The organism is Pseudobacteroides sp. (genome assembly GCF_036567765.1).
Taxonomy (GTDB): Bacteria; Bacillota; Clostridia; order Acetivibrionales; family DSM-2933; genus Pseudobacteroides.
The window spans coordinates 57,672-173,014 of the sequence record NZ_DATCTU010000122.1 but is presented as its reverse complement, the minus strand read 5'-3'; the positions used below and the strand labels follow the sequence as shown (position 1 = coordinate 173,014).

The 115,343-nt window shown below is 37.5% G+C and carries 102 protein-coding genes, 1 tRNA gene, 2 pseudogenes and 1 riboswitch (1 of these 106 only partly in view); of the genes and pseudogenes, 86 read left to right on the top strand and 19 right to left on the bottom strand.

Going from position 1 to position 115,343, the window contains the following annotated elements:
• The 4 genes and pseudogenes from VIO64_RS21205 to VIO64_RS21190 form a co-directional block, all read left to right on the top strand.
• Window positions 1-9, top strand: the 3' end of a protein-coding gene (locus VIO64_RS21205; protein WP_331921740.1) for an AraC family transcriptional regulator. It extends 876 nt beyond the left edge of the window; 9 of the gene's 885 nt are visible here — the last part of the coding sequence; its start codon lies off the left edge, out of view; its stop codon occupies window positions 7-9.
• Window positions 10-259: 250 nt separating this feature from the next.
• A riboswitch (NiCo riboswitch) is annotated at window positions 260-364 on the top strand.
• A 41-nt stretch (window positions 365-405) separates the two neighbouring features.
• Window positions 406-1,066: pseudogene (locus tag VIO64_RS21200) on the top strand (cation-translocating P-type ATPase); the annotation flags it as partial.
• 15 nt (window positions 1,067-1,081) lie between these two features.
• Window positions 1,082-1,738, top strand: coding sequence for an L-2-amino-thiazoline-4-carboxylic acid hydrolase (locus VIO64_RS21195; protein ID WP_331921753.1), 657 nt, complete (start codon window positions 1,082-1,084; stop codon window positions 1,736-1,738).
• Between the two features lie 146 nt (window positions 1,739-1,884).
• Window positions 1,885-2,088: pseudogene (locus VIO64_RS21190) on the top strand (macrolide 2'-phosphotransferase); the annotation flags it as partial.
• A 203-nt stretch (window positions 2,089-2,291) separates the two neighbouring features.
• On the opposite strand, the gene VIO64_RS21185 reads toward VIO64_RS21190, so the two are convergent.
• Both VIO64_RS21185 and VIO64_RS21180 read right to left on the bottom strand, forming a co-directional pair.
• On the bottom strand, window positions 2,292-2,822 hold the full coding sequence (locus tag VIO64_RS21185; protein WP_331921739.1) for a GreA/GreB family elongation factor: 531 nt from the start codon (window positions 2,820-2,822) through the stop codon (window positions 2,292-2,294).
• A gap of 71 nt (window positions 2,823-2,893) precedes the next feature.
• Window positions 2,894-3,376, bottom strand: a complete 483-nt coding sequence (locus VIO64_RS21180; protein WP_331921738.1) for a GreA/GreB family elongation factor — start codon at window positions 3,374-3,376, stop codon at window positions 2,894-2,896.
• Window positions 3,377-3,685: 309 nt separating this feature from the next.
• Between VIO64_RS21180 and VIO64_RS21175 the strand changes: the two genes are divergently transcribed.
• Both VIO64_RS21175 and VIO64_RS21170 read left to right on the top strand, forming a co-directional pair.
• Entirely contained in the window at window positions 3,686-4,414 is a 729-nt protein-coding gene (locus tag VIO64_RS21175) for an SDR family oxidoreductase (protein WP_331921737.1), read from the top strand.
• A gap of 263 nt (window positions 4,415-4,677) precedes the next feature.
• Window positions 4,678-5,670: a phosphotransferase gene (locus tag VIO64_RS21170; RefSeq protein ID WP_331921736.1), complete on the top strand. Its 993-nt coding sequence runs from the start codon at window positions 4,678-4,680 to the stop codon at window positions 5,668-5,670.
• Between the two features lie 44 nt (window positions 5,671-5,714).
• On the opposite strand, the gene VIO64_RS21165 is transcribed toward VIO64_RS21170, so the two are convergent.
• Entirely contained in the window at window positions 5,715-6,635 is a 921-nt protein-coding gene (locus VIO64_RS21165) for a VanW family protein (protein ID WP_331921735.1), read from the bottom strand.
• 184 nt (window positions 6,636-6,819) lie between these two features.
• Between VIO64_RS21165 and VIO64_RS21160 the strand changes: the two genes are divergently transcribed.
• The 3 genes from VIO64_RS21160 to VIO64_RS21150 all read left to right on the top strand — a co-directional run bounded on the left by VIO64_RS21160 (window position 6,820) and on the right by VIO64_RS21150 (window position 9,195).
• A complete protein-coding gene (locus tag VIO64_RS21160; protein WP_331921734.1) occupies window positions 6,820-7,515 on the top strand; it encodes an N-acetylmuramoyl-L-alanine amidase in 696 nt (231 codons plus the stop codon).
• Between the two features lie 232 nt (window positions 7,516-7,747).
• On the top strand, window positions 7,748-8,974 hold the full coding sequence (locus VIO64_RS21155) for an NAD(P)/FAD-dependent oxidoreductase (RefSeq protein WP_331921733.1): 1,227 nt from the start codon (window positions 7,748-7,750) through the stop codon (window positions 8,972-8,974).
• Window positions 8,974-9,195 (top strand): DUF1450 domain-containing protein, encoded by a 222-nt coding sequence (locus tag VIO64_RS21150; protein ID WP_331921732.1) that lies wholly within the window; start codon window positions 8,974-8,976, stop codon window positions 9,193-9,195. The genes VIO64_RS21155 and VIO64_RS21150 overlap by 1 nt, the downstream gene beginning before the upstream one ends.
• A 96-nt stretch (window positions 9,196-9,291) precedes the next feature.
• On the opposite strand, the gene gltA is transcribed toward VIO64_RS21150, so the two are convergent.
• Window positions 9,292-10,686 (bottom strand): NADPH-dependent glutamate synthase, encoded by a 1,395-nt coding sequence (gltA, locus tag VIO64_RS21145; RefSeq protein WP_331921731.1) that lies wholly within the window; start codon window positions 10,684-10,686, stop codon window positions 9,292-9,294.
• Window positions 10,679-11,524, bottom strand: a complete 846-nt coding sequence (locus tag VIO64_RS21140) for a sulfide/dihydroorotate dehydrogenase-like FAD/NAD-binding protein (protein ID WP_331921730.1) — start codon at window positions 11,522-11,524, stop codon at window positions 10,679-10,681. The genes gltA and VIO64_RS21140 overlap by 8 nt, the downstream gene beginning before the upstream one ends.
• A gap of 721 nt (window positions 11,525-12,245) precedes the next feature.
• Between VIO64_RS21140 and gdhA the strand changes: the two genes are divergently transcribed.
• From gdhA to VIO64_RS21125, 3 genes are all read left to right on the top strand, one after another.
• Complete coding sequence (gene gdhA / locus VIO64_RS21135) at window positions 12,246-13,583, top strand: NADP-specific glutamate dehydrogenase (protein ID WP_331921729.1); 1,338 nt, start codon at window positions 12,246-12,248, stop codon at window positions 13,581-13,583.
• An 827-nt stretch (window positions 13,584-14,410) separates the two neighbouring features.
• Window positions 14,411-15,112 carry a DUF6796 family protein gene (locus tag VIO64_RS21130; protein ID WP_331921728.1) on the top strand — a complete coding sequence of 234 codons (702 nt, stop codon included), beginning with the start codon at window positions 14,411-14,413 and terminating at the stop codon, window positions 15,110-15,112.
• A 118-nt stretch (window positions 15,113-15,230) separates the two neighbouring features.
• Window positions 15,231-16,676 carry a DEAD/DEAH box helicase gene (locus VIO64_RS21125; RefSeq protein WP_331921727.1) on the top strand — a complete coding sequence of 482 codons (1,446 nt, stop codon included), beginning with the start codon at window positions 15,231-15,233 and terminating at the stop codon, window positions 16,674-16,676.
• A 13-nt stretch (window positions 16,677-16,689) separates the two neighbouring features.
• Here VIO64_RS21125 and VIO64_RS21120 read toward each other — a convergent pair whose 3' ends face one another.
• From VIO64_RS21120 to cooS, 4 genes are all read right to left on the bottom strand, one after another.
• Window positions 16,690-17,400, bottom strand: a complete 711-nt coding sequence (locus VIO64_RS21120) for a L,D-transpeptidase family protein (RefSeq protein WP_331921726.1) — start codon at window positions 17,398-17,400, stop codon at window positions 16,690-16,692.
• 177 nt (window positions 17,401-17,577) lie between these two features.
• Window positions 17,578-18,867, bottom strand: a complete 1,290-nt coding sequence (locus tag VIO64_RS21115) for an NAD(P)/FAD-dependent oxidoreductase (protein WP_331921725.1) — start codon at window positions 18,865-18,867, stop codon at window positions 17,578-17,580.
• Window positions 18,864-19,373 (bottom strand): 4Fe-4S dicluster domain-containing protein, encoded by a 510-nt coding sequence (locus VIO64_RS21110; protein WP_331921724.1) that lies wholly within the window; start codon window positions 19,371-19,373, stop codon window positions 18,864-18,866. The genes VIO64_RS21115 and VIO64_RS21110 overlap by 4 nt, the downstream gene beginning before the upstream one ends.
• 21 nt (window positions 19,374-19,394) lie before the next feature.
• Window positions 19,395-21,296, bottom strand: a complete 1,902-nt coding sequence (gene cooS / locus VIO64_RS21105; protein ID WP_331921723.1) for an anaerobic carbon-monoxide dehydrogenase catalytic subunit — start codon at window positions 21,294-21,296, stop codon at window positions 19,395-19,397.
• Window positions 21,297-21,535: 239 nt separating this feature from the next.
• Between cooS and VIO64_RS21100 the strand changes: the two genes are divergently transcribed.
• The 10 genes from VIO64_RS21100 to VIO64_RS21055 all read left to right on the top strand — a co-directional run bounded on the left by VIO64_RS21100 (window position 21,536) and on the right by VIO64_RS21055 (window position 29,545).
• On the top strand, window positions 21,536-22,246 hold the full coding sequence (locus tag VIO64_RS21100) for a Crp/Fnr family transcriptional regulator (protein WP_331921722.1): 711 nt from the start codon (window positions 21,536-21,538) through the stop codon (window positions 22,244-22,246).
• A gap of 103 nt (window positions 22,247-22,349) precedes the next feature.
• Window positions 22,350-22,985 carry a hypothetical protein gene (locus VIO64_RS21095; RefSeq protein WP_331921721.1) on the top strand — a complete coding sequence of 212 codons (636 nt, stop codon included), beginning with the start codon at window positions 22,350-22,352 and terminating at the stop codon, window positions 22,983-22,985.
• A gap of 54 nt (window positions 22,986-23,039) precedes the next feature.
• Window positions 23,040-23,753, top strand: a complete 714-nt coding sequence (locus VIO64_RS21090) for a response regulator transcription factor (RefSeq protein WP_331921720.1) — start codon at window positions 23,040-23,042, stop codon at window positions 23,751-23,753.
• Entirely contained in the window at window positions 23,722-25,170 is a 1,449-nt protein-coding gene (locus tag VIO64_RS21085) for a sensor histidine kinase (RefSeq protein ID WP_331921719.1), read from the top strand. Before VIO64_RS21090 ends, VIO64_RS21085 begins: the two co-directional genes overlap by 32 nt.
• Before the next feature lie 214 nt (window positions 25,171-25,384).
• The gene (locus VIO64_RS21080; protein ID WP_331921718.1) at window positions 25,385-26,167 is read left to right on the top strand and encodes a DUF6448 family protein; all 783 of its coding nucleotides are present in this window, start codon (window positions 25,385-25,387) and stop codon (window positions 26,165-26,167) included.
• Between the two features lie 109 nt (window positions 26,168-26,276).
• A complete protein-coding gene (locus VIO64_RS21075; protein WP_331921717.1) occupies window positions 26,277-26,984 on the top strand; it encodes a Crp/Fnr family transcriptional regulator in 708 nt (235 codons plus the stop codon).
• A gap of 218 nt (window positions 26,985-27,202) precedes the next feature.
• Window positions 27,203-27,430, top strand: a complete 228-nt coding sequence (locus VIO64_RS21070) for a DUF1858 domain-containing protein (protein WP_331921716.1) — start codon at window positions 27,203-27,205, stop codon at window positions 27,428-27,430.
• Window positions 27,431-27,442: 12 nt separating this feature from the next.
• Complete coding sequence (locus tag VIO64_RS21065) at window positions 27,443-28,675, top strand: DUF438 domain-containing protein (protein WP_331921715.1); 1,233 nt, start codon at window positions 27,443-27,445, stop codon at window positions 28,673-28,675.
• 72 nt (window positions 28,676-28,747) lie between these two features.
• Complete coding sequence (locus VIO64_RS21060) at window positions 28,748-28,936, top strand: DUF1858 domain-containing protein (protein WP_331921714.1); 189 nt, start codon at window positions 28,748-28,750, stop codon at window positions 28,934-28,936.
• Window positions 28,937-28,993: 57 nt separating this feature from the next.
• Window positions 28,994-29,545: a hemerythrin domain-containing protein gene (locus tag VIO64_RS21055; RefSeq protein ID WP_331921713.1), complete on the top strand. Its 552-nt coding sequence runs from the start codon at window positions 28,994-28,996 to the stop codon at window positions 29,543-29,545.
• Between the two features lie 42 nt (window positions 29,546-29,587).
• On the opposite strand, the gene VIO64_RS21050 is transcribed toward VIO64_RS21055, so the two are convergent.
• Window positions 29,588-29,797 carry a hypothetical protein gene (locus VIO64_RS21050; RefSeq protein ID WP_331921712.1) on the bottom strand — a complete coding sequence of 70 codons (210 nt, stop codon included), beginning with the start codon at window positions 29,795-29,797 and terminating at the stop codon, window positions 29,588-29,590.
• Window positions 29,798-30,004: 207 nt separating this feature from the next.
• Between VIO64_RS21050 and VIO64_RS21045 the strand changes: the two genes are divergently transcribed.
• Genes VIO64_RS21045 through VIO64_RS21030 form a run of 4 tightly spaced genes read left to right on the top strand, consistent with a single transcriptional unit; the run spans window position 30,005 to window position 34,377 of the window.
• A complete protein-coding gene (locus VIO64_RS21045; RefSeq protein ID WP_331921752.1) occupies window positions 30,005-31,768 on the top strand; it encodes a spore germination protein in 1,764 nt (587 codons plus the stop codon).
• Window positions 31,768-33,063 (top strand): Ger(x)C family spore germination protein, encoded by a 1,296-nt coding sequence (locus VIO64_RS21040; protein WP_331921711.1) that lies wholly within the window; start codon window positions 31,768-31,770, stop codon window positions 33,061-33,063. The genes VIO64_RS21045 and VIO64_RS21040 overlap by 1 nt, the downstream gene beginning before the upstream one ends.
• Window positions 33,063-33,242: a hypothetical protein gene (locus VIO64_RS21035; RefSeq protein WP_331921710.1), complete on the top strand. Its 180-nt coding sequence runs from the start codon at window positions 33,063-33,065 to the stop codon at window positions 33,240-33,242. Before VIO64_RS21040 ends, VIO64_RS21035 begins: the two co-directional genes overlap by 1 nt.
• A 40-nt stretch (window positions 33,243-33,282) precedes the next feature.
• The gene (locus VIO64_RS21030) at window positions 33,283-34,377 is read left to right on the top strand and encodes a GerAB/ArcD/ProY family transporter (RefSeq protein WP_331921709.1); all 1,095 of its coding nucleotides are present in this window, start codon (window positions 33,283-33,285) and stop codon (window positions 34,375-34,377) included.
• A 99-nt stretch (window positions 34,378-34,476) separates the two neighbouring features.
• Here the strand turns inward: VIO64_RS21030 and VIO64_RS21025 are convergent, their stop codons facing one another.
• Window positions 34,477-35,208, bottom strand: coding sequence for a VCBS repeat-containing protein (locus VIO64_RS21025; RefSeq protein ID WP_331921708.1), 732 nt, complete (start codon window positions 35,206-35,208; stop codon window positions 34,477-34,479).
• A 140-nt stretch (window positions 35,209-35,348) separates the two neighbouring features.
• Here VIO64_RS21025 and VIO64_RS21020 point away from each other — a divergent pair, with 140 nt between their 5' ends.
• Window positions 35,349-36,008, top strand: coding sequence for a LysM peptidoglycan-binding domain-containing protein (locus tag VIO64_RS21020; RefSeq protein ID WP_331921707.1), 660 nt, complete (start codon window positions 35,349-35,351; stop codon window positions 36,006-36,008).
• 77 nt (window positions 36,009-36,085) lie between these two features.
• Here VIO64_RS21020 and VIO64_RS21015 read toward each other — a convergent pair whose 3' ends face one another.
• Window positions 36,086-36,259, bottom strand: a complete 174-nt coding sequence (locus tag VIO64_RS21015) for a DUF1540 domain-containing protein (protein WP_331921706.1) — start codon at window positions 36,257-36,259, stop codon at window positions 36,086-36,088.
• 234 nt (window positions 36,260-36,493) lie between these two features.
• Between VIO64_RS21015 and VIO64_RS21010 the strand changes: the two genes are divergently transcribed.
• The 14 genes from VIO64_RS21010 (at window position 36,494) to VIO64_RS20945 (ending at window position 57,815) form a co-directional block, all read left to right on the top strand.
• On the top strand, window positions 36,494-40,060 hold the full coding sequence (locus VIO64_RS21010) for a PAS domain S-box protein (protein WP_331921705.1): 3,567 nt from the start codon (window positions 36,494-36,496) through the stop codon (window positions 40,058-40,060).
• Between the two features lie 261 nt (window positions 40,061-40,321).
• Entirely contained in the window at window positions 40,322-40,759 is a 438-nt protein-coding gene (locus VIO64_RS21005; protein ID WP_331921704.1) for a hypothetical protein, read from the top strand.
• Between the two features lie 573 nt (window positions 40,760-41,332).
• Window positions 41,333-41,418, top strand: a tRNA-Tyr gene (locus tag VIO64_RS21000).
• A 51-nt stretch (window positions 41,419-41,469) separates the two neighbouring features.
• Complete coding sequence (locus VIO64_RS20995) at window positions 41,470-42,150, top strand: RNA ligase family protein (RefSeq protein WP_331921703.1); 681 nt, start codon at window positions 41,470-41,472, stop codon at window positions 42,148-42,150.
• Between the two features lie 36 nt (window positions 42,151-42,186).
• Window positions 42,187-43,377, top strand: coding sequence for an RtcB family protein (locus tag VIO64_RS20990; RefSeq protein WP_331921702.1), 1,191 nt, complete (start codon window positions 42,187-42,189; stop codon window positions 43,375-43,377).
• Window positions 43,378-43,541: 164 nt separating this feature from the next.
• Window positions 43,542-45,263, top strand: a complete 1,722-nt coding sequence (locus tag VIO64_RS20985; RefSeq protein WP_331921701.1) for a hypothetical protein — start codon at window positions 43,542-43,544, stop codon at window positions 45,261-45,263.
• A 365-nt stretch (window positions 45,264-45,628) separates the two neighbouring features.
• On the top strand, window positions 45,629-49,579 hold the full coding sequence (locus tag VIO64_RS20980; protein WP_331921700.1) for a PA14 domain-containing protein: 3,951 nt from the start codon (window positions 45,629-45,631) through the stop codon (window positions 49,577-49,579).
• 265 nt (window positions 49,580-49,844) lie between these two features.
• Entirely contained in the window at window positions 49,845-51,854 is a 2,010-nt protein-coding gene (locus VIO64_RS20975; protein WP_331921699.1) for a hypothetical protein, read from the top strand.
• Window positions 51,855-51,888: 34 nt separating this feature from the next.
• Complete coding sequence (locus VIO64_RS20970) at window positions 51,889-52,671, top strand: SDR family oxidoreductase (RefSeq protein ID WP_331921698.1); 783 nt, start codon at window positions 51,889-51,891, stop codon at window positions 52,669-52,671.
• A 78-nt stretch (window positions 52,672-52,749) separates the two neighbouring features.
• Window positions 52,750-54,165: an NAD(P)/FAD-dependent oxidoreductase gene (locus VIO64_RS20965; RefSeq protein ID WP_331921697.1), complete on the top strand. Its 1,416-nt coding sequence runs from the start codon at window positions 52,750-52,752 to the stop codon at window positions 54,163-54,165.
• A 134-nt stretch (window positions 54,166-54,299) separates the two neighbouring features.
• Window positions 54,300-55,667 (top strand): aldehyde dehydrogenase, encoded by a 1,368-nt coding sequence (locus VIO64_RS20960; protein WP_331921751.1) that lies wholly within the window; start codon window positions 54,300-54,302, stop codon window positions 55,665-55,667.
• A 149-nt stretch (window positions 55,668-55,816) separates the two neighbouring features.
• Window positions 55,817-56,281 (top strand): transcription elongation factor GreA, encoded by a 465-nt coding sequence (locus tag VIO64_RS20955; protein WP_331921696.1) that lies wholly within the window; start codon window positions 55,817-55,819, stop codon window positions 56,279-56,281.
• A 135-nt stretch (window positions 56,282-56,416) separates the two neighbouring features.
• Window positions 56,417-57,196: a rod shape-determining protein MreC gene (gene mreC, locus VIO64_RS20950; RefSeq protein ID WP_331921695.1), complete on the top strand. Its 780-nt coding sequence runs from the start codon at window positions 56,417-56,419 to the stop codon at window positions 57,194-57,196.
• An 82-nt stretch (window positions 57,197-57,278) separates the two neighbouring features.
• Complete coding sequence (locus tag VIO64_RS20945) at window positions 57,279-57,815, top strand: ferredoxin domain-containing protein (RefSeq protein ID WP_331921694.1); 537 nt, start codon at window positions 57,279-57,281, stop codon at window positions 57,813-57,815.
• Window positions 57,816-59,053: 1,238 nt separating this feature from the next.
• On the opposite strand, the gene VIO64_RS20940 is transcribed toward VIO64_RS20945, so the two are convergent.
• Both VIO64_RS20940 and VIO64_RS20935 read right to left on the bottom strand, forming a co-directional pair.
• Window positions 59,054-59,497: a hypothetical protein gene (locus tag VIO64_RS20940; RefSeq protein WP_331921693.1), complete on the bottom strand. Its 444-nt coding sequence runs from the start codon at window positions 59,495-59,497 to the stop codon at window positions 59,054-59,056.
• A gap of 14 nt (window positions 59,498-59,511) precedes the next feature.
• Window positions 59,512-60,681, bottom strand: a complete 1,170-nt coding sequence (locus VIO64_RS20935) for a fused response regulator/phosphatase (RefSeq protein WP_331921692.1) — start codon at window positions 60,679-60,681, stop codon at window positions 59,512-59,514.
• 371 nt (window positions 60,682-61,052) lie between these two features.
• Here VIO64_RS20935 and VIO64_RS20930 point away from each other — a divergent pair, with 371 nt between their 5' ends.
• On the top strand, window positions 61,053-62,276 hold the full coding sequence (locus VIO64_RS20930) for an aldo/keto reductase (RefSeq protein WP_331921691.1): 1,224 nt from the start codon (window positions 61,053-61,055) through the stop codon (window positions 62,274-62,276).
• Between the two features lie 5 nt (window positions 62,277-62,281).
• Here the strand turns inward: VIO64_RS20930 and VIO64_RS20925 are convergent, their stop codons facing one another.
• Window positions 62,282-63,826, bottom strand: coding sequence for an AAA family ATPase (locus VIO64_RS20925; RefSeq protein WP_331921690.1), 1,545 nt, complete (start codon window positions 63,824-63,826; stop codon window positions 62,282-62,284).
• Window positions 63,827-64,015: 189 nt separating this feature from the next.
• On the opposite strand from VIO64_RS20925, the gene nuoE reads away from it, so the two are divergent.
• The 12 genes from nuoE to VIO64_RS20865 all read left to right on the top strand — a co-directional run bounded on the left by nuoE (window position 64,016) and on the right by VIO64_RS20865 (window position 73,388).
• Window positions 64,016-64,528, top strand: coding sequence for an NADH-quinone oxidoreductase subunit NuoE (gene nuoE, locus VIO64_RS20920; protein ID WP_331921750.1), 513 nt, complete (start codon window positions 64,016-64,018; stop codon window positions 64,526-64,528).
• A gap of 60 nt (window positions 64,529-64,588) precedes the next feature.
• Window positions 64,589-64,981 (top strand): (2Fe-2S) ferredoxin domain-containing protein, encoded by a 393-nt coding sequence (locus VIO64_RS20915; protein ID WP_331921689.1) that lies wholly within the window; start codon window positions 64,589-64,591, stop codon window positions 64,979-64,981.
• A 13-nt stretch (window positions 64,982-64,994) separates the two neighbouring features.
• Entirely contained in the window at window positions 64,995-66,644 is a 1,650-nt protein-coding gene (gene nuoF, locus VIO64_RS20910) for an NADH-quinone oxidoreductase subunit NuoF (protein WP_331921688.1), read from the top strand.
• Window positions 66,645-66,694: 50 nt separating this feature from the next.
• The gene (locus VIO64_RS20905) at window positions 66,695-68,479 is read left to right on the top strand and encodes an NADH-dependent [FeFe] hydrogenase, group A6 (RefSeq protein WP_331921687.1); all 1,785 of its coding nucleotides are present in this window, start codon (window positions 66,695-66,697) and stop codon (window positions 68,477-68,479) included.
• 818 nt (window positions 68,480-69,297) lie between these two features.
• On the top strand, window positions 69,298-69,813 hold the full coding sequence (locus tag VIO64_RS20900; protein WP_331921686.1) for a ribonuclease H-like YkuK family protein: 516 nt from the start codon (window positions 69,298-69,300) through the stop codon (window positions 69,811-69,813).
• Window positions 69,814-69,838: 25 nt separating this feature from the next.
• Window positions 69,839-70,075, top strand: coding sequence for a hypothetical protein (locus VIO64_RS20895; RefSeq protein ID WP_331921685.1), 237 nt, complete (start codon window positions 69,839-69,841; stop codon window positions 70,073-70,075).
• A 144-nt stretch (window positions 70,076-70,219) separates the two neighbouring features.
• Window positions 70,220-70,429 (top strand): PLDc N-terminal domain-containing protein, encoded by a 210-nt coding sequence (locus VIO64_RS20890; RefSeq protein ID WP_331921684.1) that lies wholly within the window; start codon window positions 70,220-70,222, stop codon window positions 70,427-70,429.
• On the top strand, window positions 70,422-71,333 hold the full coding sequence (locus tag VIO64_RS20885) for an ABC transporter ATP-binding protein (protein WP_331921683.1): 912 nt from the start codon (window positions 70,422-70,424) through the stop codon (window positions 71,331-71,333). Before VIO64_RS20890 ends, VIO64_RS20885 begins: the two co-directional genes overlap by 8 nt.
• Window position 71,334: 1 nt before the next feature.
• The gene (locus tag VIO64_RS20880) at window positions 71,335-72,096 is read left to right on the top strand and encodes a hypothetical protein (RefSeq protein WP_331921682.1); all 762 of its coding nucleotides are present in this window, start codon (window positions 71,335-71,337) and stop codon (window positions 72,094-72,096) included.
• A 59-nt stretch (window positions 72,097-72,155) separates the two neighbouring features.
• The gene (locus tag VIO64_RS20875) at window positions 72,156-72,704 is read left to right on the top strand and encodes a sigma-70 family RNA polymerase sigma factor (protein WP_331921681.1); all 549 of its coding nucleotides are present in this window, start codon (window positions 72,156-72,158) and stop codon (window positions 72,702-72,704) included.
• Window positions 72,688-73,107, top strand: a complete 420-nt coding sequence (locus VIO64_RS20870; protein WP_331921680.1) for a hypothetical protein — start codon at window positions 72,688-72,690, stop codon at window positions 73,105-73,107. The genes VIO64_RS20875 and VIO64_RS20870 overlap by 17 nt, the downstream gene beginning before the upstream one ends.
• Window positions 73,104-73,388 (top strand): hypothetical protein, encoded by a 285-nt coding sequence (locus VIO64_RS20865; protein WP_331921679.1) that lies wholly within the window; start codon window positions 73,104-73,106, stop codon window positions 73,386-73,388. The genes VIO64_RS20870 and VIO64_RS20865 overlap by 4 nt, the downstream gene beginning before the upstream one ends.
• An 85-nt stretch (window positions 73,389-73,473) precedes the next feature.
• On the opposite strand, the gene VIO64_RS20860 is transcribed toward VIO64_RS20865, so the two are convergent.
• On the bottom strand, window positions 73,474-73,959 hold the full coding sequence (locus VIO64_RS20860) for a hypothetical protein (protein ID WP_331921678.1): 486 nt from the start codon (window positions 73,957-73,959) through the stop codon (window positions 73,474-73,476).
• 196 nt (window positions 73,960-74,155) lie between these two features.
• Here VIO64_RS20860 and VIO64_RS20855 point away from each other — a divergent pair, with 196 nt between their 5' ends.
• The 5 genes from VIO64_RS20855 to VIO64_RS20835 all read left to right on the top strand — a co-directional run bounded on the left by VIO64_RS20855 (window position 74,156) and on the right by VIO64_RS20835 (window position 82,607).
• On the top strand, window positions 74,156-74,593 hold the full coding sequence (locus VIO64_RS20855) for a GtrA family protein (RefSeq protein ID WP_331921677.1): 438 nt from the start codon (window positions 74,156-74,158) through the stop codon (window positions 74,591-74,593).
• Window positions 74,594-74,677: 84 nt separating this feature from the next.
• The gene (locus VIO64_RS20850; protein ID WP_331921676.1) at window positions 74,678-76,294 is read left to right on the top strand and encodes an ABC-F family ATP-binding cassette domain-containing protein; all 1,617 of its coding nucleotides are present in this window, start codon (window positions 74,678-74,680) and stop codon (window positions 76,292-76,294) included.
• Between the two features lie 17 nt (window positions 76,295-76,311).
• Window positions 76,312-77,868: an ABC-F family ATP-binding cassette domain-containing protein gene (locus VIO64_RS20845; protein WP_331921675.1), complete on the top strand. Its 1,557-nt coding sequence runs from the start codon at window positions 76,312-76,314 to the stop codon at window positions 77,866-77,868.
• 195 nt (window positions 77,869-78,063) lie between these two features.
• The gene (locus VIO64_RS20840; protein ID WP_331921674.1) at window positions 78,064-80,232 is read left to right on the top strand and encodes an S-layer homology domain-containing protein; all 2,169 of its coding nucleotides are present in this window, start codon (window positions 78,064-78,066) and stop codon (window positions 80,230-80,232) included.
• Window positions 80,233-81,104: 872 nt separating this feature from the next.
• Window positions 81,105-82,607 carry a diguanylate cyclase gene (locus tag VIO64_RS20835; RefSeq protein WP_331921673.1) on the top strand — a complete coding sequence of 501 codons (1,503 nt, stop codon included), beginning with the start codon at window positions 81,105-81,107 and terminating at the stop codon, window positions 82,605-82,607.
• Here VIO64_RS20835 and VIO64_RS20830 read toward each other — a convergent pair.
• Complete coding sequence (locus VIO64_RS20830) at window positions 82,588-83,244, bottom strand: HAD family hydrolase (RefSeq protein WP_331921672.1); 657 nt, start codon at window positions 83,242-83,244, stop codon at window positions 82,588-82,590. The two genes, VIO64_RS20835 and VIO64_RS20830, sit on opposite strands and share 20 nt — an antisense overlap.
• A gap of 174 nt (window positions 83,245-83,418) precedes the next feature.
• Here VIO64_RS20830 and hisZ point away from each other — a divergent pair, with 174 nt between their 5' ends.
• The 12 genes from hisZ (at window position 83,419) to groL (ending at window position 94,850) form a co-directional block, all read left to right on the top strand.
• Window positions 83,419-84,678: an ATP phosphoribosyltransferase regulatory subunit gene (gene hisZ, locus VIO64_RS20825; RefSeq protein ID WP_331921671.1), complete on the top strand. Its 1,260-nt coding sequence runs from the start codon at window positions 83,419-83,421 to the stop codon at window positions 84,676-84,678.
• A 48-nt stretch (window positions 84,679-84,726) separates the two neighbouring features.
• Window positions 84,727-85,368: an ATP phosphoribosyltransferase gene (gene hisG / locus VIO64_RS20820; protein ID WP_331921670.1), complete on the top strand. Its 642-nt coding sequence runs from the start codon at window positions 84,727-84,729 to the stop codon at window positions 85,366-85,368.
• A gap of 5 nt (window positions 85,369-85,373) precedes the next feature.
• Window positions 85,374-86,687: a histidinol dehydrogenase gene (gene hisD / locus VIO64_RS20815; RefSeq protein WP_331921669.1), complete on the top strand. Its 1,314-nt coding sequence runs from the start codon at window positions 85,374-85,376 to the stop codon at window positions 86,685-86,687.
• Complete coding sequence (hisC, locus tag VIO64_RS20810) at window positions 86,680-87,738, top strand: histidinol-phosphate transaminase (RefSeq protein ID WP_331921668.1); 1,059 nt, start codon at window positions 86,680-86,682, stop codon at window positions 87,736-87,738. Before hisD ends, hisC begins: the two co-directional genes overlap by 8 nt.
• A 158-nt stretch (window positions 87,739-87,896) precedes the next feature.
• The gene (hisB, locus tag VIO64_RS20805) at window positions 87,897-88,484 is read left to right on the top strand and encodes an imidazoleglycerol-phosphate dehydratase HisB (RefSeq protein ID WP_331921667.1); all 588 of its coding nucleotides are present in this window, start codon (window positions 87,897-87,899) and stop codon (window positions 88,482-88,484) included.
• A 74-nt stretch (window positions 88,485-88,558) separates the two neighbouring features.
• Window positions 88,559-89,443, top strand: coding sequence for a phosphoribosylaminoimidazolesuccinocarboxamide synthase (locus VIO64_RS20800; protein ID WP_331921666.1), 885 nt, complete (start codon window positions 88,559-88,561; stop codon window positions 89,441-89,443).
• 12 nt (window positions 89,444-89,455) lie between these two features.
• Entirely contained in the window at window positions 89,456-90,076 is a 621-nt protein-coding gene (gene hisH / locus VIO64_RS20795) for an imidazole glycerol phosphate synthase subunit HisH (protein ID WP_331921665.1), read from the top strand.
• A 58-nt stretch (window positions 90,077-90,134) separates the two neighbouring features.
• A complete protein-coding gene (gene hisA, locus VIO64_RS20790) occupies window positions 90,135-90,848 on the top strand; it encodes a 1-(5-phosphoribosyl)-5-[(5-phosphoribosylamino)methylideneamino]imidazole-4-carboxamide isomerase (RefSeq protein WP_331921664.1) in 714 nt (237 codons plus the stop codon).
• A gap of 17 nt (window positions 90,849-90,865) precedes the next feature.
• The gene (hisF, locus tag VIO64_RS20785) at window positions 90,866-91,630 is read left to right on the top strand and encodes an imidazole glycerol phosphate synthase subunit HisF (RefSeq protein WP_331921663.1); all 765 of its coding nucleotides are present in this window, start codon (window positions 90,866-90,868) and stop codon (window positions 91,628-91,630) included.
• 80 nt (window positions 91,631-91,710) lie between these two features.
• Window positions 91,711-92,361 (top strand): bifunctional phosphoribosyl-AMP cyclohydrolase/phosphoribosyl-ATP diphosphatase HisIE, encoded by a 651-nt coding sequence (hisIE, locus tag VIO64_RS20780; protein WP_331921662.1) that lies wholly within the window; start codon window positions 91,711-91,713, stop codon window positions 92,359-92,361.
• A gap of 520 nt (window positions 92,362-92,881) precedes the next feature.
• Window positions 92,882-93,166, top strand: a complete 285-nt coding sequence (gene groES, locus VIO64_RS20775) for a co-chaperone GroES (protein ID WP_036936305.1) — start codon at window positions 92,882-92,884, stop codon at window positions 93,164-93,166.
• Between the two features lie 52 nt (window positions 93,167-93,218).
• Entirely contained in the window at window positions 93,219-94,850 is a 1,632-nt protein-coding gene (gene groL, locus VIO64_RS20770; protein ID WP_331921661.1) for a chaperonin GroEL, read from the top strand.
• Window positions 94,851-94,971: 121 nt separating this feature from the next.
• Here groL and VIO64_RS20765 read toward each other — a convergent pair whose 3' ends face one another.
• On the bottom strand, window positions 94,972-95,667 hold the full coding sequence (locus VIO64_RS20765) for an MBL fold metallo-hydrolase (RefSeq protein ID WP_331921660.1): 696 nt from the start codon (window positions 95,665-95,667) through the stop codon (window positions 94,972-94,974).
• 238 nt (window positions 95,668-95,905) lie between these two features.
• Between VIO64_RS20765 and VIO64_RS20760 the strand changes: the two genes are divergently transcribed.
• The 5 genes from VIO64_RS20760 (at window position 95,906) to VIO64_RS20740 (ending at window position 101,381) form a co-directional block, all read left to right on the top strand.
• Window positions 95,906-96,397, top strand: a complete 492-nt coding sequence (locus tag VIO64_RS20760; protein ID WP_331921659.1) for a hypothetical protein — start codon at window positions 95,906-95,908, stop codon at window positions 96,395-96,397.
• 116 nt (window positions 96,398-96,513) lie between these two features.
• On the top strand, window positions 96,514-98,265 hold the full coding sequence (locus tag VIO64_RS20755; RefSeq protein ID WP_331921658.1) for a glycosyl hydrolase family 18 protein: 1,752 nt from the start codon (window positions 96,514-96,516) through the stop codon (window positions 98,263-98,265).
• 129 nt (window positions 98,266-98,394) lie between these two features.
• Entirely contained in the window at window positions 98,395-98,979 is a 585-nt protein-coding gene (locus tag VIO64_RS20750; protein WP_331921657.1) for an RNA polymerase sigma factor, read from the top strand.
• Window positions 98,948-100,261, top strand: coding sequence for a hypothetical protein (locus VIO64_RS20745; RefSeq protein ID WP_331921656.1), 1,314 nt, complete (start codon window positions 98,948-98,950; stop codon window positions 100,259-100,261). The genes VIO64_RS20750 and VIO64_RS20745 overlap by 32 nt, the downstream gene beginning before the upstream one ends.
• Before the next feature lie 118 nt (window positions 100,262-100,379).
• Window positions 100,380-101,381, top strand: a complete 1,002-nt coding sequence (locus VIO64_RS20740; RefSeq protein ID WP_331921655.1) for a polyprenyl synthetase family protein — start codon at window positions 100,380-100,382, stop codon at window positions 101,379-101,381.
• A gap of 22 nt (window positions 101,382-101,403) precedes the next feature.
• Here VIO64_RS20740 and VIO64_RS20735 read toward each other — a convergent pair whose 3' ends face one another.
• Window positions 101,404-102,468: a tetraprenyl-beta-curcumene synthase family protein gene (locus tag VIO64_RS20735; protein ID WP_331921654.1), complete on the bottom strand. Its 1,065-nt coding sequence runs from the start codon at window positions 102,466-102,468 to the stop codon at window positions 101,404-101,406.
• A gap of 155 nt (window positions 102,469-102,623) precedes the next feature.
• Here VIO64_RS20735 and metG point away from each other — a divergent pair, with 155 nt between their 5' ends.
• From metG to VIO64_RS20685, 10 genes are all read left to right on the top strand, one after another.
• On the top strand, window positions 102,624-104,567 hold the full coding sequence (metG, locus tag VIO64_RS20730; protein WP_331921653.1) for a methionine--tRNA ligase: 1,944 nt from the start codon (window positions 102,624-102,626) through the stop codon (window positions 104,565-104,567).
• Window positions 104,568-104,584: 17 nt separating this feature from the next.
• Window positions 104,585-105,349 carry a TatD family hydrolase gene (locus tag VIO64_RS20725; RefSeq protein WP_331921652.1) on the top strand — a complete coding sequence of 255 codons (765 nt, stop codon included), beginning with the start codon at window positions 104,585-104,587 and terminating at the stop codon, window positions 105,347-105,349.
• 36 nt (window positions 105,350-105,385) lie between these two features.
• Window positions 105,386-106,087: a hypothetical protein gene (locus tag VIO64_RS20720; protein ID WP_331921651.1), complete on the top strand. Its 702-nt coding sequence runs from the start codon at window positions 105,386-105,388 to the stop codon at window positions 106,085-106,087.
• A gap of 92 nt (window positions 106,088-106,179) precedes the next feature.
• Complete coding sequence (locus VIO64_RS20715) at window positions 106,180-106,767, top strand: hypothetical protein (protein WP_331921650.1); 588 nt, start codon at window positions 106,180-106,182, stop codon at window positions 106,765-106,767.
• A gap of 202 nt (window positions 106,768-106,969) precedes the next feature.
• Complete coding sequence (locus tag VIO64_RS20710) at window positions 106,970-108,028, top strand: 3D domain-containing protein (protein ID WP_331921649.1); 1,059 nt, start codon at window positions 106,970-106,972, stop codon at window positions 108,026-108,028.
• Window positions 108,029-108,222: 194 nt separating this feature from the next.
• Complete coding sequence (gene rsmA / locus VIO64_RS20705) at window positions 108,223-109,080, top strand: 16S rRNA (adenine(1518)-N(6)/adenine(1519)-N(6))-dimethyltransferase RsmA (RefSeq protein WP_331921648.1); 858 nt, start codon at window positions 108,223-108,225, stop codon at window positions 109,078-109,080.
• A 101-nt stretch (window positions 109,081-109,181) separates the two neighbouring features.
• A complete protein-coding gene (locus VIO64_RS20700) occupies window positions 109,182-110,573 on the top strand; it encodes a hypothetical protein (protein ID WP_331921647.1) in 1,392 nt (463 codons plus the stop codon).
• A 283-nt stretch (window positions 110,574-110,856) separates the two neighbouring features.
• The gene (locus VIO64_RS20695; RefSeq protein WP_331921646.1) at window positions 110,857-111,546 is read left to right on the top strand and encodes a tetratricopeptide repeat protein; all 690 of its coding nucleotides are present in this window, start codon (window positions 110,857-110,859) and stop codon (window positions 111,544-111,546) included.
• Window positions 111,547-111,594: 48 nt separating this feature from the next.
• Window positions 111,595-112,605 carry an SDR family oxidoreductase gene (locus VIO64_RS20690; protein WP_331921645.1) on the top strand — a complete coding sequence of 337 codons (1,011 nt, stop codon included), beginning with the start codon at window positions 111,595-111,597 and terminating at the stop codon, window positions 112,603-112,605.
• 24 nt (window positions 112,606-112,629) lie between these two features.
• Window positions 112,630-115,299 (top strand): glycoside hydrolase family 9 protein, encoded by a 2,670-nt coding sequence (locus VIO64_RS20685; RefSeq protein ID WP_331921644.1) that lies wholly within the window; start codon window positions 112,630-112,632, stop codon window positions 115,297-115,299.
• Window positions 115,300-115,343: the final 44 nt, after the last annotated feature.

Sequence of the window (115,343 nt, the reverse complement as noted above, 5' to 3'; positions counted from 1 at the left end):
AGTGAGTAGGTAATTATGGTCGAGGGCAATCCATAGACGAGTGCTTTTTTGTACTTGTTGTTTATCAGCTAAAGAAAAGAGGGTCGTGTGGAGGATGGGGATGGTAAATAACATTATGTAGTCAGTTTGGTTCTTTGATCAAGAAATCTGGATAAAAGTCCAAAAACTCAAGATTAATTATTGACTATTAGAGGTTATTGCGTTAATATAATAATATTCTTTGCACTGCATTACATTTCTGATGTGAAATGCTAGATCAATAGTACAAACTGAGCAGGCGATGAACCTTATATTTTAAGGTCATGGGGCTGGGTCACCATGTGTGGCAGCAGATTGTGATAATATACACATCTGTGGGACAGTAGTATGTTCCATAGGTGTGTTTTTTATATCCAAAGGAACAATATGAACTTGATTTGTGAGCCTACGTTTTTACTGTTGATTGCTGCTGCAGTTATTTATTTTATCCTTGAAGAGCCAAGGATGGTGCTATCATGCTGATTTTTGTTATAGGTATTATTAGCACTGGTGTTATTCTAGAATGAAAAACAGATAAAACTTTAAATGCGTTAAAAGATTTATCTGCTCCACATGTCAAGGTTATCCGAGATGGAAAAGAAACTGTTATTGCAAGTTCTGACCTTGTACCTAGTGATTTGATGATGATTTATGAGGGTGTGAAAATCCCGGCGGATGGTATTATCCAACGACTGATTATCGGCGTAAACATTATTGCTATGCGGGAACGTTGGTAACACAAGGAACAGCAATTGCATTGGTTGATAAAATGGGTACAACGACCGAATACGGTAAAATCAGCACTAATGTAGCCTCAGCACCAAATGAAGATGCCTCTCCAGAAACAAACAGGCAGTCTGTTAAGGGTTTGTGCAGGAATAGCTGCTGTACTGTTTGCACTTGTCGGAGTGGTTACCTATTTTATTAGGTGCAGTATCCGGTACTGTGCGTTGATAAGGCAGGGACAATTACCATGAATCAGATGACGGCTCAGAATGTCTGGGCACTGAACGATTATACTCATCCCCTAATAGAAACGATGGGACTTCACAGGAGAATAATTATGATTAAACTTATTTATCATTTAACACTGCACCGTAGTAAATGTTATTTAATCCAGAAATACGGTAAAGATTTTTGGAAGCAATTCAAGGCAAATTCAGATAAGACCTTTGCTGAAATTTTGCCACAGGTGCCGGATATAGGCTATAGTATTTTTTCCTCCAACTACGAGTTTGGTCCAAGCTATATTGCTTGGTATAAAACCTTTTTAGAACTCGGAGTAACGCAGGATGAAACAATTCAGAACATCTGGACAATGAACGAAAAGATGGTGACGACCATACCACGTCCATTTTTGAAGGTAATCGGCAGATTATATCTGAGTGGCCTTCGCAAGAAGGCTGCCGCTCATATGATACGGCAAGAGAAAGGCTATCTACATCTATACGACTGGGCTATCACTTATCATGAAATCGATCAGAATAGCTTTGAGTTGGATATTGCTGAGTGTGGGTTGAAAAAGCTGGCACATCAATTTAAAGCTGATGGGTTGCTTCCAGGCATCTGCCGCATGGATTACCTTTTGTCCAATCTTATGGGTAACGGATTTGTTCGCACAAAAACACTTGGTGATGGTAATGATTGCTGTAACTGCCATTATGATTTAGTTGGCAAGTGTGAATGGTCACCTGAAAAGGGCTTTATTGATAGAAAGTAGAGATGAATAGACAATAAAAAATGTTTTTTTCAAAAACTAATATTCCGGATATTGCACAAGTGCTGAAAGAAAGTTTTCCTGAATTTATCCTGGGCAAAAACAGGAATAAAGTGTATTTGTGTTTTACGAAGGGACAGATATGAAATCAGTTTAATGAATCCGGACTTGATTTTCAAGTTGTATTTGCACAAGACGAAAGTGGGATTGATTGGGTTTTTAGATTACCTAGACGGGAAGATGTTATGCCCAGAACAAAGATAGAAAAACGAGTATTAGATTTGGTTAATCAGTATACTCAATCTTTTCAAGCACCAAGCTGGATCATTTACACAGATGAGCTGATTGCATACTGTTCAGAATATCACTTTAAGCGTATATTTCTTTTTTATCAGGCGTAAGTTTGTCAGAATACTGGGAATCCGAAGTATAGAAGTGAAATCTGGAACCCTGTAAAAAAGTTCGCCACCAACAATCCAAACATATAGAGTCGGTGGCGATAATAGAGCGGGAAAGGCTTGGTGAGTGAGATGTATAGGTTTTTTAAAGTTAACTATTAGGCATAAATACCATCATATCGAATTGATTTGATTTGGTATGAACAAACGCTATTGTTAATATCAGATTTTATAACATCCCCACGTTTCTTAAGTAGCAATGATCTTCCCAATTCTGATATATATGAGAGATCCTTATTTGAGCTGGAACTATCAAAAGGTGAAACGATTCTAAATAAGTATGTACCTAAATCACTGGCATTCTCAAGCTCTACAGTGCTTCCAATAATTACATACGGTAAGTGATTAAGGTCCTTTATCTTTTCACGGGTTTGTATTTCAGCGATTTGGGATGATTTAATCAAGTCTTCAAGCTTTTTGAGATATATGTCCAAAAGACAGCTAAAATCATCGCGTAAAGCTGATGGTTCAGAATAAATTTCATTTACTAAATCATTCTTTCGCTCTTCAAAGTCAACTAGATGATTTAGAATAGCCCTATAAACATATGTAGTCAGTTCAAAATTCGAGGTCATGGGACTGTATTTCCTTTCTAAATACATTAATTGGAATTCGTTTTTTAAAAACACTGTAGGCACCCTGCTATACACGGGATGCCTAACAAATCTATATATTCCTCTGGTTGTATATAAAATAGAAATTAGAATACCTGGCAATTTACTGCAGTTGCTGAAACCTCAGGTATAGAAATTTTCTTTATCATATAATGTAATTCGCCAGCAGGGATTTGTATATTTACATTCTCATTGGCACTTTTAAACAGCAAGGACTTGCCTAATGGTGAAAGACAAGATGCACATACAATACTTGTATCCTGTTGTTTTTTATATGGTAGAACAATGCGATACTGGTAGTCCTCCATATCATCAGAATCATGTACATCAACAATACTCCCAATAATCACAAATGGACAGTCGTGCGAACTGGTTATTCCAATACTTACTGAACTTAGATAATTATTGATATTAGTCAGATATTCTTTAAAAAATGCTTCGAAATTCATACTTTCGTGCGTTTCTTCGGAATAGCGTTCCCTAAAAATAAACTCCTGTTCTTTTGCAATTTCATTTGTGTGCCAAGTTAAAAAATCATACATTTTCTTTGATAATAAATTTTTACACATTTCCATCTCCCTCTTTTTCTTTGTGTTATTAAATGGAAAATACCTAAAAAATAGAACAAGGCATCTCGCAAAATAGTTTGCGAAACGCCTATATTATATATGATAACATTATTGTAAATGGATGTCAATAGTGTTTTGATTTTCCATTTAATTGCTAACTAAATATTTAATGGATAGCTTTGAATTAAATAACAAAGTACAAATTTTTGTTTTAGGGCTGATATACTTGAATGAAATGGTGTCGATAGTTTTATATAATAACTGTTACATGATACAATAATTGCAAATGATATGTATAGGAGGAACAAAATGAATTTTAAGGCTAGGGTTTTCATTATTTCAGGTACAAATTCGGGTATTGGAAAAGCTTGTGCAGAAGCATTGCTTGACAATGATGCAATGGTTGTGGGTTTGGACATAAAGCAGGCTTCAATAACCCATAAAAGGTACATGCATTATTTGCTAGATGTAACAGATGAGGAACAAGTAATAGATGTATTAAATGAAATTGATGATAAACTTGGTAGAGTGGATGGACTGGCAAATTGTGCTGGCATTTATGCAAGTTCAAAACCGTTTTTTGAATTAAGTATAACTGAATGGAATAAAGTAATTGCAACAAACCTAACAGGGGTCTTTATACTATCCAAGTATACAGCTCAAAAAATGATGAAATACAAAAGGGGAAAAATCGTAAATATTAGCTGCATAAGATCAAAAATCTTCAGATCCAACATGGCAGACTATGCTGCATCAAAAGGGGGTGTGGTTGCGTTGACATCAGCTATGGCTTTGGATTTGTCATCACATAACATTCAGGTAAATTCTGTAGCTCCTGGATTTACTTACACAGGAATGACAGCAAAATCTTTTAATGATCCGGAGATAAGAGAATTCTCTGAAAGTATAATTCCGGTCAGAAGAATAGCGAAACCAGAAGATATTGCAAATGTGGCATTGTTTTTATTATCGGATATGTCAGATTACATAAATGGCGAAACAATATTTGTCGATGGTGGTTTTAAGGTATCAAAATGAATACAAAAGATAGGGAAAAAAATTATATGAATGATACAAAGATGAAAGATGGCTTTGCATCAGCTGAGCCAAAAGCTGAATATATTATATAGAGTACTGGACACAATAATAAAACACTACGTGGTTTTAAAGACCTCGTTGATAGTTGCCGCTGTTTTTTTGTATGCTGTATTTATGCCTAAAAAAGTTGCCGTAAAAATTGGTTTATAAGAAAGACACAGTAAGATACTATACTAAAAATATTGCATAGAAAAGGAGATAATATGATTCCAGAAAAAAAGCTAGATGCCGTTAAAAATGCTTTGCGAGCAGCATTCGAAGTAAGTGAATTTGAAGATATAAGTATAATGACTTCCGGGCTTTCTTCCGCTCTGGTTTTTCGTATTGTTGTAAAGGGAAAACCATATTTGCTTCGTATCATTACCCGTACTGATGAGATGGGTGATCCAACCAACCAGTTTGCCAACATGAAGGCAGCCGCTGAAGCGGGTATTGCTCCTCCTATATGGTACATGAGCATAGAAGATAGGATTTCAATCACAGACTTTGTGGAAGATCGACAGTTTCCTATAAGTGAGGCAAAAACTAAGCTGCCTGAGCTGATTCGACGTATGCATTCACTGCCGCCCTTCCATAAGCTTATGAATTATCAGAGTAACATTGACGGTTTTCTTAGAAATTTTCAGGATTCTAAAATGCTTCCGGAAATTATAACAGAAGAGCTATTTAAGCAGTACAATCGTATTTTTGCTGTTTATCCCAGAAATGATCAAGATTTGGTTTCATGCCATAACGATCTCAAGCCGGAAAATATTCTATTTGATGGAGAGAAAGTTTGGCTGGTGGATTGGGAAGCAGCCTTTTTAAACGATCGTTATGCGGATATTGCTATTGTTGCAAATTTTGTGGTAAATAGTGATGAAGAAGAAGCGGAGTATCTTAGAAGCTATTTCGGAGAGACAGTGGATGATTACAGACATGCTCGGTTTTTCCTTGCACGGCAAATATTACACATGCACTATATTGCAATTTTTATGCTGTTTGGTGCAAAAGGTAAACCTGTTGATGTAGATATTATAAAACCCAAGTTCAGAGACTTTCATAACCAAATATGGGATGGTGAAATAAGTTTGGCCAGTGATGAGGCAAAGATTAAATATTCATTGGTTCATATGGAGCAATTTTTGCACAATACTAAGGCACACAGATTTGAAGATGCATTACATATTGTTTCGAGTTCACATAGACTGATGTAAAATACCGTAATTTCCTAACTAGACATCAAGAAAACCGGAATTCATTATGAATTACGGTTTTCGATAATTTTTACTGTCAATGTCTCACTGCTTAAGTATGTTCTAACCATGATAGGGTAACTGCGGCTATTGCTGAACCTGAAATCATATGAACCATAATTGACAGTGGCGTCCTTTCCTTTAGGGACATAGCCTACAGTCTTTGAATGCTTATGCCGTTCAATTATATTAAGATTGCATGCTTCTGCGGCATTGAATAATGTACTGGAAACCTGGCATATACCGCCTCCAACACCTATACCTTTCTTGGGTACACCCTGCCTTCTTACAATAATAGTTGCATCTTCATAGCCCTTTTCTTCTGTTCTCCTGCCTACTATTGTGTTGAAGGAAAATTCCTCGCCAGGTGAGAGTTTAAAGCCGTTTATTTTCCTGGATGCCAATTTTATATTATTTACCCTCGACGCATCTTTATCCAGTATGGAAGTTGTATAACTGCCTATTGTTACAATATTTTTCATTAAATTTTGTGATGTAACTAAAGGCATAATCTCATCAACTACAAGGTCAATCTTATCACCTTCCTGTGCATTAAAGAGTGCTTCTATAGTTTTGTCTACATTAACCTTTTTACCTACCTTGCCTCGGTTTATTTGCCAGGTAGAACTGTCAAGAGTGGCATCCGCAGCTTTAGTGTCAACAGTTGCAGCATAATTCATGATCTTTGAGATCAATTCAGACTCTTTTAGGCTTCCCACATTTTCATTATTCAAATAAACATTATTTTTAACAGTCCGCTCTATTGTGGGAAATTCTATGACTTTTACCGGAGGGCTTTGTTGAGCCTGATTTCCAGGAGTCTTTAAACTACCCCTTGAACTGCAAGAGGTCATTATCATTATTGATAATAAAATGTACACTACACTCAAGTACCTTTTCGAGCTGAAATCCATGTAAGTTTTCATAATCTGAAATTATCACCTCCTTTATTATTATTAGTGGTACATCAAAAAGTATGTCTTGCTATATTTGCTAATATTGATGAAAGTACCAGGGATTTTTCAATCTAAAATACAGATATTATAGATGCTATAAGAAAATATAAAATATTAATCATTTTTAGTATAGAATAAAGAAAGGTGTATCGGAGTGTCTGAAATTAGTAATAGAAAGTACTTTTTTATAATTATAATCAATTTATTTACTTTGCTCTTTTGGGCATCTACCTCAGCAGAAGCTCATGCTGTTCAAAGCAAAAAGATTGTTATTGACCCAGGTCATGGAGGGGTTGATAGTGGATGTATAAGGAAAGACTTGCATGAAAAGGATATTACTCTTGATATATCGGAGAAAGTTAAAAGCATTCTACAGAATAAGGGTTTTAATGTGGACCTGACTAGAAAAAGTGATGAATCATTGTACAATTATTGCAAAATTGGAGACACTCTTGAAAGAAGAGATCTCAATGCACGGGTAAATAGAATAAACGATAGCAATGCAGATATTTTTGTCAGCATCCATGTAAATAGTTATTTTAACCCTGAAATTAATGGCTCCACAGCATTCTATTTTAGTGAGCAGTGTTTGAAATCTAAGGCTTTAGCAAAAAGTATACAAAGGTCTTTAAACAACCTTGTCATAGAGGGGAATAAGAGGATGGCTCATAATTCCCGGGCTGAGGATTATTATATTTTAAAAAATACAACTATACCGGGTGTCCTGGTTGAGACAGGATTTATCACCAATCCGAGAGAGCGAGGTTTGCTTTCTACAAATTCATATAGGCAAAAGCTAGCCAAATCTATTGCTTCGGGAATTGCAGAATATATGAAGAGCCAGGGTTAAGAGTAACTCCTGGAAATCCAGTGTATCTTTGCTGTTGCCCACTCATAGGATTATATGATTATCATATGCTATAAATTATGACATCGGTCACAGTTTTTTTTATCACCTTGCTGTATAGTAGATTAAAAGTGCTATTTATTTCATAGATTACGTTTTGGTGGGCAATAATATCCTTGTGAATCCAACAAGCTGTATATATGAAATAATACAAAACGGGTGATGGGGTGATAAAATGAAAGAAAAATTTATTATTGCGGGCAATGGAATAACTGCAATCAATGCAGCAAAAGCCATTAGAGAGATTAATTCCGATGTGGAAATTCATATGTTTGGGGATGAAAGGTATTACCCGTATAATCGAATAAAACTTTCAAAAAGTCTTTTGGATAAACTTGAGGAAGATGCTTTACTTTTGCAGAAAAAGGATTGGTATGAGGCTAATGGTGTGTATCTACATCTAAATGTCGGCGTGGCTGGAATTGATGCAAGCAATAATCAGATTCTTCTGAATGATGGAAGCAAAATGGGTTATGACAAGCTACTTATAGCCAGCGGAGCAAGAAACTTCAAGCCGCCTATTGCCGGAATAGATAATCCGGGCATCTTTACAATTAGACAGTTGGAGGATGCGTGGAATATTCACCAAAGCATTGAGGGCAAAAGCTCTGTTTTAAATATCGGAGGGGGGATTCAAGGGCTGGAAACGGCATGGATTTTGCATCAGCACGGCAAAAAGGTAATTATTGCTGAGATATCTAACAGGCTCATGCCAAATCAGTTGGATCAGAAGGCCTCCCGAATTCTTTTGAAAATTCTGAAAAATTATAATATTGATGTATTATTGGATACTCAAGTGGAGAGTATCATCTGTGATAAACAATTTGAGTGTACGGCAAAAAACAAAGGTACAATAAAATGCGATATGGTGATTTATTCGGCAGGGATCAGACCTAATATTGAATTCCTGAGAAGCTCTCCTGTTGATATGAAAAGAGGCGTAATAGTAGACCGGGAAATGAGGACCAATATCGAAAATATTTATGCCGCAGGAGATGCAGCAGAGCTTGAAGGGAAGGTAACAGGGCTTTGGAATATTGCTATAGAACAGGGAAAAGCGGCGGGATACAATATGGCAGGAAGGAAGACAGAATACCGGCAGATTGTTCCTGTAACCACCCTCAATGCATTTAATATATCGCTTTTCTCAATGGGGAATGTTAATGAAGGCGAAGATGTTTATACCATTACTGAGGAGGATGCAGAAAGTAACCTTTACAAGAGATTATTTATCAAAAATGATAGGATTATTGGTGCAATTGTCATAGGAGATACAAAAAAGTCGCCTGCACTAAAGACAGCGATTGAAAAGGAAGTATCGTTGGAAAATATAGATATTGAAAGAATATCAATAGATGATTTGATGGAATCAATAAAAAAAGTAAAGGAGTGTAAAGTATAATGGTAGAAGTTAAATTCTGTGAAAACAATTTTGTACACGGGGTGGAGGAAGTTATAACCAAATTGCAGGAGAATAATGAAAATGCAAAGGTAATTGTTGAGTCCTGCTTAGGCTACTGCGGAGATTGTGCCGAGGGCCCTTATGCACTGGTTAATGATGAGCTGGTTCAGGCAGATTCGGCGGATGAGCTATATGAAGCCATCTGTGAAATAATCGGCTAGAAAGTGGAGTATAAAATACAAAAATTTCACAGACTTAAAAAATGCGGATAACGCCGCTGTTAAACATTATCCGCATTTTTTATATGTCGTGAGAAATCATAGTGTTTTTTTTAGATACTCATCAATTGCATTTGCTGCTGTCTTTCCGGCACCCATTGCAAGTATTACTGTTGCCGCACCTGTAACTGTATCCCCGCCGGCATAGACACCTTCTTTGCTGGTTGCTCCTGTAGCTTCCTCGACGATAATGCCACCCCAGTCATGTGTGTCAAGACCTTTTGTGGTTGACTTGATCAGAGGGTTTGGACTTTGCCCGATTGCAATAATGACTGTATTTACATCAACAACATGCTCTGAACCTTTTTTTACTACTGGACGCCTTCTGCCGGAACTGTCAGGCTCACCCAGCTCCATCTCCACGCATTCCATGCCTTTAACCCATCCGTCATCGGTACCGATGATTTTTGTGGGGTTGGTAAGAAGTTTGAAAATGATCCCTTCTTCCTTTGCGTGATGTATTTCTTCCAGTCTTGCAGGCAGTTCTTTCTCTGAACGCCTGTAGATAATGTATACGTTTTCAGCACCAAGTCTTTTTGCACTCCTTGCAGCATCCATAGCTACGTTACCGCCGCCTACAACAGCTACATTCTTTCCAACCTTTACCGGTGTACCATATTGAGGAAAAAGGTATGCCTTCATAAGGTTGATTCTGGTGAGGAACTCATTGGATGAGTATACGCCGTTCAGATTTTCACCGGGTATTCCCATGAAGTTGGGCAATCCTGCACCTGTACCGATAAAAATGGCTTTATAGCCTTCCTGTTCAAGCTCTTCAAGAGAGAGAACCTTACCTATAACCATATTGGTCCTGATTTTAACCCCAAGATGCTTTAGGTTATCTATTTCCTTTTGTACTAAAGCCTTAGGCAGCCTGAACTCCGGTATGCCATACATAAGCACTCCACCCGGAGTGTGAAATGCTTCGAATATTGTTACATCATAACCCATGTTTGCAAGATCCCCTGCACAGGTAAGTCCTGCAGGGCCTGAGCCTATAACCGCTACCTTTATTCCATTTTTTTGAATATCTTTAGAATTGGGCTTGCTGTTCTGTATAAACCAATCTGCAACAAATCTTTCCAAACGCCCTATACCTACAGGCTCGTTTTTTATACCCCTTATGCAGAGTTTCTCGCATTGGGTCTCCTGAGGACAAACTCGTCCGCATATGGCCGGAAGGCTATTTGTTTCAGTTATTTTTTCGTATGCTTTCTCAAATTGGCCGTTTGCAACAAGCTCAATGAACTCCGGTATTTGTACGTTAACCGGGCAGCCCGCTACACAAGGCTTGTTTTTACATTGCAGGCACCTTTGTGCTTCCTCTTGTGCCATTTCGGGCGTATAGCCTAAAGCCACTTCAAGAAAATTCTTGTTTCTTATATCCGGTTCCTGCTCAGGCATGTTGACTTTTTTAGGTGACATATTAGGCATTAGACTCACCTCCAAGTCTGCATGCATGGTCATCAAGAGATTGCCTTTCATCAGATTTATACATCATTTGTCTTCTCATAGCCTCATCAAAGTCAACTTCATGTCCGTCGAAATCAGGTCCGTCCACGCAGGCAAACTTGATTTTACCGCCTACTGTAACACGGCAGCCCCCGCACATTCCGGTACCGTCAATCATTACAGGGTTCATGCTTACTATTGTCTTTATACCATATTGCTTTGTGAGGTTGCTTACTGCTTTCATCATGATCAATGGGCCTATTGCAATCACCAGATCATATATGTTGCCTTGATCTATCAATTTCTTAAGCTCATCTGTTACAAAGCCTTTGGTTCCGTTAGAACCATCGTCGGTTGTAACAACAAGCTTGCTGCTTGCTTCTGACATTTCAGATTCAAGTATAATAAGATCCTTGTTTCTAAATCCAATTACCGAGTGAACTTCTGCTCCCATTTTATGAAGCTGCTTTGCCTGAGGATAAGCTATGGCTGTACCAAGTCCCCCGCCTATAACAGCAGCCTTTTTTATGCCGTCAAAATGAGATGCAACCCCTAAGGGCCCAACAAAGTCAAGGAGTTCCTGGCCTTCTTCCAGCAAGCCTAAGGCCTTGGTTGTCTTTCCAACCTCCTGAAATATAATGGTAACGGTACCCTCATCACGGTCATAATCTGCGATGGTGAGAGGTATACGTTCACCGAATTCATCTACTCTTAGAATTATGAATTGACCAGGTTGGGCTTTGCGTGCTACATAGGGTTCCTGTATCTTCATTAGCTTAACAGCAGGGCTTAGAGTTTGTTTCTTCACAATTTTATACATTTTACTATATTCCCCCCCTCAATTACCAATGGACAGTATAAACTTAAAATCATACACCGTTAATGTATTAGCTTAGAGATGTCTTTTTTATATATGTCAAATGAAATGCAGCCTTAACAGGGTATAAGTAAAACTACCCTTAATCCACAACCATTATACATTAAAATTATATGAATTGAAAGTGACAATTATATAAAATGAGTGCTATGACTATAAAAAATGAAAGTCCTGGTTTAAAATAATTCAATACTTTGCTTATGATCATGAGAAGGAATTTGATCATATCTACGCCCTGTTATGCTGACATCAAGAGGAATGTGAATTGTTTCACAAAAATAATTGCTAATTGAGAAAAGAAATAAATGAAATTTTTTTATTTTGCACTTGCATTGTAAAAATGCATTTGGTATAATCATAAATGTTGATTTAACATATCTCTAAATTATCCCCAATCGTTTATTTTTGGGGGTATACAATGGCGTATGCCTAAATTGATGTGCGATGATGTGCATTACATAACACGCATAATTTTGAATGGTATTAAAATAGGATGCTATAAGGATTTTTTATGGCCGTAACTTATTGTTTTTTGGTGTTCTCATTGGAGAATATTGTGCTTTTATCGTGGTTATAATAAAGTCGGATTACATCTATGTAATTTTGAAGTTATAGCATTTGAAATAATAAATAAATTAAAATAAAACGGTAGGGGGTTTTTATCATGAAAATACTCGCAAGTGTAATGGAAAATGTTATCAAAAGAAATCCAAATGAGCCTGAATTCCATCAGGCGGTTAAGGAAGTATTAGAGTCATTAGAGCCAGTAGCAGAAAAGAAACCGGAATGGGTTGCAGCTGGAATATTTGACAGAATTGTTGAACCTGAAAGACAAATTTTCTTCAGAGTGCCATGGGTTGATGACAACGGCAAGGTACACGTAAACAGAGGATTCAGAATTCAATTCAACAGTGCAATCGGTCCTTACAAGGGCGGTTTGAGACTTCATCCCTCAGTAAATGCAAGTATCCTTAAATTCCTCGGATTTGAACAAATATTCAAAAACTCATTGACAGGTTTGCCAATAGGCGGCGGTAAGGGTGGAAGTGACTTCGATCCTAAAGGTAAATCCGATGGTGAAGTTATGCGTTTCTGCCAGAGCTTTATGACAGAATTGCAAAGGCATATCGGTGAAAACACTGACGTTCCTGCAGGAGACATTGGTACTGGAGCAAGAGAAATCGGTTTCATGTACGGACAGTATAAACGCCTTAGAAACGACTTTACAGGAGTATTAACCGGTAAAGGATTAACTTGGGGCGGCAGCTTGGCAAGAACTGAAGCTACAGGATACGGACTCTGCTACTTTATGGATGAAGCTTTAAAAGCTAAGGGAAAATCATTCAAAGGAACAACAGTTGTTGTATCAGGTTCAGGTAACGTTGCTATATATGCAACTAAAAAGGTACATGAATTAGGTGGTAAGGTTGTTGCTTTAAGTGATTCAAACGGTTATATATATGATGCTGAAGGTATCAAATTAGATACAGTTCAAAGAATTAAAGAAGTTGAAAGAAAGAGAATAAGCGAATACGTTAAATACCATCCAAATGCAACATACACAGAAGGTTGTGCAGGAATCTGGACAATTAAATGTGACATAGCTCTTCCAAGTGCTACACAAAATGAAATAGATGAAGCTTCTGCTAAGGCTCTTGTTGCTAACGGATGCTATGCTGTTGGAGAAGGTGCAAATATGCCTTCAACTCCAGAAGCAATTGAAGTATTCCTCAAAAACAAAGTTATCTTTGGCCCGGCAAAAGCTGCAAATGCGGGTGGAGTTGCTACTTCAGCTCTTGAAATGTCACAGAACAGCATGAGATATTCATGGACATTCGAAGAAGTTGATGCTAAATTAAAGAATATTATGATTAACATATACAAAGCTGCAAGTACGGCAGCGAAAGAATACGGAGATGAAGACAACCTTGTTATGGGTGCTAATATTGCCGGATTCTTAAAAGTTGCAGGTGCAATGTATGCACATGGTGTAGCATACTAAGATTCAGACATTCCAGAAACTCAAAAATAACCTTCTGTTGAAATTTAGCGGAAGGTTATTCTTTATTGTTTCTATTTCCTCCGATACCTTCAATCTTTGGTCCTTCTGCAAAAACATCACCTGACCAAGATATCCTTAAAATCACAACCTGTAATAGTCTAACAAAAAAATAGCCTAATAGATTATTAACACTTTTAATATAGGGTCACTTTTGGTATAATTTTAGTATAATATATATGAAAGCTTTTAATTTCATATTTCCGGCAATGAGGTCGGATATACTAAGCCCAACGGAGGGAACTATAATGTATTGTGAAAAGAATTGTTATTTCTGCAAAAATCTTTGTTTCCTTAATTCTGAAAATATCAATGATTTCTTCTGTACTGTTTCAGGATTGCCTTACCAACAAACAAAATTGAAAATGGAATGCAATAATTATACTCCGGAACTTGAGGAATAATTTATTTTTGTTTAATAAAAAGTGAATTTTATTAATATATAAATTGCAAAATGCTTGCCGATAATTATTATTTAGATGCATGCTTTTTGTGTTATTAAATTTTTATTTGTCTCCCTGCAAGTAGACAGAAAAAAACTGCAATCGTGATATGGGTTAACCATATTGCATTGCAGTTTTTTTTATGTGATATAAGTCACAGATACATAAATTGAGGAAGTTAAGGATGTTCAAGAGCAATGTCCGGTTGAGGCAATTAAGGTAAGAGAATAAAGCAAGATAATAGGCTCATTTGGTATTAATAGGCCTTTAATTATGATATAATTGATTTCCATATATCATTTAATTGTAGAGAAAGGTGAAAAACTTTTGGGAGATAAGGGCGGAAAGGCAAAAAATGTTCTGGTATTGGGGCTTGTAGGCATTGCAGGTGTGCTGCTGACAATAATAAGTGATTTTATTTTGATTGGGCGACCCAATTCAGCAAGCTCATTTCTTAAGCTGGGAACTGAAAGTATGGCTTATTTGCCGGATTGGAGAATAACTGCAGGTGCTTTTATGGGTATAATTGTGCTACCTTTTCAGCTGGCTGGACTGATATCTGTTTATCAGGGATTGAAGCCATCAGGAAGAGTTATGCAGCTGATAGTAGTGCTTATAGAAGCCCATGCACTAATAATGGGAGTTGCGTTTCATGTATCATATGCTTATATCGGAACAGGCTGGAGACTTCATCACCAAGCCGGAATTGGAAATGAAATTACATTGGAGTTGGTAAAAAAGTTTGATTACTATTGGAATATAATAGTTTTTATTATGCTGGCAGAGCTTTTATTTAGCTCAATAATTTATGCAGTATTAATAATTAGAGGCAAAACAAGGTATCCTAAATGGATGGCGGTATTTAACCCACTTTGTATATCGCTTTTATTATTTCCGCTAATTTTTATACTTCCTGCCCCCATTGGCGGGTTTATGGGTCCGGCGTGTTTTAATATATCTACGTTGACATTTATGTGTCTGTCAACGTTTGTGATTTATAAAAAATTAAAAAGCACTGAAGACCGTTGAAGCGTGTGCATTTGCATTATTAAGACTGATTTTTTGCAGTATATCAATCAAGAAAATTTTTGCAATATCTTACTAATGCAAAGTGATTATTGCAAAATATATAGAAAGAGAAGGGAAAATGGAAAAAAACAATTTTGATAATTATAAATTGAGTGATGAAATAAAAAAGGCAGTAGACATTCTGAATTATAAAAAGCCTACATGTGTTCAGCACCAAGTTATACCCGCTGTATTGGATGGAAAGGACATTATAGTGAAGTCCCAGACCGGAAGCGGAAAGACTGCAGCTTTTGCTATCCCTATTTGCCATTTAACCGACTGGGAGGAGAACAAGCCCCAGGCATTAGTGGTTACGCCTACTAGAGAGCTTGCCATACAGATAAAAGAAGATATTTTTAATATAGGCAGGTTTAAAAGGCTTAAAGTAGCTGCAATAGTAGGCAAATCTCCCTTTTATAATCAGGAAAAGGAGATACGGCAAAAGACTCACATAGTAGTTGGCACACCTGGTCGTATAATAGACCATCTTGAAAGAAATACACTGGATACATCAAAAATAAAATACCTTGTCTTGGATGAAGCAGATGAAATGCTTGATATGGGTTTCATCGAGCAAATTGAAACTATAATACTCGGCTTGCCAAAAGAGAGGGTGACAATCCTTCTATCAGCTACAATGCCTAAAGATATACAGGCTTTATGTGAAAAATACATGAGACAACCTATTTACGTGGAAATAGAGGATCAAAATCCTGCGATTGAGAGAATATATCAGGAAAGGTATGTCGTAGATCAACGAGAAAAGATGCAGCTTTTACGCGATATAACAATAGTTGAAAACCCAGACAGCTGTATAATATTCTGTAATACAAAGCAAATGGTGGATCAGGTCTATAATAGGCTGGCCAATTTAAATTATGCTTGTGAAAAGATTCACGGAGGAATGGAGCAGCGTGACAGGTTAAGAGCTATTAATGACTTCAGGCAAGGCTGTTTCAGATACCTTATTGCAACGGATGTAGCAGCAAGAGGTATTGATATAGATGATATTTCACTTGTCATCAATTATGATATACCTAGGGACAGTGAAAGCTATGTTCACAGAATAGGCAGAACAGGGCGTGTAAATAAAGAAGGAAGAGCAATAACCTTTGTAACTCCAAATGAAGATAAGCTGCTAAACAATATACATAAATATATAGGCAAGGAAATTCCCTTGAAGGAAAAGCCTGAAAGAGAAACTGTAAGCAGCTTAAAGCAGGATTTTATTGAGAAGACAAATGCTGCACCTGAAATTAAAGAAATAAAGGGTGCACAACTCAGCAAGGATATAATGAAACTGCACATCAATGCAGGTAAGAAAACAAAGATGAGACCCGTTGATATTGTGGGCACTCTCTGCAACATAAAAGGCATGACTTCGGAGGACATAGGCATCATCAATATAATGGATGTATCAACTTTTGTAGAAGTACTGAACAATAAAGGAGAATTGGTTTTGGAGGAATTGCAGGGCAGACCTATAAAGGGAAGGATTCGTAAGGTAAGCAGAGTCGATATTTAATATGCTTCTTTGCTTATTCAAATTCCTTAAGACCCATGGCATTGTAGACATTACGGGTAATTGTAGTGTCTACTTCCAGGTTATTGTCCTTCAGAAATTTAATCAAGGCTCTTTTTAAATCATCTTCATATATTCCCGATTCGTATCCATTGAAATAACCAAGCTCCTTAAGTCGTACTTGGACAGCCAGGACATCTGCTCCCCTGTCCCCGGGTATTAGATCCCTAAAGCCTGTTCCAAAAGGGCCGAAGGTTCCGTTTTTGATTATCACAGGTGTGCCTGTTGGAACAGTGTCATATAACTCTTTTACGTCCCAGTTGAACATTCGTATACAACCATGGCTTACGGCCCTTCCAATGGAGCCCTGATCTGTAGTGCCGTGAATACCGTATTCACCCCACTTGACATTCAAACCCAGCCAATGCCCGCCAAACCCTTCACCCCATTTACTTTTGTTTACGATTTTCCAACTGCCTATGGGAGAAGGCCATTTCGGGTGGCCTGATGCTATGGGATATAGCTTTATGCATTTACCATCTTCATATAAATATAATGTTTTTTCGTCTACTTGCACCAGTATCATATATTCAGGTTGATTTTTTATGGCATGTTTTGCTCTGCTGCTTTGCACCCAATAAATGAGATAACCGCCTGCTAATACTATTGAAACTATTATGAGGGAGATAAGCAAAAAAAGTTTGCCTTTTTTTATAATTAAAATCATCAATTCCACCCCATAAATATATATGCGGTATGAAAGAATATAGAATAGCAGAAATAGGCTGCTGCAAAATACCTTTTAACCGGATAATATTGTGATCTATATTTTCAAATCTGCACAGTATTATGTGATTAAGTGGTGGTTTTGCATCAGCCTCTTATGTGCATCTTATATGCTAACTCATGATAAAAAACCTACTTCACTGTACCCGAAATTGGGATTCAGCAAATTACTTTTAAGCTTGCCCACATTGATCTTCTGCTTCATTAGTGCACCTATTACACCTGAATTCTTGATGTCCCCGAGAAAAATCATCCCAACGATAGTATCATCTCTTATTACCAGCTTGCGGTAAACCACATCTATAGGCCTATAGTCCAGGTATTCTTCATACTCTGGACCATCAGGAGCTGTGATTCCCATTGAAATCATAGGAATTTCCCTGAATTCTGAAGCATTCTGCATGCTGATAAGACTGCTAAACTCACGAGCTACGCCGGCCATGTTACTTCCGGCAGTTTCGCCCTGAATTACCGCATTTGGCCAAATAGGGCTTAAAGATTTTGCTTCAGTTACGGCATCAATGGATTCTACAACATCTCCAGCTGCATACACATCTTTTATTGAAGTCTGCATGTATTTATCAACTGTAATACCCCTACCCACAGCTAATTTCTGAGCTTTCATAAAGCCAAGGTTAGGTCTTGAGCCCGCTGCGGCAATAATCATGTCGGCTTTGAACCTTCGCCCGTCATCTAAAATAACTGACTTGGTATTTACCCCTGTAAACATCTTTACGATGTTTGAATAAATAGAGGAAGTCACCTTTGAAATGGAAGCATTTAAAACAAGTCGTATTCCTTCCTCTTCCAAACCGTTTTGAATCATACCGGAGGCTATTTCATCCAATTGTCCCGGAAGCACTCTCGGAGCTCTTTCAATGACAGTTACCTCCTTGCCTTTTTTATAAAGGTTAAACGCTGCTTCCAGCCCCACGAAACCCGCTCCGATGATTATAATCTTCCTTGCGTCTTTAGAGTCCTCTATGATCCTTTTTGTATCATCAAGGGTACTTAAAAAGTACGTGTTGGACTGACTTATACCTTCTATCGGGGGAAGAAGCTGGGTGCTGCCTGTTGCAATCAAAAGCTTATCATATTCATAAATTGAGCAGGATTTAATATTATCATCTGTATTTTCAGTCATTACTTTTTTTAGCTTGAAATCAATGTCGGTAACCTTTTGGCTGTAATGAATATTAATACTATTCTTCTCATAAAAATCTATATTGCGTATATATAATCTTTCCTCGGAGAGCTCCCCTGATAAAAAATCCGGAAGCAAGCACTTTGAATAGACCGCGTATTTTTCTGAAGAAATGATGGATATATCACCATTTTCATCAAGCTTGCGGATTTTTTCAGCTGCGGCTATGCCCGCAGCTCCGTTTCCAATAATAAGGTACTTCACTGTTCATCACCACCCTGATCTGAAGCAATGTTTTCCAGAGACAACTGCCTCTTGTATTCTGCAAATTCTTCATCCTCCATATACACTATAGCACCTTTTGGACATGAATCCACGCAGGCCGGTGATCCTCTTTTGACGCATATATCACACTTGACGGCAATTTTTCTGTCACCATCCTGTTTGAGGGATATTACCCCAAATGGACAGGCCATGACGCACATCCAGCAGCCGATGCACTTTTGAGGATTAAACTCATTTGATACAATGCCTGTTTTCTCATCCTTCTGCATTGCTCCGGTCATACAGGCCTTAACGCATGCAGGCTCCTCACAGTGACGGCATACCAGGGGCACAGGGCTCCTTTCAACCACCTGAAGGTGTATCCTTGTAGGCTCGGAATCTCTGATCGATGCATAAAACTCCGAATCGGCATGTGCCTTCTGGCAAGCTACCACACAGTTCATGCAACCATTACATTTTTCTTTGATAACATATATTCTCTTCATAGAAACTTGCCTCCCTTATTCCTAAATACCAAGAGCTTTTCTTTTAGAAACAATATGGCTTTCAATGGCTTCAGCCGCTTTTACCATATCCTGCTCAACGCATACCTTACCGCCTACCAAAGCTTCAACATCCTGTGTGAGAATCCTTACAACACCAGGTGCTCCCGCAACCGGCGGAACCGGGCCAAGATGGGTGAGAAGTCCAAAGGTTACTGCAAAGAAACCGTCGGCTACAGCTTTTTGCTCAAGATACTCCGGTGCTGATGCTGCTACAGGAAGGTCGCTGGTATCAACACCAAGTGCATTGGCTATAGCTGTTACTGCAATACCTATCCTTCCGATGTCTATACATGAACCGAAGTTTAATACAGGGGGAACACCAAGGGCTTTACATATTCCCTTGAGCTTTTCTCCTGCGTATTTTGCAGCTTCCAGTGTCTGGAGGCCTTCAATCTGAGCACCGCTAGAGACGCATCCCGAGGTTATGACCAGGATATCTCTCTTTAAAAGTTCCTTTATTAGAGTGATGGAGGATGAGTCATGGCCGTTTCTGTTGTTAGTACATCCAACAACAGCTGCAATACCTTTAATTGCACCATCCTTTATTACGTTAAGGAGCGGGTCCAAGCTTCCGCCAAGGACGTTAAGCAGTGATTCAACGCCTACACCGGCGACTACTTCGGATTTATATTTAGGAATGTGAACTGCATTTACCTTGCCCCTGTTTTTATATGCTTCCAAAGCAAGATTGATAAGCTCTACAGCTTGTTCCTTAACCTTTTCAGGCTTGTAGTCGATATTTGTATCTACCCCTTCCATTCTTATGACATGGGATACTGATACAACCTTGGTATGAAACTTGTCAGCCGCAAGCTTCATACCAGGAATGGAACAGTTTAAGTCCATCATAACAAGGTCAATTGCACCAGTGGACACCATGAGTTCTTGTGTAAGCCAGTTACCAAGCTGCCCTGCATAACCCTTTCCGGCAGTACCCATTCTTTGAAGCAACTCCTGTCCTGTATCCATTGAACCGTATAGCTTGATGCCGTTAGCACCAAGTGCCTTTGCACGGTTTTGCAGCTCCTTATTGTTGGCAATTTCGTTAAGAACTGCCACAGCCACATATGGAACGTGACCATGGGCTACAATGTTAACTGTATTCGGATCTATTACACCAAGATCAGCCTCTGTTTTTCCTATCTGTGGATTACCCAAAATGATGTCCTGAAGAGTAATTGTGGCAATCAACCCCATATAGCCTGTTGCAATTGAAAGCTTCATTGCAGTGAGCAAGAGGCTCACAGGGTCTGTGTTTATATTGGACATTGTCATTGTCATTGCGTCTCTTAGCTCAGATAAGGGTCCGCCAGGAATAATTCCAAGCTTGCCCCATTTCTCAAGCCTGCCCTTTGGTGCAAGGAGCTCTACCAGTTTCAAGGGTTCATTTGTTCCTTTTCTAAGTTCATTCGTTATGGCATCTGCAAGATCAATTGCCAATGCGTTCTTTTCTTTTTTATTGTCAAGCCCAAGAAGAGCTGCAACTTCTCTTAATTTACCTTCTTCATATATAGTATAAGGGGTCTTGCCCTGTGCAGTAGCCCTTAAGGTATCGATAGCCTCCTCCAATTGGTGGCAGTAAGCTGAAAGGCCGTGACACTCAAGTCTTAACATATTTCTGGCGGCAATAGTATCTGCTGTAGCTCCGCAAATTGCTCTCGGTGCTTTGGGAGTTATTCGGCAAGGTCCATGGGAGCAAAGCTGGCAGCATACACCTTCCATCCCGAAGCCGCACTGCGGGAGCTGATCCTGGTATCTGTCAAATGTCGTCTTTATTCCAAGCTCTTTTGTTCGTATGTGCATTTCCTGAATAGAAGCATGTGAAGATGTACATGTTCTGCAATCACCTATACATTGTGTCATAATATTTATACCTCCTGATAAAAATTCGATAATTCATAGCCCATTTATCAATTTCTCTGACTCTATGTTAACAATTTAACAATTCGAAGTATGTGATTACAATCACTTTGAAATTGCAAATTAGGGGTTGTTTAACTGGAAATTTTAATCAAAATAAAAGTTTTTAATTAATAATATATGGGTAAAACTATTCTTGATGCGTAAGAGATTATGGTGAACTTGTTAAAGAAGGTGTTTAAGTGGAAGTTACAGGTTGCAGTTGTACAGTGGATGAGCACATGTCGTGTGCCGGGCGTGTTCCTATTTTTTCATCCCTCAACAAGGATGAATTAAGGCAGGTCGTTTCTTTGATAGTGCAGAGAAGGTATGAAAAAGATTCTCTAGTCATATCGGAAGGAAGCGTACCCCAGAATTTTATTGTTGTAAGCAGAGGTAAGATAAAGGTTTATGGCTATTCCCAGGATGGAAAGGAACAAATCATGTATATTCTAACCAATGGGGATTTTTTCGGAGCACGCAACCTTATCCATGACAGAAAGGCTGACTTTAATGCACAGGCAATGGAAGATACTGTTGTTTGTATGATACAGAGGCAAAAATTCCAGGAACTTCTATTAAAGTTTCCAAGTATTAGCATTAAGATTATGGATGTATTGTGTGACCGGCTTGAAAAAATGGAATCCATGTTCAGAAAAATTAGCCCGAAGGATGTTGATTCGCGGGTAAATATGATGCTTTTGGAGCTATCTCAAAAGTACGGCAGAAAACAAGATAATGGAACTTTGATTGAGCTTCCCATGAGTAGAGAGGAAATGGCCAACTACATCGGTGTGGCGAGGGAGACTGTCAGCAGGAAAATCACTTTGCTAAAAGATGAAGGCATAATAGAAATTATGGGAAACAGAAAGATTTTGATAGTAAATGAGGAAGCTCTAGAAAGCTCAATCTGACATGTAATAAAGCATATTTCAGTTTTTGTGATCGCAATCACAGTCCGGGATTATAATCAGGTATAAAATAAAAATGATATAAAAGAAATGGGGGGAAGCAATTATGAGTCTTTTTCTAGGTAAAATACACTACTGGCTGTACAATAAAATCCTTTGGTTTGAGGGAATTGAAGATGAGATAGTAAACAATGCAAAGAGTAAATATAAGGACATGGATGATTTGGTGAGCAGTATTAACAATAGGTTCGGAAAATCAACAGGTCGACAGCCTCTTGAAGAGGTAATAGACAATTCCAATATTCACGGCTGGCTGCAGCAGAAAATTGAAAGTGCCGAGCTAAGGCAAGCAGCACTGGTTACGGAACTCTTGAAGCGAGAGCCTTCAAACAAGGCTGAGTTTCTTAGAATCTACAGAGAGCAGGGCGAGGCTGCTGCAAGGGAATATAGGAGCAGTGCGGATACTCCCCAGGAAATATTTAATGCACTCAATGATTTCATCCTGGAGGGTATGCCTTGTGACAGGGTAAATGAAATTGTTTCAAGCAATGATGTGGAGTTTGTCTGGCAGACAACTATGTGCCTTCACAGGCCTCACTGGAACCAAGTAGAAGGTGATGTGCAGAATTTCTATGATCTTAGGGAAGCCTGGGTCAAAGGATTTGTTGAAACCATTAATAGTGAGTATAAGTATAAGAAGTCAGAAGGCGGCATCAATAAAATATTTAGCACGGCACTTTAAGTAATAATAAACTTTGATAAAAGAATGAAAAAATTTTTTAGCGAGGGCTATTTTATGGGGAATAAAGTGCTGGTTGTGGATGATGAGGAAAACGTAACAGAGCTTTTAAAGCTGTATTTGGAAGCCGAGGGATTTGAAGTGGGTACGGCAGGTGATGGATCAAAAGCCGTAGAGCTAGTGAGGTGCTTTAAACCGGATATTATAATTCTGGATATTATGATGCCATACAAGGATGGGTGGCAAGTAGCCCGAGAGTTACGCAGCGAGTCACAAATACCTATTATTATGCTGTCTGCCAAAAACCAGGAATCGGATAAAATTTTGGGATTGAATCTTGGGGGAGATGATTATATTACCAAGCCATTTTCCCCAGGAGAAGTTGTAGCAAGAATCAGGGCTGTGTTAAGGAGGACGGGGAGTAAAAGCCAGGGTAAGGAAATTATTGAGGTTGAGTGCTTGACTATTGATTTTTCAAAGTATGAAATTTTTTTAGGAGGGGTAAAGGTTCCTTGCACTCCTAAAGAGGTCGAATTGTTATGGATATTGGCAAAGAACCCTGGTAGGGTATATACAAGGGAACAGCTTTTGGATAAGGTATGGGGGTATGATTACCCTGGGGATTCGAGGACAGTGGATACCCATATAAAACGTTTGCGGCGAAAAATTGAAGACGGGCATCCTTTTTCTTATCTGCAAACGGTTTGGGGTGTAGGGTATAAGTTTGAGGTGATTAGGAATGAAGAAGAGTTTGTTTCGGAGACTTCTTAGTACATATATATTGGTTATTTCATTAAGTATAGGAATAGTAAGCATACTATTCTATATTTTTTTTAGCAGCTATTATTTTAAGCTTGAAGAAAAGCAGCTTCGCCTGCAAGCAGATGAAATGGCATCAGTTGTCAGGCCGTACTTGCAAATGAATGAATATAGCAGAGTAAGGGAAACAGTCGGTATTTTTAATAAGGTAAGTATACCGAATCTTTGGGTTGTGGATAAAAAAGGGGAAATCATCGGCGGACCGGTAGGAGAGAAGAATTTGGAGAACGAATGTCCCGAAGAGGATGAGCTGCAAAAGGCTCTAGACGGCAAGCTGTCTGTTAGCAGGGGAAATACGGGTCATGAAAAGGAACCGGTTCTTTCAATTGTTTTGCCTGTATACGGTCAGGATGAGTTGATTGGAGCAATATATATATGCCACTCTCTTTCAGAAATAAGAGGAAGTATTCTGAATGCATTGAAAACTGTTGTAGTAGCAGGATTGTTAGCTGTAATAATTGTCATTGTGGTGAGTTTCTTTATCTCCAGAAATATAACCAGGCCTGTCATCGAAATTACCGAGGCTTCCTTGGAAATGGCTGAGGGCAATTTCAATAAAAAAGTCAAAATTCACTGCTATGACGAAATCGGAAAGCTGGGAGATACTTTTAATTATATGAGCAGTGCACTTCAAAAGTCACTTAAGGACTTAGAGGATGAAAGGGATAGGATGTGTGAGATGGAGAAGATTCAAAGGGAATTTGTAGCCAATGCATCACACGAAATAAGGACTCCCCTCACATCTATAAGAGGCTATCTTGAGGCTATACTTGATGGAGTTATCGACAATCGAGAACAGGAATTGAAAGTTATAAGGACTATTCATAAGGAAACCCAGAGATTATACAGGCTGGCCAACAATCTTTTGGATCTGGCCGGATATGAAGGCTCCAACATAAAAGTTACAGGGAAAGAGGTCAATATAAACGAGATTATTGTCAGGGTAGTATCAAAACTTACAGCCCTTGCGGAAGATCACCAGATTGATTTAGATTGTGAGTGTCTTTCAACTGTGAGCACCGTATTGGGGGATGAAGATTTTATTGAAAGGATTCTGACTAATTATATTACCAATGCAGTAAGATTTACACCAGAAGGGGGATGGATTAAGGTAAGAAGTGAGCTGGCAGGGGAGGAAGTACATATCCATGTAGTAGATTCAGGAATTGGTATTCCTGAAAAGGATTTGCCTAAAGTCTGGGAAAGGTTTTACAAAGTAAATGAAACCAGGCATATGTCCAAGGAAGGAGCGGGACTTGGGCTGGCACTGGTAAAAGAGATGGTGGAAAGGCTTGGGGGTAAGGTATGGGTGAAAAGTGACGAAGGCGTAGGTTCAGTTTTTAGTTTCAGCTTAGGTATTTTCAAATAATTAACTGGTCAATGGGGCATTTCAAAAAGCTGAATTAATGATATTATACAAAAAATAGTTGAATAATGTTTTTTTTGAAATGCCCTTACCTGTAAATTGATTTAATGTTACGAAAAAGTTCACAAATAATCCCTATGGAGTACAAAAGTGCCTTGTAAAATAAAAATATATTCAAACACAGATTGAATAACAAATATTTAAGGAGGCATGATGTATGAATAAGATAGGAAAGGTTATCAAAATTGCAGGGATGTCTATAGCGGTTTTAGCAGCTTCAATGTTGTCTGGGGTGGTAGTTAATGCCCATTGTGATACAGTAGACGGTCCGGTTGTTTCAGATGCAAAGAAATCAATTGAGGACAATAATATTAATTACATTTTAAAATGGGTGAAGCCCGAAGGAGAGAAAGAGCTGACAAAGGCATTTGAGCTCTCAATGAAGGTAAGAAGCCTAAGCCCTGAAGCACAAACGCTTGCGGATAATTATCTTTTTGAAAACCTGGTTAGAATTCATAGAGCGGGAGAAGGTGCACCATTTACCGGAGTTAAGCCTTCTGGAAGTCCTGTGGACGAAAAAATACTGGCTGCAGACAAAAGTATTGAAGCAAGGGATATGTCACCTTTGGAAAAGTTTATACCTGATGACCATAAGGCTGAACTAAAAGAGCGATTTGAAAAAGTAATGAGCTTAAAGGATTTTGATGTTAATGATGTGGAAGCCGGGAGAGAGTATGTAGAAGCATATGTTGCCTTTTTCCATCTTGCTGAGGGTGAAGAGAGCGGAGAAAAGCATGGGGAAACCGGTGAAGCAGGGCATACTAAAGAAACCGAGGCAAGTCAAGTAAAAGAAATTGGGGAATCCCATAAAAATGAAGTTGATGCGGAAAACTCATACTTGCAGTATGTCCCATGGATTCTATCAGCAGTATTTTTGTTAACATCAATACTTTTAGGGATTCCTTTCTTTAAAAAGCAATCTGGAAGCAGACAAGCATAAAAATTACTTCTTTTCTATGGCAACACGCCAGAGTATTGACTTAAAGTGTATGAAATATTATTATTTACACAAAGACAGCGTATACTTTAATTGTACGGAGGTGATTTGTGTGAATAAAAAAACAGTATGTAACTGTGAGAATTGCCAGCACCGATTGTGTGTTTCCAGGGTTCCCATTTTCTCCGGCCTGGCTCAGGAAGAATTAAGCAAGGTAGCTGCCCTTATAGTAAAAAAGAAATACGAAAAGGGTGAGCTCATAATAATGGAAGGAAGCTGCCATGAAAGCCTGATTATAATAGATCAAGGACAGGTGAAGGTTTTTCGTTATACTGTAGAAGGTAAGGAGCAGATCCTTTATATATTTGCCCAAGGCGATTTTTTTGGAGAAAAAAACCTGATGAAGAATCAGGAAGCCTCGTACAATGTGGAAGCATTGGAGACAACAAATATTTGTATGATTAACAAAGAAGATTTCCAGGGACTTTTGCGTGATTATCCGGAAATAGGTATCAAAATCATAGAAGAATTGTGCAGCCGTATGGAGAAGATTGAAGGAACAGTGCAGAGCATGGGAACTAAGAGTATAGAATCACGTATAAATGGAGTGCTATTGGACTTTGTTGAGAGATATGGCAAAAAGCATCATAACGGGATTCTTGTAGAGTTGCCTTTAAGCCGTGAAGGTATAGCCAATTTTATCGGCACCGCCAGGGAAACAGTAAGCAGAAAATTAAGTGCTCTTCAGGATGAAGGGGTTATTGAAATGATAGGAAATAAGAAGATTCTAGTACTTGATGTGGATGCTCTTTACAAATAAAAGTTTGATTGAACCAAATAATAGATCAGCTAAAAAGCCTGGGAAATATAAGTCCCAGGCTTTTTAGTGTCTGGGAAAATATAGCGTATTCAAACCGCAATTTCTCACGAAATTATGACTCAAATCACAGAGAGATTACTAAATATAAATTAAGATTAGATTAAAGACTACAAAACAAATTAAGCTTGTTCATGATGATAGAAATGGAGGAAATTAATATGGCAAAAACACTGGACTTATCAAAGACGGTATATGAATTGTGCAAAGAAGATCCGCAGTTGATTGAAATTATGAAGGAACTTGGCTTTGATCATATTACAAATACAGCGTCTTTAAATACAGTAGGCCGTTTTGTAACTATTCCCAAAGGCACGGTAATAAAAAGCATGGACTTGGAAAAAATAAAAAGTGAATTTATAAAAAAAGGGTATAACATCATAGAATAGGGAGGCGGTACTATGAGTGAATATATTAATAACCGTGAATACAGGCAAAAGGTATTAAAGGAACTTATTTTGGAGCTTCATAGCGGAAAAAGCGTAGAAGATATCAAACCACGCTTTGAAGAGCTTATACAGGGGATTTCACCTACTGAGATTTCTGAAATGGAGCAGGGACTTATAATGGAAGGAATGCCTGTGGAAGAAATTCAACGCTTATGCGATGTACATGCTGCGGTTTTTAAGGGCTCAATAGAAGAAATTCACCGACCTCAAAAGCCGGAAGAAATACCGGGGCATCCTGTTCATACATTTAGGCTTGAAAACAGGGAGATAGAAAGGCTTATTAATGAAAAAATCAATCCCAATCTGGAAGCATTTAAAAGCACAGGCAGCAGTGAAAAATTAAAAGAGCTCAATGGCGACTTTAACCGGCTATGGGAAATAGACAAACATTATTTGAGAAAGGAAAACCTGCTTTTTCCCTATATGGAGAAGTACGGTATTACGGCTCCGCCTAAGGTTATGTGGGGAGTAGATGACGAAATACGTGCATTAATCAAAGAAACAAAAGTACTTATCTCAAAGTATAACGACAATCCGGGTCAGGTGGCGAATAAGGCAAGCGAGGCTGTAAATAAAGTGTCCGATATGATTTTCAAAGAGGAGAATATTCTTTTCCCAATGGTTTTAGAGACACTCTCTGAAGACGAATGGCAGAAGATCGCTGGGGAAAGCGATGAATTAGGCTACTGCTTAATAGAGCCAGAAGCTCATTGGAAGCCTGCTAAAGTAAATATTGAAGAAAAAGGACAAGAAAAAGGTGATATCCCATCAAATAATGGGTATATAAAGTTTGAGACAGGCATCTTATCTCCAGAAGAATTAAATGCAATGCTTAATACATTGCCTATCGACATATCATTTGTAGATAAGGATGGAGCGGTAAAATATTTTTCTCAAGCAAAGGAAAGGATATTTCCAAGAACCAAGGCTATAATAGGAAGACAGGTGCAGAATTGCCATCCCCCTGCAAGTGTTCATATAGTGGAAAAAATCATAGAGGATTTAAAGTCGGGAAGAAAAGATCATGAAGACTTCTGGATCAATATGAGAGGCCAGTTTGTATATATAAGATACTTTGCTGTAAGAAATGAAAAGAACGAATTTCTTGGTACGTTGGAAGTGACACAGAACATCAAGCCTATAAAGGAAATAACCGGTGAGAAAAGGCTGGTATCAGATCAGTGATATTTGGAAGCATATTTCCATTTATAGAATAAATAATTAACTTTTGATAACAAAAATGAGGAGGATAATAACATGAAGGTAACAAAGGATATGACTATTGGACAGGTAATCAGGACTAACCCACAGGCAGCACAAATCTTAATGAGCTTTGGCATGGGCTGTATAGGATGCCCGTCTTCGCAGGCTGAGACATTGGAAGAGGCATCAATGGTACATGGCATAAGCATTGACAAATTGTTGGTTGCGTTAAATCAGGATTAAAAATTAATTGACCAAAAAAAGATGTTCTCAATTTTAAGTTGAAATGGGTGGTGTTTTATGAATTGTATCGAGCTAATGGTAGATGAACATAAGTATATTAAAAGAATGCTTTCTGTTATCCGAAAGCACTGCAATAAAATACTAAATGGTGAGAATGTGCGGTATGAGGACTTCTTCAAAGTAATTGATTTTGTTAGGAACTATGCTGACAAGCACCATCATGGAAAGGAAGAAGCTTTGCTTTTTGAGAGGATGACAGAGGAGCTTGGGCCGGCAGCGGATAAGCTTGTCAGGCTCGGTATGAATGTGGAGCATGATCTTGGCAGGCTTCACATTTCGGAGCTGGAAGCTGCTGTCAAGCGTGTGCTTGAAGGGGATAGTGAAGCAAGGCTTGATGTCATTGCCAATGCAATTTCATATACCCATCTATTAAACAGACACATTGACAAGGAAGATGGGGTAGTATACAAATACGCCCGAAACAATCTTTCAAAGGAAACTATGGAGAGGTTGGAAAACGAATGCAAGGTATTTGAGCAAAAAGCCCGGGAAGAAAAAATACAGGAAAAGTATATTGGGCTTTTGGGTGAGCTTGAATCCCAGGCATAGGAGGATTAGCAGTATTCTAAAAGGAGAGCCATGGCTCTCTTTTTAGAATACAATTGCTTCAGTATCTTTGAATATTTGTGCTTTTCCCTGTTTTAAATCGGAAAGCAGCAGAGTATCCTTATAATGCTGAAATTGTATAGTCAGGAAATTGCTGTTAGATGCGATATACTTTCCATGCCTCTTCCTAATCTTTCTGCTTAATTTATCAAAAACTATTATTTCATCTTCAGGCTTCATATCACTTAATCTCATATAAATACCTTCTCTCATAAATTGGATAATCGTTTATTTTTCATTTTTAGTATTTCCCGTTATTTTAGTTATAGTCAAATATTTATAAAATTTTTTCAGTTGGAATCCCACGTTGTATGCTAAAGAAACAAGAGTGTATATTTATCTTTTTAACTGCCAATAATAAGTTTCGATGGTTGTTGCATGGTATTACTGGCTTTAAAAGGAGTGAACCGATTGATTAATATAAAGAAGATTCTGACAGACTTGATTTCCTTTAGGGAGCCTGCAAAAACAGAGACTTTTATCTTGAAGGAGACACAAAGGGAAGCCGAGCTTAATGAGGAAAAGTCACAAAAAAAAGAAGAGCGTGTTAAAAAGAAAAATGAAGGTGTTCTTACAAAGCTTAACAGCCCTAAGGGTGATAAAGCGGAGGAAAAGGAAAAAGGTAAAAAGTCTGATATAAGCAGTATGCTTTCAGAAAACCTGAACTTTATTAAGGAAAAATTCAGTGTTCCAACAAATGGGGACATAGTAATCCGGGAATTTGATATTATTGTAAAGGATAAGGCTATACCAGCCTTCATGGTATTTATAGATGGAATGGTTGATAGAAAGGTTGTAAATTCCGATATACTGCAGCCTCTTATGATGTTGTCCAGTCTAGATATTAAAAGTCAGGCAAAAGATATTGCCGAATATATCAAAGGTAATATACTGCCTCACAATCAGATAAAGGAAGTTTCAGAGCACCAGGACGTAGTGGATGATGTTAATTTCGGCGGGTGCGGGATTTATATTGAAGGATTAAGCGTAGCATTTACGGCTGACGTAAAAGGATGGCAGGCAAGGGGGGTGGAAAGGCCCAACACCGAACTGGTAATCCGCGGGCCTCAGGAAGGTTTCAATGAATCCCTGAGGGGAAATACCTCACTTATAAGAAAAAGGCTTAAGGATGAAAATCTTATTGTGGAGAACCTGCAAATCGGAAGAAGAAGTAAGACACCTTGTTCCATGCTTTATATAAAGGATATAGCCAACGATTCTCTTGTAAAGGAAGTAAGAAGAAGACTTAAAAAAATCAAAGTGGACCATATACTGGATACCGGGGAGCTTGAGCAGTTTATTGAGGATAACCCTTTTTTGCCTACACCCCAGGTATTGGCCACCGAAAGGCCGGACAGAGTATCGGCGATGCTTGCAGAAGGCCGGGTTGCTATCATAATGAACGGCAGTCCTTTTGTTATAGTTGTGCCTATAACAAATCAGGATCTGGCTCATGCTGCTGAGGATAACTATCTCAGGTTTCCCTATGCAAATCTATTGAGGATTGTAAGGGTTGGTGCAGTATTTATGTCACTGTTGCTTCCAGGAATATATATAGCCATAACGGATTTTCACCACGAAATGATTCCTACAGACCTGCTCCTTGCCATAGCATCAGCCCGTGAAAGAGTTCCTTTTCCGGCTATAGTAGAAGTACTTATTATGGAAGTGTCCTTTGAGCTGATCCGTGAAGCGGGTATAAGAATACCTGGTCCTATAGGTCCTACACTTGGTATTATAGGAGCTTTAATATTGGGGCAGGCTGCTGTTGCTGCCAATATTGTAAGTCCCATACTCATTATAATTGTTGCAGTTACAGGAATCGGATCCTTTGCTATACCCAACTTTTCAGCAGGATTTGCATTTAGAATACTAAGATTTGCATTTATACTTCTGGCAGCTTCGGCAGGCTTTTTAGGAATAACTACCGGTATATTCCTTATTGCATTATGGTTTGTTAATGCAAAATCCTTTGGAGTACCTTATGTATCACCGTTTGCACCGCGTACATCAGGCAGTTTTGTTGAAAATGTATTAAAAGCACCTGTTTGGAAACAAGAAAAACGTCCTGATTATATGAATGTGAAAAAAGATAAGATGCAGCCAAAGTACAGTAGAGCTTGGGATAGAAGTGGAGATAGCGGTGCAGAAGAGGAGGAAGAATAATGAAAATAAAAAGGGCTGTAGGCATAATCATTATTTTATTCTCATTTTGCGGGCTTATGACAGGGTGCTTTGATAAAAGAGAAATAGATGAGCTTGGCTATGTCATTGCACTTGGAGTTGATAAAGGTAAAACCAATGTACTAAAGTTGACATTTCAGATAGCAAAGCCCCAGGCAGGAGAGGGAGGCGGAGGCGGAGGCGGGGGAGAGCAGCCCTATAGCAATGTTACCGTTGAGGCACCTACAGTATATGCGGGGATTAACATGGTAAACACTTTTACCAGTAAGCAAATCAATATGTCACATAACAAGGTTGTGGTATTTTCCAGGGAGCTTGCAAAAGAAGGGATTGAATCCTATCTGCATGCATTGTTAAGAGGAAGGGAATTTAGGCCTAGTATGTATATGGTGGTTGCAAGGAATTCTGCTGAAGAATACCTAAAAGCTGTAAAACCTGAGCTGGTATTAAACCCTTCAAAATATTATGAACTTACTTTCCAAAGCTACAGCTATACAGGATTTATCCCAAATGTGCAGTTCCATAATTTCTATAAGTATTCCGAGTCACTGTACAAGGATCCTGTAGCAATATTGGGAGGAGTAGGGAAGTTTAAGTCATCGGATGAATTTAATGTGGATAAATCAACCTTCAGGGAAAGAGGACGAGATATCCCATTTGGAGGTGACTTTTATGCTGGTGATGTAACGAAAACAGGAGGGGTTGGCTCAGAGAACATGGGTCTTGCGGTGTTTAATGGAGACAAGATGGTAGGCGAAATGGACGGAAGCGATGTAAAATACCTGTTGATGGCAACAGGTGAGTATGGACATGCCTACTGGACAATAAAAGACCCTAAAGAAAAGGGTAAATTTATCCTTCTTGATATTAAGCAAAGCAGAAGGCCCCATCATAAGGTGAATCTGATCGATGGGAAGCCCCTGATTGATGTTAAAATAATTCTTGAGGCGGATATCTTATCTATTCAAAGCACAATAGATTATGAGCAGGGAGGGTTGTCAAATTTGCTTGAAAAGTATGTAGAAGAACAAATCGGCAACGATATGAAAGTATTCCTGGAAAAGACATCAAAAGATTTTAATTCGGATATATGCGGTTTTGGCTCCTATGCAAAAAAGTACTTTTTGACTTGGGAAGAGTGGGAGAGGTATAACTGGAAATCCAAATATAAGGATTCCACCTTTAATATAGACATAAGCTTTAAATTGAGAAGGCCAGGCCTTATCTTAAAGACTCTTCCATCAGTTGACTCGGAAGGTGTGGAGGAAAACAAATAATGGTTACAGCAGACAGGATATTTATAATAATTTTATTACTTTTGATAGCTATATATACAATAAGCTTTGGCAGGTGGACATGGAAAAGAAAAAACAAGCTTGGAGCTGTTATGGTTTTTCTTGTTGCACTAGCCACAGTAGCCCTTCCTGTATATGTATTATTTGTAAGAGAAGGCTAAAGGCATGGAGCAAAGCAAAAGTAAAAGGTAGGAGGCTTGAATGGAAAAGAAAATTGTTTTCGGTAATTGGGAAGTAGTAACTATTCTAATCAATGTGATATGCACTAAAATATTCTTAAACTACCCCCGTATGGCTACAGAGCAGGGCGGTACTGCAGGATGGATTTTTACATTATACATTTCTCTTCTGGCATTTTTAGGCTTTTACATCATTCAAAGGCTCTACAAGTCTATGGAAGGTAAGGACCTTATAGATATCGGAGAACATGTCGGCGGCGTCATAGTAAGGGTGTTGGTAGGCACTACTATTATAGTTTTTCTGACATATGTTACTACTGTATACCTTCGCACCTTCAGTGAGAATATGAAATTGGTAGCATTGACCAATTCACCCCTAAGTTTTGTAGAGCTCTTTTTCCTTGTATGTATGGTAGCAGGTGCTTACTTTGGATTGGAGGCTATCGCAAGGCTTCATGCCATAGCAGTACCTGCCATAGCAGTAGGTTTTTTGATCATTATGATTGGAGTAGCCAACTATGTAGACTTTTCGCAGCTTTTGCCAATTATGGGATATGGCCCGTCAAAAATTTTCGGTGAAGGGGTCATGAAGGTTTCCATCTTTGCAGAATTATTGCTGCTGTTTCTTATGGCACCATATATAAAAACAAATAAGAACCTTAAATCATCTGGCTTTTGGGCGTTAGGTTTTTCATCATTTTTTCTATTCATTTCGGCATTGGTTTTTGTTACTGTCTTGCCTGTTCCGTTGGCACTTGAAAGGACTATTCCTATTTTTCACCTGGCCAGACTTATCAATTACGGAAGGTTCTTCCAAAGGATAGAGTCTGTATTTATTGTTATATGGGCCGCAGCATCACTACTGTTTGTTACTGTTAACTTTTATTTTATACTCCACACCTTTAAAAAGACATTTAAGCTGGAATACTACAAACCGCTCATTTTGCCATTTGCCATTCTTATGATGACATTAAGCTTTTTACCAGGTAATCTTATAGATGCAGTAAAGCTTGAGGTTGATTATTTTAGAAACTGGGCTTGGACCGTTACTTTTGGCATGACCATTGTATTGCTCCTAATAGCCGGGGCGAGGAAGAAAAAACATGGTAAGGCCTAATCCACAGATAATTCAGGGCATTTCAAAAATATTTATTAAAATAAAGCTTGCAGAGTACTAATGAATCAAATTTTTGAAACGCCCCATAGAATTTCAGGATTATAAAATCCTATTGCGATCTTTTTCTGCCCCAAATATTGCTACATTCTGATCAAATAAAGAAAAGCTGTTGTTCTGCCATGCCAAAGAGTTTAAAACATATCCTAAGGCATCAGCATTATACCTACCTGCAATCCTTTGATAGGCCAGAAGTTCATATACTTTATTTGAATCAAAGTCAACAGGATACAAGCCGCTTAGGGGATTAACAAATCCGGTAATAGGGCTTTTGAGAACACCTTTTTCATCATAGATCTCATTTAGATAGTCTTCACCTTTAAGTGATATATCCAAAATGTAGGTTTCTTTATTTCTTTCACTATGTACTTCAACCTTATAGTTATTCTTATAGTTAACTTCATATCTATAGTATTCATTAAATACCTTATAGTCAAAAATCAGCTTAGGCATATTGTTATAAAATGAATAGATATAATGATACATCATTCCTCCGCTGCCGCCGGATGTAATGCTTATCAGGATATCATCCACACCGTTTCCTGTAAAATCACCCAAAAATAATGTTGGGTTGTAACCGGCATTTTCTTCAAGGGGTATAACTGCCGGTGCGTAAGCCGTCCCATCCTGAATTAATAATGTAATATTTTGTATAAATGGGCTATCGGCTGTTTTTATACCGGTTAAAAACACATTTTCAGGTATGCGGTTACCGTTTACGTCTCCTCTTGCGTAAGCTACAATACCAGGGGATTCGGCTCTATAAATATACATATGATCTCCTTTATGGTGATAATACATTGCACACTTATAAATATTCCCTGAATAATAATTGGGTTACACTGAGAGTGTCATAATCAAAAAATATATAATATATTAGCATATAATGTTAATATATTATGAGGTTAAAGAATATGTTTGAGCAGAATTATCAGCAGTGTTCTGCTGGGTATTATTATTTGATACGACGGGGAGATACGTTCTATGAAATAGCAGATCTTATAGGTTTGCCTCTTGATACCCTCCTTAGGGCAAATCCTGGAGTAAATCCATATAGACTTATGATAGGTCAAAGGGTATGCATACCGTATGTTACCGGAACATTGCCTCTTATAAAGAATATACCTGTGTTTGTGGAAGGTCAGACTGAAAACAGGGAGGCCAGACTTTATAGAAGTGATCAGGGGTACTATATATATGTCCTTAATAATTTCACATTTACCGGTGAGGAACCTGGAAGGGACTTGGTATTCTCCAACTTCGATAGCCGTTTTGATGCCAGAATCGAAATGCTCCCACTTAACGCAGACATAAATGAAATCCGTAAAAACTCTATCGTTGAGTTGCAATATGTTGGAACTCCGGTCGAGATGAAGGGAGAAGAAATTTTTGATCCTTTCTTTAGAAAGGCTGCATTCTTCCTGCATTCTTCCAGCAGCACTCTATCAAAGAATATAATTCTTATAAGGATAGGGAATAACTTGTTCAGGTTTACTGTTTCCATACCCAATACTGAAGCCGCAGAAGGATTAGGACCCAGCATTTATGCAATGCTTAAAACAATTTTTGTATGACTACTTAGATCAGGATATATATTTTAAATATGTTGTTATCTGGGGGGATTAAAGTCCCCCAGAAAATTGATCAATAATTATTTTGTCTCAGGTATAAAGGTGGCACAGTCTGTTTGTTCTGAATCTGCTGCATTTCTTGGCTGAACCTCTATTCTTTCGGCAGAACAATAATCTCCGGACATATAATAGTGACATGAGTTTACTATGCATTTAATTCCGCTGTTAGGTCTGTCCATTTTTTTAACTGACATATAATACCCTCCCTAAAAATCCTATTATTTATAGTTCAAATTTAATTATCAAACTTCCGTATTATTATTCCTCCAATGTAATAAATAAATACTGAAAGCATTTTCTAAGTTATAAATATGGAAAATATTTCAGTTTAGTCTCAACGAAATTAATATTTAAAACTCAGTTCTAAATACCGATATATTAGCGACATATGCCCATAGTAATTATTTATACAGAAGAAGGTGGTAATAGTGGGAAATATAAAGAAGGTAATAATTATAGAGGAAGATGAAGAAAAGGCACTGGAGTTATCGAATAGATTGCAAGGGGAAGGTTATAATATAAGCTTTTCTGAAAACATAGATGACATAGTTCATTCAAATGACACTTTTCATAAAATGATGGACAAACTGCCGGTTCTTATAAAACGCTTCGGTACAGATAATAAATGCAATTATTTAAATAACGCCTGGCTTCAATATACAGGCCGAGAAATAGAGCAAGAGCTTGGAGACGGTTGGGCAGAAGGTATACATCCTGAAGATATGGAAAAATGCTTAAAAATATATGAAGGGGCATTTCATAAAGAAGATTCATTCCAAATGGAATACCGCTTGAGAAGAAATGACGGAGAATATAGGTGGGTTCTTGCTGCAGGGACGCCAATTCATTGCAACAATGGAAAACTGTTAGGATACATTGAGGCTGTATGTGATATAAATGACGGTAAATGTATTGAAGAATCATTAAAGGAAAGTGAGGAGAAATACAGGCAGTTATTCCATAATTCTACTGATTCTATTTTAGTGCAGGAAATACGTGATAATGGGATGCCCGGCCCCTTTATTGAAGTTAATGATACAGTTTCAAATGTATGGGGGTTTTCAAAGCAAGAACTATTAGAGATAGGTGCGGTAGATACTATTAAGTATGATATTATCGGCAGTGTAGATGAAGTACAAAAAGATATAAAAGAAAAAGGCTGTTCGGCTTTTGAAGCTTATACTTATACCAAAAGTGGTGAAAAAAAACAGGTAGAAGTAAATTCCTGCTGTATTACACTAAATCGCAAAAGAGTGTTTCTCACCATTGTAAGGGACATCACCGAGAAAAAACAAGCCGAAATGACTATAAGGGAGAGTCGGGAAAAATACTATTCTCTTCTTATGAACATGCGGGACGGATTTGCTTTTTATAAAGCTGTTTTTGATGAAAATGGAAATCCTTTTGACTTTATTTTTGTGGAAGTCAATAGCATTTACGAAGGTATAGTAGGAATGAGCAGAGATAAAATCTTAGGCAACAAGTTAACTGAAATAATACCGGGTGTAAAAAAATTACAACAAGATTGGATCGGTATATGTGCCGGGGTTGCTTGCGGCAAAAAACCGATAAGGGTGGAAGAACATTATTCGCATATATTTAATAGATGGTATTCAATTTATATATACAGTCCTGAGTATGGTTATTTTGCTGCTATTTATGAGGATATAACAGAAAAGAAGCTTGCTAAGGAATCCATACTTCAGAGTCAGGAGAATTATCGGTTATTATTTGGTAATATGATTAATGGCTTCACATATAACGAATTAATAATGGATCATAATGGTAAACCCATTGACTATATTATGCTTGAGGTAAACGATGCTTTTGAGAGGTTTACCGGTATAAAAAAAGAAAGTGCAATTGGAAAAAAAGCTTCTCAGGTTTATAAAAGTCATTTGAATCCGACGTGGCTTGAAAAATGCTATAATGTTGCTTTTAATGGAGAGTATTATACTATTGATGATCTTTATTCAGAGGAAATGATGAAGTGGTATTCCATTATTATTTATAGCCCTAAAAGAGGCTATTTCGCAATCATGTTTGATGATATAACAAGTAGGGTAAAATCCACAATGGAGCTTGAGGAAAGTAAATCCAAATATCAGAATTTACTTATGAATATGAACAGCGGTTTCGGATATTTTAAGATTGAATTTAATGAGAAAGGTATTCCGGTAGATTGCTTTTACATTGAGATTAATAAGGTGTTTGAGGAACTTATTGATTTAGAAGCCGATATGGTAATCGGCAGAAGTATTATTGAAGTATTTCCGTTTAACAAAATCCTCATGGATAGATTCTTAGAAGTTTTTAAGATGGTAGCTTTAGAAGGCATTAGTTATAAAACTGATGAGCTTTATCTGGATGACTTGGATAAGTGGTGCTCCGTGTATGCATATAGTCCTGAGAAGGGGTACTTTGCTATTATCATAAATGATATAACTATCGAACGAAGAACATTGGAGTTGCTTAAAAAAGCCAAAGAAGACGCAGAAACAGCAAATAAGGCCAAGAGTGAGTTTCTGGCAAATATGAGCCACGAAATAAGGACACCGTTAAACGGCGTAGTTGGGATGATTGATCTTACTTTATCTACAAGATTGACTGAGGAGCAGAATGAGAACTTAAACATTGCTAAAAACTGTGCAAACTCGCTTTTGATAATCATAAACGATATATTGGACTTCTCAAAAATGGAGGCACGTAAACTCAATCTACAGGTTATAGATTTTAGCCTTAAACAACTAATCGAAAATATAATAAAGTTTCACTCACACATTGCCAATGAAAAAGGGCTAGAGCTTAATTACATGCTCCCATCCAACATACCGGAGTTTGTAATGGGTGATCCTTATAGGTTACAGCAGATTCTTAATAACCTTATCAGTAATGCTATTAAGTTTACCAATATGGGCAGTGTTACTCTTGCAATAAAGAGCAGTGAGGTTGATGATGGAAATTTTATACTAAAGTTCGCTGTTTCTGATACAGGAATTGGTATTGCCCATGAAGAAATGGATAAACTTTTTAAAAGCTTCAGTCAGATTGATGGCTCATACACAAGAAAATATGGCGGAACAGGACTTGGTCTTGCTATATCCAAACAACTGATTGAATTAATGGATGGTACCATTTGTGTGGAAAGTGAAAAGGATAAGGGATGCACATTTAATTTTACCATAAAGTGTAGAAAGTCTAAATACTGTGGTATTGAGCAAATGAAAGAGGAAAAACAGCTCAGTTCACAAAGCCATTTTCGTATCTTATTGGCGGAAGATAACGAAATCAATCAAAAGGTTGTAGTAAAAATCATCCAGAACAGAGGATGGGATGTAACTGCTGTAAATAATGGAAGAGAACTTCTTGACGTTTACCGACATGGAAAATTTGATCTGTTATTAGTAGATATTAATATGCCCATAATGGATGGTTTTGAAGCAACGCGTCAAATAAGAATAATGGAAAAGGGTACCAAATATCATGTTCCTATTATAGCATTAACGGCTATGGTTATGAAAGGTGAAAAAGATAAATGCCTGGAGGAAGGGATGGATGCATATGTTTCTAAACCGATTCAACTTGAGGAGCTCTATAACACCATAATCAATATAATGGAAAGACAAAAGCAGATTGAAATCCCTCAGGAACATCAATACCTTACTTTCGATTTTCTGAAAGAACAGTTTAAGGATGATAAAGACTTTATAATTGAATTAATAAAGAATTTTCTATCCTATTATCCTCAAATATTAGGGGATCTAGAAAGTGCAATAGAAGATGAGGATGAGGAAATAATTGGATTTAAAGCCCATAATTTAAAAGGGTTGGTTGCAACATTCAGCTTCAAAGAGGCTTTTAATCTGTGTGCAAAGATTGAGGAGCAAGGTAAGCTTGGCCAAAAAGATGCTGTGAAAGATACTTTTAGCAAATTGAAAGACGAGCTGTGTAAAATTCAGGAAGCACTGCTATCCATGGACTGGGAAAAAATATGAAGAATATTTAACACAAGCAGCGTCCAATATTTCACCTCAGCATGTACTTAATCTTGATTTAATATATTTTCTATATTTTCTTAAAAATCAAAATTATATTAGGTAGAAAATGAATAAATTTGCTTCAAAAAGTTTACTTATTGATTAATCATTATGTAAAGAATTAACATAACTTTATTATTGTCACCTTAAGGATTTATTAAGCATACGATATATAGTAAAGAGTGTTTTAAACTTACTTTGTATTTAGGAGGATCATATATGCTTTATTTTGATCGCAATTACATGCAAATGACGGGAATGCCTGCTCAGGTTGCTCAAGTGGCTGCAATGCCTCAGGAGCGGCTTGAAGAAATGTATCCTACCACATACAACATCATTCAACCGGCTGTAGAAAGCACATGCGATATGGTGGCCAACACTTATGGACAGATGTTTACACCTAACCGCAAGCAGTTGGAATCTATGATTGATGAAGTATATAACAAGGTAGAGGGAGATGTTGAGGCCGCTACAAAGGAAGGTACTTCAGAAGGTGAAAGACAGTTTTATGGTGGAGGAAGACGTGTGTTGAGAGATTTTATAGGTGCATTGCTAATAGGCAGCTTGATTCGTAGAAGACGTCCGTTCCACTATGGTTATCCCGGTTATTTCGGCTACCCAGGCTATTACGGCGGCTTTGGAGGCTTCCCATATTAATAATATACTAAACTATGGTTTATTAAGATTTTAGTCATTTCGTATGACTATTTTAAAAGTGCATTAATCTATCATTTGGTATAGTAAATGTTAAAGGCAAGAAATTTATCTTGCAACAGGCAAATGCATTGGATTAAGCACTTTTTTTATTTCTTACCTGCTAAGGTTATACTATTTAGATAGAAAATATGATAAAAAATGAAAAATAAACCTTGACAGCAAGTATTTAGCTATAGTAAAATATTGATCACTGTGCCTTGAGAAATGTTGCTGACACATTAGGTTGCATCAGGCATGAATAATTAGAGAGAGAAGGGAGGATTTCAGTGTATAATTTAATTAGCTGCAAACTTCAACAAAGGAATATGGCTATAAGAGAATCGTATAATCCAAGTAATTATTATTATATACATTGGCTTAATCCTCTATTGCATAAATGCTGAGAAAGGTTTTACCCAGGTTAAATTAAGGGTTTTTAATAATGGTGTTTATTGAGAGAGTGGTTAAGCCCCCAAAAGGGTAACTGCTCTCTTTATTTATTTAAATGCATTTGCATTTATCAGATCATAACATGGGTGAGTGTGCCGAGCGGCGAAGGCAGCGGTCTGTAAAACCGTCACAGTGAAACATCGATGGTTCGAGTCCACCTTCACCCACCATTAAACTTGAGATACATTAATTTAAATAACTGAATATATGAGGTGATAAAATTGGTAAATGATTTATTTATAAAATACCCTGAGATGAAGACGCTTTTTAAGCTTATACCATCTGATGAAAAGGGTAAGAAATGGGATGCAACAAGCGGAGAAATACTGCCTGAAACCGCAGCCTTACACTTTATTCCCATTGATCAACTGGTATTTACAGAAAAGATTGATGGAACCAATATGGGAATTAGGGTAGTTGATGGCAACGTTGTACATATTCAGAAAAGGGAACATATATGCAATAGGGACGATAGGGGAGATGCTTTTTATTTCGAAGTCGGAGATAATATAGCAAAAATAATAAGTAATAATAAAATAGAGCAGCTAAAAGATGTGATTATTTTTGGAGAGCTTTGCGGGGCTAAGATACAGAAAGGCGGCAACTACTTTCCGGATAGAAAGTTTATTATATTCGATATCTTTGATAGTGTTTTAGATAAGTTCTTCACATGGGATGCTGTAAAGCACTTTGCAAGTGAGCTTGGTATAGACACTGTTCCGGAAATCAAATATGATAAAGAGGACTTGAAGGTTGATAATGTTAGAGACTTTGTTTTGAACCTCAAGTCAGTATATAACCACAGCTTCGGAGCTGAAGGAATGGTTGTGAGGTACGGTAAGGATACCACTTCTGTAAAGCGATGGATGGCCAAAATAAGAAAGAAGGACTTCAAAGTATAAATTTTAATGCAATGAAAAAGAAAGCATGGGGTGGCTATGATTGAAATAAAAGGAAAGTACAATACTGCTAAGGTTTTTACAGACAATGTAGAAAGTCAAGCTGTAGCACAGATAAAGGAACTTTGTGATCAGGAGTTCGCCAAGGAAAGCATCATAAGGATTATGCCGGATACCCACGCAGGTGCAGGCTGCACAATAGGAACTACGATGACCATAAAGGACAAGATAGTGCCAAACCTTGTTGGGGTTGATATAGGATGCGGCATGGAGACCATAAAATTGAAAAATATTGCCGTTGATTTGGAAAAGCTGGATAGAGTGATCCATGAATACATTCCCGCAGGCTTTGACATAAGAAAAAAGCAGCATGATTATTCTCATGAGTTGGATCTTGGTAAGCTTGTTTGTAAAAAAGGCGTTGATGTAAACAGAGCAAAGCTTAGTATTGGTACTCTAGGCGGGGGTAACCATTTTATTGAATTAAATAAAGATAATAATGGAGCCCTTTACCTTGTGGTGCATTCAGGCAGCAGACACCTTGGAAAACAGGTTGCAAATTATTACCAGGAGCTTGGTTATATGGAAATTGTAAAAAGTAAGGAAGTTATTTCTGAAATAGTTGCAAGATTAAAGAAAGAAGGCCGCCAGCAGGATATTCAGAAGGAAATAGAAAAGGTAGGTCCATCCGTTATAAGCAAGCAGCTGGCCTATGTGCAGGGAAAAAGCTATGACAATTACCTTTCAGATATGAAAATTGTCCAAAGGTTTGCGGTTTTAAACCGCAAGGCTATTGTAGATGAAATAGTAAAAAGGATGGAGTTGGATATAGCGGAGCAGTTTACGACTATTCACAACTATATAGACCTTGACAATATGATTCTAAGAAAGGGAGCAATTTCTGCACAAAATGGTGAAAAGGTCTTGATTCCTATAAATATGAGGGACGGCAGCCTTGTTTGCATCGGAAAGGGCAATCGAGACTGGAATTATTCCGCACCCCATGGAGCTGGAAGACTTATGAGCAGAAGCAAGGCGAAGGAGGTATTGAGCCTCGAGGATTTTAAAGAGTCAATGGAGGGCATCTATTCAACTACTATCAACAGATCCACATTGGATGAGTGTGCTTTTGCATATAAGCCCATGGATGAAATAATGGAAAATATAAGGGAGACCGTCAAGATTGTGGACATAATAAAGCCTGTATATAACTTCAAGGCATCGGAGTAATTAGGATAATAATTAAAATTACTTCTATTAGGATAGAGACACTCTTTGTTGAAATTTATTGTTTTATGATATAAAATAATTTTAAACTTTATCTATTTTTGGTAATGTTTTAGAATATATTGTTGAACAAAGTAGAAAACAGACATTATCAGAGTAACTACCTAATGGAGGTGGCAGCAATAAACTTAAATATAAAAAACATAATCGAAATAATACTAAAAACAACTAAAAAAAATACTAATTTTTTAGCAGATGTCTATTTGTTAAAGGATGCATCTATTGTTTATAAGTGGAAGAATCGGAAGGTTATTCCCAGAAATGAAGACATAGAGAGAATAGTGAGCTTTGCTCAAAAAGAGTCTTCAGATGCACAACGCAGAATTATAAGGGAAAGAATAGAACACCTTATTGCTAATTCCTCTTTAAATGAAGATATGAAGGAATTTCTCTTTAGCAAAGAAGAGTTTAGTGATTTCCTTATGGAAGCTTTGAATGTCACCACGTCATGCAGCAGCGGAATCGAAGTATCTGCCAATAGGGATGCTGGAAAATCCGTTGATTATGGACAAAATAATTCGTCCAGTTTAAATATTGATGGAATAGAAGGGGAATATACAGGTCATATTAAGCTTGATATGGTGCTCAGGAAAAAAGGCGATGATGCGTCTGATGAGATAAATAACAATGAAATAATATTAAAGAACAAAAGATCCGAAGCAGGAAGTTTAATAGCCAAAGTTGGAAGAGGATATAAAAAGATTACTTTTATGAGCACTGTTGTAATAGTGGTTGTTCTAAACATATTTATCTTTCAGTTGCTTAAGCAAATAAATGCTCCTGAAATTGAGTCGCATAGGAATATAAAAAGCTCAAATGAGTCACAGTTAACAAACGAAGTAACTATTTTAAAAAGCTCGGGAGTTAAAGATAATGAAGAACCTATTAGCGGTGACAAAGATGTTTTAAATGACATTAAAACAGGTAGTGAGGGATTAGTAAAAAAACTGCCTGAAAAAAGCAAATTGCCTGAAGAACAGCAGTTAAGCAGCCCTAAGCCTGTAAAAAGCCACACAAAAATCCAATCGAGCAATAAAATAAATGATACCAAAAAGGTAAATATAACTTATTACAATGAGGTTAATAACAATTATATAAATAATAACTATATAAACAATACTATAAACAATACTACTATTAGAGTTTCTGAAAAAGCCAATAATAACTTAAATAAGAACATAAAGATATGGGATGACAAAAATTGTGGTTTGCTTAAAAATAACATGACTGATACCTTTGATGACAATAGGATAGACAGTGGATTGTGGACAAGGCTTGATGGCTCAATAAATTGGGAGGAAAACCATCAACAAATGAATATTGTTGAAGACTTAAATCAAAAATTATCATCAAAATTGATAAGTAACTATTTTGCAAAGGATTATGAGTTGATTTGTACATTGAAACCTCAAGAACTCGATTTGCACAGTGGGATAGGCTTCTTATTGAACGTACAAGCTATTAATACGGGTTACTATTCACCTAATAACTTTAATGGATATACGCTGGTAATCAACAAGTTTAAGGAAAATCCGGAGAGTGAGAGGTATGATAATTACATAAAGTTCCAACGCTATGACTATAGTGCAGGTATTGCCGAAGAGTGCGTATTGCTGGGTCAAAAAAGGTTAGATAGACAAATTGCTGATGATTATGAATTTCATTTAAAAGTTAGGAAAATAAATAATACATTTAGTGTATATGTCAACGATATGGAAAATCCGCTTTTTGAAATAGAAGATTCTGTATATACCCAGGGGAGAGTAGGGCTTTATGCGTATAGAGCTGGTGGCAGCTTCGATAATTTCAGTCTAAAGCCCATAGAATAAAGTTTTGGAGCTGTTTCAACTGCAAGAATGCTGGAAAACCAGCGGTCTTGCAGTTTTTTTATGTCTGGTAGGATTTCTCGCGATGATCATGGTTGTAAAATCGCAAGCGATTTTGTATTAACTAGGTTTTTCTTTGTCATGAATTTTTTCAGAAAAAATGCAAAAAACATTCCAAATTTGTTCCCATTTTTTCTTGAACGATTACATTAAAATAATATTGATATGAGAAGTGTATTAATCATTAGTGGCTTATGGAAAGGGGGACATAGTAAATATTCCATACGAGTAAATCAATGTATTGCACTAATATCAATTATTATCTGGCTAAGTGGCTCAAGAGGCAAAACTGAATGGGAGGAAAGATTATGAGAAAATCAAAAAAAGCTTTAGTATTATTGATTGTACTATCATTATTGGTGTCAAATCTAACGATATTTACGTCAAAGTGTCGGGCATCAGAAATAGTGGAACCTGGAGGATTAAAAGCAGAGTTCTTTGATGGAATGGATTTAACTAACCCATGCGATACCAGATATACTGATGGATTGACTTATGCAAGCGGAGTATTATGTGATAACTCAATAGCAGGAAAGTTGACTGATGAATACAGATATTCTGCCAGGTGGACAGGCTATATAAAATCTGATTATACTGATACATATAAACTGTATTTTACAAGCGGTGATGGCATCAGGGTTTGGATAAATAACCAGCTGCAGTTGGATAAATGGTTTGATCAGTGCCCTACAGAATATTCCCTGACTTATGCAATGGCAGCAGGACAAAAATATCCGGTAAAAATCGAGTATTATTCCAATGGCAACGACGCTTCTGCTATAGAAATGAAATGGTCAAGTGTATACCAGACTGGAAATGCAAAAGTATTCATACCCACCAATAACCTATACCACGTGGTGCAAACAGGCGATGTTACAAAACCCAGTACTCCTACAAATCTACTACAATACTCAAAAACTCAAACATCTATTGACCTATCATGGTCCGCTGCTTACGACAATGTCGGGATAAGCAAGTATGAAATATACAGAGGGATAAAATATTCAAGTTATAATGTAAAAATGGAGGTAATTTCGTATTGCTCTGATTTAAGGAAGATTGGGGAAACATTAACAACAAATTTTTCTGATAGCAATTTAGAACCAAACATGAAACTCGAATTAAACAAGTATGGTACAAAATACATATATAGAGTCAGAGCCTTTGATTTAAATGGAAATTATTCCGATATTTCAAATGAGCTTGAAGCAAATACTGTTTACTCGGATGAAATTGTACCTCAAGGATCAGGTTTAAAGGCAACGTACTATTCAGATAAAAACTTCACTAATGCTGTTCTCAAAAAGACAGATGCCCAAATTAATTTCAATTGGGGTACTTCAAGGCCTCATTCATCTATGGGAGATGAGTTTAGTGCCAGATGGTATGGCTACATTCAGCCTAAATATAATGAACAATACAGATTTGAGGTGCCGGGTTCGCTTGTAGAAGACTTTAGAGAATCAGTATGTTATAGAATGGATGAGGGAAGCGGTAATAAACTGTATAATTCATCCGACATGACTAAATCTTTGAGTATCGAAGGAGATATAAGCAGTTCCAGTTGGGTTGACGGTATTAGCAAGAAAGGATTCAACTTTAACGGTGTGAATAACTCTATTGCTCTAGACAACAATTCTATGGATGATTTTACTGTGTCGTTTTGGATTAAAACATCACAGGTGGGACTGCAAGACCAGTGGTATAATGGTATCGGGCTAGTAGACGCTGATATTGGTGGACTTGCTAATGATTTTGGTATAGTCCTGGCAGGGAAGAAATTGGGCGTTGGTATTGGAAATCCTGATTCAACAATGTATTCCCAGACCGATATATCAGATAGCAATTGGCATCACTGCACTGTTTCAAGAGATAAGACGAATGGAAAAGTAAAAATATATATTGATGGTAGATTGGAAAATGATTGGAGTGTAACGAATAAAGAGACTTTGGCAGGAAGCATGACGATTGGGCGTATCAACTCAGGTAATAACTATTTTAACGGTTCTATGGATAATCTTATGATCCATAATAGAGTGCTTTCTGATAATGAAGTAAAAATACTTGCTGAGAAATATGATGGAAAAATGTATAACTCTAATTGGAACTATTATGGAATGACATCAGGAGAATCTATAAATTGGCACCAGTCAAACGGTGAATGTATTATTGATTCAGGTGATGGATATAAGCTCATCCATAACAGTTTTAATGAGAAAAATATCGTATATCAATCCGATATAACCATTGAAAATTCATCAAGCTACTCGGATGGAGGTCTTTTATTCAGGGTATCAAACGCGGGCTATGGTGCAGATAATCTTTTAGGGTATTATGCAGCTTTAGATGCGTTCAATCATAGAATTGTTTTGAGCAAATTTGTATTAATTAACGGTAACTATACATATACAACAATTGATTCGGTAAATTATGATGTAAAGCCCAATATTCCATATCATATGAAAGTAGTAGCCGATTCAAGCAACATAAAAGTTTTTGTGGATGAAGCAAGTGCTCCTTCAAAAGATACAAACCCTAAAATTAATATTTCCGATTCCTCGCACACAAAAGGGTCAGTAGGAATGAGAGTGTACCGGACTAAAACTCATTTCGATAATTTGTCTGTAAAACCTTTAGCAAATAAAATTAAGGTTTGGATAGATGGTATTAATATAATAAACTATAGTGACTTTGATAAAGAAATAGAGAGTGGTACATTCACAATGATGCCGGGAAAGAAATACCACATAAGAATAGATTATGTTAACCAAGCCTCGAATGCTTCGCTGATGCTTTATTGGTCCAGCAAGAGCACTCAAAAAGAGATAATTCCTCAAAACAGGTTGTATATTTCTAATTCCACAGTAACTCCATTAAAGCCCACAGGCCTCAAAGCTAACAAAATAACCAACACAAGTGTATCTTTGGAATGGGATGTTCCATTAGATATGAATAATATACAAGGATATGAAATCTTTAGAAATGGCATACCTATTGGACAAGTTAAAGGAAATAAGTATACTGATACAGGGCTTATGCAGGATACCACATATACTTATAAAGTATATGCATTCAGCCCTGCAATACTTTATTCCCCGGCGAGTGATGAGGCTATTGTAAAAACAATGAAAAACAAAGCACCTTTTGAGACAAATGTAATACCGGTAATAGTTTTAAAATTTATTCCTGACCAAAATAAGGATGGTAAGGTAGATGAAGTTTGTGCGAATTTCAAGAATATGAATGTAAATGATCTTAGAACTAGAATAAATAATATGAACTCATCTTTTAAATATGCTGTTGAAAAAGGCTCTATTTACAAGGGATACGAGAATCCTTCCGCAAAGCCATACATAAATTACAGGGTAATTATGGAGGTGGAAATTGATACTCCTATACCGACATACTCACAAAATGGGTTAGTGTATGATGATTATGAAAAAGTACTAACTAATAAGTTAGCTGATTTTAAGGATTTTACTTTTGATGCATCAGCGATAAAAGATAATCTAACAAAGGACCAATTAAAGAACTACAGTTTAGTAGACATAATGAAGGACAAGCTTAAGGATGGCCTTAAAGCAAGGCAGATATGGTCATGGCTATATGACAGAGAGCACATAGTAGGATCTGAATCAATTATGTCCGGTCCTTATGGCAATATTAGTAATAGTGGAAATAACATACTGCCATCAGTTGGTTACACTTATACATTCTTTGATTTTGTATATGAAGATCATGCCGGGGCTGACGGAGCAATGGAACATTATACACATCAGATTGAGGCCTTATTAAAGTATATAGACGGTGAGAAGAATACCGATTCCAAATATACAGATCATGATTCAAGCTTGTTCTGGGGACGTTTTGTAGGATATTCAAATGCAAATACTATGAACCCTGCTCCTGCTAGAAATGGATGGACACATGAACCGCCAAATGCAAGATGGAATTATGACTATAATGGCGATAATTTAAACTACACACTGTCGGATATAGAAAATTGGAACCCTGATGGGCTTGGAAGCCTAAAAAATATTAATGCAACAACATGGCTAGATTACAATAAAGATGTTGTAAACTATATAGGTATTTTGAAGAACCAGTCAAGGATGAGTTGGCTTACGTACTGGATGCAGAATGTTCCAAGCTATGACAATGGTTTAGTATATAACGGAAGGTCACTAACGAATTGGTGGGATTTTGTTGTTAACTTTGATGAGGCAATGGCAAACAAAAAAAGACTTGTGGAAAACTGACACTTTTTCGATAGATAGACAGTGGAGTAAAATATCTTGCAATAATTTAAATATGTAAGTTGTTTAGTGCAAAAGAGGCTGTTGCAATATGATTATTAATCGCTATTGCAACAGCCCTTTTTTAAGGGGAGCTGATACTTTACTGTCATACATGGTGAAAGTAATCTACTATATTCCCTCCAACTTGAATGTTTGCCTTGTTTTTATTATAATGCTGTTATACAAGTTAACTTAATTCATAAGCAAAGGAATGTGAAAGCTTATTATGTGGATTATGAATCTAAAAACAAAATCAAGTGACTTTGGCGGCTATAAAAAATACTTTATGCTTATGGCTATAATCTTTTCGGTAGGTTGTATAGTAAGCACTGCTCTTCATTATGGTGGTGTTTTTCCGGGGAATTTTTTTACTTGGTCTACCTGGCTGTTTAGTGTTGGGTTTCTCTTTTTATATGCATTTGAAACCAGCAGCTCTAAGTTTGATCTAACCATATTTAAAAGTAAAAGGCTGATATTATATGTAGTTTTGACATGCGGCTTTTTTATTACCCACCTTTGGAATTTTAGCAACCTCCCATGGAGTGATAAAGGGCTCTTTGATGATGGAGCCTGGGATATCTACTTTGCGAAGAACCATATCTTTACAGATCAGCCCTTTCAGGCGGCATTTTTTGATAAGGTAGGCCTAATATCAAGAGAAGTGGTGTTTCATTACTACATAACATTCTTCTTCAAGTTGTTTGGATATAATTTGCTGATTTTCAATATTGCACTTACAGTCCTGGGTTATATTACATTTCTATTTACAACATTGATGGCTGAGAAGCTTTTTAATAACAAGTTTGTCACAATATTTGCTGCAGTAGTGCTTAATTTTTTACCTATTCACTTTATGCACATGTATGCAGGACACAGATATGCAATAGCGGCACCAATGATTATGGCTTCCTTATATTTTACATACACCGGCTTTAGTATGAAAAGGAGGACAAGGCTGGTAGGAGGAGCATTGTTGGCAGCACTTGCTGTAGATAGTGCCGTTATGGGAAAGCAGTATTTATACGGATTAATATTAGGTTCTATAATAATGGCGGTTTTTCACTGGAAAGAGGTTATGAAGGGGGAAATACTAAAAAGAGTTTTACTTTACTCAGTATCGCTTATTATTTGTATTATGCCCCTCATCATGTATGTTATATTTAATCCGGTTTATTTTGAGCATGAAAAAAAGATGACCAATGAATTTATTAGCAGTCTAAATATTGATACGGAAGAAGAGGGAGCCGTTGCCTATGTAAAGCTGCCTTTTGCCCTTATAAGTAGTTCCCTTGGGCTTAGTGAGCCCACTGAGCAGTATAAGGTTTATACAGACCGCTTTTTAAAGACTTTTATTTATAAAGAAACAACAGGGGAAAAATGGTTTATACCGAACTTTACGGCAATACCGGCAGCTTACTGGTTTTTAATCATACCAGGTATCATAGTTGCTTTGGGAAGAAGGTATTACCATATTGTTCTTCTTGCGGTTATTCCTGCTGCTGGTGCCTTCATTGCAGGGTGTGCCGATTATAGGGTATTACATGGAGCACCTTTCTGGGTGCTGCTCATTGCATGTGCCTTCAGTATGTCTTTTAGGATTAATGACAATCATAAGCTTAAAAAGTATAAGCTGGGATATATCGTGCTATCTCTTTGTATTGTTGTAACATTATTGGGACTATATCCAAGCATGAGGTATATATACAAAATGGCATCAAACCCAAATTCGTTACAGCTGCTTCCTCATAAGGATGTTGAAGTAGCAAGATTTATGAAGGATGTAGCAGCAGGGATAGACAAGCCTTCTACAAAAATGAGGTGGAATGAGCTCAAAACCGGACTTCCGGTAAGTTCTGAGTATGACACCCTGCTCTGCCAGAAAACGGGTTATGCTATAACACATTTGTTCCTTAGTGATTTTGATAACAAAAGAATAATGTCATTGAGTGATCAGAACCCGTTTAATTCTTTAAGCGAGGCAGCTATATTTGACATAAATAAAAGAGCTGTCAAAGACTACGACAGCACCACAAAAAAAGGCTTGAAGCTGATATGGGAGTATGACGGTAAAACCTATAGAATCATTTCTGCGTTTAAAGAGTTTGAAAGGTATGGAAGGGGAGAAATGATCAGCATTAAAACCGACAGCGGTGATGTGGAATTTTATGTTTTAGATATATCAAGCAATAATGTTGATAAGTTCAAGTCAGAGGTAGATAAGCTTTCATTGAAGTAAAGTATATTAAAAGTGCTAATCCAAGGAGGATTCCATGAAATTTAAGGACAGGGTTTGCGTAGTAACTGGGGGTGCCAACGGCATCGGGCTTTGTATTTCAAAAGAATTCGCTAAAAGCGGTGCTAAGTTGGCTGTTATCGACAAGGATAAAGCTGCTGGGGAAAAGGTATTGGCAGAGTTAAGATCAAATGGAGCGGAGTGCCTATTTTTCCCGGGTGATATTGCAGAAAAAGGCGTGCTTGTATCCTTTGTAGAAGAGGTGATAAAAACCTTCAATAAGGTGGACTACCTCATAAACAATGCCTGTATGAGTAATAACGGCATATTAAGCGGCTGTGATTATGATGATTTCAATTATGTTCTAAAGGTTGGTGTAACCGCTCCGTATATGCTGTCAAAGCTGTTTTGTGAGCACTTTACTAAAGATGCCGCCATAGTTAATATTTCTTCCACAAGGGCATTGATGTCTCAGGCCGATACTGAGAGCTATACCGCTGCAAAAGGGGGAATATCTGCATTGACCCATGCCTTGGCAGTGAGCCTTGCAGGAAAGGTTAGGGTCAATAGCGTAAGTCCGGGATGGATTGATGTTGCAGCAAACTTTGATGAAAATTTTGATAAAAAACACAGTGAGAAAGACAAAAATCAACACCCAGTGAAGCGTATAGGAAAGCCCCTTGATATAGCACGTACCGTCATGTTCTTATGTGAAACTGACAGCGGGTTTATTACCGGTCAGAATATAATCGTAGACGGCGGAATGACAAAGCTTATGGTTTATAATGGGGATGAGGGCTGGGAGTACAATAACCATTGATATTTGAGATATTAAGTGTTAGAATAGTCTAGGGAAATGAAGATTTCCACGCTCTAAGTCTATAAAGGAGGGCCCAATTTGAAAAAGACAATTATTATGGGTTCTGGGCCTGCAGGTTTGGCAGCAGGCTACTATCTTACTAAAAAAGGACAACCGTCTTTGCTGCTGGAAGCAGAATCTCAGGTTGGTGGAATCAGTAAAACAATAAAATATAAGGACTTTTACTTTGATCTTGGCGGACACAGGTTTTTTACAAAGTTTGATGAGGTCAATGAGCTTTGGAATGAGGTTTTAGGTGATAAATTCAGAAAAACACCCAGGCTGTCGAGAATATACTACCGAAACAAATTTTTTAATTATCCCCTGACTGCCATGAACGCACTCTTCGGAGTCGGCATTAAAGATACATTTATCATCCTTTTCAGTTATTTTAAGGCTAGGGTTTTTCCGTATAAGAAGGAGGAAACCTTTGAGGAATGGGTTTCCAACAGGTTTGGAAAGAAGCTTTACTCAATATTCTTCAAGACATACACGGAAAAGGTATGGGGTATTCCATGTTCTACCATACAGGCAGAGTGGGCTGCACAAAGAATTAAGGGACTGTCCCTTACCACAGCTATTATAAATGCACTTTTCAAGCCTAAAAAAACAAATATAAAGACTTTGATAGACGAGTTTGATTACCCTGAATTCGGACCGGGCATGATGTATACTGAAATGAAGAACAAGATAGAAAAAATGAAGGGTGAAGTAAGGCTCAATTCATATGTTACCAGAATCAATTGTGACGGATATACTGTAAAAAGCATAGAATATACTACTTCCGACGGAGTAAAGCATGTGGAGGAAGGGTCCGACTTTATATCAACAATCCCGGTAACCGAGCTTATAAACTCAATGTACCCAAAGGCTCCAGACGATGTGCTTAAAGCTGCCGACAACCTCAAATATAGGAGCTTTCTAACGGTTGATCTTATATTGAATAAAAAGGATTTATTTCCGGATAACTGGATATATATACATTCTCCAGAGGTTAAGCTTGGAAGGATCCAGAATTTTAAAAACTGGAGCAAGTCCATGGTACCGGATGAGGGTAAGACTTCTCTCGGATTGGAGTACTTTTGCAATGAAAACGATGAGCTTTGGAATATGGAAGATCAAAAGCTGTTCGAACTGGCGGCAAAGGAAGTGGAAATGATAAAGATCTGCAAGGCATCGGATATTCTTGATTACAAGGTAGTAAGAGTACCAAAGGCTTATCCTGTGTATATGATGGGATATAAGGACAGTCTTGCGAAGGTGGAGGAATACCTCAGGAATTTCACAAACCTCCATCTGGCTGGCCGTTACGGACTTTTTAAATACAACAATATGGATCATTCCATCATGACGGGCTTATACGCAGCCAAAAATATAGCTGAAGGAAAAAAGCTGTATGATACCTGGAGCATAAACACAGATGATGATTATCATGAAATAAAAAAGGAACAATAATATATAAAGTACGACAAAAGATAAACCTCGATAATATCGGGGTTTTATTAATTTCTCACAATAACGACCAGGCTGCAAAACCGCAAGCGATTTTGTTCGATTAGGCACGATCAAAAAATAAGGAGTGATGGGGTATAAAAAATATAGCAAAAATTCAGAGGCGGTATTTTGAAAGCGGTAAAACAAGGGACATAAAATACAGGCTTACCCAATTGGAAAGATTGAAACAGTCTATATTAGAGAGTGAAAACAAGATTTATGAGGCACTTAACAAAGACTTGGGTAAATGCAAGGTTGAAGGTTTTACCACAGAGGTTGGACTTGTGCTTAGTGAAATTGATTACATGAAAAAGAATATTTATAGTTTTTCAAAAAGAAAAAAGGTAAAGACACCCATTATGTTTTTTGGAGGTTCAAGCTATATAATTCCCGAGCCTTATGGAACAGTTCTTATTATTGGCCCATGGAACTATCCCTTCCAGTTGGTAATGATTCCTTTAGTAGGGGCAATTGCCTCAGGTAATTGTGCTGTTGTAAAGCCTTCCGAGATATCTCCCAATGTATCATCAGTCATAACTCAGATATTAAACTCCACTTTTGCTAAAGAGTATGTGGCTTCTGCTGAAGGTGGAATAGATGCTTCAAAGGAGCTGCTGTCTCAAAAGTTTGATTACATCTTTTATACCGGCAGCACTGCTGTGGGAAAAGTGATAATGGAGGCTGCAGCTTCAAATTTAACGCCTGTTACACTTGAATTGGGAGGTAAGAGCCCATGCATAGTAGACGAAAATATCAACATAAAAAATGCTGCAAGAAGGATCGCCTGGGGCAAGTTTATGAACTCGGGACAAACATGTGTAGCTCCGGATTATATATTGGTTCATAAAAAGATAAAGAAGGAACTGGTAGAAAACATTATTGCTTCAATAAATGAGTTTTATGGACCCAACCCAATTGATTCTAAAGATTATGCCCATATAATTAATGAGAAGCATTTTGCAAGGCTCCTCTCATTAATGAAGGATGGCAGCATTCTTTACGGGGGCAAAAGCAGTAAAGAGAAGCTAAGCATTAGCCCTACCATCCTGGATTGCGTTTGCGAAAACAGCAAACTTATGCAAGATGAGATATTTGGACCCCTGCTTCCTGTATTGGAGTTTGAAAGCATTGATGAAGCGGTAGGGTTTGTTAACAGAAGGCCAAAGCCCTTAGCCCTATATATCTTCTCAAACGATAAGGCAAACATAAAAAAAGTTTTAAGAAATACCTCCTCAGGAGGAGTTTGTGTTAATGACACAATAAACCATATAATAACACATGGGCTGCCGTTTGGAGGAGTCGGGGAAAGCGGTATGGGAAGATACCATGGGAAGGCCTCATTTGATACCTTCTCCCATTTGAAAAGTGTTTTATTCAATCAGACTGTATATGATATGAAATTAAAGTATCCTCCCTATACAGTGTCAATAGATTTTATGAAAAGGGTATTCAGGTTTTTATAAAAAGAGGTTGACCAAGATTCGTGTAAGATTCCCCGACAATTATTCGTTAGGAATGTACACTCATAAATAACATATATGAGTGGATGATTAAATATTTTTGTGCTATATTAATAGTAGAAAATAAATTGACAAAGGCTTGGTTAACACTTATGAATAATATATTAACACAGGATAATGTGAAAAAAATAAGAGAAGAAATAGAATACAGAATGACTGTAAAAAGAGCAGAAATAGCAAAAGAAAAATTAGAAGCTGCAGCACATGGAGACAGATCAGAAAATGCTGAATACAAAACAGCTTGTGAAAATTATAGAGCAAATGATGATAGAATTCAATATTTATTAAATATGATTTCAACTGCAACTGTAATAGATGATAAGAATGTGGATAGGTCAGTTCTAGGAATTAACAGTAAAGCAAGAATCAAATTTATAGAGGATGAAGATGAGGCTGTTGTAACATTAGTCACCACAATGGATATTGACCCTGAAAATATGTTTATAAGTATAGAATCTGATTTAGGGAAAGCATTATCCGGTAAAAAAGCTGGAGATATTATTGAAGTTAATGCTCCAAGAGGGAAATATAAAGTAGAGGTATTAGAGATACTTTAACTCATGATTAGAAAAATGACTTGGAGGTAAATATAAAGCCAGCAGTTTCCAAAATTGAAAATACATGATAGTATATATAAGCCTTGTTTCTGCAGGGCTTATATATACTATCATGAAAGAATAATAGGTTTTAATATGGTTAAGAAAATAATTAAAATACTTACAGTAATAGGCTTACTTATAATTATCATAATTACTATAAACACTTTTATATCACCCCAAAATCACCTTTTATCCAGTGTTTGGTCTGAAATAAATAGCAAAAGAAGCTATTTAGATGAATTGTCGAAAATAAGAAAGGAAAATAGCCTTTTAAAAACAAAGGAAAAACAACTGAAATTTGATTCCCAAGAAATAGAACAAGAAAAGAGGAAAAACATTGAATTATCAAAACTTCTAGCTTTTAAAGATCAATTTAAAGAAAACAAATTATTAGGTGCAAATATCATTGATATAGATGAAAATAAAGGGTTTTGTGTTACTATTGATAGAGGAAGTATAGATAGTGTAACTCTTGATGATGCTGTCATTAGTAGTAATGGTTTAGTTGGTAGAGTTAGCTCTGTCAAAAAAAATTCTGCCGAAGTAACTTGTATTATTGACTCTACAAGTCGAGTGGCAGCTACAACGAAAGGATCGGGTTGTGACGGTATTATTAATGGATGTTTCGGTTTGGAGTCCAAGATAGCAGATACTTGTAAAATGTTATTTCTCTCTAATGATGTAAATGTTAATTATGGAGATAAGATAATAACCTCTGGAATCGGCGGTGTTTTTCCAAAAGGCATTCCTATAGGACAAATATTAGAAGTAAGAAAAAGTGATAATGATATTAATTATTATGCCACTGTTAAGCCAGCCGTAGATTTTAAAAAGCTTGAATTTGTTGCAGTTCTCATAAAAAATAAAAGTTAAAGCTTGAAGATCTTAATAAGTTACGGGGCTTTTATATATGCTATCATAAATTGCTTACCACAATAATATTGGAGGTACAACTTTGAGTATATTATTTGAAGAAAATATAAGAAATCAGGCATTAATGAATATTGCTGAAAAGATGCTTATAGCTGCCAGAACTGCACCAAAAGCAAGAGGTGTTGATAATTTGGTTTTATCCATTGCTGACAAAGATGAAATAGTAAAAATTGCTGATATGATGAAGCAAATGGTTCAAGAAGGTGGTGCAGCTGATTTTTTTATAAGGGATGCTGATAATATCTTACAATCTGATATACTTGTGTTAATTGGTACTAAGATAAATCCTGTAGGGGTAAAAAACTGCGGGCTATGTGGCTTCAGTAATTGTGATGAAAAGAACAAACATCCTGATAATCCATGTTCATTTAATACAAGTGACTTAGGTATTGCAGTTGGCTCAGCTGTGAGCGTCGCAATGGATGCAAGGATCGATAATAGGGTTATGCTCTCTGTGGGAAAAGCCGTAAAGAAAATGCAGCTTTTAGGAAGTGAAACAAAAATTATCTTTGGTATACCGTTAAGCTCAAGCAGTAAAAATATATTCTTTGATAGGTAGTGACTGAATTTCTTCCATAATATATAGCACTCATTTAACTATATTTTTGAATATGTTGATATTAATAGTAAATACAATCATCATTTACAAACATATTTACAACTTATCAGGTAGCCATAATTAATGGAAGAGCTAGACACTACGATATATTTTATTAATGAATATGATGGGCTAAAGTACAAATTTATTAAAGATGTTCACGATGCACTTCCTGAGTATCAAATTGTATTTGACCAAGTAAGTGTACCAAGTTCTATCATTTCTTATTTAATTTCATTTCATAAATCCCGCTTTTAATTGCAAAAACAGCCAATTGTATCCTATCCTTCAATTCAAATTTTGCAAGAAGCTTGGAAATATTGCATTGGTACTTGCCTGATCAGACGCCAAAGAACCAATACCATAAGGATAAGGATTCGTTGAAGGTAAAGATGGTGATTCAACTGAGTATATGTTAGCTTGCACCAGACATACAAGTGTAATGATTGTGATTAAATACTGCAAAAATCTTTTTATATATTTAGAATGAATTATTAGGTATCTGATGAAAGAAGAAAGTCAAAACCTCATAAATCCATATATTATTGACTGCTATAAGATCAATGAGGAGACCCATTCGTGGCCTGTAGGGATACGTTATAACCGCAGGATAGTAGGCTTTATGAGCTTGAACTGATCACAGTAGGATCGGACAAAATATTTACCGATGGAAAATGGCTTGAAGCGGTTAAAGGAGATATTTTTTTAGAAAGCTGGGTTTGGATGTTCAGGGAATTTCAGGCTACTATTTTTGTGCTATTATATTTGATCCTCTATATTGCAAATCCCGTAAAGATATTTACAATTTCAAAGTATCTTATTGGATGGCAGGCGAAAATGAAATGTTACCTTATGTGGATTTTTTTGATGTGCGGACTAAGCCGTACATTTTTTTGCAGGATATTTGTAGAAATTGTCGGTCAGCCGCCTTTTGAATATATAATTAATCAGAAACTTGGCATAGCAAAAATGCTCCTATCTACAACCAATATGAATATAAAATAAATATCATCTTCCTGCGGATTTGGTGATGTTACACATTTTTACAGACTGATTAAGGGACATTTCAATATAACCCCAAAATTATACCGTGAGAATTTACAACTTTTTGATAATGGTTAAGAGAAGATTCAATATCAATATTCGTTTGGTTGTCAGGAAAATCAAACAATCGTCAAGCACTAAACAAGAGACATTTTTTACCCATTATTCTGTTGAGCTACCATATTATCTGTATATATAATTATTTTATAGGTAAAACTTCCGTTTTTTTCTTTCTTGCATTTTAGTTTATCAACAAACAAGTTTACAAGGGCAAGACCTCTGCCGCTTTCATTTAAACCCATATTATCCAATGGATTTATGCTGATATTTTCCAGGATATTTAAGGGCAGTCCCCCTCCAAAGTCATTTATGCTGAAGAATATATATTTTTTACTGCATACAAGGACTATAGTGATTTGCTTGTTGAACTTGTTATTTTTACTCATTGCCTGAACGCTGTTGATAACCAACTCATGCATTGCAAAGCATGCCTTTTTGTATCCGAAGACATGCTCACTTTTAATAGTGAGTTCAACAAGGCTGTCAATCAGCCATATGTTTTCAGGTATTGCAGCACATTTTAAGGTTAATTTGCTCATCTTTTCACCTGTTTTCAACGAAGTTCCAGAGTAACCACCGAAATGTCGTCCGGCCGAGACATTTGTTTTATCCGATCTAAAAATTTTTCAATCGGCAAAGTGAAGCTGCTGTTTATATTGTTAATGTCAATAAGACTAAGTATATACTCAAAAGTGATATTATTATCCCTGACAAGATCCTTAAGACCGTCTGAATACATAAAAATACAAGATGTTTCAGTGTAGCGGATAATTTCATTTTCTATTTCTATATCATCCATTATGCCAATAGGTATGCAGCCTTTATCCAAAAGCTTTATTTCCTTGGATTTTTCCAGCAAATAAACAGGAGGATGGCCGGCGTTTACATAATCAATTGTCTTATTTAAAACATCCACTATTATATAAATCATTGTAAAATGGTATTGAACTTGTGTAAGCTGGTTATTAAAGTCACGCATGTATTTATTTAGGCTTTTGACGAGTTCAACCGAATCTGTACTTTTGGAAATCAGCTCAGGGAGAAGCGATCTAATATACATACATATCATTGATGTAGCTGTGCCATGGCCCATAACATCAATAAGTGCTACACCATATTTTCCGCCGCCTACTCTATGCCAATAGTATAAATCTCCCCCAAGGAAGGTTACAGGCACATAGTAGCCTTTGATGGATATGGGTTTAGATATTATATTTTTGGGCAGCATTTGAAATTGCAGATGGTTTGCAATACTTAAATCTTCAATTAGATTGCGATTAATATCCTCTATTTCCAGCTCCCTTAGCTGCCTCCTGCTCACTTCTTCTTTGAATCTTAATATAGCTTTAATGCGAGTTACCAATTCAATAGGATTAAAAGGCTTCCTGATATAGTCAATGATACCTGAATCAAATGCTTCCTTTAAGTTGTCAATATCATTTGAGGATGTTATCATGACTATGGGTATATCTCTATATTCCTCTATCCTGTGAATTTTTCTGCAAAATTCAATACCGTTTATGCCGGGCATAAAAAGGTCTGTTATTATGATATCAATCGGCCTGTTTATACCAGCGTAATTTTTGGAAAGCAGAAAATCAATAGCTTCCTGAGCACTGTTTACAGATGTAATATCGGTATACCCATTATTGATTAAAATATCTTCAAGGATCTTAATGCTGACATTGCTGTCATCTACTAAAAGAAACTTCCAGTTATTCATAAGTAACCTCAGTTTTCAAGTGGTATTGAGGTGCGACAGGTAACATTTATATATATAAATTTCGACAACAAGCAAAAAAAATCCTTTGGCAAATACTTGAACAATCCTAATTTAACAAATAGAATTATAAGTATTGAAGGATTAATTTCGTAAATGAGCAGAGGATAGATGAACATAATAAATAAATGTGTATCATGCAGTGATTTTGAAAGGTTTATCTAATTAAAAGTGATTAATCATTACATTTATCTATCGCAAATCCCGTTGAACCGTTCGTTATTTGCTTCGCTAAATGTAAGATTATTAACACTTTTAATATAAATGGCCGGGAAATGAATTTAAGTTTATAAATGCTACAAAGGAGTGATTTTATGCAGTACAGGAAGGTTGGAAAAAATGGAGATGAAGCATCAATTTTAGGGTATGGATGCATGAGGTTTCCTGTCAAAAATGGAAAAACCGATATGGAAAGAGCTGAGAAACAGGTTATGTCGGCTATTGAAAGAGGAGTTAACTATTTTGATACTGCATATATGTATATCGGAAATGAAGCGGCTTTAGGTGCTATACTTCATAAAAACGGTGTCCGAGATAAGGTTATGATTGCTACCAAAATTCCTCCTTACCTGGTAAACAGCAGGAAGGATATGGAGAGCATTCTTAATACTCAGTTGGAAAGGCTTAAGACCGACTATATAGATTATTACCTGCTTCATGCCGTGCAGGATATTAAAGGCTGGGAAAGGGCTAAAACCAATGGGCTTATGAGTTTTTTGGAGGAAATGAAAGCCAAGGGTGTAATTAGAAATATAGGATTTTCCTATCACGGAGACAAAAACGATTTTAAAGTGCTTATTGATGATTATGACTGGGATTTTTGCCAGATACAATACAACTATATTGACGAATCAAATCAGGCAGGTGTTGAAGGCCTTAAGCATGCATACTCCAAAGGTATTGGAGTCATCATTATGGAGCCTCTTAGGGGAGGAAGCCTTGTCGGAAGAATGCCTGATGAAATCAAAAATATATGGGAAAAAGCCAAAGTTAGGAGATCCTATGTTGATTGGGCTCTAAGATGGCTTTGGAACCAGCCTGAAGTGGCTGTTGTATTATCCGGCATGAATGAAGAGGCCCATATAGATGAGAACATAAAACTTGCATGTGAGATTAAGCCTGATTCACTGACTGAGGATGAACATAAAATTTACAATGAGGTAAAGGAAACCTATCTCAGATTAATGAAGGTAGGATGTACAGGTTGTGCATACTGCCTGCCATGCCCCGCAGGTGTCAATATACCGTTTTGCTTCAGCTACTATAACAGTAAGCACTTGTTTAAAAATAAACACTTGAGATTTCAATACCTTATGTTTGGCGGAGGTGCTACGGGCGGGAGAAATACCCTTGCATCCAAGTGCATAGACTGCGGCAAGTGCGAAAAGGCATGTCCCCAGCATATTGAAATAAGAAAAAACCTCAAGCTTGTAAAAAAAGAAATGGAGCCTTGGTGGAGCGGTCCATTGCTTGGTTCGATAGGTGGGGTACTTAAGGTAAAACGCTTTTTTACCGGAGGCAAAAAAGCAAATACCTAAATACCTTAACTGTTTGGTGAGACAGTGATATCTATGTCTTTTGCAACCTTAGCTTCAAATATTTGAACAGGAGGTTTTTCATAATGGGTAATGCTTTCCGCATTGTCGATAAATACGGGAAGTTTGAGGTTTATCCTTGAGTTTATCAAGGCAGAAATTTCAAGGCCTGCACGAATGGATTCCGAGGTGCTTATAACATGAAACTCACGTCCCTTGTAAAGTATTTCAAAGCAGTCTCTGAGTTCATTTGTGCTGGGCACAATTTTTTGAAGTCGTATTGAAACGTTTTTAAGGCTTCCGCGTACTGTATCGTATTGCAGATCAGCCTTTATGGAGTTGTATTGAGATGCGGCTGTGATTGATCTGTTAAGCTGATAACGCTTTGCAGAGAGCTTTTCCATATTTTCCTTTGATGCATCAAGAGAAGCAATAGCATCATCATACTTCTTTTTCTCAGAGCGGAGGACTTCATTCTGCCGTATAACCTTATCATATTCAGCTTTAACCATGTCGAGTTCCTTCGAAACAGCATCAAGCTCTTCAATAATAGCATTGCTTTCCTTTGTCATACTTTGAGCTTCTTCTATTTTTGACAACAGATCTGTTTCGTCCTTCACAAGGCTTTCCAAATTTGATTTTAGCAGTGCATTGTCCGCATCAATTTTCTCCTGCATTTTTCTTATTTCAGCTTCGGGAATGGTCTGGCCGCATGTAGGGCAATTCTTGTTAAACTGGGGTGTGCCCCTGTTAATTCTGTTTTTAAGGGATTGTATTTCTAGCCTGCAGATTGACAGCTTGCTTTCTAAAAAGCTTGCTGTATTGTTCTGCACTGAAGCCTTGATAAGGTTTTCTTTTCGTGCTTCAAGCATATCAACCCTTGATTTTATCTTGGATTCATCAACATGCTCTCCTGAGGGTATTCTTTTAATTTGCTCTTCTGCCTGCTTTTGTTTTTCCGTCCATATTTTTATTTCATCCTCAACTTTTTTAAGGTCCTGCCTCAAGTTTTTAAGGAATGTGTTTGAATCAAACCCTTCTTCCATCGGCAGGTATTGACGTAAATCCGTTTCAACCCTTTTTATAATTGATTGATTGGTAGGAAAAGGAAGTATGCTCATTAAAAGATCACCGGCAGCCTTGGAGGATAGCCGAGTAAAATAGCCGATCATAAAGGTTGATAAAAAAATATCTTTATCCATAATATAGGGAGCCAGATCGGAATCCTTGACTGGAATTCCATCTAAAATAAGCCTATGATGCTTTCCGGTCTCCTGGCTCTGTTCTCTTAGAAGTGAATGTTCAATCCCTGAATTGTCTTCAAAAAACACTTCCACAACTGTTTTGGTGCTGTCGTTGTTTCGAAGGAGGTATTCAGCTGTGATGCCTGTAGCATTGCAGCCGCAGAAAGCCCAGCATAGTGCATCTCCGAGAGATGTTTTGCCGGAGTAATTTTCGCCCTGTATTAATGTATCTTTATAAAATTCAAACTTTTTCGGTTCATGAAAAGGAATATTTTTAAAGCCTGCTATTTCTATTCTTTTTATAATCATTTCTTACACCCTGAATCATTTAATTTGTATATTATTATAACATGTTCTGGAATACATGAACAACTGTTGTTGCTAATTTAAGATTTTTTCACAGCATCCAGATTAAAAGTATATATAACCGGTATAAAAAATAAGTTTCCAAGGCAAATTATAGTATATATAAAAATTCAAAAGGTAGTGATGGATACAATGACAAAAGCACAGGAAATAAGTGTTACAGCACAGGTAGAAGAAGATTTGCCAAAAGAGAAGTTTGAAGAACTTAAAGCTTTTATTGAAGGATTAGGCACTACAAAGGGTGCATTGATAGAAATACTACACAAGGCACAAAGCTTGTTTGGCTATCTACCAAGGGATGTACAGCTTTTTGTAGCAAGGAAGCTGGGGATTCCAGGAGCAGAGGTTTTTGGCGTTGTCAGCTTTTACTCCTACTTTACCACAAAACCACGAGGAAAACATACCATAAGTGTATGCATGGGGACAGCGTGCTTTGTTAAGGGTGCAGATAAAATAATGGAGCGGCTTAAGGAGAAGCTTAAAATTGAGTCTAACGAGATAACTGAAGACGGTCTGTTTACACTGAAGGATATCAGGTGCGTTGGTGCGTGCGGCTTAGCACCTGTAATGATGATTGACGATAAGGTCTATGGCCGCGTTAAGGAAGAAGAATTGGACAGTATTCTTGAAAACTACAGAAAATAGATTAAAAATGATTAATACTTTAAGCATCAATTTTATAAATGAATGCAAGGGCGGTGTAGCATGAGTATAAAATCTATGGAAGAACTGCGGAAAATAAGAGAGGAACACCAAAGTAAGGTGGCCTTAAGACAAAGTGGTGAGAACCCCGAGGATAAAATTGAGATACTCATAGGTATGGCCACATGCGGCATATCTTCCGGAGCAAGAGAAACATTGAATGCCTTTGTTGAGGAAATAGGCAAGCAAGGGCTTCAGAATGTAAAGGTTATAACTGTAGGTTGTATAGGGTACTGTCATTCCGAACCGACGGTTCAGATTAACATGCCAGGTCAAAAGCCTGTTCTTTACGGCAATGTAAAAAAGGACAAGGTTGTAAGTCTCATAGACAGTCATATAAAAGGTGGACAACCCCTGAATGATCTGCTTCTTAAAGTGGATTTCGAAAGGGCATAGGAGGGAAATAAAAGTGGCAACACGTTCTAATGTTTTAGTTTGTACAGGTACCGGGTGCCTGGCTGGTGAAAGTGAAAAGGTGGCAAAAAATCTTGAGCTTATAATTAAAGCCAGGGGATATGAGAATGAAGCAAACGTAATAAAGACAGGCTGTTTTGGCTTTTGTGAAAAAGGACCCATAGTAAAGGTTGAGCCGGACAATGTGTTTTATGTATCTGTAGGCCCTAAGGATGCAAAAGATATTATAGATGAGCACATTATTAAGGGAAGAGTGGTTGAAAGGCTTTTATACAGAGAGCCTTTACAAAATGAAATTGTAAGCAGGCAGGAGGAAATGCCTTTTTACAAAAAGCAGCTTAGGATAGCTTTAAGAAACTGCGGTCTTATTAACCCGGAGGACATATTTGAATACATTGCCTTTGGAGGTTATGAGGCATTAGGAAAGGTGCTCACATCTATGTCACCTGAGCAGGTCATTGAAGAAGTCAAAAAGTCAGGTTTGCGTGGAAGAGGAGGCGGCGGATTTCCGACGGGCTTAAAGTGGGATATAACGCGTAAGCAGCAGAGCCCGGAGAAATTCATTATTTGTAATGCTGATGAGGGTGACCCGGGTGCTTTTATGGACAGGAGCATTCTAGAAGGTGATCCTCACAGCGTAATAGAGGCTATGGCAATAGGAGGGTATGCAATTGGTGCCGATAAAGGCCTTATATATATTCGTGCAGAATACCCCCTCGCCATTGCCAGATTGAATATTGCCATCAGGCAGGCAAAAGAACAGGGCTTGCTTGGCAAAAATATTTTCGGCACAGGCTTTAACTTTGAAATAGCAATAAAGTTCGGTGCAGGTGCATTTGTATGCGGAGAGGAAACAGCTCTTATAAATTCCTGCGAGGGAAAAAGGGGGGAGCCCAACTATAAACCCCCATATCCGGCTGAAGAAGGCTATTGGGGACATCCTACCTGTGTAAATAATGTTGAGACCTTTGCAAATATTCCTCAAATAATAATGCGTGGAGCTGAATGGTTCTCATCTATCGGCACTGAAAGGAGCAAGGGTACAAAGGTATTTGCACTTGCCGGGAAAATAAAGAATGTGGGGCTTATAGAGGTACCAATGGGCGTTACATTAAGAGATATCATATACGATATTGGCGGTGGAATTCCTGGCGGCCACAAATTCAAAGCAGTACAGACAGGGGGACCCTCCGGAGGTGTTATGACTGAACAGCATTTGGATACGCCTATTGAATATGACAGTTTGCTCGAAATAGGCTCCATGATGGGATCGGGCGGAATGATTGTTATGGATGAGCGAGATAATATGGTAAAAATCGCCAAGTTCTATCTGGAGTTCTCTATGGATGAGTCCTGTGGAAGGTGTACTCCATGCAGGATAGGAACAAAACGAATGTATGAAATTTTAAATAAAATAACCAGCGGTAAAGGTACCATGTCGGATATTGATGCACTAAAACAGCTTGCCTATATGGTTAAGGACGGTTCGCTTTGTGGGCTTGGGCAGACAGCACCAAACCCTGTCATAAGCACGCTCAAGCATTTTTGGAACGAGTATATGGCATTTATAAAGGATGAGGATAGTCCAAGGGGAGAAGGCAGATACGAAGCGAAAAACAAAATCAGATCGAAATTAGAAGTATGATTTTACTTTAATAACAAGATAAAAAATTAGTACTAATTGGAGGGTTGGTTATGGCAGGAAACCCAGCTGCACACCAAGATAAAGACATGGTTGGCATTAAAATAAACAACAGGGAAATGAAGGTTCCCAAAGGAATAACAATTGTGGAGGCAGCACATGAGGCAGGGGTGAAAATACCTACTTTATGCCATCTGGATCTACATGATATAAAAATGGTAAATAAAACAGCCTCATGCAGAGTATGTATGGTTGAACTGGTTGACTCAAGAAGCAACCGTAATAAGCTTGTTCCGGCATGTGTTACAAAAGTAAGTGAAGGTATGGAGGTCTTGACAAGCACCTTAAGAGCTATAACGGCAAGAAGAATGTCGGTTGAGCTTTTGTTGTCAAACCATCCAAATGAATGCTTTACATGCCCGAGGAATTTGGAGTGTGAGCTTCAGGCTTTAGCACACGAGTTAAAGGTAAGGCATATAGCTTGGGAAGGCGAAAGAATGGATTACCCCAAAGATATGTCAAGTGATGCTATTGTCAAGGATCCGGATAAATGCATTTACTGCAGGCGATGTGAAACTATGTGCAATGAGGTTCAGACCTGTGGTATTTTGTCAGGGATCAGCAGAGGTTTTAATGCCTTTGTAGGGCCTGCCTTTAATATTCCTATGGTTGAATCCTCATGTACATACTGCGGGCAATGTGTACAGGTATGTCCTACAGCAGCCTTGACTGAAGTTTATCATGTGGATAAGGTCTGGGAGGCGTTAAATGACCCTGACAAGCATGTAATTGTACAGACAGCACCTGCGATACGAGTTGCACTTGGTGAGATGTTCCATATGGAGCCAGGAACAATCGTAACCGGTAAGATGGTTTCAGCCTTGCGTGCTATGGGATTTAACGGGGTATTCGATACAAATTTCGGTGCGGACCTCACAATAATGGAAGAAGCATCAGAGCTTATATACCGTATAAAGGAGAACAAAACGCTTCCTATCCTTACAAGCTGCTGTCCTGCATGGGTGAAATTTATTGAGCATCAGTTCCCGGAGCTTTTGAAGGTTCCATCAACTTGCAAGTCACCTCATATAATGTTTGGAACAATAGCAAAAACATACTACGCTGAAAAGAACGGAATAGACCCTGACAATATTGTGGTGGTTTCCATTATGCCGTGTATAGCAAAAAAAGCTGAGGCAAAGAGGCCAGAACTAACAAAGGATGAGCACAACAATGTTGATATTGTAGTCACCACAAGGGAGCTGGGATACATGATCAAGGAAGCAGGGATAGATTTTGAAAGCTTGCCTGACAGTGATTTTGATATGCCTTTGGGAGAACATACGGGAGCTGCTGTTATTTTCGGTACTACCGGAGGGGTTATTGAAGCAGCAATACGTACCGCACATGAGTGGATGACGGGTAAGGAGTTGGAAAAAGTAGAGTTTGACCAATTAAGAGGAGCAGATGGTCTCAGGAAGGCTGAGGTGCAGATTGGAGATAAGGTCCTAAGAATAGGTATAGCCAGCGGCTTAGGAAATGCCAGAACACTACTGGAGGACATAAGGGATGGAAAGGATCACTATGATGCAATTGAGATAATGGCTTGTCCTGGAGGGTGCATTGCAGGCGGAGGACAGCCTTATCATCATGGGAACTTTGAAATTGTCAAGAAACGCCAAGAAGCAATATATCGAGAAGATGAAAACAGAAAGATAAGAAAATCCCACGAGAATCCTGAGATAATAAAACTCTATAAGGAATATCTGGGAGAACCTTTTGGTGAAATTGCCCATAGACTTCTCCATACTCATTTTGAGGAAAGAGAAAGAATATAGGGGACATAAAAAATACTTGACAGGATAATTTTTCATATGTTATACTATCTACAGTGTGCCTATAAAGGTGTTGTTGAGTATTTGAACTCAAATTAAGATGATATAAGAGATTAAGAAAGGAGGATTTACACAATGTATTGCACTATAAGATTACAACTTGGAAAATATAATAGTGAACTTGCGTCATTTTCATGGGAACCAGGTACTGATAGGAGCAGTCATTGGCTTGATCCTCTATTTATGAAGTGTAGAAATATTTCAACTATTTAACATGGATGAAAATTACACTGTATAATGTGCGGTTAAGTCATAAAAAATGGCTTAACCGCTTTTTAATTACCATGAGAAATTATGGTGTATACTTAACCGCAATTTCTTATGACAACACAAGGTTGAAAAATCACTTCGTGATTTGTTAATTCGACATAAACCATACAAAATAATATATATGTTACAATTAAATTACAAAGATTAATGTTATTGACAAAAGAATAGAATGATGGTATTCTGAAATAGGTGTAAATGAAAGATTAAAAATACTAAAGGATAGGAGGAAAGTCAATGTATACACTTAAAAATAATTTTATGGAGCAACTGAATATAAAAGCGGGATTATCATATAGACCAAGTACATATGAAGGTATTTATTGGCTTAGTCCTCTTTTGAATAAATGCAGAGTCCGATTAAATTTTGAGCGAAGTTAATCAGGTAATGAAATAAATGCATTTTACTAAAAAGGGCAGCTAAGTCTGAAAAAGATTTAGCTGCTTATTTTTGTTTTTATTAATATAACTAATACTAAACAGGTGGTGAAAACATGAGGTTTTTTAACTCAACACAAAAAAACATGAGTTTCTCTGATGTAGTTGCAAGTATTAAATACTTCATCAGGATTAATCCGGATAATATATTCCGGATAGCAGTAGGTACAGACTCCCAGGTTAGAGGAAGAAACACCTGCTTTGCAACAGGTATCCATATCCATATGATAGGGAAAGGGGCCTGGTGCTGCATAAGCAAAAGGCTTGAGACTAAGGCTTATAGAAATTTAAAGGAGAAGATATCAAAGGAAACACTTTTAACTTATGAAATTGCACACATGTTGAATGAGCAGTTAATGGACTCTCTTGAAGATTTCAGTGCCAAGTATAAGAATTTTCAGTGCAGCTTGGAGGCACATATAGATATAGGAAAAAATGGCGAAACAAGAAAGTTTATTAGGGAAATGGTTGGATACTTCGAAGGGATCGGTATTGATGCAAAAATTAAGCCTGAATCCTTCGTGGCAAGCAGCTATGCAAACAGATTCAGTAAGTCATTTAAAGTAGGTTAGGAAATTTGAAAGGGTTGATATTACTATGACAGTTTTAAAGGTAACACCCGTGAGAAATGTTTTAATTGGCAAAGGGTGTTTTAAGAGTGAAAGAGCAGATATGTTCTACAATAAAGTAATTCATGACGGAGCTAAGATTGAAGTTTTTGACGTCTCCGACAGAAAGCAAAAAGAGCTTACTGTATGCGAATTAAATAAAAGAAAGCATAGAATGATTATAAATAATAAAAGATACTTTATTTGCTCTATTGTAGCATGTTAAGGCATGAATGAAAAAACACTTTGGATATCTGGTTATCCAAAGTGTTTTTTGCATTTAAAATGCTAAAAATAATTTTAAAATTCTTTGAACTATTTCCTCATTCAGTCGTCACATTAACAAATAAGCAAAAGGAGTGTATTTAAAATGAATGATATTAGTAATATGGAATTAATAAAACTTTTGATACCTGTAATAGCTGTTCAAGTAGGCTTATTCATATATTGCCTGGTTGATATCTTGAGAAAGGGTACACAGAATTTAAATAGGGCTATTTGGATAATAATTGCTGCAACGGGAACGATGGGGTCAATTATATACCTTATATTGGGAAGAAAGAGGTGGAACAATGATTAGAATAGAGAACCTCTATAAAAGTTACAAAGGCCATAAGGTTCTTAAGGGACTCAATATAGAAGTTCATAGAGGAGAAATATATGGATTTATAGGGCATAACGGTGTTGGCAAATCAACAACCATGAATATCCTTGCAGGACTTATCGGTTTTCAGTCAGGTAAATGTATTATAAATGGAAGAGATAGTTCCGGTAAAGGTCTGCAAAACAAAGATATCGGCTACTTACCTGAAGATCCTAAGTTTTATCCCTATATGAATGCATGGGAGTATTTCGATTTTATCGGCCGTATAGGGGGAGACACGGGAAATACTATAAAAGAAAAAAGCACAGATCTCCTTGAAAGAGTGGGGCTAAGTAAGGCAGCCAAAAGACCTATAGGAGGCTATTCCAGAGGTATGAAGCAGAGGCTTGGTCTTGCAGTTGCCATGTACCATGACCCCCATGTATATCTTTTAGATGAGCCTTCATCAGCACTGGACCCCGAAGGAAGGCTAGACATGGTAAATATTATTGAGGAACTAAAGGATCACGGCAAAACGGTATTTTTATCGACACATATATTAAATGATATAGAAAGAATTTGCGACAGGGTCGGAATAATACACGACGGCAGGATTGTTGTCGAGGAGAGATTGGACTCTCTTATGGCAAAGTATGTACAGCCTGTATATGACATAGAGTTTGCAAAGAAGCCAGGCCGTAATTTAGCCGACAACTTTATGAAGCTGGATTATGTTGAGAAAGTTGATACTCAGGATAATAAGATAAGTGTAACTATAAAAGACCTGGAAAAGGATTCTCAGAATTTGCTCAGGGAAATTGCAGGATTGAATGTATTTATTACTTCGATCAATTTAAGAAGGAATAGTCTTGAAGAAATATTTATGAAGGTGGTGAAATAAATTGAAAAGCTTAAATGCGTTTTTAAGAAAAGAGATGCTTGAAGCATCAAGAACCCATAAGTTTATAATAATTGCGGCTGCCTTCATGTTTTTTGCATTGGCAGATCCTGCTATGCTAAAGCTTCTGCCCCATATTTTAAAGAGCCAGATGAGCATGATTGATCTCAGCCAGATGAAATTTGATCAATTTATGGCTATGACCAATTATACTAAGGATCTCTTCCAGATTAGTACTATTGTAATAGTGCTGGCAATATCAGGGATAATTTCAGGTGAAAAGAATAATAAGACACTGACCATGCCTGTTTCGATAGGATGTAATGTTTATGGCATAGTGGGAGGAAAATTTATACTTTATGGAATATCATTATTCGTGGCTTCGATGATAGGAATGTTGACAGCCTACTATTATTCAGGCATAATATTTGAAAATAGCTTTGGTATAATTCCTGTATTAAAAGCTGGTGCATTGTTTGGAATGTATTTTATATTTGTTTTAAGTGTTGTTACCTTTTTCAGCAGCTTGTTCCAGAAGGCATTTGTTGCAGGTATTTTCACACTTGTGTCAGTTTTTTTAATGCGTGCTGCGGAAGGGATATTTAGCTTTAAAAGGTTTTTTCCTACAAATATTTTAGAAGAAGCTAACTCGTTCAAGGCTGGATTACAGGGCGATTCAATTATAACTATGGCTGTGCTCTTTATAGCTGTTACAGTGCTTAATTTGCTGGCAGCATATAAACTTAAGAAAACCGAGTTGGTATAATGATGCTTTTATGCTTTTTTGGAGGAATTCTATATTAATTAAAGAAAGAGGTATAACAAGTGCTGGAAACTGAACTGCTTGGATTAGCAAAATCCGGTGACAGAAATGCCCTTGAAAGCCTTCTAACGGTCAATTATAAGATGGTCTACGGTTATCTTTTTAAGCTCACCATGGATGAAGACTTGGCAAAGGATTTGACACAGGACACTATGACCAGGGCTATTATTAATATAAAAAAGTTTAAGGGTGAATCCAAGTTTTCTACTTGGATGATTTCCATAGCATCCAACTTGTTTAAGGATACTGTCAAGAAAAAGGGCCACACCTATGAGGACATAGATGAAATCGTCGACTTGGACGCAGGAGAAGATGTGGAGAATGCTGTGATTACAAGGGAAAAACTGACGGTATTAAAGAAGGCATTGGCAGGTATTCCCGCAGAGATGAGGCAGGCTTTTATCCTTAAGCATTATTACAATTACAGCTACGAGGAGATTTCGACTATATTGCACTGTCCTGTCGGGACAGTGAGGTCGAGGATTCACTATTCGATAAAGAAGTTAAAATCGGTTTTAGACGGAGGAATTTCAAATGAGCAAATGCTGTAAAGAATATGAGGGTATTCTTATTGATATATATTATGGCGAATCGGATATAAGTAATGAAATCAAAGCTCATCTTGAAAATTGCAGCAATTGCCGTGAGTTTTTAAGTGAATTGGAAGAGCTGGGGAGTGGCTTGGATCATTTGGAAATGGACTTTTCAGTTGATAATTCTCTTATCAACAATGCATTTGCGACTGTGGATGATAATACAGCAAAAAAGAGAAATATTATTGATTTGATAATTTTTCTTTCAATATCTGTTGGAATAATGGCAGTTATTTCTGTTCTTGTATATAAGGGCTACGGAAAATATCTGTTTTATGGCTATGGAGTAGTCTTTCTTTTAGCACCCTTCAGTTTACTTGCATTTGTAAGAGAGAGTCGATTAAAGGAGGATGTAATATGAATGATTCATTTTCGAGTTGGATGTTGATTCCTTTGTTTATCCTGCTTTTTATCCAGGGAGCTTGGATTTTTAATGATGCCTCCAAAAGGGGAGAGAATAAATGGATATGGGGATTTTTCGGTTTGTTGAATGTACCTTCAAATCTAATTATATATCTTATTGTTACAAGGGTGTGGGCAAAAGCTTGCCCTTGCCAAATCTGCGGCAAAAAGTTCAGGAATAATTATAAATATTGTCCTCACTGCGGTGCTTCCAACAGCAGTTTTGGCAAAAACAAATAGGCTCAATATTTCCTAAACATTTAAAAAAGTGATTTTACGACTATATGCTGAAAAACATATAAATAAAAGTAAAATCACTTTTGAATCAATTGTCCACTTCCTGTATTCTCATTTTATCCGAGGTGGAGACCTCTAAGTTGAATTTGGCCTTTGCATCGTATCCAACAACCTTTATTAGGTTCTTACCCTTATGGACTTTAAGATCTACGGTTCCTTCATCTTCCTGCTCAAATATATTGGTGACTTTTTTATCGGGAGTTATTAAGACACACTTGATCTTGCCCCTTGAAACTTCAGATTTAAAGCTTACTGATATGGTACCTTCCTTGCTGGCTTCTATTAAACGAATGGTTTGAGAACCATAAAATTTCCCGAATCTCATTTCAATTGTGTTTTTGCTGCTTATCTCTGAACGGTTGATTGAGAAATAGCTGTCACCATCCTTTGATATTTTTGAATCGTCATTATATATGCTTTTTTGATAATCGGTTGGACCTGCACAGCCATAGAAAGCTATGGATATGAAAAGGATCAGCCCGATAAGGTATACGGATTTTAAGTTTTTTTTCATGTCTGGTCTCCTTGAGTAGAGTCATGATTTCATATTTTTATGATATCATTAGGCATGAATAATTTGCAATATAAAAACTATTGAGAAAAGAGTTATTTTTGACTTTTTAACATATTGCTATTATAATTAATTTGGGGTTGGACAAAATCAGAAGATTAATTGATTTTAAACACTTTAATATATAATGGAGTAGTTAATGTTGAATAATTTTAACAAAAGAATGCTGGAGGAGTTCAGGAGACTTGTAAGTTTTTCCATTATCGGCGTCATTAACACACTCATTACAATGGGCGTAGATAATGGTTTGTTTTATTTTTTAAAGGTTGATCAGAACATTTCATTAACTTTAGGTTATTTTGTTGGTATGATCAATTCATATATCCTGAATAGTATATTCACATTTAAGAGTAAATCGGATTACAAAAAATCCAAAGACAAGATGCTTAAGTTTTTAGTAATAAATATTATATCATATTTAGCTGCTCTTGCTGCTAAGGACTTCGGGGCAATATTATTTTCAACCCAAAGCAAGAATTATATAAATAGTGCTTTTGGAGTTATAGCGGCACAAATAGTAAATTATCTGGGATATAAAGTTTGGGTTTTCAGAGATAAGGTTAAAGGTAAAAATTAATAAATAAAGAGCATATTACAGCATACCTCTACATGACGGGGTATGCTGTAATATGCCGTAGAATAAAGGAAGGCAGGTTATAAAATGATACATGCAAGCGGCATATCTCTAAGGTATGGAGGACGTGCCTTATTTGAAAACGTTGACATTAAGTTTACAGCAGGTAACTGTTATGGGCTCATTGGTGCAAATGGCTCGGGCAAATCGACTTTCTTAAAGATTCTTTCAGGAGAGGTTGAAGCAAATAAGGGTGAGGTTATTATAAGCCCTGGGGAAAGGTTGGCCGTTTTAAAGCAGAACCATTATGAGTTTGATGAATTTGATGTCCTAAAGACAGTAATAATGGGACATAAGAAGCTATGTGAAATCATAGATGAAAAAGAAGCCCTATACGCAAAACCGGAGTTTTCAGAGGAGGACGGTATAAAAATATCCGAGCTGGAAGCAGAGTTTGCGGAGCTTAACGGATGGGAAGCAGAATCGGAAGCTGCTACACTTTTAAACGGACTTGGAATAGGCGAAGAATTTCATTACAAAAAAATGAAGGATATTGATGGAAACCAAAAGGTAAGGGTTCTTCTTGCTCAGGCCTTGTTTGGAAATCCTCATGTTCTTCTGCTGGATGAGCCTACCAACCATCTGGATATTGAGTCAATTACATGGCTTGAAAATTTCCTGTACAACTTTGAAAATACTGTTATTGTTGTTTCACATGACAGACATTTTCTAAATAAGGTATGTACACATATCGCTGATATAGATTTTGGCAAGATACAGATGTATGTCGGAAACTACGACTTCTGGTATGAATCAAGCCAGTTTGCACTCCAACAGGCAAGGGACGCAAACAAAAAGATAGAGGCCAAGATTAAGGATTTGCAGGAATTTATTCAACGATTCAGTGCAAATGCATCAAAGTCAAAGCAGGCTACATCGCGTAAAAAGCTTTTGGATAAGCTGACTCTTGAAGACATTAAGCCATCTTCTCGTAAATACCCCTTCGTAGATTTTAAGCCTGACAGGGAAGCTGGTAATGACCTTCTTATGGTATCAGGGTTATCCAAAACAGTTGAGGATGAAAAACTTTTGAATGATATCAGTTTTATTGTAAACAAAGGGGACAAAATTGCTTTTGTTGGACCTAATGGTCTTGCAAAAACTACTTTATTCAAAATACTTACTGATGAAATGAAAGCCGACAGCGGAGAATTTAAATGGGGAATAACAACCTCCCAGGCATATTTCCCAAAGGATAACTCAGCTTACTTTGATGGCGTGGATCTATCGCTTGTTGACTGGCTAAGACAGTATTCAAAGGATCAGACCGAAACCTTCCTTAGGGGATGGCTTGGAAGAATGCTTTTCTCAGGGGAAGAGGCATTAAAGAAGGCATCTGTACTATCGGGAGGAGAAAAGGTACGCTGCATGCTTGCAAAAATGATGCTTTCAGGAGCCAATGTGCTCATTCTGGATGAGCCTACCAACCATCTGGACTTGGAATCAATTACCGCACTAAACAACGGCCTTATAAACTATAAAGGGACAATTCTGTTTGTTTCACATGACCATCAGTTTGTGCAAACTGTTGCCAACAGGATTATGGAGATTACTCCTAAAGGACTTATAGACAGACAGATGACTTATGATGAATATTTGGAAAGCGAAGAAATTGCAGCTCTGAGAAAGAGCATGTATGAATAGGGGATTAGGGAATTTCTATGAGCATTTTAAATGTTGAAAATGTGAATCACGGATTTGGGGCCAGAAAGATCCTGGAGAATGCATCCTTCCGACTTTTGAAAGGAGAGCATGTAGGCCTTGTTGGAGCTAATGGAGAGGGTAAAACTACTTTTTTAAATATAATAACCGGAAAGCAGATTCCTGACGAAGGAAAGGTTGAATGGTGCAACAGAATTACAACAGGATACCTTGATCAGCATATGGTGCTTACCAAAGGTAAGACCATAAGGGAGGTTCTGCAGGAAGCCTTTCAGCATATGTATGACCTTGAGAAGGAAATGCTTGAGATTTATGAAAAAATGGGTGATGCATCTCCTGATGAATTAAATGCCATGATGGAGGATGTAGGAGAGATCCAAAGTGAGCTTGAGCACAGCGGTTTTTATATGATAGATGTTAAGATTGAAGAAGTAGCAAACGGACTTGGATTAGGAGAAATCGGCCTTGACAAGGACGTAGGCAATTTGAGCGGAGGCCAGAGGTCAAAGGTACTTCTAACCAAACTGCTTCTTCAAAACCCTATGATCATGATACTGGATGAGCCTACCAACTTCCTTGATGAAAATCATATTTATTGGCTTAAGAACTATCTTAAAAGTTATGAGAATAGTTTTATACTGGTTTCGCATGACATACCCTTTCTAAATGAGGTTGTCAATGTTGTTTACCATGTGGAAAATGCGGTTCTCACAAGGTATTCCGGCAATTATGATCAATTTCAGCAGATGTACCAGCTTAAAAAACAGCAAAACCAGATTGCTTATGAAAAGCAGCAAAAGGAAATTGAACGTTTGGAGGACTTTGTTGCAAGAAATAAGGCAAGAGCTGCTACAGCTACCTTGGCGAGAAGCCGTCAAAAAAGACTGGATAAAATGGACATCATAGAAAAGGACAAAGAAAAGATCAAACCTACGTTTAGGTTCAGAGAGGCAAGGAGCCCCGGGAAATATATTTTCCAGGCCCATAGTCTTGTGATAGGCTATGGAGAGCCTCTTACAAAGCCTCTGGACGTTATTCTGGAGAGAGGCAAGAAGGTTGCTATAAAAGGTGTTAACGGCCTCGGAAAAACAACTTTATTAAAAACGCTTTTGGGAATTTTACAACCAGTATCAGGTGAGGTAAAATTGGATGACTACTTATATCCGGGCTATTTTGAACAGGAATCGGAATACGGTAATACCATGACGGCTTTAGAGGAAGTATGGAAGGAGTATCCGGGCTTATCAAATGCTGAAGTCAGAGGAGCTTTGGCAAAATGCGGACTGACCAACGAGCACATCACAAGTCAAATGATGGTTTTAAGCGGAGGAGAAAGTGCAAAGGTAAGGCTGTGTAAGCTCATGCTTAAAGACATCAACTGGCTGGTACTGGACGAGCCTACAAACCACCTTGATGTAGCTGCAAAAAGCGAGCTTAAAAATGCACTTAAAGATTTTAGAGGCACTATCCTTCTGGTAAGCCATGAGCCCGAGTTTTATGAAGATTTTATAACAGATGTCTGGAACGTGGAAAACTGGACCACCAAAATTGTTTAAGAGAATTTATTGAAGTGAACATAGATAAATGCCGGCAAAGACCTTTTATTTCTGTAATAGGACAGATTAAAGTGTCTTTGCCTTTATTATTTTAATAGTAATAAAATTTTTTTAAAAAAATATCTTAAAAAATGGAACTAACATCAACCTGTCATAGTCTAATAAATAAAAAACAAAAAGAGAGGGTGTATTAAGTTGAAAAGGAAAATTTCCATATTTTTATCTTCAATAATGATTCTATCGCTATTCTTCTATGTAAATGTATTTGCTGCCAGCGATAGTGGATTTGAGGATGCAGTGAAGCTGGTAAAAAGCAAAATAAGTATTCCTGCTGATTATACCGTATTTAACTTTAGAAGCGGTACTGAGAACAACAAGAAGGTATGGTCAATGGAGTGGAGCACAAAAGATGGGGATGGATTTATAAGTGTCAGTTTGGATGATAAGGGCAATATTCTAAGATATTATAATAATAAACCAATGCCCGGCCAAACAACCAGAAAGCTCCCAAAGGTAAGTATGCTTGATGCCAAGGCAAAAGCGGAAGCTTTTATTAAGAAGGCAGCTCCAGGGTATTTCTCACAGGTAAAATATTCTGATGCGGGCAACAGGACTTTAGTAGATATTTCATATATGTTTAATTATATCAGGGTAGTAAACGGTATAATGTTTCCAAATAACTATATAAATATATCAATAAATTCAGACACCGGTGAAGTGCAATCTTATAATGCTACATGGAACGATAATGCTGTTTTCCCATCGGCAGACAAGGTGATATCAAAGGCAGAAGCCCAAAAGGCCTTTATGGAAAAGCTGGGCATGGGACTTTTCTATAATACTTCTACAGACAACGGTAAACAGAAAATATATCCGGTGTATGCTCCAAAAAATCAGAACTATTACATAGATGCAGTGACTGGTGAAAAAGTAGAGTTGCTTTATAGTATGCTTCCATACTTTGACTATGGATTTTCAGCAAGCCTTACTTCGGGAAGGGCCAAGGGCGGTATGAACATGGATGCTGATATGGTTTCACTTACGCCCGAAGAAACAGAAGCAATTAACAGCGTTTCAAAGGTTATTCCAAAGGAAGAAATAGAGAAAAAGCTCAGGGCTTTTAAAACATTAGGCTTAAGCGACGAGCATAAATTATTGGAAGTATCCTTAGAGAGAGATTACATCAATAAGGAAAGCATTGTTTGGAGAATGAGCTTTGTAAAAGAAAGTAAGGAAAATCCGTATCAGGATTCTGTAAATGTAAGTGCTGACGCAAAGACGGGTGAGATTAAGGACTTCTGGATAAATGCACCCCACAAGGACGGTGAAGAGCCAAAATACGATAAGGATGCATCAAAAGCTGCAGTAGAGGCATTTTTGAAGGAAATTCAGCCTGACAAATTCAAACAGAGTGAGTTCGATGCCAACTTAGACAGAAACATATATATTGACCCGTTGTATGCAGAGAAGCCGAGAGATTTCAGCTTTAATTATATAAGAAAAGTAAATGGTGCAATGTTCCCTTCAAATCATCTATCAGCAGGATTTGATGCAGTTAGCGGAAGAATAATAACCTATAACATGAATTGGAGCAATGAAGAGTTTCCATCCTTGGATAAGGTGGTGTCCCTTGATAAAATATACGACAAGCTTTTTAATGATGTAGGGCTCCAGCTTCAATACAAGGAAAACTACCCGCAGGAATATTTGATGAAATTTCCTCAACCAGGAAATGTTAAGCAGGAAATCAGACTTGTATATGCTTTGAACCACGAAAAACCTTCAACTTTTGATGCCAATACAGGAGAGCTTATTACGCCTGACGGCAAACCATATAAGGATCAGAAGGAATATGGATATAAAGATATAAAGGGGCATTATGCAGAAAAATACATCAAAATACTTGCGGAGTACGGTATTGCCTTTGAAGAAAGTGAATTCAAACCTGACAGCAAAATAACCCAAAAAGATTTTATGAAGCTTTTATCAAGCCTAATGAATTATGGAAACGGTATGAATATCCTTTCCAGAAACGACAGTAAGGAAATTGAGGACATCTACAAGGTTATGATTAGGGAAGGAGTTATCAAGGAATCGGAAAAGGCACCGGATTCCCAGGTTACCAGAGAAGATAGCGTAAAGTTCATTATAAGAATGATGAAATACGATAAAGTTGCCGATATCAAAGGAATATACAATTGCAATTACAAGGATAAGAACAAAATTAATCAAGACCTTATAGGTTATATTGTTATAGCAGACGGACTTAATATTATAAAAGGCTCATTCGGATACTTCAATCCAAAAAACTCTTTGACAAGAGCTGAGGCATTTATACTTGCTTACAATTACCTTCAAAATTGATAAATATATGTACAACCCATTGAGATAACCTCAAAGCTTACTTCCGGATACAAGTTTACCGGCTGTAAGCTCTTTTTTATGTATTGGAAGTTATGGCATATTTGAAATCAATAGTATTTTTGTGTATCTAGAAGGAATGGATAACTAAATAGCCATAATAAACCAAAATATGCTAAAAAGGCACTAGATATAAGCTTTTAAAAATGCTATAATAAAATTGGAAAAAATAATACCATAACTCGGGAAATTTTCTAATTTAAAACATTAAAGCCCGACTTATTAATTGATCTGAAAAAAATATATATAAAAAGCCCAAAAGCAGCAGTTGTCTTTATAGTTTAGACTGTGGAGATATACAGGGCATAAAGCGATTTTTATACCTGCTGCCATTACTTATTAGAATCATTAAATACAATTGGTTTTAATATAATGGAAATCGCTAATATATTATTAAAATTTTTGAGAGGGTGATAGGTTTCATGTTTTTAGGAGGTTTATTGATAGGAGGATTTATAGGATTTGCTTGTGCAGCTTTAACAAGGGCAGCAAGTCTTAGCAGTGATCTGAAGGAGGGTTGATAAACTTCGGGTTAGTGTTCTCCTAAAGCCGGAGGCACAAAGTGGCTCCGGCTTATCAATAAACTTATGAATGAGAAATAAATTTATCTCCAAATTTTTTATTAAGCCATAAAGGCTTTTTTTGATGTCCAGAATATTACATATATTGACTTATTACTTTTCAATAGAGAACCTACCTGATATAATAACAAAGTATCTGTTTATATCATATTACTTTTAATATCATTTTACTTATAGTATAAACAGATAGAGCAACTTTAATACGGATTCTTTTACTATACCGGGAGTGTATATATGAGCAGAAAAGATAATTTTGTGGCGTTTATAAGAAATATCGGTCAAGAATATTTCACAAGTAAATTCAAGTTCATGGAATTTAGTATGGTATTACTTTATTATGTAGTTATAATGGTTTTCTTTACTAGAAACACCATACCCGATGAGTTATATACAATTTTAGGCCAGATTCAGGGATTTTTGGCACTTTATTTGGCTTACAGGTTTAGATTTTTTGGATTTGCAATAATTGTGACATTAGAAATGTATCAAGCATTATTTTTATTTGTAAGGTATTTGGATACACCGACTATTAATTTTATGGCAGGGCTGTTATCAAAAATGCTAACAAGTATATCCGCCCTTATTGTAGCATTTTTATCAAATAAGCAGGAGATGCAGAAAAGAGACCTTAAAAGGCTGGCAATTACAGATGATTTGACAGATGTATTTAACCAGAGACACTTTAATGTAAGTATTATTGACGAAGTGGAAAAAGCAGATAAAAAGGGAACCAATCTAGGATTAATACTTATTGATGTAGATAATTTCAAAAAGTACAATGATATATATGGACATGATAAGGGTGATGACGTATTAAAATCAACAGCTTCCCTCATAAAGGTTGCAGTTGGAAAAGATAATTTGGTATTCAGATATGGAGGAGATGAGTTTGCAGTTCTCTTGCCAAATTCTGACCAGTTTAATACAACCCGGGTAGCAGATGATATCAGAAGGGAGTTTGAAGTTCAAAGACATTTTTGCTTCTCAGATGGCATTGGGAATCAAATATCTCTATCTATGGGAATATCACAGTATCCGGATTTGGCGGCTGACAGGGATGAGCTTATGAGTCAGGCAGACATGGCATTATACCACTCAAAGAATTTAGGTAAAAACAAGGTGCATTTTTATCAGGATGTCATATCCAGGATCAGAAAGGGTATAAGTAAAGACCACCAGCATCTTATAGGGGTTTTTAAGACGCTTTTAAGTACAATTTCAGCAAAGGATACATATACACTGGGGCATTCGGAAAGGGTTTCTACATATGCAGTAATGATTGGAGAGGCATTAAATCTTAGTATAAATGAAATATCCACTCTGCAGTATGCAGGACTTTTGCATGATATAGGCAAAATAGAAATTCCCAAAACCGTACTGAACAAATCAGGCAGTTTGGATTACGAAGAGTTTGAACTGATAAAAATGCATCCTGTGTACAGTGCAAATATTTTAGAGTCTCTGTCAGGCATGGATGAACTGGTTACCTTTGTAAAGCATCACCATGAGAAATATGATGGTACAGGGTATCCTTCAGGCTTATATGGTAATCAAATAAGCTTGGGTTCAAGAATACTTTGTATTGCGGATTCCTTTGACGCAATGATTTCAGAGCGTCCATATTGCAGTGCAATGAATACCGATGATGCTTTAAGGGAATTGGAAAGATGTGCTGGTCAGCATTTTGATCCAGATCTTGTAGAGCTTTTTGTTTCTGTTATGAAGGCAAAAGTTTAATAAACTCCATGGGGTGATGAACAATTTGTTTTGCACCGCTTTTTAGAAGTTCATCAGCTTTCCTAAATCCCCATGTCACTCCAACAGCATACATACCTGCATTGTTGGCGGTTTGCATATCCACAGCCGTATCACCTAGGTATAAAAAATCCTTAGGATGGATACCAATAATGGAACAAATCTCTAATGCACCGATAGGATCCGGTTTTATAGGTATTGATGGGCGTTCACCGAAGACAACATCAAAATGCCATTTATTTAGAAATTTTTCGACTATTTTTTGTGTAAAAATGTGGGGTTTGTTTGATAGGACGCATAATTTATGTCCTTTAGCGGTAAGGAAATCCAACATTTCAGGAATACCTTCATAGGGTAAGGTGTTATCTCCCCAATGTTTTTCATATCTTTCCTTCATTTGGGAAACCAGATTGTTTATAGCTTTTTCATTCTGCATGTTTTCAGGCAAAGCCTTCTTTGCGAGGTTGTAAACACCTTCTCCCACTAGATATTTATATTCTTCTATAGTGTATACGGGAAAACCGTTAGCCAAAAGAGCATAATTCATTGCGTTGGCTATATCTGCTATTGTATCTAATAATGTACCGTCAAGATCGAAAAGTACTGCTTTATGGCTCATAATGATAACTCCCTCGTAAATATATCTTTCATTATAACCTTATTATAACATTTTGAATACCTTAAAATAAAAATCGTTTTTGATATTGACAAATATTAAGCTTCAGATTATAATTTTGATAATTCGTTAGTTTAATGCTTTAGCGAATTAAAGTATTAAAGTGAGGTTGATAATATGAGCAAATGGAAAATTTACACGCCTGAAGGGGTTCAGGATATACTTTTTAACGAGTGCCATCTTAAAAGAAATCTTGAGGAAAAGCTTAGGAATATATTTAGAAGTTCAGGATACCAGGAGATTGAAACTCCTACGTTTGAGTTTTATGACGTGTTTTCCGAGGATTCAGACAAGACTCCACAGGAAACCATGTTCAAGTTTTTTGACCAGCAGGGTAGGATACTGGTTTTAAGGCCCGAAATGACAATACCTGTTGCAAGAATATCTGCAACAAAGTGTAAGGACATTTCAGCACCGATAAGGTACTCTTACATAGGCAATACGTTTAATTATACTGAGCTTGGAGGAGGAAAGCAGAAGGAGTTTACCCAGGCAGGAATTGAGATGGTGGGTGTCAATACTCCCGAGGCTGATGCAGAAGTTATAGCAACGGCTATAAGTGCTGTCAAGACTATGGGGCTTGAAAGCTTCCAGATAGATATAGGTCAGGTGGAATTCTTTAAAGGGCTGATGGAAGAAGCGGGTATAGCCGATAATGACATTGAGCAAATGAGAATACTCATAGATAGAAAGGACTTTCTCGGTGTAGAGGAGCTGGTTAAAGGCCAGGATATAAGAGAGGATCTTAAAGAACTGATTTTCAGCCTTCCAAGGTTGTTCGGATCCATTGATGTCATAGAAAAGGTTGAGAAGATAACTTTAAATGAGAGATCCATAAATGCACTGAACAATTTAAGAAAAGTTCTTCAAATTCTTGATGATTATGGTTACAGCAAATATGTCTCCGTTGACTTGGGAATGGTAAGGAGCCTTAATTACTATACAGGAATCATATTCAGGGGATTTACCTATGGGGCAGGGTTTCCTATCCTGAGCGGCGGAAGATATGACAGCTTGGTTGGCAAATTTGGTAAAAACAGCCCGGCAATAGGTTTTTCGCTAGGTGTAAACATGATTATGATAGCCCTAGACAGGCAGAAGATAGAATCAGAAAAGCCAAGTTTGGATACCCTTGTGTGCTATCTGGATGAGGGCAGGAAAACAGCCTTCAAAGTGTCCCAGGAGTTGAGAAGACAGGGGCTTGTTGTTGAGATGGATGTGGCTTGTCAGGGCATGGAGCAACTGAAAAACTATGCTTCAAGCAAAAGAATTGGTGGAATAATTATGATCAGGGACGAAGAAAACATAGAAGTCCATAATCTGGAGAACGGGGAAGTTTCAAAGGCAACCTTTGCAGAGCTTGCCGGAGATAAATAACGTGCAATGGGTTGTTAATGATTATATTCGTGAAGGGATGGTTTTATTATGAGGTATTTGACTATAGCCCTTTCAAAAGGGAGACTTACGGAGTTATCCATTGAGCTTTTTGAAAAAATAGGGATTGATTGCTCTGAATTGAAAAATTCTTCAAGGAAGCTTATTTTATGTGATGAAAAGAATAAAATAAAGTTTTTCCTTGCCAAGCCCAGTGATGTTCCTACATATGTAGAATACGGAGCAGCTGATATAGGTATAGTAGGTAAAGACACTCTTATGGAGGAAGGCCGACATTTATACGAGGTGTTAAACTTGGGATTTGCGGCTTGCAAAATGGCTGTAGCCGGACCTGCAGAGCTGCAGGGTAAGCTTGATGAGCTAAATAATAAAAGGGTTGCTACCAAATATCCAAGGATCGCCAGGGACTATTTTGAGCATAAAAGAAAAGAGTCCATTGAAGTAATTAAGCTTAACGGATCTGTTGAATTAGCACCGCTGGTAGGATTGGCAGAAGTAATAGTTGACCTTGTAGAGAGCGGAAGGACCCTTAAGGAAAACGGTTTGGTGGTATTGGATACCATAGCCGATATAAGTGCCAGAATGGTTGTAAACAGGGTAAGCATGAAGATGGAAAGTGAAAGAATAAACAGCATAATAGATGGGATAGGGAATCTGCTTGAAAAGAGGTGAGGAGTTTGATAAGAATTATTGATTCAAGAAAAGAAGAAGACAAGGATCTGTTAAAAAAGCTTTTGGATAGAAGCCAGCTTGATGAAAGTGCAGTGTTAAAAAGGGTTGAAGAGATAACTTCAAACGTAAGAATCAAGGGAAATTCAGCAGTTTTTGAATATACTAAGATGTTTGATAAGGTGGATATCACAGCAGAAAATATAAAGGTTTCCCGGAAGGAAATTGATGATGCGTATTGCAGCGTAGACAAGGAGCTTATAGATATCATCCGGAGGGCAAAAGCCAATATAGAGGAGTTTCATATCAAGCAGAAGGAGAAATCCTGGTTTTCTACAGAAAAAGACGGCGTTATATTAGGTCAGATACTAAGGCCTTTAGAAGTTGTGGGTGTATATGTTCCGGGGGGAACCGCACCGCTTCCTTCATCAGTTCTTATGAATGTTATGCCTGCAAAGGTTGCAGGGGTTGAGAAGATAGTCATGGCAACTCCTCCAGGCAGGGATGGTACAATAAATCCAGTTATACTGGTTGCTGCAAATGAAGCGGGTGCAGATGAGATTTATAAAATGGGCGGGGCTCAGGCCATAGCTGCACTGGCCTTTGGTACTGAGAGTGTTCCTAAAGTAGATAAGGTTACAGGACCTGGAAATATATATGTCAATATGGCAAAGAGACTGGTATACGGATATTGTGATATTGATATGTTTGCAGGCCCCAGTGAAATAATGGTTGTTGCCGACAAGACTGCAAATGCCAAGTTTGCAGCGGCGGACCTATTGTCCCAGGCAGAACATGATGTGCTTTCCGCTTCGGTTTTGGTAACTGATTCAGAAAAGCTTGCCCAAGAAGTAAAATGTGAAATTGAAAGGCAAACGGAATACCTTGGTAGAAAAGAAATAATAAATAAATCCATAGGCGATTATGGTGCAATAGTTATTGTAAATGATATGGAAGAAGCAGTTCAACTGGTTAATAAAGTAGCTCCTGAGCATCTGGAGTTATGCGTGGAGGAGCCTTTTGGAATGGTTGGAGAAATAAAGAATGCTGGGGCCATTTTCCTTGGGAACTATGCATCGGAACCACTTGGGGATTATTTTGCAGGTCCGAACCACGTTTTGCCTACAAGCGGAACTGCCAGGTTTTTCTCACCACTTAATGTAGGTGACTTTGTTAAAAAGTCCAGCCTTATATCATATTCGAGAAAAGCCCTATCAAAGGTTAAGGACGATGTAATACGGTTTGCAGAAGCTGAAGGCCTTTCGGCCCATGCCAATGCAATTCGAGTAAGGTTTGAAAAAGGAAGTGATTTTAATGAGTAAATATTGGAGTACAGCAGTTAAAAACTTGGTGCCCTATGTACCTGGGGAACAACCAAAGGATAAAAAGTATATAAAGCTAAATACCAATGAGAGTCCATACCCACCGTCACCAAGGGTATTGGAAGCCATTAAAAATGCAGCAAACAGCGACTTAAGACTGTATCCCGATCCTGAATTTCATGAGTTAAGGGAAACCGTCGCAACATATTACGGCATTTCAAAGGAAGAAGTATATGCAGGAAACGGATCTGACGAGCTTTTGGCTTTTGCATTCCAGGCATTCTTTGATCCTGGCAAAAAGATACTTTTCCCAGATATAACATATTCCTTTTACCCTGTATACTGTAAATTGTACAATTTGGACTATGAAACTGTGGCGTTGAATGAGGAATTTAGTGTTCCTATAAATGAGTTTCTGAGGGAAAACGGAGGCATAGTCATATCCAATCCCAATGCCCCCACTGCTAAATACATAAGCATTGACGAGATAAAAACAATTGTGGAGTACAATAAAGACAGGGTTGTCATAATAGATGAAGCATACATAGACTTTGGCGGTGATTCGGCAGTCAAACTGATAAAGGACTATAAGAATCTTTTGGTTGTCCAGACTATGTCCAAATCAAGATGCCTTGCAGGTTTGAGGCTTGGACTTGTTATGGGGAGCAGTGAACTTATTGACGCCATAATCCGCATAAAAAATTCATTCAACTCATATCCTGTGGATCGCCTTGCTTTAGCGGGTGCGGCGGAAGCAATAAGGGATGAAGAGTATTTCACAGAAACTGTTGCCAAAATTGTAAATACCAGAGAATGGGTTGCATTAAGGCTTAAGGAATTGGGATTTGAGGTCTTGGATTCAAAAGCCAATTTTCTATTTATAAGCCACAGCAAAATAAGTGCTGAAGCCATATTTAACCACTTAAGAGAAAACGGTATCCTGGTAAGATTCTTTAAAAAGCCTAGGATAGACAATTATCTAAGGGTGAGCGTAGGAACCGACAGTGATATGGAAGCTCTGGTAAAGGCTTTGGAGAAATTGCTTTGGTAAGGGATTTTAACATAATGTTAAATTTATAAATATTATAGTGTATTATTATCCAATCTGTTATAATAAACTGGGCTTATAGAAATTTGTAAAATCCCTTTGGGATTTTATTCTTTAAATATATAGACGAGCTCTAATACAGTTTTACGAGGTGGTTGCCGGTGGATAGAAAGGCACAAGTTGATAGAAAAACATTCGAAACAGATATTTCATTGAGCATTAATATTGATGGTACCGGCCAAGGGAAGATAGAGACAGGTATAGGTTTCTTTGACCACATGCTTACTCTATTTACCAAACACGGACTTTTCGATTTGGATCTAAAGGCAGTCGGTGACTTGCATGTGGATTGTCATCACACTATTGAAGATGTGGGTATTGTATTGGGACAAGCCATAAGCAAGGCACTTGGAGATAAAAAATCCATCAAGCGTTACGGAATGTCCTATGTTCCCATGGATGAGGCATTAGCTATGGTGGTTTTAGACCTTGGAGGTCGTCCATACCTTGTATTTGATGCTGCATTTGGTTCTGAGAGGGTTGGAAGCATGGACACTGAAATGGTGGAAGAATTTTTTAGGGCGGTATCGGTAAATGCGGGAATGAACCTGCATGTGAAGCTATTGTATGGTTCGAATTCCCACCATATCATTGAGGCCATGTTCAAGGCATTCGGCAGGGCATTAGATGAAGCTGCAGGGGTTGATAATCGTATTCACGGGGTTATGTCTACAAAAGGGATTATATGAAAAGTTTAATTAAACTTTCATTAAATAAATTTATATTAAAAGTGATTTTTGTGAATTTAAGGAGGAAAATAGCAATGTTAATAAATGATACAGATTTTATAAAGCGTCCGCTGCACATTAAAGGAAAGGTTAGAAACGTGTACGATTTGGGGGATAAGCTCCTGATAGTAGTAACTGACAGAATATCTGCCTTTGATGTGGTTTTTCCAAATCTTATTCCTAATAAGGGAAAGGTTTTGAACAGTATATCAGAGTTTTGGTTTGATTATACTAAGGACGTAATTGACAACCATGTTATAACGACAGATGTAAGCCAATATCCTGAAGAGTTTTCACAGTTTAAAGAAGAGCTTCAGGGAAGATCTATGCTTGTTAAAAAGATAAAAATGGTTGAGGCTGAATGTATCGTAAGAGGATATCTTGAGGGGTCAGGGCTCAAGGATTATCAAAAGACAGGCACAATATGCGGACTTAAGCTTCCGGCAGGATTGAAGCAGGCAGAGAAGCTCCCTGAGCCAATATTTACACCATCAACAAAGGCTGCTGAAGGACATGATGAAAATGTAAGCTTCCAGGTTCTAGAGAATACGATAGGCAGTGAACTGGCAAACAAATTGAAGGAAATAAGTCTGGCACTTTATATAAAGGCAAGCAAGCATGCGGAAAGCAGAGGACTGATCCTTGCAGATACCAAGTTTGAGTTTGGAATATTGGACGGTAAACTGGTTATTGGTGATGAAATGTTTACTCCTGACTCATCAAGGTTCTGGGCAATGGATGAATATGAACCCGGAAGACCTCAAAAAAGCTTTGACAAGCAGTACCTGAGGGAGTATCTTGAAGCATCCAATTGGAACAAACAGCCTCCAGCACCGGTACTGCCAGAAGATGTTGTTAAAAAGACAGAAGCAAAATATATAGAGGCATATGAGCGTATTACTGGTAAGAAGCTGGATTAGGAGTGATGATCTTTGATCGCGATAATTGATTACGGTGTAGGGAATCTGAGAAGTGTTGAAAAAGCATTCTCCTTTATTGGTTGTGAAGCAAGTATATCTTCAGATCCGGAGTTTGTAATGCAAGCTGACGGAGTTGTTCTGCCAGGTGTAGGTGCATATTCCGATGCAATGGATAACCTTAAAAAGGCAGGAATGGTTGACGTAGTAAAAAATGTTATTGCGGATAACAAGCCGTTTCTTGGTATATGCCTTGGTATGCAGCTTCTTTTTGATTACAGCGAAGAAGGTGGAAATGTATCGGGACTTGGCATATTTAAAGGGACAATCAAACAGCTTCCGCTGGATATGGACCTTAAAGTTCCCCATATGGGATGGAATTCCATTAAGTCATCAAAGGATTGCCCTTTGTTCACAAACCTGCCTGACAGCCCCTATGTTTACTTTGTGCACTCATATTATCTGGATGCGGAAAATAAAGATATGGTAATAGCAAAAACCAACTATGGTATAGAGTTTGATGTTGCAATCGGCAAGGGAAATGTTTTTGCCACCCAATTTCATCCTGAAAAGAGCGGTGAAGTAGGGCTTAATATTTTGAAAAATTTTAAGAATTTATTAAAATCAAATATTTAATTTACTTATGAAACAATGAAAAGTATTTTAAATCGGTATTAATTCAGGAGGAATCTAAATGAAAATTTATCCGGCTATTGATGTTAAAGACGGAAGATGCGTAAGGCTGGTCCAGGGGAAATTCAATGATGTTACTGTTTATTCCGACAATCCGGTGGACATGGCATTAAAATGGGAGAGCCTTGGGGCAGAGTATCTTCATGTTGTTGATCTGGACGGAGCTAGGGTTGGTGAACCCGTAAACACCGCAGTAATAAGCGAAATGGCGGTTAAGCTCGGCATTCCTGTGCAATTGGGCGGTGGAATCCGTTCCATCGAAATGATTGAAATTCTTCTTTGTAAAGGCATACAGAGAGTCATATTGGGTACATCTGCCGTTAATGACCAGGAGCTTGTTAAAAATGCCGTAAAGACCTTTGATAACAACCTTGTTATAGGTATCGATGCCAAAGACGGATTTGTTGCAATTGAAGGTTGGGCTAAGACCAGCAGCTTCACTGCCATTGGATTTGCTAAAAAGATGGAAGAGCTTGGTGCCAAGACTATTATTTATACAGATATCGATACTGACGGAATGCTGTCGGGGCCAAATCTTAAAGCAATGGAAGAAATGGTTAAGGCAGTAGACATAGAAATCATCGCTTCTGGTGGAGTCAGCAGCATTGAGGACATAAAAAACCTTAAAAATGTTGGTGTTTCAGGAGCAATTATCGGAAAAGCATTATATACGGGAAATATAGATTTGGCTGAGGCAATAAAAGTAGCCAAATAAAAAGAGGTTGGTTGATTATGCTGACAAAAAGGATTATACCCTGTCTTGATGTTCATGCAGGGAGAGTTGTAAAAGGTGTTAATTTTGTTAATATAAAGGATGCGGGGGACCCCGTTGAGATAGCAGCTATATATGATAAGGCTGGGGCAGATGAGCTTACTTTTCTCGATATCACAGCATCAAGCGATGCAAGAAGCATTATTCTTGATGTTGTAAGGAGAGTGGCTGAGCAGGTGTTTATTCCATTTACTGTTGGTGGGGGAATAAGATCGGTTGACGATTTCAGGGAAATTCTTCTTGCGGGTGCCGACAAGATATCGGTAAACTCTGCAGCCCTAAAAAGGCCTGACCTTATATCGGAGGCTGCCTGGAGGTTTGGAAGCCAGTGTGTGGTAGTAGCAATAGACGCAAAGAAGAATGGGGAGAGAAACAGCTGGGATGTATACCTTAACGGCGGCAGGGTGAATACCGGGAAGGATGCAATCCAGTGGGCCATTGAGGCTGAAAAGCTGGGTGCAGGCGAAATTCTTCTTACCAGCATGGACTGTGACGGAACAAAAGCTGGATATGACATTGAGCTTACAAGAAAAATATCTGAAAATGTCAAAATTCCTGTTATCGCATCCGGTGGTGCAGGCACTATGGAGCATTTTTATGAAGCTTTGACGGATGGCAAGGCCGATGCAGTATTGGCAGCATCCCTGTTCCATTTCAGGGAAATGGAGATATGTGATCTTAAGAGCTACTTAAGAGAGCGGGGCATTGAGGTTCGGAAAGAATAAATAAAATTTAGTACTAACGAAGATGGTATTAAAAATAGTATTTAAAAATCAATATTAATTGTTTTAAGGGGTCGTCTAATATGGATTATTTAGTAACAAACTTAAAGTTTGACAGTAATGGCCTGATTCCTGTAATAACTCAGGACTGTAAGACAAATGAGGTCCTAATGCTTGCGTACATGAATAAGGAAGCTTATGAAAAAACAGTCGAAACGAAGAAGGTTCACTATTGGAGCAGGAGCAGAAGCAAGCTTTGGCTAAAGGGTGAAACATCCGGCCATTACCAGTATGTCAAGTCAATATGTATTGATTGTGACAATGATACACTTCTCATTAAAGTGGAGCAGGTTGATGCAGCATGCCATACAGGCCACTATACATGCTTCTACAGGGATATGAATGAGGATGGAAGCATTAAAGAAAATTCCGATGCAGAAAATAATACTGTCGATAAAGCTGCAATTCTTCAAGAGGTTTACAATGTAATTGCAGATAGAAGAGTAAACCCCAAGGAAGGGTCATACACAAACTATCTCTTTGATAAGGGGATTGACAAGATACTTAAGAAGGTTGGGGAAGAAACGGCTGAGGTTATTATCGCCTCTAAGAATAAGGCTGCCGGTGAGATTAGATATGAAATTGCCGACCTTATCTATCATTTATTCGTTCTGATGGTGGAGAGGGACGTGAAACTGGAAGATATTTACGATGAATTAAAGGGAAGACGGTAGGTCTGATCTAAATTAAAATAGGGCTGTTGCAAAGGGCACTTAATCACATCATATTGTGCAGATTTGAAAATATAAGGCACATTATAGAGCGGTTAAAAGCCATTTTGTAACGGCTCTAGTTTTTTGGCATCCTCGGACTCTACTGCATCATCCTACTCGAATAAAATCATCAGGCAAGAGATACCTTTAAAAGCTTTATATTAAATCCAAAAATATTATAAAAGAGATACTTAACTCAATTACTTTTCCAAATCATCAAGATAACCAAGCTTTTCTATAGTTACCTGTCTTGAACAGTCTTTTTGCCAAGCCACTCATAATAAAAATACATGGAATACCGAGAAAATTGATAAAATATAATGTATTACAAATATAAATTTGAATAAACCATGATAATTGGTTGAATTTGAGCTTATTTCCCAAATGAAATATTTGCGTATAAATTGGATATTATATAATATAGTATTAGCACTCGCTAGTGGTGAGTGCTAATAAAATAACAGCAAGGAGGTTATACCTTATGAGAATAAAACCTTTAGGTGAAAGAGTAGTAATTAAAATGTTGGAAAGTGAAGAAACAACAAAGAGTGGAATAGTTTTGCCAGGAAGTGCAAAGGAAAAACCACAGGTAGCAGAAATTGTTGCTGTAGGACCTGGTGCTATTGTTGAAGGTAAGGAAATAAAAATGGAAGTTAAGGTTGGAGACAAGGTACTTATAAGCAAGTATGCTGGAACTGAAGTTAAGTTTGACGGTCAGGAATACACAATATTGAAGCAGAGTGACATATTAGCTGTTGTTGAATAACCTGATAAACTTCAAATAATTTAATCAAGATTCAAAAAAGGAGGCTATACTAATGGCGAAAGATATCAAATTTGGTGAAGAAGCTAGACGTGCGTTAGAAAGTGGCGTTAATCAGCTTGCAGATACAGTAAAGATTACACTTGGTCCAAAAGGAAGAAATGTAGTTCTTGATAAAAAGTTCGGTGCACCGCTTATCACTAACGACGGTGTTACAATAGCAAAAGAAATCGAGTTGGAAGACAGATTTGAAAACATGGGAGCACAGCTTGTTAAAGAAGTTGCTACCAAGACAAACGATGTTGCCGGCGACGGAACAACTACTGCTACATTGCTTGCTCAGGCTATCATAAGAGAAGGACTTAAGAACGTTGCTGCCGGTGCGAACCCAATGATACTTAAGAAAGGTATTTCTAAAGCAGTTGATGCAGCTGTTGAAGGAATTATACAAAACAGCCAGAAGATTAAAGGCAAGGAAGATATCGCTAGGGTTGCTTCCATATCAGCTAATGACGATGTTATAGGTACACTTATTGCTGATGCAATGGAAAAAGTAACTAATGACGGAGTTATTACTGTTGAAGAATCCAAAACAATGGGAACTAACCTTGAAGTTGTTGAAGGTATGCAGTTTGACAGAGGTTATGTTTCACCATATATGGTGACAGACACTGAAAAGATGGAAGCTGTTTTGGACGATCCATATATATTGATCACTGACAAGAAGATAACAAATATCCAGGATGTATTACCTCTTTTAGAGCAGATAGTACAGCAGGGCAAAAAGCTTGTTATCATAGCTGAAGATGTTGAAGGCGAAGCACTAGCAACATTATTGGTTAACAAATTAAGAGGAACATTTACTTGTGTTGCTGTTAAGGCACCAGGTTTTGGTGATAGAAGAAAGGCTATGCTCCAGGATATAGCAATACTCACAGGCGGTGAGGTTATAACTGAAGATTTGGGCCTTGATATAAAAGAAACTACTGTTTCACAGCTTGGTAGAGCAAGACAGGTTAAAATACAGAAAGAGAATACCATTATCGTTGATGGTGCAGGAAGCCAAGATGAAATTAAAAAGAGAGTTGCTTCAATTAAAGCTCAGATAGAAGAAACTACTTCTGACTTTGATAGGGAAAAACTCCAGGAAAGACTTGCAAAATTGGCTGGTGGAGTTGCTGTTATCCAGGTTGGTGCTGCAACAGAAACCGAAATGAAAGAAAAGAAATTAAGAATTGAAGATGCACTTGCTGCAACTAAAGCAGCTGTGGAAGAAGGTATTGTTGCTGGTGGCGGTACTGCACTCATCAACGCTATTCCAAACGTAGCTAAGCTTCTTGAAGGAAGTGTAGGAGACGAAAAGACAGGTATTCAGATCATATTGAGATCACTCGAAGAGCCTGTTAGACAAATAGCTGCAAATGCAGGACTTGAAGGTTCTGTAATCGTTGATAAGATTAAGAACAGCAATACAGGCATTGGTTTTGATGCACTTAATGAAAAGTATGTTAACATGATTGAATCAGGAATAGTTGACCCAGCTAAGGTTACAAGATCTGCATTGCAAAATGCTGCTTCAGTAGCTTCTATGGTTCTTACTACTGAAAGCATTGTTGCAGATAAGCCTGAAAAGGAAGCTCCAATGCCAGGTGGAGGAATGCCAGGCGGAATGGGCGGAATGTATTAATATCTAATTAATAATGCTCTTCCTGAAATTTTATATTCAGCCCCATGATTATTTATAATCATGGGGCTTGTTAATTAAATTCAATTACTCACGACAACATTAAGGTTGACAAAATCTACTCTTATACAAGATTAAAACCCAGCTTTACTGCCGTTTCAGAGTCCAAATAGCCATCCTGATGCATACACCATACCTTTCTTCTTAATTCGTCAGGTATTATATCCTTAAGCTTATTAATGGATAAATGAGCGTTTTTATCATAATCAATCCCACATGTATCCTGATAAAGAATATCAAGGCTGCCGTTTTTAAGAAGGGATAGAACTTCATCAGGAATGCTGTTGGCGTCCCCGCTGTAATATATCCTTTTGTTATCCGCTTCCATTATAAAGCCGAATGCAGGTATGGTCTCTACATGAGGAACCTTTATAAATTTGAGCTTTATTTCACCAAGAGAGCTGTCTTTTATAGTTGCTTCCATGTCGCTTACCAGGCTGCACATCTCATTTCTAACTCCAATAACCTTAAAATAACCTTCCATGAGCTTTCTGTCAGGGAAATACACCATAGGTTTTATTTGATTATAATAAAACGGATAAAAAATAATTTCTCCCAAGCTTCCACAGTGGTCGGGATGGGTATGGGTTATGACTATGTGAAGGTTCTTCAGACCATTAAACAAATCAAGCTCCTGAAGCTTGTGGAATACAGTTCCGCCTGCATCAATTAAAAGCATGCTGTTGTCCTTTTGTATATAGCAGCTGTTATTTCCGAGCTTAGTGTTAAAGGCACTGCCTTTTCCAAGAAAATTAAGCATTATGTTCACCTCACTTTTCGTATAGACTTAATTTTACATTTATATAAAAAACATTTCAAGGATGAGACCGTTATGTAATTTGCGGCTCGTAAATATTATTACAAAACATATAAAAATATATTTATTAAAATAATTCATAATTTCACTTCACATAACATAAAAATAGGTTTAAAATAGATTATTATATGAAAACCAAAAGTGTTAACAAATTTAAATACCTGTCTATAGGAGAATAAAAATGGACATATTTATGGAGAAACTGATTAGAAGAAAGAGGACCCCACGAGACTATCTTATTGTTGCAACAGTGATTTATATATCTCTGGGAATTAATTTCATTGCGTTGATGGTACCGCTCATAAGGGTATTTACTGTAGCATTGGCAGTATACAGCATATATTTTGCAATTAAACGGACTTATGTTGAGTATGAATATTCACTAACAAACAGTGAGCTGGAGATTGACAAGATTGTGGCAAAGAGAAATCGATCAAGGCTTTTTACTGCCAATTGTAAGGATTTCGAGATGTTCGGAAGGACAGACCATAGCAAATACAATGATGTTAAGACAATAGAAAAAAAGATAACTGCCATAGTATCAAAGGAATCAAAAAATATTTATTTCGCTGTTCTCCAGTTTGAAGGCACAAGGACGCTGCTGTTGTTTGAGCCTGATGAAAGAATGGTTGAATGTATAACCGGCTGTATTCCTAGAAAAGTCTTAAAGTAACGGATTAATTTCCTGGATATAAAATTTGTTACCGAATTTTAATGATTTATTCAAATACACCATGTATAATTTGTTTTATGGTGTATTTTTAATGTCTGGGTAAGGGGGGTAAACTTTTGAATAAACGATTTAAAATAATTGCAATCTTTATAATTATATTGTTGGCAGCTGCTAGTGTAGCCGTTTCTATTTACAATCTGTATTTTGCACCAAATAATATAATTGTTGAGGCCTTTGATGAAGGAAGATTGAATCTTGTTATGGGAGACAGGCTAATAGAAGATGCAAGACCTGTCATCCATAATCAGGAGGCCTTTTTGCCCTTTGATACCGTAAAAAAATATATTGACCAGTATATATTTCAGGATAAAAAGCTAAAAAAGGTCATTGCAACTACAAATGATAAAGTTGTTAGAATGAATGCAGGCAGCACCGGTGCCCTTGTCAATAACAGGCCTCTTAGCCTTAAGAGTGCGGTGTTTGAGGAGGAGGGTGAGCTTTATATACCTGTTTCCTTTCTTGATGATTTTTATAAAATTGAAGTTAATTACTTAGAGGATAAAAATGTAATAATAATAGACAGCGAAGAATTAAACTTAAAGGTGGCAGAGCCCATCAGTATAAAGGCGGCTATAAGAAAGGGCAAATCAGTAAAATTTCCTATATTTAAAAAGTTTAACATGCAAAATAAGGCAAATAACAAAATGCTTGTTTTTGATGATAGCGGAAAATGGTACAAGGTAAGATCTCAGGATGGCATAATAGGTTTTATTGAAAAGAAGTATATAAGAGTGACTGCGGAGGAAACAAAAAAGGATACTGAGCCTGTCACGGTGAAAGAAGCCTGGAAGCCTGAAGAGGGAAAAATAAACCTTGTTTGGGATGCGATATATAAGAATAACTATGAAGGATGGGAAGATGAAGACAGGATTGAGGGACTTGATGTAGTGTCACCAACCTGGTTTGAAGTGAGAGATGGAAAAGGCACTGTATTAAATAGAGCCAGTATGGTATATGTTGATTGGGCACACAAAAATAATTATAGAGTTTGGGCACATTTAAGCAATAATCTTGGAGGGCCGGACAATACAGGTGTATTTTTAAACAATACAAATGCGAGAGAAGTTGCAATAAACAAAGTTTTGGGATTTGCCGATCAGTACAAGCTGGATGGTATAAATATTGATTTCGAAGACATGAATATGATAGACAAGGATGTGTTTACCCAATTTGTAAGGGAGCTAAGTCCACTGCTGAAGGAGAAAGGGCTGGTTGTATCAATTGATATTACACCGGTAAGTGCAAGTGAAAACTGGTCGCTTTGTTATGACAGGAAGGCACTTTCGAAATCAGTGGATTATGTGATGCTTATGGCGTATGACCAGCATTGGTCTACAAGTCCGTTGGCGGGTTCGGTTGCCCAGCAGGTTTGGGTGGAAGACAGCGTAAAGAAAACATTGGATTATGTACCCAAAGAAAAATTACTTCTGGGGCTTCCATATTACACGAGAGCCTGGATCAAGGAGAGCGGCAAGAACTTAAGAAGTATTGCACTATCAATGGAAAGAGCAAAGGACATGATTAAGGAAAATAGAGCAGAAGTAAAGTGGGATGAGGAAAGCGGCCAATTTTATGCGGAATACAATAAACAAGGAACTAACTGTAAAATATGGCTGGAAAATGAACATTCCATCAATTTAAAGTCTTCTCTTATACACAAATATGAGCTTGCAGGAGCTGCAGGATGGAGAAAAGACTTTGAAATCTCTCCGGTCTGGAATGTGCTCAATAAAAATCTTAAGATGTTGGACAGCTATGAGGCATGGGTTTCTCAAAATAAAGAGAAAAAATACGTTTATAAAGATTAAATTTATAAAAGAAAAAAGGTTCATATTCAGTGAACCTTTTTTCTTTTATAGTCCCCTATATATTATAGATATATAAAACGTTTTATTTATGTCTAGGAAGGGCAACGACCAGGAAGAAGGGGTAGATATATGGATGAAATCGGGCTGGTTATAAAATGTCAGCAAGGAGATATGGAGGCTTATGAAATCCTTTTTGGAAGCTATTTTAGCAAAGCTGTCAGGTATGCCTTTTTAATTACAGGGCGTAACGATTTGGCTGAAGATATTGTTCAGGAAGCATTAATAGAATGCTATAGAGACATAAAGTCCCTTAAAAACCCTGATAAGTTCAAACCGTGGTTTTATAGGATTTTGGTAAGAACAAGTTGGAGGGTAAAGGCAAAAGAAAAAGACAGGGTGTCCATCGATGACCTTAATGCCAGTGAGTATATGAATCTAAAGGTGGACCGGAGCGAAAATTTTGACAAAATTGTGGAGCAGAGGGAATACTCAAGGCTTATAAAATGTGCACTTCACAAATTGAGCTTACCCCTAAGGACTACTATAGTACTGTATTACTATAACGATTTGTCCATAAAAGAAATAGCTCAGGTGCTCAAGTGTTTTCAAGGTACAGTAAAATCAAGGCTGCATAATGGGAGAAAACTTCTACATAAAGAGCTTGTAAAAGAAGGATATATGTATGGTGGAAAGGAGTGTGGCACAAATGCATGATAAAGAAAAGTTTGATGATCAAATCCGTAGATTATTGGATACTGAAGCTATGAACATTGAGCCCCGTAAAGAGATACTGAAAGAAGTAGAGGACAAAATAAAAAACATAAAGAAATCATCTAGACTGGAAAGCATGGCAAAGAATGTATTTCCTCTGCAACTGAACATTAAAGGTTACCTTGCGGCAGCCTTTCTGATCTTTGTTTTAGCACCTGGACTTACGCTTGTATTTTCAAAAGAAGCCAGAGTGGCGGCTGCACATGGTATTGATGCTGTTAGGAGTTGGATATATGTGATGATTAAAACGGAGGATGGATATAAGCCTGTAAAGGTAGAAGTTAATGATTCCGGAGAAATGGAAATATCATATGATTATACTGGCATGACCGATGAAGAGCTTACAAGAGAGGCTGGATTTAATATTCATATTCCGTCAGAATTATGGGGGGGCTATAAGTGTTTTCAAAAGAACAAAGGAGTAAGAAAATCAGACAATGCAACTGTGAGCTTGTCGGGCATTTATTACAGTAAGAATAATACTATTAGTTTAAGCGTTTCAAAGGATAATTATATTGATTTCCTTGAAAATAAAAAGGTAATTGATGTTAAGGGTACCAAGTTCTACTGGGGAGAAGTAGGTGCTGATGGGATATATCCAAACCATGATATGCAGCAGATTCCAGTAGGTATAAAGATAAGCCATAAGCTTTTATGGGAATATAAAGGAGCTTTTTATGAGCTTCATAGTGTGAATGAAGATATTACCTACGACAAAGCTAAATCAATAGCTGAGCATTTTATAAATAACATGGCAAAACCGTATGATGCACAAAATGATATTGGTGTTATACGATCTCAATCATATCTTCCCAAAAGTGCAACAACGGCTGAAATAGAGAAGATGGTGGGATTTAAGGTCAAAGTTCCAGAAAGTTTGCCGGGAAACTACAATATAGCTATTAAAATGATTGGAATGGATCCTTTGAATAAGAGCTGTAAGATGTTTCAGGGAGAGTATAGTGCTGGGGACAAAACATTGAGCCTAATAATAACAGAAGCTGACTGGCCTGTTAAGGAATATGACAGAATCAAAGATGTTAAAGATGACTCTACGATTGTATCGGTAGAAGGAATAGAATGCCATTGGACTTATAACGATGATGTCCACATTTTGGGTTGGATGGATAACGGCGTGTACTACAGCATTAGCTATGTGCGGGGGGATTTTAGCTCAATTGATGAAGCCATTACAATAGCTAAATCCATAGTCATGAACAAATAATAAAACAGTTTCCTTTGGATTATATTGTATTAATCTACGGTATTTGGACAAAATAACTTAGGATTAAAATGATGATTGTAAAACAATTAAGACAATAGATTCAAAAGGAGAAATGGCATTGGAGATTATAAAGGAGCAGTCTGAAGTTAGGCAATATAATGGTAAGCTGGACTTTAAGAATATTCCGGAGTTGAAGCAGGTTGAGGCTGATTTGATTAAGGTTGTGTCGGACAGCTGCGGTACTATCAGGAATATGTGTACGCACATTTTAGAAGCAGGAGGAAAGAGAATAAGGCCGCTGCTGGTAATTTACAGTGGCCTTGTTTATGGAGAAAATTCACCTGAGCTTTTGCAAACTGCCGTAGCATCGGAGTTAATTCATATGGCATCCCTTATCCATGATGATATTGTAGACAATTCGGCACTTAGGAGGAACAGACCGTCCATAAACAGCTTATGGGGTAATAACTTTGCCGTATTAGGCGGTGACTATTTGTTTGCAAAGGCTTTTGGTATTCTTGCTTCAAGGAGATTAACCAGTGGTATGGAGTATATGGTAGAGGCCATACAGAGCATGTGTGTAGGAGAGATTATACAGGCAGAGGACAGATTTAATTGTGAATGCACCCTTGAGAAATACTATGAAAAAATAGCTTGCAAAACTGCAATACTATTAAAGTGCTGCTGTCAAGCGGGAGCAGCGGCTCAAAACGCTGCAGCGGAAGAGATAGATCTTATAGGTGAGTATGGATTAAATCTTGGTCTTGCGTTTCAAATTACTGATGACATTTTGGATTTATGCGGCTCAAGTGAACTGACGGGAAAACCAAAAAGAGAAGACCTAAGGCAGGGGATTATATCAATGCCCATTATATATTTGCTGGGCAATAAGGCAAATGGGCAATGGGTAAAAAGTGTGATTGAGCAAAGACAGTTTGATGATGATACCATATCAAAGATCTGCTCAGCAATCACTAAAACAGGAATTATGGAAAAGTGCTATGACAGAGTAAGAGCCCATATAGACAAGGCACAAAAAAGCCTGGACAAGCTCCCGGATTCTTATCCCAAGGATATTTTATACAGGCTGGCGGATATGGTTTATGTAAGAATGAACTAAAGGGAGAATGAAAAATTACTTGTTAAATAGCACCTGAAAGCCTTAGTACTTTGCATACTTTATGGTAAAAATAAGTGTTTGTTCTCCCGGAGTTTCTCAGTATGGATTTACTTGTAAATCTGTTAAAACCTTTATATGCTTTCGGATCTGACAAATACATTGCCAAAAGGCCTTTGACTATGGTTGTGTGAAATTCAGGGTATTTGAGGCCTGCACAAGCGTTAAGGGAGCTGTCTGTGAAATACATAAGCCTTTTTTCACATTCCTTTTGATCGTTATAGTAGCTTGTAAAATTTAATTCATTAGTTTCGATATCTTCTGCGTAATCTATATAGTAGTCAAGAAGTATATGCAGGCCGTTTATCCATGGGAAATATGCTTTTTCGTTGCTCCTAACATCCTCTTTAGTCAGGTGCCTGTCCCATGCAGAAGCAAAATGAAGGAAAATATTAAGGGTTGACCCAGTGGCGGCTGAGAATTCCCAGGTACTGATTTCTTTATATTGTGGGAGATATCCAATAGACCATGACTGCAGCTTTTTCTCACGGGTATTTACTGACAGATGCTTTAGGGACTGAAGGTCCGAATACAATTCTACCTGCTTTTTTAAGGGCTCTTTTATAAGATCATAGGAGGGAAGCTTGGCTATCTGCTTTTTGCATCGGTCAACCAGTGCATTTAGGTAGCCGTTATCCTCCTTGTAAGGATAAAACCTATAGTAATCGGAGTTTTTACTGCCTAGAGTAACAGCATCCTGCATTGCATAATGGAGCTGGCGAAATGCCTTTTCATCATATATACCTGCACTGTCGCACAGATTATCAAGGTAGTCGCTTATGGTCTGGAAGCTTACGATAAATTTTACGGTTTCGTCCATGTGGGCTTTTGGATACAATGCATACACCGACCCACCCTGAGCGTGGAATTTTTTTTTCTGAATGCTTCTTAATGCAAGGTCTGAAAGTATTCTATCTTTTGAATTGATGCATAAGCCGGCTATTTTGTGAAGCTCCTTGTTGACTAGGGGGAAAACCCTATAAACGTAGCGTGTAATGAGCTTTGTGCCGCTAATATATTTTTGATCCAAAAAAACTGCCCCTCTCATGTAAGAATTATATAGCTTTTAATGCATATGTAGCTTGAAAAATTCATTTTAAATAGGTATAGTATTATTATTGGTTATAGGAGACAATATTATAAAAATTTATTATAAAGATGAAAAATTCTAGCAGGAGGAATAACATGTCCAATAAAACATTTTACATTACCACACCCATATACTACCCGAGTGATAAACTGCATATCGGCCATTCCTATACAACGGTTGCGGCTGATACAACTTCAAGATATAAGAGGCTGAGAGGCTATGATGTAATGTTTCTGACAGGGACAGATGAGCATGGGCAGAAGATACAGAGAAAAGCAGAGGACAAAGGCGTTACACCAAAGGAATATGTTGATGAAATAGTTAGTGGGATTAAGGATTTATGGAAGCTGATGAAGATCACCAATGATAAGTTCATCAGAACCACAGATAAGTATCATGAAGAAGTTGTACAAAAAGTATTCAAGAAACTCTATGATCAGGGCGATATTTATAAGAGTGAATATGAGGGATGGTACTGCACACCATGCGAATCCTTCTGGACAAAGACTCAATTGGCAGATGGAAAGTGTCCCGACTGCGGAAGGGAAGTAGAGCTTACAAAGGAAGAATCCTACTTCTTCAAACTTTCAAAATATCAGGACAGACTGATAAAGCATATTGAAGAGAACCCCGATTTCATCCAGCCTGTATCAAGAAGGAATGAGATGCTTAATAACTTTTTAAGGCCTGGACTGGAAGACTTGGCAGTATCAAGGACAACATTTACATGGGGTGTGCCTGTAAGCTTCGATGACAAGCATGTGGTTTATGTTTGGATAGATGCACTTTCAAATTACATAACCGCATTGGGATATTTGACGGATAATGATGAAAACTATAAAAAATACTGGCCTGCAGATGTGCACCTTGTTGGTAAGGAAATCGTTCGCTTCCATACAATAATATGGCCTGCAATGCTGATGGCACTTGGAGAGCCATTGCCCAAACAAATATACGGACATGGATGGCTCTTATTGGAGGGCGGGAAGATGTCCAAATCCAAGGGAAATGTTGTAGATCCTGTGGTGCTCATTGAAAAGTACGGCTTGGATGCAATCAGGTATTTTCTGTTAAGAGAAGTGCCGTTTGGCTCTGATGGTGTATTCTCAAATGAGGCACTTATAAATAGGATAAATTCCGATTTGGCTAATGACCTAGGGAATCTTGTAAGCAGGACAGTGGCAATGATAGATAAGTACTTTGGAGGAGTAATGCCTTCTGAGTATCAGGATGGTGAATTTGACGAAGACCTTAAGGGCACTGTTATGGCTACACCTGAAAAGGTTGAGGAGCTTTTGGATAAGCTGCAGTACAATACAGCCCTAACAGAAATTTGGAAAACCATTTCCAGGGTTAACAAGTATATAGACGAGACCATGCCTTGGGTTTTAGCAAAGGACGAAGCAAACAATAAGAGACTTGCTGCGGTAATGTACAATCTGGCGGAGAGCTTGAGGATAATTTCAGTTCTGATACAGCCGTTTATGCCTGAGACACCTGAAAAGATATGGAACCAACTGGGTATAATGGGCAGTACCCACATATTGGATTGGGATAGTTCAAAAACTTGGGGTAAGTACCCTGGAGGGACTAAAGTAAATAAGGGAGATGTAATTTTTCCAAGAATAGATATTAAAAAAGAGCTTGAAGAATTGGAAAAAATGGCAGCAACAAACACTGAATCAAAAAGTGACGAAAAGGCTCCTGATGAAAATAGCTACATTACTATAGACGATTTTGCAAAGGTGGACTTGAGGGTTGCAAAGGTTTTAAAAGCAGAAAGGGTTGAAGGGGCAGATAAGCTCCTCAAACTGAAGCTTGAAATGGGAGAGGAAGTAAGGCAAGTGGTATCGGGTATTGCCAAACACTATTCACCTGATGAAATGGTAGGCAAGTATGTAATTCTTGTTGCAAACCTAAAACCTGTTAAACTTAGGGGGATTGAGTCCCAAGGTATGATACTTGCGGCCTCAGATGACAAGTCACTGGTTTTGGCTGCTATAGATAAGGAAATCGGTAGCGGTGCCAAGGTAAAATAAATCTAAACGAGGTAGATATGCTTTTTGACTCCCATGCACATTATGATGACGAGAAATTTCAGGATGATAGAGACGATATTATAAAGAAAGCTTACGAAGAGGGAGTATCATATATTTTAAACGCAGCTTCCGATATTGATACTTCCCTTACAAGCATGGACCTGGCCCAAAAATTTGACTTTGTATATGCAGCTGTTGGCGTTCATCCACACAGTGCAAGTACTATGGATGAAAGCACAATAGCACGGATTACTGAGATGGTCAGGAGCCCTAAAGTCGTCGCTATTGGTGAAATCGGTCTTGATTACTATTATGATTACAGTCCTAAGGATGTACAGAAGTATTGGTTTAAAAGGCAGTTGGAGCTTGCGATAGAGCTTTCGATGCCTGTAATAATTCATGACAGGGATGCTCACGAAGATATAATTAATATTATGAAAGAAAGTAAGATCTCACAGGTCGGAGGGGTTATGCACTGCTTTTCCGGAAGCAGGGAAATGGCTAAAATACTCCTTGACATGGGATTTTTCTTATCTTTCGGTGGGCCTGTTACCTTCAAGAATGCAAAGAAAGCCATAGATGTTTTGCAATATGTCCCGATGGATAGAATGCTGATAGAGACTGACAGTCCTTATCTCAGCCCTGAGCCGCTTCGTGGAAAACGAAATGATTCAAGAAATGTTCGTCTTGTTGCCGAAAAGATAGCAGAAATTAAAGGTCTTGATTTTGAGACTATAGCATCTGAGACACTTAATAATGCAAGACGGCTATTTGGTATATAATGTAGTTAATGAGGGTAATTATACCGGGGGTGGGCTATGAAAAAGTTTGTTTTGATTCTGGTTAGTGGTCTGATACTTACCATATTTGTTTTGTTTAACTATTTTCTTTGGGTAAGCGGGGAAGAGGTTGAAAGGTATAAAGAGCAGGTAGAATCTTTAAAGGAAGACCAAGCGGTAGATAAGAATGCTCGAGAGAGCGAATATAATAATTTTATGCTTCAGCTGTCCCAAAGAAATGAAACCATAGAAAATTTAAGCAAACAGGTTAATACTCTTAAGGATAATACTTCAAAGGCAGAGCAGGATAAGCAGTTACAAGTGGCAGAAATTGAGGAGCGGAACCATGTAATTAGAAAGCTTCTTCTGCAATCTGATTTAACTGATATGAAGGATGTTGTAAAGAGATGGACGGAGGCTATAGACAGCGGCAAGTATGACGATGCATTCAAGTTGCAGTATCCGCGAAGGCCAACTCAGGAAGAAGCAAAAACGCTATCTGATTTTTCAGAAAGTTTTAAGAATAAAATCCAATCATTTAAATGGAAATCCATAGATTTATATAATGGAGAACTGCCTTCAGACTTAAAAGGAAGTATAGTATTGGAAGCACATATAGAAGTAAAGAAGGTACCTGATGCAATTAGTGTTAAGTTTTCAGATGGTATCAATAAGAGATACTTTATTATAGGACTGTACGAGGATAACTGGATAATTTCCGATATAAAAGATGTTTTGTAAAAATATCTTTACATAATAATTCATCACCAATTTATACACTGGTCATATAATGGTAATGAAAACATTCATGTGTATTTTGGAGGAATTATACAATGAGTAAGGATATGAAGGAAAATAAAGATAAGGGCATGAAGAGTGAAATGCCTGTCCATAATGAAGGCTGTAAAGATTGTATGCATAATCATGAGATGCCAATGGATATGCAGATGCCAATGGATATGCAGATGCCGATGGATATGCAGATGCCGATGAATATGCAGATGCCAATGGATATGCAAATGCCGATGAATATGCAGATGCCAATGATGTGCTGTCCAATTTTAATGAATATGCAATGTCCGATGTTAAATGATATTGGCCTAATGGGCCAACCAAATATGGGTATGTATCCTATGAATCAAATGCCGATTAACAATATGCCGATGAATCAGCTGCCAATGAGCAATATGCCGATGAATCAAATGCCAATGAACCAGCTGCCGATAAGCAATATGCCGATGAATCAAATGCCATTAAACAATATGCCTATAGGTCAAATTCCTATGGAGCAGTTTCCGGCCAATCAACCTCAAGTAAGTCCATATATGAACCCAAATCTCAGCCCTGTAGTAAGTCCGAATATGATGAATTATGGTGCAGATGTATCACCAAATATGTATGGGACATATGCACAGTTCTAGAGTTAATCTAATCAAGCAAAGGCTAATAAATGAAGCGACACCATCATAATCCAATTTAAATATGTCAATGTATATGTATAATTTCAGTCTATATGGGTATAATAGTATCAGGCGGTAAAAAATGGACTAAAATTTGACAAAATAAGCGTATTGAATTAAAATATTTAAGTCCCTTATTAATATTTTAACAGGAGGTGATCTCATGTTACCGCTTGCGAGAAATATTAAAAGGTATTTTTCATGGAACAAGTTTACAATTGGATTATTAGCTGTTGTGATCTCTGTATTGGCCGGAGTCGGGTTATACTTCAATATGAAAAAAGAAGTAATAATCTATGATGATGGAAGGAAAATCGTAATAAAGACTATAAAATCTACAGTAGGCGATGCTCTGGACCAGGTTGGCATAAAGTTGAGCCCCGACGATTATACCAATGTGAAGCCGGAGACCAAATTACAAAAGAAAAGCATAAATGAAATACATATAAAAAGAGCTGTACCAATTAATGTAGTAGTTGGCGGACGGCAGCAAAAATTTATGACTACTGCCCAAACCGTTAAAGATGCTCTTGCAAAAAAGTCCATATCTGTTAATGCTATGGATAAGGTTGAAGGAGCAAAGCTAAATGATAAGATAACGAAGGATATGAAGTTCAGTATTGTAAGAGTAAAAGAAGAGATCGTAAGTGAGGAAATACCTATTCCGTATAAGACAATCAGCAAGGATAACCCAAAACTCAAACATGGAATTAAAAGATCTGTGAGAGAGGGCAGCGAAGGTAAGAAAGAAAAGATTTACAAAGTGGTTACAGAGGATGGAAAGGAAGTTCAAAGGACTCTTCTTAAGGAAAGTGTAGCACTTAATCCTGTAGACAAAATTGTTGAACATGGGACTGCGTTAGGCTACAAGACATCTAGGGGAGATTTTTTAAGATATGAGAAGGTTCTTAATATGAGGGCTACTGCGTATACTGCTTCATATGCAGATACGGGTAAACATCCGGGCCATCCTGAGTTTGGTATTACTTATACGGGAGTAAGAGCAAGAAAAGGAATAATAGCAGTAGATCCCAGGGTTATACCCCTAGGTACCAAGGTATACGTAGAGGTTGCAGGTAATACTCCGGATTACGGGTATGCGGTTGCAGCCGATATAGGAAGTGCAATAAAAGGCGACCTCATTGATTTGTATTTTGATAGTCAATCGTATGTTAATAAGTGGGGTTGTAAAAGAGTTAAAGTTTATATATTATCGGAGTAGTCAAATTTTAGAAGTAGTCAAAGAAAGGATAACAGAATAAGAAGCTTTTATTTCATTTAACATAAGAGGTGTTCTAAAGTAAATAGAAAGTTTGTTATCTGTTAATAAATAAGGGACAAAAATTTGGACGGTTATTCGGATACCTGAAAGGATTCGGATAACCGTTACTTTTAAATTTAACGGGGAAAATAATAATGCGACAAATAACAAAAGAATTGATTAATAAATATGACATACGGCTTACCAAGTCTTTAGGGCAGAATTTTCTAGTTGATGACAATATAATTGATAAGATTGTAAATTCGGGGGATATAAACGAAAAGGATATTGTTATTGAAGTGGGGCCGGGAATAGGCAACATGACGAGGAAGCTAGCAGCAAAAGCAGGCAGGCTTATAGCGGTTGAGATAGACCGGCATCTTATTCCGGCTTTGGAAGAGGTGTTTAAGGACTATCCAAATTCAACACTCATTAATAAAGATATTTTAAAAACCTCACTGGAAGAGGCTATTAAAGAGGAAAAAGAGAAAGCACCGGAAACGGAATGTGTAAAGATAGTTGCCAACTTACCTTATTACATAACAACTCCGATAATAATGAAGTTTTTAGAAGAGAATCCAGGTATAGATACCATGGTCTTTATGATACAAAAGGAGGTTGCAGAGAGGATTGTCGCATCTCCCGGAGGCAAGGATTACGGTGCCCTTTCGGTAGCGGTTCAGTATTATTCAAAGCCTGAAAGGCTTTTTGATGTATCACCTCACTGCTTTATCCCAAAACCTGATGTGGATTCTACTGTGATAAGAATGAAGGTGCTTAAGGAGCCCGCTGTCAAACTGCTGGACAAGGATGTTTTCTTTAAAACTGTTAAGGCATCCTTCGGACAAAGAAGAAAAACCCTTTTGAATGCATTGGCAAACTCCAACAAATTCGCCTGCAGCAAGGAGGAAATCCGGCAAATACTGATGGATCTTGGTGTTGATGAAAATGCCCGTGGTGAAACATTAACAATCAATCAGTTTGCACAAATATCCAATAGATTTGCTGAGTAAAAATTAATTTGGTGTAGGATTTTTAAGTATATCGTTTTATTTTTCATGTACCTTTCATATATATATTATTAGAATAATAGGAGAATATTGAGAGGCATAGCATGAATAAAGAGTACAAGTTTGGAAGAATGTTTTTAATCCTTAAGCGGGATGATGAAGGATTTGGGTTGGCGAAGGATCCGACCGGTTATGTGAAGATTGAAGTAACAGATGGTAAGGGGAAGCTTTTTGCTCATATTGAGAATTTAAACGATAAACAAGAAAAGACAGTGTTTAAATTATACCTTATTGCATGCAATAAGGAGCAGTTCAACCCGGTCTGTGTAGGTATATTGCCGCTAAAGGAAGGTAAAGGTGAGCTCTCTTGGAAGTTTGATGCATCAAATGTGGGTTCCACCGGGAGATCTATGGATAAATTTAATGTTGTAGCGGTTGCTGCAACTGAGGTGCAAAGAAGAAACAGCATGGCTTTTCCCCTTGTTGCTTTTAAAGGGGCGGAAGTTTCATGGAAAGACAAGTTGAAAGAAACGCTTTACCCTAAAGTTTTCGTGGACTATCAAAACAGTGGAGATATTGAAAACATAAAAGCGGAAAACTTAAAATCACAAAATCTGGAACCAGAAAACATTGGGACAGAAAACATTGAATCAGAAAACGTTGAGACAGAAAATAATGAGACGGAAAATAGTGAGGTAGAGAACACTGGAATAGAAAACATTGAGGCAGAAAACACTGGAACAGATAACATTGAATCAGAAAACATTTGGGCAGAAAACATTGAGACGGAAAATAATGAGGCAGAAAACATTGAGACAGAAAATATCGTGACAGAAAATATTGAGGCAGAAAGCATTGAACAAGATAACATAGAAGCTGAAAATATGGTAGTTGAGTCCCCTAAAGTTCAAGAGGTGGAGGAAGAAAATATACATATTAAGGTTGGGGAAGATACGCAGGAAGGTATAAACGCTAAGTTTGCAGCTCAAGAAAACAGCACATGGAAAAATAGTGAACCCTGCAGTAATGTTAACAATTGTATGAATTGTGAAAATAATCGATTCAATAAATTCAATTTTGACACAAGGAGCACCGGTATAGACACACATAAATTAAAAGAATTGTTTAATAAAAATTTTGAGGTAGCCAATCCCTTTAAAAACGGGTGCAGAATATATAAATGGTGGAATGTCAATAACCCTGTTGTTCTAAATAATATATTCTATCAGAGTAATTTAAGAAACCCGTTTTTATTTAATCCAAAGGTTCTATTCGCTTATTACAAGCACAGAAGCCTGATAGTAGGAATATGTAATGACATTAGCAGCGATAAGGAATATATTGTATTGGGAGTACCTGGAAATTATTCATCTGAGCAAAGACCGCTTGGCATGTTTTGCAGATGGGCACAGGAGGAAGGCGTTGAACCTAAGAATGGTGCTTTTGGTTTCTGGCTTGTTTATATTGATCCCAACTCGGGAAAAATTATTGGATAATATTAATAAAACCATTTGTGGTTTTGGGTGTCTTATAAATTATGGTGAATCTAATAGGATGCTTTATACTTAATAGAAAGTATAAGGCGTCCTATCTTTATATAAAATCTTTATTTTGCAACCTCCATTGCTTTCGTAAGAAATTGGAGTGTAGTATGTTCCATGATTTCCCATATATTAAAATAATATTGGATACCTTTTTGATTATTAATATGATAAAATGACATAGGTATAGAATTATAACACATAAGTGGTATTAATAATCAAATTAAGGTGGTTTAACATGAAATATTGGTTTATATTTTTTATACTTAACTCCATCACAGGTAATTTTATTTTAACAATCATAATACTCTTTGTGGCATACCTAATATTGGATAAAATGTTTTTCAATATTATTTCCGGATCGATTTTTGGCCCCATAAAGCGTAGAAGACGGATCAAATCATTGTTATTTGAGTTGAGGCTTAATCCCTCTAATGCAAACAATGCATTAGAATTGGGAACACTTTACTTTGAAAGCAAAAAATATACTAATGCAATTGAAATGCTTGATAAAGCATATGAAAGGATTGATAATTCTCCAAGGCTTCATGCATTTAAGGGTATGTCCCTAATGGAGCTTAGCAGAAGTGAGGCGGGAAAGGAAGAGCTTTTAAAGGCACTTAACTTGGATAGTTCGGTGATATTCGGTCTTCCTTACATTTATCTCATACGTTATGAGCTTGGTTCCGAAAAACCTGACATGGATAAGGTGGTTGAATTGGAAAAATCTGTAGCCAAATTTGCCAATACAGAAAACTTCTATCGCATGGGTAAGGTATATAGAAAAAGTGGAAATAATAAAAAAGCAGTTGAGATGTTTGATATGGCAATCAGAGAATACTCATATGTACAGAAAAAGTTCCGGAGGATTCATAGAAAGTGGGTATGGCTATCGAGACTCAACAAATTGACAATAAAAAATAAGTAAATTAAATAAAACAAATTTTCAATATAAATTGCATTAAGAGGTGACGAGATGAAAGTTCTATTTATAGGCGGTACGGGAATAATCAGTGAGGCAGTTTCAAAGCTGGCTATACAAAAGGGTATGGACTTGTACCTTCTTAACAGGGGAAACAGGCCTTTATACCTACCACAAGGAGCAAAGGTAATAAATAGTGATATAAGAGATAAAGGTACTATAAAGGAGGTTTTAAAATCTCACAGCTTTGATGTAGTTGTCGACTGGATTGCATTTACTCCTGAACATATAAGGACTGATTTGGAGCTGTTTATGGGAAATGTGGGGCAATACATATTCATAAGCTCCGCTTCGGCATATCAAAAACCGCCTACAGATTATATAATTACCGAATCCACGCCCCTTGCAAATCCATTCTGGCAGTATTCAAGAGATAAGATAGACTGTGAAGACATACTGATGGCCCAGTACCGCAACAACAGATTTCCTGTAACTATCGTGCGACCAAGCTTAACTTACGGTTTACAGATGATACCTGCTGCTTTAAACAGCTGGCAGAAGCCTTGGTCCATAGTTGATAGAATGCAAAAAGGCAAAAAGATTATTGTACATGGTGATGGAACTTCATTGTGGACAATAACTCATAACACAGACTTTGCAAAAGGGTTTACAGGCCTTATGGGTAATTCAATGGCTGTAGGTCATGCCTTTCATATTACATCGGATGAGGTGCTGACCTGGAATATGATATATGAGCTGATTGGAAAAGCAGCAGGAGTAAAGCCTGATATAATACATATAGCCTCAGATTTCATTTCAGCCGTACATCCCGAAAGCTACGGCAGCCTCTTGGGAGACAAGGCTGAAAGTGCTGTTTTTGATAACAGCAAAATAAAGAGATTTGTCCCTGATTTTAAAGCAACGGTTTCGTTTGAGACCGGTATAAAGCGGTCTGTTGAGTGGTTCTTGGAGCATTCGGAATTATGTACTTTAGATGCCGAGTGGGATGCTTCAATGGATATGATTATTAATAAATACAATACTGCATTAGGAATAAACAAATAAAACATTACAATGGAGTATGGAAAAATGAAACCAAATAACCTTGACTTTAAGCTGGGCAAGAAGGAAGCAAAGCAATTTATAATCATTTTTGCTTCAATTTTTCTTGTTTTGTTTATGGCATTTATGGCAAAAGAGCTGGTGAGTTCCGGCAAAGGCAGTAAAAAAACCAATGCACCTTCGGTAAAAATTTCTGACTTGACAGAAAGAGAACCACCTAATGGTGAAGATAAAAGTAGATCGGCGGACAATTTGGATGGCGAAAATAACAAGGAGTTGGAAGAAACTTATGAAAAGCTTCCGGCTCAACCACCTGCAACTGGAGACTACAATTTTGGTGAGGCACTGCAAAAATCTATATTTTTCTATGAATGTCAGAGGTCGGGAAACCTGGATGAGGAAAATCTCCGCATGAACTGGAGGGGAGACTCCGGATTGAAGGACGGTGCGGATGTTGGAGTAGATCTTACAGGCGGGTGGTATGATGCAGGGGACCATGTGAAGTTTGGACTTCCTATGGCGTATAGTGCTGCAGTTCTCAGTTGGAGTGTTTATGAATATAAAGAGGCCTATATAAAGAGCGGTCAGTTAAAATATATGCTAGAAAATATTAGGTGGGCTACGGATTATTTTATGAAGTGCCACACAAAGCCGGATGAGTTTTATTATCAGGTTGGAAACGGAAATGCCGATCATGGATGGTGGGGACCTGCGGAGGCCATGAGTATGGCAAGGCCTGCATACAAAGTGGATAAATCCAAACCGGGTTCGACAGTAGTAGCAGAAACTGCAGCGGCTTTAGCAGCAGCGTCTGTTATATTTGAAGAAAGCGATCCTAGGTATTCCGATGAATGCCTAAGGCATGCAAAGGAGCTTTTTAGATTTGCCGACAGCACTAAGAGTGATAGCGGATACACCGAGGCAGAGGGCTTTTACAAGTCTTGGAGCGGCTTTTATGATGAGCTTTCGTGGGCGGGAGCCTGGCTTTATATTGCAACAAAGGAATCTTCCTATCTATCCAAGGCTGAAGGCTATGTAGCCAATTGGAAAAGAGAACCGCAGACAGATACAATAGCATATAAATGGGCATTTTGCTGGGATGATGTTCATAATGGTGCAGAATTGCTTCTTGCAAGGATTACCGAGAAATCTATTTATAAGGAATCCATAGAAAGACATCTTGACTACTGGGCAGGTGTTGGTGCCGAAAAAATCAAGTATACACCTAAAGGGTTGGCGTGGCTTGATCAATGGGGTTCGCTGCGTTACTCAACTACAGAAGCTTTTGTGGCAAGCGTTTATGCAGATTGGGAAGGGTGCAGTAAAGATAAGACAAAAAAATATAGAGACTTTGCCAAAAAGCAGATTGAGTATGCACTTGGAAGCTCCGGGAGAAGCTTTGTAGTGGGTTATGGTACTAATCCGCCCCAGCATCCGCACCATAGGACTGCACATGGGTCCTGGGCAGACAATCAGACGGTACCTGAACATCACAGGCACGTTCTCTATGGTGCTCTTGTTGGAGGTCCAGGCAGTGATGACGGCTATAAGGATGAAATCGGTAATTATACAAATAATGAGGTAGCATGTGACTACAACGCAGGATTTACAGGAGCCCTTGCCAAAATGTATCTTCTCTATGGAGGAAGTCCAATAGAAGGCTTCAAGGTTTTTGAAAAGGCAGAGGATGAGTTCTTTGTTGAAGCTTCCGTCAATGCAGCAGCAGATAATTTCGTTGAGATAAAAGCTTTATTAAACAACATGTCGGGATGGCCGGCAAGAAGCAGCAGTAAGTTGTCCTTCAGATACTTTATGGACTTGAGTGAATTAAAGCAGGCCGGCAAAAGCCCAGATAGCCTTAAGATCAGCCTGAATCACAATCAGGGTGGTGCAAAAATTTCCGGAATAAAACAGTTAAAGGATGATATTTATTATATCACAGTTGATTTTCACGGAACTGAAATAAGACCGGGAGGGCAGTCTGCATACAAGAAGGAAGTTCAGTTCAGAATTGCAGCAGATATAAGCTTTAATCCTGAAAATGATTATTCCTATAAAGGCCTTTTAAAGGGTTCTGTTGTTAAGACCATGTATATACCAGTATACGATGGGAGTGTTAAGGTGGGGGGGGTGGAACCGGGTCAGGCCTCTGAAAAAAGTAACAAAGAGGCAAGCGGCAGTAATAACTTAAAGGCGGCAGTTACGGCAGCAAAAGATAGTACTGCATCCAAAGTTACTGTCTCTGGAAATATAAGTCTCCAATATTATAATTCCATACCCGCTGCCAAATCAAACACAATCAGCCCCAAGTTTATGATCACCAATAGGGGAAGTACAAGTATAAAATTACAAGATGTGAAGTTCAGATATTACCTAACCTGTGATGACGATAAGAGGCAAAATTTCTGGTGTGACTGGTCAACAGTGGGAAGTGATACTGTCATATGCAAGTTTGTCAAAATGAGTCCGCGAAAGGCTAAAGCTGATTGCTATGCGGAAATGGGATTTACAAGCAAGGCAAATATGTTAGAGCCAGGTAAAAGCATTGAGGTTCAGGTAAGGTTTGCTAAGGAAGGATGGACTGAATATGAACAAACAGGAGATTATTCATTCAATGCCTCTACAAACAAGTACATAAAGTGGGACAAAGTAACGCTCTATCTTAATGGCCGGCTTGTAAGCGGAATTGAACCTTGATTTATTATTGGACTTAGCTGTATGAAAAAAGTAAAATGATTATT

Bases quoted from the DNA above. Each gene is read 5' to 3' on its own strand.
- VIO64_RS21155 (WP_331921733.1), top strand. From the start codon at position 7,748: ATGAAAGAAAAATTTATTATTGCGGGCAATGGAATAACTGCAATCAAT.
- VIO64_RS21120 (WP_331921726.1), bottom strand. From the start codon at position 17,400: ATGATTTTAATTATAAAAAAAGGCAAACTTTTTTTGCTTATCTCCCTC.
- VIO64_RS21015 (WP_331921706.1), bottom strand. From the start codon at position 36,259: ATGTCAGTTAAAAAAATGGACAGACCTAACAGCGGAATTAAATGCATA.
- VIO64_RS20720 (WP_331921651.1), top strand. From the start codon at position 105,386: ATGAAAAAGTTTGTTTTGATTCTGGTTAGTGGTCTGATACTTACCATA.
- VIO64_RS20915 (WP_331921689.1), top strand. From the start codon at position 64,589: ATGAGTATAAAATCTATGGAAGAACTGCGGAAAATAAGAGAGGAACAC.
- VIO64_RS20700 (WP_331921647.1), top strand. From the start codon at position 109,182: ATGAATAAAGAGTACAAGTTTGGAAGAATGTTTTTAATCCTTAAGCGG.
- VIO64_RS20800 (WP_331921666.1), top strand. From the start codon at position 88,559: ATGTTAATAAATGATACAGATTTTATAAAGCGTCCGCTGCACATTAAA.
- VIO64_RS21125 (WP_331921727.1), top strand. From the start codon at position 15,231: ATGGAAAAAAACAATTTTGATAATTATAAATTGAGTGATGAAATAAAA.
- hisC (WP_331921668.1), top strand. From the start codon at position 86,680: ATGAGTAAATATTGGAGTACAGCAGTTAAAAACTTGGTGCCCTATGTA.
- hisIE (WP_331921662.1), top strand. From the start codon at position 91,711: ATGGATTATTTAGTAACAAACTTAAAGTTTGACAGTAATGGCCTGATT.
- rsmA (WP_331921648.1), top strand. From the start codon at position 108,223: ATGCGACAAATAACAAAAGAATTGATTAATAAATATGACATACGGCTT.
- VIO64_RS20980 (WP_331921700.1), top strand. From the start codon at position 45,629: ATGAGAAAATCAAAAAAAGCTTTAGTATTATTGATTGTACTATCATTA.
- VIO64_RS21150 (WP_331921732.1), top strand. From the start codon at position 8,974: ATGGTAGAAGTTAAATTCTGTGAAAACAATTTTGTACACGGGGTGGAG.
- groL (WP_331921661.1), top strand. From the start codon at position 93,219: ATGGCGAAAGATATCAAATTTGGTGAAGAAGCTAGACGTGCGTTAGAA.
- VIO64_RS20895 (WP_331921685.1), top strand. From the start codon at position 69,839: ATGACAGTTTTAAAGGTAACACCCGTGAGAAATGTTTTAATTGGCAAA.
- VIO64_RS20685 (WP_331921644.1), top strand. From the start codon at position 112,630: ATGAAACCAAATAACCTTGACTTTAAGCTGGGCAAGAAGGAAGCAAAG.
- groES (WP_036936305.1), top strand. From the start codon at position 92,882: ATGAGAATAAAACCTTTAGGTGAAAGAGTAGTAATTAAAATGTTGGAA.
- VIO64_RS20900 (WP_331921686.1), top strand. From the start codon at position 69,298: ATGAGGTTTTTTAACTCAACACAAAAAAACATGAGTTTCTCTGATGTA.
- VIO64_RS21065 (WP_331921715.1), top strand. From the start codon at position 27,443: ATGAGTGAATATATTAATAACCGTGAATACAGGCAAAAGGTATTAAAG.
- VIO64_RS20940 (WP_331921693.1), bottom strand. From the start codon at position 59,497: ATGAGCAAATTAACCTTAAAATGTGCTGCAATACCTGAAAACATATGG.
- VIO64_RS21090 (WP_331921720.1), top strand. From the start codon at position 23,040: ATGGGGAATAAAGTGCTGGTTGTGGATGATGAGGAAAACGTAACAGAG.
- VIO64_RS21030 (WP_331921709.1), top strand. From the start codon at position 33,283: ATGGAAAAGAAAATTGTTTTCGGTAATTGGGAAGTAGTAACTATTCTA.
- nuoE (WP_331921750.1), top strand. From the start codon at position 64,016: ATGACAAAAGCACAGGAAATAAGTGTTACAGCACAGGTAGAAGAAGAT.
- VIO64_RS20850 (WP_331921676.1), top strand. From the start codon at position 74,678: ATGATACATGCAAGCGGCATATCTCTAAGGTATGGAGGACGTGCCTTA.
- VIO64_RS21020 (WP_331921707.1), top strand. From the start codon at position 35,349: ATGTTTGAGCAGAATTATCAGCAGTGTTCTGCTGGGTATTATTATTTG.
- VIO64_RS20935 (WP_331921692.1), bottom strand. From the start codon at position 60,681: ATGAATAACTGGAAGTTTCTTTTAGTAGATGACAGCAATGTCAGCATT.
- VIO64_RS20765 (WP_331921660.1), bottom strand. From the start codon at position 95,667: ATGCTTAATTTTCTTGGAAAAGGCAGTGCCTTTAACACTAAGCTCGGA.
- VIO64_RS20925 (WP_331921690.1), bottom strand. From the start codon at position 63,826: ATGATTATAAAAAGAATAGAAATAGCAGGCTTTAAAAATATTCCTTTT.
- VIO64_RS20830 (WP_331921672.1), bottom strand. From the start codon at position 83,244: ATGAGCCATAAAGCAGTACTTTTCGATCTTGACGGTACATTATTAGAT.
- VIO64_RS20955 (WP_331921696.1), top strand. From the start codon at position 55,817: ATGAATAATATATTAACACAGGATAATGTGAAAAAAATAAGAGAAGAA.
- VIO64_RS20845 (WP_331921675.1), top strand. From the start codon at position 76,312: ATGAGCATTTTAAATGTTGAAAATGTGAATCACGGATTTGGGGCCAGA.
- VIO64_RS20715 (WP_331921650.1), top strand. From the start codon at position 106,180: ATGAGTAAGGATATGAAGGAAAATAAAGATAAGGGCATGAAGAGTGAA.
- VIO64_RS21060 (WP_331921714.1), top strand. From the start codon at position 28,748: ATGAAGGTAACAAAGGATATGACTATTGGACAGGTAATCAGGACTAAC.
- hisF (WP_331921663.1), top strand. From the start codon at position 90,866: ATGCTGACAAAAAGGATTATACCCTGTCTTGATGTTCATGCAGGGAGA.
- gdhA (WP_331921729.1), top strand. From the start codon at position 12,246: ATGAAAATACTCGCAAGTGTAATGGAAAATGTTATCAAAAGAAATCCA.
- VIO64_RS21050 (WP_331921712.1), bottom strand. From the start codon at position 29,797: ATGAGATTAAGTGATATGAAGCCTGAAGATGAAATAATAGTTTTTGAT.
- VIO64_RS21005 (WP_331921704.1), top strand. From the start codon at position 40,322: ATGCTTTATTTTGATCGCAATTACATGCAAATGACGGGAATGCCTGCT.
- VIO64_RS20760 (WP_331921659.1), top strand. From the start codon at position 95,906: ATGGACATATTTATGGAGAAACTGATTAGAAGAAAGAGGACCCCACGA.
- VIO64_RS21110 (WP_331921724.1), bottom strand. From the start codon at position 19,373: ATGAAGAGAATATATGTTATCAAAGAAAAATGTAATGGTTGCATGAAC.
- VIO64_RS20835 (WP_331921673.1), top strand. From the start codon at position 81,105: ATGAGCAGAAAAGATAATTTTGTGGCGTTTATAAGAAATATCGGTCAA.
- VIO64_RS20855 (WP_331921677.1), top strand. From the start codon at position 74,156: ATGTTGAATAATTTTAACAAAAGAATGCTGGAGGAGTTCAGGAGACTT.
- VIO64_RS21165 (WP_331921735.1), bottom strand. From the start codon at position 6,635: ATGAAAACTTACATGGATTTCAGCTCGAAAAGGTACTTGAGTGTAGTG.
- mreC (WP_331921695.1), top strand. From the start codon at position 56,417: ATGGTTAAGAAAATAATTAAAATACTTACAGTAATAGGCTTACTTATA.
- VIO64_RS21040 (WP_331921711.1), top strand. From the start codon at position 31,768: ATGAAAATAAAAAGGGCTGTAGGCATAATCATTATTTTATTCTCATTT.
- metG (WP_331921653.1), top strand. From the start codon at position 102,624: ATGTCCAATAAAACATTTTACATTACCACACCCATATACTACCCGAGT.
- VIO64_RS20710 (WP_331921649.1), top strand. From the start codon at position 106,970: ATGTTACCGCTTGCGAGAAATATTAAAAGGTATTTTTCATGGAACAAG.
- VIO64_RS20975 (WP_331921699.1), top strand. From the start codon at position 49,845: ATGTGGATTATGAATCTAAAAACAAAATCAAGTGACTTTGGCGGCTAT.
- VIO64_RS20750 (WP_331921657.1), top strand. From the start codon at position 98,395: ATGGATGAAATCGGGCTGGTTATAAAATGTCAGCAAGGAGATATGGAG.
- VIO64_RS20725 (WP_331921652.1), top strand. From the start codon at position 104,585: ATGCTTTTTGACTCCCATGCACATTATGATGACGAGAAATTTCAGGAT.
- VIO64_RS20970 (WP_331921698.1), top strand. From the start codon at position 51,889: ATGAAATTTAAGGACAGGGTTTGCGTAGTAACTGGGGGTGCCAACGGC.
- VIO64_RS20870 (WP_331921680.1), top strand. From the start codon at position 72,688: ATGAGCAAATGCTGTAAAGAATATGAGGGTATTCTTATTGATATATAT.
- VIO64_RS21035 (WP_331921710.1), top strand. From the start codon at position 33,063: ATGGTTACAGCAGACAGGATATTTATAATAATTTTATTACTTTTGATA.
- VIO64_RS20695 (WP_331921646.1), top strand. From the start codon at position 110,857: ATGAAATATTGGTTTATATTTTTTATACTTAACTCCATCACAGGTAAT.
- VIO64_RS21070 (WP_331921716.1), top strand. From the start codon at position 27,203: ATGGCAAAAACACTGGACTTATCAAAGACGGTATATGAATTGTGCAAA.
- VIO64_RS21025 (WP_331921708.1), bottom strand. From the start codon at position 35,208: ATGTATATTTATAGAGCCGAATCCCCTGGTATTGTAGCTTACGCAAGA.
- VIO64_RS21195 (WP_331921753.1), top strand. From the start codon at position 1,082: ATGATTAAACTTATTTATCATTTAACACTGCACCGTAGTAAATGTTAT.
- hisZ (WP_331921671.1), top strand. From the start codon at position 83,419: ATGAGCAAATGGAAAATTTACACGCCTGAAGGGGTTCAGGATATACTT.
- VIO64_RS20860 (WP_331921678.1), bottom strand. From the start codon at position 73,959: ATGAAAAAAAACTTAAAATCCGTATACCTTATCGGGCTGATCCTTTTC.
- VIO64_RS20865 (WP_331921679.1), top strand. From the start codon at position 73,104: ATGAATGATTCATTTTCGAGTTGGATGTTGATTCCTTTGTTTATCCTG.
- VIO64_RS21180 (WP_331921738.1), bottom strand. From the start codon at position 3,376: ATGTGTAAAAATTTATTATCAAAGAAAATGTATGATTTTTTAACTTGG.
- cooS (WP_331921723.1), bottom strand. From the start codon at position 21,296: ATGACACAATGTATAGGTGATTGCAGAACATGTACATCTTCACATGCT.
- VIO64_RS20690 (WP_331921645.1), top strand. From the start codon at position 111,595: ATGAAAGTTCTATTTATAGGCGGTACGGGAATAATCAGTGAGGCAGTT.
- hisG (WP_331921670.1), top strand. From the start codon at position 84,727: ATGAGGTATTTGACTATAGCCCTTTCAAAAGGGAGACTTACGGAGTTA.
- VIO64_RS21175 (WP_331921737.1), top strand. From the start codon at position 3,686: ATGAATTTTAAGGCTAGGGTTTTCATTATTTCAGGTACAAATTCGGGT.
- VIO64_RS20745 (WP_331921656.1), top strand. From the start codon at position 98,948: ATGGTGGAAAGGAGTGTGGCACAAATGCATGATAAAGAAAAGTTTGAT.
- VIO64_RS21080 (WP_331921718.1), top strand. From the start codon at position 25,385: ATGAATAAGATAGGAAAGGTTATCAAAATTGCAGGGATGTCTATAGCG.
- VIO64_RS20990 (WP_331921702.1), top strand. From the start codon at position 42,187: ATGATTGAAATAAAAGGAAAGTACAATACTGCTAAGGTTTTTACAGAC.
- VIO64_RS21170 (WP_331921736.1), top strand. From the start codon at position 4,678: ATGATTCCAGAAAAAAAGCTAGATGCCGTTAAAAATGCTTTGCGAGCA.
- VIO64_RS21085 (WP_331921719.1), top strand. From the start codon at position 23,722: ATGAAGAAGAGTTTGTTTCGGAGACTTCTTAGTACATATATATTGGTT.
- VIO64_RS21095 (WP_331921721.1), top strand. From the start codon at position 22,350: ATGAGTCTTTTTCTAGGTAAAATACACTACTGGCTGTACAATAAAATC.
- VIO64_RS20985 (WP_331921701.1), top strand. From the start codon at position 43,542: ATGGAGGTGGCAGCAATAAACTTAAATATAAAAAACATAATCGAAATA.
- gltA (WP_331921731.1), bottom strand. From the start codon at position 10,686: ATGCCTAATATGTCACCTAAAAAAGTCAACATGCCTGAGCAGGAACCG.
- VIO64_RS20905 (WP_331921687.1), top strand. From the start codon at position 66,695: ATGGCAGGAAACCCAGCTGCACACCAAGATAAAGACATGGTTGGCATT.
- VIO64_RS21140 (WP_331921730.1), bottom strand. From the start codon at position 11,524: ATGTATAAAATTGTGAAGAAACAAACTCTAAGCCCTGCTGTTAAGCTA.
- VIO64_RS20890 (WP_331921684.1), top strand. From the start codon at position 70,220: ATGAATGATATTAGTAATATGGAATTAATAAAACTTTTGATACCTGTA.
- VIO64_RS20885 (WP_331921683.1), top strand. From the start codon at position 70,422: ATGATTAGAATAGAGAACCTCTATAAAAGTTACAAAGGCCATAAGGTT.
- hisA (WP_331921664.1), top strand. From the start codon at position 90,135: ATGAAAATTTATCCGGCTATTGATGTTAAAGACGGAAGATGCGTAAGG.
- VIO64_RS21055 (WP_331921713.1), top strand. From the start codon at position 28,994: ATGAATTGTATCGAGCTAATGGTAGATGAACATAAGTATATTAAAAGA.
- VIO64_RS20930 (WP_331921691.1), top strand. From the start codon at position 61,053: ATGCAGTACAGGAAGGTTGGAAAAAATGGAGATGAAGCATCAATTTTA.